The sequence below is a fragment of the Priestia sp. 10L35 genome (genome assembly GCF_056395685.1).
The window spans coordinates 173015-288357 of record NZ_JBFTKA010000004.1 but is presented as its reverse complement, the minus strand read 5'-3'; the positions used below and the strand labels follow the sequence as shown (position 1 = coordinate 288357).

The window sequence follows — 115343 nt, the reverse complement described above, 5'->3', positions numbered from 1 at the left end:
GCGGGAGTCCGATTGCCTCGAGCAGTAGGTTCAGCTATTTCGATTGTGGGAGCACTCGTTTTAGGAGAAGCCGCCGTACAAGCGGGATTAGTTTCACCTGCAATGGTTATCGTTGTATCCATCACCGCTATTAGTAACTTTGTGTCACCTGTGTATGATATGGCTATTGCAGTAAGGATGCTGCGCTTTATCTTAATGGTTTTAGCAGCTACTTTTGGCTTGTTCGGTATTATCCTTGGGCTAATTTTAATGATTTTACATTTATGCAGCTTAAGGTCATTTGGAGTCCCTTATATGACACCTATGGCTCCATTTGTGAAGCGTGATCAAAAGGATGTTCTGATTAGACGTTCGATTAAAAAAATGAAAACAAGGCCAAAGCTTATTAACGAGAAGAATATTTCACGTCAAAAGACGCAAAAAAACTAAACTGTGTAAAGGTGGCCGTTTACTATGAAAGCATTTCTAATGTTATGTATCTGTTCAGTGCTATTAAGCGGCTGCTGGAGCAGTCGAGAGTTGAATGAGCTAGCCATTACGGTTGCTGTTGGAATTGATAAAGCAGAAGATGGCATTATTGTAACAGTTCAGCTGATTAACCCTGGTGATATTCAGGCCAAAACCCCTACAAACGGGCCTTCTGTTACCACATTTTCTATTAAGGCTTCGTCTGTAATGGAGGGGTTAAGAAAAATAACGACAAAATCTCCGCGGAAAATTTATCTTTCTCATTTACGAATGCTAGTGCTTAGCGAAAGCATGGCGGAAGACGGTATTGCTGAAGTGCTTGATTTCTTTGCTCGGGATCATGAAGTGCGTACCGATTATTTTGTTGTTGTGGCTAAAAACACGAAAGCATCGAGCGTTTTGAACGTATTAACAACCATCGAAAAAATACCAGCTAACCATATGTTTGCTTCATTAGACGTGTCACAGCGTATTTGGGCACCTACTAGAGGAGTAAAGTTAAATGAACTGATCAGTAACTTAACCAGTGAAGGAAAGCAGGCGGTGTTATCAGGAGTGTTAGTGAAAGGCGACGTGAAAAAGGCAGGAGACATGTCTAGTATTTCTCGCACCAATCTTTCCACCCTGCTCAATTTCAAAGGATTAGGTGTCTTTCAAAATGATAAGCTTCTCGGCTGGTTCAATGAAGACGAAAGTAAAGGATATAACTATATTACAGGAAATGTAAAAAGTACGTTGATTGTTATTCCATGCGAAAAAAAAGAAAAACAGCATGATATCATCGGAGTAGAAATGCTTCGAACGAATGTCAAGGTGACAGCTACTATGAAAAATCATAAACCTCATATTCACGTTGATTTAAAAGGAGAAGCGAACGTGGCTGATGTAGAGTGTCAAGTGAATTTACAGGACCCAGCTGTAATCAATATGCTCGAACGAAAAACAGCAGCTGACGTAAAAGAAAAAATGAATGATGCAGTAGAAAAAGCTCAAAAAACCTATAAAAGCGATATCTTTGGTTTCGGCGAAGCGTTTTACAGACAAGATGTAAAGAGATGGTACAAAATGAAAAGAGACTGGAACAGAATTTACGCAGAGGATTTAACCGTCGATTTAGATGCAAAAGTTCAAATCCGTCGCTTAGGCACGTTAAATAACTCATATATGAAGCAAATGAAGCATTAAGGAGAAAGAAAATGGAGGGATTTATCGCCTTACTTGTACTGCTTGCTTATTTGACTAAAAAAATAATGATCAACTTCCGAAAGGAAAAGTATTATCGTGAGATAGTCGTCTACCTTTGTCTTATAGGTTTGGGTCTATTCTTTTGGGGAGCGATTACACTCCGTAAAGAAGTTCCTACGCCTCTGTACTTTTTAGAGGCACTAATTAAGCCTCTTACTAGAACCGTTCATCATTTGTTATTCACGTGAGCAAGCATGTAGGAGAGAAGGTGTGTATGATGCAAATAAAAGAATTTATTAGTCCGAAACAATTTCTTTTTCTAATTTATGTTTTTTGTATTGGAAGCGCCATCTTGGCAGTTCCCGCTACATTATTAGAGACGAATAGACAAAATGCGTGGTTTTGCGGTGTGCTTGCTATTGGCTTTGCGCTTTTAATCGTTGCGGTGCTTTTATGGCTGATTCAGCGTTACCCTCAGCAAACATTCATTCAAATAGCTAAAAAGGCGCTAGGTCCTTATGCAGGAACGTGTATTTCTCTTATTTACATTTTCTTTATGTTCATTCAGTCTACGTTTTCGCTTCGAGACATCAGTACATTCATGACGACTCAAATTGTCCCTGAAACGCTGCCTACGTGGATTCATGCTCTTGTTCTTTTAGCTGTTATATACGGAGGGTATCTAGGTATTGAAGTGGTAGCAAGAACCGCGGAAATCTTTTTGCCTTGGATTGTGATCCCCTTTTTATTGTTAATTGTTTTAAATATTCCTCAGATGAAAATTGATCGTCTTTATCCTTTTTTTGAATTCAGCATGGGTGATTTAGTATTAGGGACCACTTATTTTTTAGGAAACCCGTTTATGGAATTGGTTTTTATTCTGATGATTACGCCTCATATAAAAGATGGAAAAAAGGTAAAAAGAATGTTTGTTATCGGCACTGTCGCATCGGGCTTGACGATTACGATTGCAGTTGCGGCTTGTATATTAGCTCTTGGCGCGAATATTGCATCGATGCACAGCTATCCAGTTTATTTATTAGGAAAAATGATTTCGTTAGGTGCAACGATTCAGCATGTTGAAGTATTAGTAGCTATTATTTGGATGTTATCTATCTTTTTTAAAGTTGTTATTGTGTTCTATGCTATTCAGTTAAGTATCGTCCAATTGTGTAATTTACGGGTGCGCAATTTTTTAAGCTTTCCTTTAGGTCTAATTATTACAGGCGTGGCGTATTACATTATTCCCAACACAGCGTACTTCAATTATTTTGAAAAATATTACTGGCCGTTTTATTTATTTGTACTAAGCGTCTGTTTTCCGTTGTTATTTATTGCGCTTTCTTATATAAAGAAAAATAAGGCAGCTAAAGGCGATAGAAGTCAACAAACATAGCATTATTTATACGCATGTGGTATAATACGATGACAATTCAAGAAGAAACGCCGTACACGTTTGGATACGTACGGGAGAGGTTCGAAAACTCCCTCTATAAAAAACTAAGATCATCGTTGATGACAAAAGACACGGTTTTAGCGTGTCTTCTTTCACGTGCTTTTCTATCAACGCGTCTTTTTGACGTGTATGCTGGCGAGGACGTGTATCTTAGTTGCTTTTTAGGGAGATTGCTGGAAAAGAGCAGTCTCTTTTTTGTGTTATAAAATTAGTCACAAAGGGAACGAACGGTTCAATAAAGTTTCTTCTTCTTTTGATTTCAATCAAAAAGGAGACGAACAATAATGATGAAAAATGAAAAAGCTATTGTTGTATTTAGCGGAGGTCAAGATAGTACAACATGTCTATTTTGGGCTTTGAAAAACTTTAAAGAAGTAGAAACGGTTACTTTTCAATATGGTCAGCGCCATAGTCAAGAGATAGAGGTAGCAAAAGCTATCGCAGCTGATTTAGGTGTGAAGCATACCGTACTAGATATGTCACTTTTAAATCAATTAGCACCAAATGCCTTAACGCGAGATGATATTGAGATCGAGCAAAAAGAAGGAGAGTTGCCTACAACGTTTGTTGACGGCCGCAATCTGTTATTTTTATCATTTGCAGCCGTACTGGCTAAAAACAGCGGAGGCCGTCATATCGTAACAGGCGTTTGTGAAACTGATTTTTCAGGATATCCAGACTGTCGAGACGTATTTGTGAAATCGTTAAACGTCACGCTTAATTTATCAATGGACTTTGAATTTGTGATTCATACGCCGCTTATGTGGATTGATAAAGCAGAAACGTGGGCGTTAGCGGATGAGCTAGGGGCGCTTGAGTATGTGCGTGAAAAAACATTAACTTGCTACAACGGTATTGTTGCTGATGGATGCGGCGAATGTCCCGCATGTCAATTGCGAAAACGCGGGTTAGATCAATACATGCAAACGAAAGAAGGAGGAGAGAAATAATGCTGCAACAAATGTATCCTCAAGTATTTCATGACTATGAATATGAACTGAACAAAGATATGCAGTTTGCTGCGGCACATTTTGTTCCTCACACAGAAGCAGGGAAATGCCGTCAAGTCCATGGACATACGTATTTCGTAAATCTAACTGTTGCCGGAGATACATTAGACGAAGCGGGCTTTTTAGTAAACTTTGCGCTATTGAAAAAAATTGTTTCTGGTCAATTTGATCATACATTATTGAACGATCATTCTATCTTTAACGAAGAAAATCCAAATGATTTTCCTACAACTGAAGTTGTTGCCCGTAAAATTTATGAGTTGGTTCAAGAATATCTAGACACACTACCAAATAAGCCTTCTTGCGTACAAGTATTCGTGCGGGAAACGCCGACAAGTTACGTAGTTTACCGCCCAAAGAAGGTGAAAAAACGTGGCTAATACAATTCCAGTACTTGAAATATTCGGACCAACGATTCAAGGGGAAGGAATGGTTGTAGGACGTAAGACGATGTTTGTTCGTACCGCGGGCTGTGATTATTCCTGCAGCTGGTGTGATTCAGCTTTTACATGGGATGGATCTGCTAAAAACGATATTCGTCAGCTAACAGCAGAACAAATTTGGACGGAGCTAAAAGAAATTGGAGGAGAGTGCTTTGATCACGTCACCATTTCTGGAGGAAACCCTGCGCTTATCAAGGCGATTGGTTCACTTGTAGAGCTTTTGCACAGTCAAGGGGTAAAAGCAGCTCTTGAAACACAGGGGAGCCGTTATCAGGATTGGTTCCTAAAGATCGATGATTTAACGATTTCTCCTAAGCCTCCAAGTTCATTAATGAAAACAAATTTCTCCGTATTAGACGATATTATAGAGACATTAATAAAGGAAAAACGCATGGCGCACATAAGCATAAAAGTCGTTGTATTTAATGATGAGGACTTTGAGTATGCAGCGTCTGTTCATGAACGTTATCCTGAGGTTCCATTTTTTGTTCAAGTAGGAAACGAGGACTTAACGACAATCGATAATGCGTCGTTAACACAAGAATTGCTTAAAAAGTATGAGTGGTTAATCGATAAGGCAGTGGCAGCAAAAAACATGAACGATGTAAGAGTTCTGCCGCAGGTTCACGCCCTTGTTTGGGGAAATAAACGAGGCGTGTAAGCGCATAGCAAAAAATTTACAAAGAAAAATAAAAACAGATATATACAAAATAAAAAAACGCTGTTAGAATGACAATCGTAGAAAGAGAGGAAATGCAAATGAGCGGTCGAAAAGATGAAGAATTAGAAGGTGTATCACTCCTTGGAAATCAAGGAACAAACTATTTGTTTGAATATGCACCAGAGATTCTAGAAGCATTTGATAACAAACACCCAAATCGTGATTATTTTGTGAAATTCAACTGTCCGGAATTTACGAGCTTATGTCCAAAAACAGGTCAGCCGGATTTCGCAACCATTTATATTAGTTACATTCCAGATGAAAAAATGGTAGAAAGCAAGTCGTTAAAGCTTTATTTATTCAGCTTCCGTAACCATGGAGATTTCCATGAAGACTGTATGAACATTATTATGAATGACTTAATTAAACTGATGAATCCAAGATATATTGAAGTATGGGGAAAATTCACACCACGCGGCGGAATCTCAATTGATCCATATACAAACTATGGCCGTCCCGGTACGAAGTATGAAGAAATGGCTAATTATCGCCTGATGAATCATGATTTATACCCAGAAACAATTGATAATCGTTAATTCGAACAAACAGGTTGTGTATGCAACCTGTTTTCCATTGCAAAAACAACAGGTGAGAAGGTGAAAGAATGTCACAGAGATCAGCATTAGTATTAGGTGCAAGCGGACTTGTTGGTCAAGAACTTTTAAAAATGTTATTAAGCAACAGCTTATATAACCATGTGACAGTGTTTGTTCGAAAAAAGCTACCAATCGAACACACAAAGCTACGTCAGCTTGAAATTGATTTTTCAGAGCTTGATAAGCACGAAGAATGCTTTGCAGTTGATGATGTATATTGCTGTTTAGGCACGACAATGAAAAAAGCAAAAACAAAAGCGAAATTCATTAAAGTGGACTACGAATTTCCTTTAAAAGCGGCTAAATGTGCAGAAAAATATCGCTGCAAAAACTTTTTAACGATCACAGCAATTGGTGCTGATCTTCGTTCGCCATTCTTTTACAGTAAAGTAAAGGGGCAAGTAGAAGAAGATATCGCAAGTTTGTATATCCGTTCTACTCACTTTTTCCGCCCATCGTTATTATTAGGCAAGCGCCAAGAGTTTCGCCTATTTGAAAAGATTGGGGGATACACGTTAAAGTCGTGTTCATTTTGCCTTGTAGGAAAGTGGAGAAAGTATCGTCCAATTAAAGCGTATAACGTAGCCAAATCGATGATGAAAGCTGCTCTTGAAGATAAATGTGGGGTTCATGTACATGAAAGCCAAGACATTTATACAGGTGAATGCTATTATTCGTTTACCAACGGCAAGCGAGTATTATCAAAATAAAGAAAAGCCTCTTCATAAGAAGGGGCTTTTTTTCTATCTTCCGTTACCATCCGCATCTCCATCTCCACCGCTATCTCCATCGCCATCATGATCGTGGTTAGAAGCAGTTTCACTCCAGCTTGTGTAGGAGTTAGAATCTTCTTCGGCATAATTCATGGGTTCAACGGATGTTTTTTTATTTGAAGTTTGTTTGCGTTTAAAAACGAACTGCACGATGAAAAAAAGAATGACAATAAGAGCAACGATAAACAATACAGTATCAAACATGCTAGTAATTCCTTTCGGTAAGAAGATAGTAGTAGCTTGTTCTTATTGTCACACGAAAATAAGCCCCTTTCAAGAAAAAATGGGGCCTGTTTTTGTTTCTTTAAGGAAACTTTTTTTATCTCAGCCATATATTATTGTATAAAGAAACATTTTAGAAAAGAGGGAGTACAGTGAAAAAAAGTTCGAAGGATGTTAAGGTGCAACAGTATATTTACCTCATGTATAAGCTGGGGATTATTACAGAAGAACAAAAGAATCAATTCTTTCAAAATCAATAAAAAAGCAACCGCTTTTGCTGTTCGGCTGCTTTTTTTCCTTTACATAGCTGGATTAATGATGATGTAGTTTTTGTGGTTGACAACAGTTCGCTGCTCTAAGTCTAAATCGCGGTAGTTTGTCATGTAAGTCAAATCTACAATCACGGAGTTTTCATTTACTTTTTCCACAATGCCCTGTAAGCCATTTTTAAATTCTATCAAGTTTCCTACCTCTGCTATTTTCATGATTCATCGCTCCTTTGTTTTAAATTAGTTCATTATAAATTTTTTGAATAATTTTAATTTTAAAAATAGTAAAACTAGTTAGCGTTTTCTTTTTTTACAATTTTGCCTTAAAACTGGGAATTAGTAAAGGGTTTTTTGAAAAAATATAAAATAAAATTGAAAAAATAAGTAAAATGTGCTGAGAAATAAAAGGAATTGGTAGCTTTAACGAAAGAGAGAAGCAGGACAGTTCCATCTTTGTTCATCTTTCGTTATAATAAACGAGGTATAATCTTGTCATAAATTATAAGAATTAGAAGGTGTAGAAATTGAAAGATACTGGACTCGTGCTCGAAGGAGGCGGTATGAGAGGCCTTTATACAACTGGAGTTTTAGATTACTTTATGGAAAGAAATCTGTACCTTCCGTATGTAATTGGCGTTTCAGCCGGCGCTTGTCATGCCACTTCTTATTTATCTAGACAAATAGGAAGAAGTCGCAAAGCTAATTTAGATTTTTTAGAGGATCCTCGCTACTTGTCGTGGAAAAATTATTTTAAAACAAAAGAGATATTTGGAATGGATTTCGTTTTTGATGAAATTCCTAATCAGCTTCTTCCATTTGACTTTGAGGCATTTGCTGAGCGTACAGAGAAGCTTGTAGTAGGAGCAACGGACTGCTTGACGGGAGAACCCGTTTATTTTGATGAATATGACCGGGACATTTTGACAGCGGTTCGCGCTTCTAGTTCCCTTCCATTTTTAGCACCTGTCGTTACATATAAAGGAAAAGAGCTGTTAGATGGAGGAATCAGTGATCCGATTCCAATCAAAAAAGCAGTGCAGGATGGATATAGAAAAAATATTGTTGTGCTAACGCGAAACGAAGGATATCGAAAAAAGAAATCAAATATGCTTTGGTTATTGAAGCACAAATATCGTCATTATGATGGGCTGACTCGTGCGCTTGAGAACCGCTATAAATTGTATAATGAAACATTGTCATATATTGAAGAACAGGAAAGACAGGGGAATATCTTTGTGATTCGTCCGCAAACCCCTCTTGTAGTAGGGCGAATTGAGAAGAATCGTGAGCGTCTCGACGCTCTTTACAACCAAGGATATAAAGAAGCAGAAGCTCAATTTGCATCTCTGCAAAATTGGCTGAACAGTTAAAAGCGAGGTGAAACTGAATGGATGAACAAACAGCAATAAACATGTTGAATGAGTTAAGTGAAGGAAAAGTAACCGAAATTAAAGTTAAAAAAGAAGACTTTCTTGCTTTTCGCCCTTTTTTAGTAAATCGCCCTGATTTCAAACATTTTCGTGGAATAGCTGGACGCGGTGGAGATTTCACCTATACGTATCTAGAAATTCCTAGGAGCTAAACGAAATGATGGCATTATTTGATTATGCCTTATATAATGGATGTATGAGCCTGTACAGTAGAGAATATACTGTTACAAGTGCTTGTGCGTTTATTTAGTAACGTACGGTAAGAGCGAATAAACGTGTTTAGTTATAGGAGGGATATTATGGATGAGTTTCGAAAAAGTACAGCACCTTTTTATTTTGCAGATCATATATGGAAAGATAAAAATGGAATGACGACTTATGGGATGCTGTTAACGAACCGGCCCGAAGATGACGGGGACTATGACCTCCATTCGTTATTAGAAGAAGCATATGTAGATCATAAAAAAATTCTAATTACTACTGTTTACGACAACAGTGAACAGCAGTTGACCGGATACGTGATACATTTATCAGATGATCAAGACGTCTTTACGTTTATGGATGATACGGGTGCTAAGCTAGTGATTGATTTCTATGATGTTGTAGAAATTGAGATCGAAGATTAAAAAGAGCTGAATGTTGTAATCAACATTCAGCTCTTTTGTGTAAAAGTAGATGAATTTAAATGTTTATCATAAGAATTATAAGGGAAAAACGAATGAAGAAATTTCTGATTAAACTGAAATAAACCGGGAAAATATACCTGTATTTTAGAAAAATTACCGTGATTATGACAAAAAACAAGGTACAATGTCATAATTGTGTTCCGAACGTAATTTTGTTCATCAAACTTAAAGAAATGTAATTGAATCGTTCGGTGAAACCCCTATATAGCTATGATAGAGTAATACCATACGAAATTTCAGGAGGTATTACCTATGAAACATAGTTATATGAAATCAATGGTAGTAGCTTGTTTAGCTACTCTTTCATTTATAGGTTTTAATGCAACAGCTACGGCTGCAACTAATTATAAAGTAGTCAAAGGCGATAGTCTTTGGAAGTTAGGTAAAAGATATAGTGTAACAATTGACGATATTAAAAAATTAAACAATCGTCAAGGAGATATGATTTATATTGGTGAAACATTAGCGATTCCGAGTAAGACAAAAGTGCTGGCTGCTGAAACAACGGAACCTTCAACGGCAGCCCCGGCTAAGCCAGAAGCAAAACCCGCGGAGCAGGAAACACCTGCAGTTTCGATTTCAGCAAGTGAAAAAGATTTATTAGCTCGCTTAGTAGAAGCTGAAGCAAAAGGCGAATCATATGAAGGAAAAGTAGGGGTAGCAACAGTGGTGTTAAACCGTGTAGATTCTCCGAAGTTTCCAGATACGGTAACAGGAGTTATTAAACAAGTTGTCGGAAAAGCATACGCTTTTTCACCGGTCCAAAACGGATCAATTAACAAACCTGCTTCAGAAGATTCGAAAAAAGCAGTAGAGCAAGCATTGACTAGAAAAGATCGTTTAGACGATTCCATTTACTTTTATAATCCAAAAACAGCTACCGATAACTGGATTCGTTCACGTGCTGTAATTAAAACAATTGATCATCATGTATTTGCCAAATAAAAAAGAGCCGTTCTGGCTCTTTTTTTTTAGTCTAAAAAAATATCTCGTTCCAAACTGCCTTCAGAACCTGTTAAAACCAGACCAATATCGGTATCAGCTTCTAAGTTCTGAACGATAGTAAAAGGCACTTTATGTTGGTTAGCCGCTTGAATATAGGGGGAGAGGTATGAGTAAGACAAGGAGCCATTTAAAAACAAATGACCGTCGTTCACTTTTTTTAAAAGAGGCTTTATTTTTGCCGCATCCTTTTTCATGACTTGCCCTTTTTTTAGTGCAAGTTCAATATTCTCACGTAGAGCAGTTAAGAAATATCTTCTTTCGTCTCTTTTTGTTTCCTTTGCTCCGTACATTCCTCGTTCTAAGTATTCTTCTAGTTGATCAGACATTGCGTCACTTCCTTTCGTTATAAACTATAAACGATTATGGCTATAAGTAAAAGGGACAGGAAAAAAGGAAAATCACTGTGCTATATCACCTGTTTTTTTGCTGAGTACAAAGAAAAACAAAAAATGTGTTGAAATTTAGCCTAAAATATTGTTTAATGTAAATAGATAGAAAATCATATCGGTTTTTTATTAAAGGTTTGTAAGCGATTACAGATATACATACATAGCAGCGTTTGGGGAGACGCTCCTATGATTTTATGTTCAAAGCGCATTGTATAAAAAGGGGATTATATAGCTTTAGGGCATATACGGTCAAGCAAAGGGTCAGATAAATTAATAAAAAATCGTTATGTATTTTCATAAGAAGAACGGTCAACATTTTTGTTGAGCGTTCTTTTTATGCGTTCATATTATGTTTATTCCTCATTGCAGCAGGTGCTGAAAATCGTAAAGGTCCATTCCTCGTTTCATCTCTCTTATTTTACATAAGTTACATGTAGTATGTTTCAAAGCCTTAAAAAATATATGTCTCTACGCTTGTTTAATCCTAACGAGGTGGTAGAAAAGGAATATTTTTTAAGAAATCACAAAAAAAGAGGCGATTGCCTATGCAAGAAGTAGGTGAATAACATATGTAATAAAGAGAATGAAATATAATTTGAGGAGGCATGTATCATGCAAGAATTTGATATTAATGACATAAGAAGACCATTCGGTGGTTTTGGAGGCTTTGGTCGTCCAGGATTCGGTTTCGGTCGCCCAGGTTTTGGTTTCGGTCGTCCTGGTTTTGGCTTTGGCCGTCCGGGGTTCGGCTTTGGCTTTGGTCGCCCTTGGGGTTGGGGCTTTGGAGCTCCATTTCTTGGAGGATTAGTTCTTGGAAGTGCATTAGGAGGTCCAGGTTATTACGGTTATCCAGCACCATATTATCCGCCGTACCCACCATATTATCCTTATTATTAAAACAATGAGCGCTGATAAAGCGCTCTTTTATTATGTCCAATCCAAGGTATATATAGAATGAATGCAAGACGTTACGTTTAGAAAATGATAACAGTTTTAAATAAGGAATGAACGCTTAAGCTAAAGGAGACAAGTTTTCCTTGCAACAATTGTTGATTTTGCTATAATAACTTCGGTGGCATTTTTGGTCACTGGGTGGGCGAGGGATAGATGAAAAGAAGGAAATTAGATTGAACGCATTATTTGAAAAGTTGTTTCGTTTAAACGACCACCAAACAACTGTTGGAAAAGAAAGCTTAGCTGGGGTCATTTCATTTCTTTCCATCGTGTATATTATTGCTGTTAATTCAACCATTTTATCTGATGCCGGTATTCCGCTTGAAGCAGGAATATTCGCAACAGTAGCTTCGGCTTTTGTAGGCTGTGTTATTATGGCTTTTTGGGCAAACGCGCCTCTTATTTTGGTGCCAGGTATGGGGATTAATGCATTGTTTACGTATACGATGGTTCAATCAATGGGGTTATCTTGGCAAGAAGGGTTATTAGCAGTAGTGATATCCGGCTTTCTTTTTATAGCATTAGCTTTCTCACGACTGTCTGCCAAAATTGTCTCTTCGATTCCGCATTCGCTAAAAGAAGCGATAACAGTCGGTGTTGGCTTATTTTTAACATTTATCGGTTTGCAAAAAGGGAAGCTTGTAGTTCCAAGCGAAAACACTTTTGTAGCACTTGGAGACTTGTCAGATCCGTTTGTGATCAGTACGCTGTTGACGTTAATTATCACAATCGTACTGTTTATCCGAAATGTGAAAGGTAACTTTTTGTTAAGCATGATTGCTGGATCAGTCCTTGCCTTCTTACTTGGTGTAAGAAGCGGTGCAGAAAAAGGACAGTCCGCTGGGAGCGTGAACGACTTCTTTAGCAGCTTTGGCACATTGTCTTTTGGAGCTATTGGAGACGTTGCGTTTTGGGCAGCTGTCTTTTCATTAACAATGGTATTGATTTTTGAAAATATCGGTTTGCTGCATGGTCAGCTAGGTATGATGAATCAAGATAGCAAATTTCCGCGGGCCTTTCAAGCAACAGCCGCTTCAGCTTTGCTAAGCGGCGTGTTTGGAACAAGTCCAACGGTGTCTTCTGTAGAAGGAGCATCTGGTATTGCAGCTGGAGGGCGAACGGGTTTAACATCGCTGATTACAGGAGTTTTATTTTTAAGTTCACTTCTGTTTATTCCATTTATCAAGCTGGTTCCAGATAGTGCTATTGCACCTATTCTTATTGTTATTGGAGCATTGATGATTCAAAATATCAAAAACATCAATTTACAGGACTTAACAGAAGGTTTCCCTGCATTTTTAATTATTGCGCTTATTCCTCTTACGTACAGCATTGCTGATGGAATTGCATTTGGGTTCATTGCGTATCCACTGCTTAAATTATTCCTTGGTAAAATGCGTGAAGTATCGATCTTTATGTATGTAAGCGCGCTGTTGTTTTTCTTGAATTTTGTGCTGCATTATATTGCTTAAAATAGACAGCTGAGTACTTTTGCTCAGCTGTTTTTTGTGTTTGCGGTAAAGAATCCTCTTTTTAGATATCATACTCCGTATTTCGTGTCCTTTGGCTAACTTCCGCTTCTAAAATGACGTTTCCTGCGTAAAGTAGTACAGAAGTCGGAGGGGGATATAAGGGGGAGAAAATGATGGGAATTAAATTAATTAAAATATCAGCCGTTTATTTTGGAATTGGCATCATATTGGGGTATTATATGTCAATTGTTCACAGCTACGCTTTGACACCTGTTCACGTGCACATCAATTTATTAGGATGGACATCGCTTACGTTAGCGGGACTTATTTATTATTTGTTTCCTGCGTTTAGCGAAAGTAAATTAGCCAAACTGCACGTATGGTTGCATAATATAGGATTACCGGTCATGATGATTGGTTTATTTTTCATGATCGTACTAGAAAACCAAGCTTTTACACCCGTAGTGGCAGCAGGAGCAACACTTACGGCTATTGGCGTTTTAATTTTCGTATATCACATCCTTAAAAATTTGAAATCTGAACGATAAACGAAGAAGGTCGTTGACGATGATTGCTAATTTCAAAAGGAAAAAGAACCAGCTATAGCGAATATACATGTAAACAAGGTGAAAGTGTGATTTACATAAAGGTGTGCTAGGCATCTTTATAAGGAGGGGTATGCTGCAGGGATTTCTAGCTCTTATAAAAGCCAATAAAAGGGCTGATTATAAGTTTCTTGCGGCGGAGATACTATGGGAGAACATCAACAATTAGTGCGTGTTAGGGAGCTAGCAAATGAAATTATTCGACTTCGTCTTCAAGACCGTACAACTTATGACGAATTAGAGTTGCAAAATAATGTAGAGTTGTTGTCTCGTTCTGTGGTTGACTTAGTAAACATTATGTTAGCCGAAGATGTGGATTCGTCTACGTCTTTAAAAGCTACAGCTTCTAAAATGAAAATGGTGTATAATAACATGCATCAAGCTGAGAAAAAAGATTATTTGCATTTCTAATTGCTAGGCTCCTTTTCGCCACAAACGAAATGGAGGTGTACGAGGCAGATGCTATCGTCACTAACGACTTCTGAAGCTATTGTAGCATCCGTTCTTGCACTGGTTGTCATTGCCGTTTCCATTATCTTTTTTGCCACTCTTATTATGGTTGTTGTTCGACGAGAAAGAATCAGCAGCTTGGTTAATCACGGAGAGCATGCAGATGGAAAGCAAAAAAGCTTAGGTGGATTTTTTCGTTCTTTACGGAAAAAATAACTGCCGTTTTCTTATTAAATAGATAAAAGCGGTCAATTTAAACGTTGACCGCTTTTTTTAGATGGTTTGCTTATTTTTTTCTAAAACAATACCCGCTGCTTCACTAACAGATGACACAACAGCAGAGGCGTGGCGCTGAACAGCTTCAGGAGCTGTAGCCATAGCGAAACTGTTCGGCGTTAATTGAAACATAGGAATATCATTAAATGAATCCCCCACACATGCAATTTCCTCTGGTTTTAGCTGAAGATGATTTAATAAAATTTCAATGGCATTTCCTTTGCTGATATGTTTAGGCATAATATCCAAACACTGCTTGGCGGAAATATATGTATCAATATAATCACCAAACTCTTCGTTCACTTCTTTTTGCAGAGCTACCATTTCATCATGATCTCCAAGAACCGTGATTTTGGATGGAGAAAGAGCGTGACCAAATGAATCCGTCATTTCAATTTGTTCTTCGATAGGGAAAAACATGTGAGTTTCAATCGCTTCAATAATTTCATTTCGCTGCTCTACATAATTCGTGTCGTTTGAACAGACAAGCGTAATACGGTTAGGATCTATCGTTTTTTTATAAAGTTGAACCGCTAAATCATCTTCAAACACTTTTCCATGAAGTTCTTGGTTTTCTTTGGTCCACACAAATCCTCCGTTTTGGCTAATGCGATGAAATGTATTATTAATATCAGTAGAAATCTTTAAAATTTCCGTATCCATTCGTCCGGAAGCAAGACAAACTTCTACTCCTTGGCGCTGAAGTTCACTAAGTGCGTCTGCATTATGCTGTTCTACGTATTTTTCTTCGTGTAAAAGAGTGCCATCTAAGTCGCTTACAAATAATTTAATCATTTCTTAAAAATTCCTTTCCCTGAAAAATTTGCTGTGATAAGAGCGTTACAAATTTATTACCTTCCTTATTCTATCAGTGTTTCCCAAGAAACTCATAAAAAAAGCTCAAACCGGCGGTGAATTCAAAGAGATTAAGACATAACTACATCAATTTTTTCCGCAGGAGTCTTCGCCTTGCCCTTCAAACAGCTAGAAACAGCTACATGAAATCCAGTTCACGATCACAATGAAAAAAATCCGAACGCAGTTGATTCTCAATTAAGAATCTGGATTTACGGTTCGTATCTTTCTTCAGCTAAAATCCATTTGTCGCAGCCTTTTTTTCAGGTTTGTTCACTGTAAAAAAACAGCCGCGGTCTAAAAGACCGCGGCCATATTTTACAATACGTTAAAATATTTCGCTTCAGGATGTGCAAAAACAAGGGCTGTAACAGAAGCTTCTGGTTCCATCATGAAACCGTCTGTTAACTGAATGCCGATGTCTTCAGGTTTAAGTAATTTAAACAGTTTTGCTTGGTCTTCAAGGTCTGGACATGCAGGATATCCGAATGAAAAACGCTGACCTTGGTATTTGGCTGAAAAACGCTCCGCCATTGTAAAGTCAGGCGAATCGGGGAATCCCCAGCGGTCACGAATTTGCTGATGAACACGTTCTGCTAATCCTTCAGCTAGTTCAAGCGCAAGAGCTTGAAACACGTGACTCTTTAAAAACTCGCCGTTTTCTTTGAATTTCGCCGCGCGTTCGCGAATGCCTGTTCCTGCTGTTACAGAGAAGAAACATACATAGTCCATCTCTTTTTCTTTAGGCTTTGCAAAATCAGATAAGCACAGGAACTGTCCTTTTGCTTGCCGAGGGAAGGTAAAGCGTTCAATTTCTGTTTTTTCATCAGCAGGATCATAAATAATTAAATCATTTCCGTCTGCTTGAGCAGGGAAGAACTGATAAATAACCGCTGGCTTAATTAAGTTTTCTTTTAGTGCCAGTTCGAGCAGGTCATCAACGGTTTCTTTTAATTGAACAGCACGCTCATCTTTTTCAGCAAGCAGCTTATTCACTTTTCCTTTTAGTCCTAAGTGATGGCCTAAAAGCATCTGCCAGTTAATATACGGAAGAACCTGTGCCAAATCGTAGTGTTTAACAACGTGGCGCTTTAAATCAGCAGGTACAAAAACAGGAGCGTCCGTTGAAATGGCGGATCTTTCTAAAACAGCCGTAGCTGCTTGAGCGGTTTGAGGCTGGCGTTCTCGAACCGTTACTTTCTTTTCTTGCCGCGTTTTTAAATCTGCTAAAAGCTGAATAACTTCTTCTTTGTTCTGCAGCTTATTTGCTAACGCTAATCCGTCCATCGCATCTTTGGCGTAGAGGACCGCACCTTCATATTCCGGGGCAATTTTAAAGTCAGTAAATTTACGGGAAAGGGCAGCGCCTCCTACCATAATTGGAACATCAATGCTTGATTGTGTTAAATCTTGGGCAGTCAAAACCATTTGCTGAGCTGACTTTACTAGAAGACCTGACAGGCCAATGATGTCTGGCTTTTCTTCTTTTACTGCTTCAATCAGCTGCTGGGGCGTTACTTTAATTCCTAAATCTATTACTTTAAAACCATTGTTGCTTAAAATGATGTCTACTAAGTTTTTACCGATATCATGCACGTCGCCTTTAACCGTTGCAAGAATCACTTTGCCTTTTCCAGAATCATTTTCAGTTGCTTCCATATGAGGTTCTAAAAAGGCAACGGATGCTTTCATCACTTCCGCACTTTGAAGCACTTCTGCTACAATCAGCTGGTTGTCATTAAACAAACGTCCAACTTCCGCCATGCCCTTCATAAGCGGTCCGTTAATAATATCTAACGGATCATCATATTGAGCTAAAGCCTGTTCTAAATCAGGAAGCAATCCTTCTTTTGTACCTTCGACAATATACATTGCCAATCGTTCTTCGAGTGTTAACGTAGAAATTTCTACTTTTGCTTCTTTCTTTTTATCACGATAAAAGTCGGTAAACGTGCTTAACGTTTCATCAGTTGTGTTAAATAACAACGCATTAGCAAGCTCAATTTCAGCTTCTGGAATAGAAGCATAGCGCTCTAACTTTTCGGTATTAACAATGGCATAATCGAGTCCAGCCTGCGTACAGTGATAAAGATAAACCGCATTTAGTACTTCACGTCCGACTGGAGGAAGACCGAATGACACGTTACTTACGCCAAGAATGGTCAGGCAATCAGGCAGGGCTTCTTTAATCATTTTAATTCCCTTAACTGTTTCTTCAGCAGAACCAATATATTGTTCATCACCAGTCCCTACAGGAAACACAAGAGGGTCAAAAATAATATCTTTTGGATTAAAGCCATGTTTTTCAACAAGCAAATCATGTGAGCGTTTAGCAATCTCTACTTTTCGTTCTGCAGTAACGGCCATGCCTGTTTCATCGATTGTACCCACAACCAGAGCTGCACCGAATTTTTTTACTAGTGGTAAGATTGCATCAAAACGCTCTTCACCATCTTCTAAGTTAATGGAGTTAATAATGACCTTACCTTGCGAGTACGTTAAAGCTTTTTCAATAACTTTCTCGTCCGTTGAATCGATTACAAGAGGAACCTTCACTTTTTTTACAACTTCTTGAATAAATTCCTCCATGTCTTCCATTTCTTCACGGTCCGGATCTGCCAAGCAAATATCAATAACGTGAGCACCATTTTTAACTTGAGCACGCGCAATTTCAGATGCTTCTTCAATTTTTCCTTCCGCAATCAGACGCTTGAACTTGCGAGAACCGATTACATTCGTACGTTCTCCCACAAAAAGAGGGCGCATAGAATCGTCATATACAAGCGGTTCAATACCGGTTACAGCATGGTTATGCTCGGAGCGATCAAGCGAACGGGGCGCAACCTCTTTTACCGCTTCCGCCAGTGCTTTAATATGAGCAGGCGTTGTACCGCAGCATCCGCCTACAAAATTCAGCCAGCCTTTATCAGCAAACCCTTTAATTTTTTGAGCAAGCAGCTCAGGGGATTCATGATAATTGCCTTCTTCATCCGGAAGTCCAGCGTTTGGATAACAGCTAACTGCTGAAGTGGCTAGGTCTGAAAGAGAGCGAATATGATCCGTCATAAATTCAGGGCCTGTCGCGCAGTTAAGTCCGACTGAAAGAGGCTTCATGTGTTCCAGTGATAAGTAAAAAGATTCGATATCTTGACCAGCGAGAGTTGTTCCCATCGGCTCAATTGTTCCTGAAATCATAATAGGAACTTCGGTTTTTAGTTTTTCAAACGCAGCTGTAATGCCTAAAAATGCGGCTTTTACGTTCAGCATGTCTTGACAGGTTTCGACTAAAAGCAAGTCAACGCCGCCGTCTAACAAACCTCGAGCTTGCTCTTCGTACGATTCTACTAACTCAGGGAATGTAATACCTCCGGTAACAGAGAGAGTTTTAGTGGTAGGACCGATAGCTCCAGCTACGAACCTAGGCCATTCGGGAGTTGAATATTTATCGCGGGCTGCACAAGCAAGCTTCACAGCTTCGATATTCAATTCATACGCCAAGTGACCTAAATCGTATTCATCAAGTACGGTAGATGTTGAGCCAAACGTATTGGTTTCAATGATGTCAGCACCTGCTGCAAAGTACTCTTCATGAATGCGCTGAATCACATGAGGCGCTGTTCGAGTCAAATATTCGTTGCAGCCTTCATATTCTTCGCCGCCAAAATCTTCAGCGGTTAAATCAGCATCTTGAATCATCGTTCCCATTGCTCCATCGATGACGAGTATTCGCTTCTTTAGTTGTTGTTCGATAAGTGAGCTCATTTATATCTTCCTTTCTGATGTAACAAGTTGCTTGTCATGAATATAGCGTGTTAGAATTTCGGTCATTTCATAGCGCATAAACGGCGTAATTAAGTAAATACCGTCAAATAACTCATATGCTGTATCAATTAAGTTTTTTGCAATCGCAAGACCTTCGACTTCACCGCGGATTCGGTCATTTCCCGTTGCATCCATGCGTTCTAGAATATCTTCTGATAATTTAATTCCAGGTACTTCATGGTGAATAAATCGAGCATTTCTTGCGCTTGTTAACGGCATGATACCGATATATACCGGTGTTGTTAAATGTTTGGTTGCTTCATATACCTCTTCAATTTGCTTAGTTGAATAGAGAGGCTGAGTAATGAAATAGTGAGCCCCGCAGTCGATTTTCTTTTCCAAACGCTGAACGGCTCGGTCTAAGTGACGCACGTTTGGGTTAAAGGCAGCTGCAATGGAAAAATTGGTTTTTTGACCAAGTGGTTTGCCGGAATAAGATAGTCCTTCATTAAACTGAGCGATTAAACTAATCAAGTCAAATGAAGATAAATCGTAGACCGAAGTGGCGCCAGGGAAATCGCCAACTTTCGACGGATCACCGGTAATTGCAAGTACTTGATTCATTCCTAGCGTATGAAGTCCCATTAAATGAGATTGAAGTCCAATTAAATTTCGGTCGCGACAGGTAATATGAATAAGCGGTCGTGCTTTTGTTTCTTGCTGCATCAGTGTTGCCATTGCCAAGTTGCTGATGCGAGGTGAGGCAAGAGAATTATCAGCTAATGTAATAGCATCTACGCCGACTTTATCAAGTGCTTTTGCGCCTTCTAAAAATTTCGTCGGACCAAGCTGTTTAGGCGGATCTAGCTCGACGATAACCGAGCGGCGCTTCTTCACAATTTCATGCATATGAGGTTTATCCTGCTGCTCACGCTCTTGAACCGTAACGGCAGGTCTCATTTTAACAACTTTGCTTGTAATCGGAGGCAGGTCTTTTAAGGCAGATGACATTGCGCGTACGTGAGCTGGTGTTGTACCGCAGCATCCTCCAATTAAGCGAACCCCTTGTTCGCGGAATAAACGCGCGCTTTCTACAAAGTAGTCTTCATTTGTTTCATATTCCAGCTTTCCTTCCACATACGCCGGAAGGCTGGCATTAGGGTAAGCAGATAAGAAAGCACGATCAGGAAGCGGTACTTCTTCAAGAGACTGAATCATATGATAAGGACCTAAACGGCAGTTTAGCCCGACAACATCTGCTCCCAGCGCCTCTAATTCTTTTAATGCATCTGCTAAAGGACGGCCATCTTGCAGTACGCCAATATCATGCAGGGAAACGTGAGTAATAATAGGCTTATCCGTTTCTTTTCTTGCCAGTGTAAGAACGGTTTTTAATTCTTCGAAATCATAGTATGTTTCAAACAAAAGGCCATCCACGCCTTCATTTAAAAGCCAAAACATCTGTTCACGAATGCTTCGCTTAACCTCTTCTAAACTAATAGCGTTTTTTTGGAAAGAACGAATTCCGCCGAGTGTACCAACCACGTAAGCCTGATCTTTTGCAGCTTGTTTCGCTAATTTTACACCAGCAACATTGATGTCTTTGACTGAATCTTCTAATCCATAACGGGCAAGTTTTTGATAATTAGCAGCGTACGTATTTGTTTGAATAACGTTTGCACCAGCTTCTACATAGGCTCTGTGAATACGAGAAACCTCTTCTGGTTTGGTGATGTTTAGTTCTTCAAAACAGCTGTCAATACCGTGTGAGTAAAGGAGGGTACCAGTGGCACCATCCCCAATTAAAATTTTAGACTTTAAATCTTCAAGTAACCCCATGTCAAAACCTCCTTAAATTGTTCCGCTTCTATTTCACGAGTGATTCGTTTTATGCAATATGCCGATAAAATAGAAAAAGTCTTCTTAAGAAGAAGACTTTTTTCGCCTTCTTATCTTCCAAGCAATAAATTGCTTGCTGGATTTAGCACCATGTCTCTAACGACTGGTTGCTGAGGTTTCAAAGGGCCAGTCCCTCCACCTCTCATGATAAGAATCAATTGTATATAATTGAAACATATTTTTTTAAATAGAAAGAATACTTATTTAATAATTTATCTGATTTTTAGAAATTATACAACAGTAAATTGTGAATTTCCAGCAAATATTGAGGAAAATTTAAAAGCTAAAGGGGAAATATCCGTATATTTTGTTTGAAAATGACTGTTATGTTAGGGGTTAAGGAGTTTTTTGTGAGAAATACAAAAAGAAAATGAAAAAAATAAACCAAAAGGCACAAGCACTGGGATATGCGTAGATTTACATGTAAAAAGGCTCGTCTTTTTTTTATCGTTTCTACATATAGTGAACTATGAAGGGTAGAAGGGTGATGGGCATGAAAAGGTGGAAACTCACGCTGCAGGTTGCTGCTACGTATGTAGGCACCGTTGTAGGAGCCGGTTTTGCAACAGGCAAGGAAATCGTTCAATTTTTTACACAGTACGGGGAACTTGGAATGGTCGGAATTTTGGTCAGCGGCTTGTTTTTTATTTGGCTAGGTTCAAAAATGATGCTGCTTTCGCACGCAATTGGGGCTTCTTCTTATCAGCAGCTTAATACATATTTATTTGGTGATGTGCTTGGAAAAGTGGTAAACGGTGTAATGATTGTCATTTTATTTGGAGTAACTTCAGTCATGCTAGCGAGTACGGGAGCAATAGGAAAAGAACAGTTTGGGCTGTGGCCTCCTGTTGGGATGATTTTTACAATTGTTTTAACTTATATATTTATCGCAAAAGGAATTAACGGTATTTTAATGGTTAATTCTCTTGTTGTGCCGATGATGCTTTCATTTGCTTTTATCATCTTTATGCCGAATATCAGCTATTTCTCACTGATTCAAACGAAGCCGGATTTAACGCTCGTCACGCAGTGGAAGTGGGCGGTTAGTCCCTTTTTATATATTTCCCTGAATCTAGCTTTGGCTCAGGCCGTTTTGGTCCCATTAGGAAGCTCGGTGAAAGATAGGAGCGTGATTACAAAAGGGGCCTTAATAGGAGGATGTGTACTTACGTTTATGCTTGTTTCTACTCATCTTGCCCTTTCCAATTTGCCTTATTCATTTCAACTTGATATTCCGATGAGTGCCGTTGTTAAAAATATCTCAGCGTGGGTGAATGTTTTATTTACGGTAGTTGTGTTGGGCGAGATTTTTACTACATTGATTGGAAATGTATTTGGCATCGCTAAGCAGCTTCAGTCATTTCTTCCCCTCAATGACAAACAAGCTTTTGCGTTTATTATCTTGGCTTGCTTTATTATTGGGCAATTCGGATATGCCCAGCTTCTTGAGTTTTTGTATCCGATATTTGGCTATATTGGACTAGCTTTTGTATGGATGCTATGTATTAAAAAAGAAAAAATAAGCTAAAAGCTGGATTTTAAAGAATAGATGTGAAAAAACGAAGTTAAATGATGTGACAAGTCGATTTTACTTTGCTATAATGTAAAACAAATAAGACTATAGCAGTCGAATATATTATCCTTCGGGGTCGGGTGTAAGTCCCAACCGGCGGTGATAAAGCGTATGCTTTTAAGCCCGTGACCCGTTTTCATACGATGTATGTTAGCGGTGGATCTAGTTAAAATCTAGAGCCGACAGTAAAAGTCTGGATGGGAGAAGGATCAGGAAGCACAGTTGTTTTTTGTGTTGAATTAATAAGGGGCACGCTTGCCTTTTTTAAAGCTACCCTTGTTTTTGTACACAAAATATAACTGTTTATTTCGTATACAATTAGCGGAATTTTGCATAGATAAAACTGATTCAGCTCAGCCGACCCCTTGGACATTTGTTCAAGGGGCTTTTTTATTTTCAGTGGTTGGGGGAAAGATAAATATGAAAAAAAAGCAGCTGCTATTTCAAAACGGTATAAGAAGTTGGAATAGCGCCAAAGCAGGTGAAGAAAATGTTCACAGGTATTATTGAAGAAATTGGAAAAATAAAACGTATTCAAAAGGCTACAGAAGCAATTGTTCTTACGATTGATGCGAAGACCGTGTTAGAAGATGTGAACTTAGGAGACAGTATTTCAGTTAACGGCGTTTGTTTAACCGTAACGGCTTACTCTCAAAATGAATTTACGGTCGACGTCATGCCGGAGACGATTAAAGCAAGTACCCTTCAGCTTCTAACCGTTGGATCACGTGTTAACTTAGAGCGGGCGATGGCTGCAAATGGCCGGTTTGGAGGGCATTTCGTTAGCGGACACGTTGATGGAATTGGAACTATTGTAAGCAAAACACGTAAAGGAAATGCTTTTTATTATGAAATTCAAGTCGATCCTGAACTTCGTGAATTTATGATGTTAAAAGGATCTGTTTCCGTAGACGGAACAAGTCTTACTATTTTTGATGTCAGCAACCAATCATTTACTATTTCTCTTATTCCTCATACGGTGCTTCACACAGTCGTTGGAGACAAACAGCGAGGAGACAAGGTGAATATTGAATGCGATATGTTAGCTAAATATATGCATCAGATGATGACAAATAAGTCAACTCCTGGCGCCTCGAATCGTTCAGGTAACATGAAGGATTTATTGCAGCAGCATGGTTTTACAAATTAACAGTGAGGTGAAAGAGATGTTTCATAAAGTAGAAGAAGCCATTGAAGAGTTAAAAAAGGGAAAAGTGGTTATTGTATGCGATGATGAAGATCGAGAAAACGAAGGAGATTTTATTGCATTAGCCGAAAAAACGACGCCTGAGGTTATTAACTTTATGGCTACTCATGGAAGAGGATTAATTTGTACACCTGTTAATGAAGAAATTGCCCATAAATTGAATCTTCACCCGATGGTAGCGAACAATACGGATGTACATGGCACAGCATTTACAGTAAGTATTGATCATATTTCAAGTACAACAGGTATCAGTGCATATGAACGTTCTGCTACCGTTATGGCTCTTGTAAATGAAGCGACGGTAGCAAGTGATTTTCAACGCCCAGGACATATTTTCCCATTGATTGCAAAAGACGGGGGCGTTCTGCAGCGTGCAGGTCATACAGAGGCTGCTGTTGATTTAGCAGTATTAGCAGGAGGAAAGCCTGCGGGTGTTATTTGTGAAATTATGAATGAAGATGGAACAATGGCACGTGTACCGGATTTAACAAAAATTGCAGAGCAATTTGATTTAAAAATGATTACAATAAAAGATTTGATTGCCTACCGCCGCAAACATGACCAGCTTATTAGCCGTGAAGTAGAAGTGAGCTTACCTACGGCATTTGGTGAGTTTAAAGCTGTAGGATATACAAATAAACTTGATAATAAAGAACATGTGGCTCTTATCAAAGGTGATATTGATCATAATAGCCCCGTTCTTGTTCGCGTTCACTCTGAGTGTTTGACTGGAGATGTGTTTGGTTCTGAACGCTGCGACTGCGGTCCTCAGCTTCACGCAGCTCTTACGCAAATTGAAGAAGAAGGACGCGGCATTCTGCTGTATATGCGTCAAGAGGGCAGAGGTATTGGCTTACTAAATAAGCTAAGAGCATATAAGCTGCAGGAAGAAGGATACGATACCGTAGAAGCGAATGAAAAACTCGGGTTTGCTGCAGATTTACGAGAGTATGGAATCGGTGCTCAAATCTTAAAAGACCTTGGAGTCAAACAAATGAAGCTTTTAACGAATAACCCTCGTAAAATTACTGGGCTAAAAGGCTACGACCTTGAAGTGATCGAGCGAGTGCCTCTTCAAATGCCGGCAGTGGATGCCAATAAAAAATACTTAGATACAAAAGCTAAAAAATTAGGTCATTTATTACATTTATAATTTTACACTTTTTTTCGTTATAACAAATGAAGCTAATTCATGAAAAGAAATGTAAATAACTATATATTAATACTAGCAGGAGGAACAAAAGATGAATCATTTATATGAAGGAAATTTAGTAGGCACAGGATTAAAAATCGGAATCGTGGTAGGGCGTTTTAATGAATTTATTACAGGCCGTTTACTTAGTGGAGCAGAAGATGCGCTCAAACGTCACGGCGTAGCTGATGAAGACGTAGACGTGGCTTGGGTGCCGGGCGCTTATGAAATCCCATTAATCGCCAAAAAATTAGCTGAATCTAAAAAATATGATGCAGTGATTACGCTAGGAACCGTTATTCGAGGAGCTACTCCACACTTTGATTTTGTATGTAATGAAGTAGCAAAAGGCGTTGCATCTCAAAGCTTACAAACAGGCGTGCCAATTATCTTTGGTGTATTAACAACTGAAACAATTGAGCAAGCAATTGAACGTGCAGGAACAAAAGCAGGAAATAAAGGATGGGAAGCTGCAGCATCAGCTATCGAAATGGCTAACCTTTCAAAAATGATTGAAGGATAATAGATACCATTCCAGTTTTTATAAGCTGAAGAGTTAAAAGAGGCTGAAACAAAAGTATGTTAGTTGAAGGAAGATCCGAACGATGAGTCGTTCGGATTTTTTCATTGGTAGGGTGAACGCAGGTTTCAGGTATGTAGTGGCTTCTAGATGTAGATTAAAAGGTCAGGCGAAGACTTCTGCGGGAAAGCGGAAGAAGTGTGCCCCCGCAGAAGCGTAGGCAACGAGGAGGCTCAGCGGCCGCCCGCGGAAAGCGAAGTCTTGCACGGAAATCAACTGCAGTGTAGAAAGCGATCTATACTGTCTCATGTATCCCGTTTGTTCGCCTTTAGATTGGATTGATGTAGTTTTGTCTCAAGCTCTTTTGAATAGAAGCTAGCTATGTATAATTTGGCTAAAACGTCTTACTCTAAGTAATAATTAGGTCGTAACAGGGAGACGTCTATGCCTCATTATACTGCTTTTTTTGCATTGATTATTATCAGCACAGCCGTTTTGCTTACAGTATTCATACGTAAAAAAGATAAAAAGCTAGTCGTTTTGCTTTTTTTTATCATTGGAATGGCTTATGTACTAGAATATATTGTATTTGTGTTGTTTGAAAGTTACGATTACGATCCTGATTTTATGACCAATGAATATTTTGATAATTTGTTTGGGTCCTTAACTTCTCAAGCGTTTGCTTTTCCCATCATGGCTATGGTGGTAGCTGCTTATCAATTAAAATTTCGCTATATTTTATTCATTTCAGCTATGTTTATGGGGATTGAAGAATTATTTTTACACTGGGATATTTATACACATCACTGGTGGAAAACAGTTTATACAGGCGTTTTAATGACTATAGGCTTTAGCATTTCAAAGATTTGGTATGTATGGCTAACAGAACGGTATATGACATTTGTGCATTACGCTACATTTTTTCTCGGAACGCTCGCCATTACTTCTACTATTATGTTTATGCTGTTAGCATATTTTCATAATAATTGGTTTTATACGGGATGGTTTGCGTCCGCTACTCATGATTCCGTAAATGCAACGATGATTTACGTTTGTATTGTTACAATTCTCCTCGTTTGGAGTGTAGCCAAAGAATTTTTTGTTGGAGCTGGAATGATTATAGCGGGGCTGCGTATAGTAGATATTTTGCTGATTCACTATGGGGTGTTGCTGGTATCTATTACCACTTCACTTGTTCTTTTTACGCTTTTACAAGCGGGTGTATTCATTCTGAGCGTTATGCTTCAAAACTTTATTATGAAAAATTGTTATGGGACGAGCAAAAAAGACGTTGCGTTTCCAGTAAAGAACTACTAAGATAATACGTAACTCAAATAGTTTAGTTCAATAATATTTGAAACAAAGAAAAATGAATTGACGGTTATGCGTATTATTTGTAAGATAGGAAAGCAAATAATAGAAAGCCGAAACAGGGGAGTGAAGGATTCGTGAAAGAGTCCTTTTTTGTAGAAAAGGTACTTAATAATAATGTATTAATTGCTAAACACCTTACCTATGATGAAGTTGTGCTAATTGGGAAAGGAATAGGGTTCAATAAGAAAAAAGGCGATGAAATCGATGCAAAAGCCGTGGAGAAAATGTTTTTGTTAAAGAGTGAAGAAGAGCAAGAACAGTACAAGCAGCTTTTAGCGCAAGTGGATGAAGACGTGATTGAAATGATGAATGATATTGTAACGCACATTCAAAAGCGTGTTAACATTCCTTTGAACGAGCATATACACATTTCATTGACGGACCATATCGCGTTTGCGATAAAACGTTTTCAGCAGGGAATGGGGCTTAAAAATCCATTTTTACTTGAAACCAAAGCTTTATATCCAGAGGAATATACGATCGCATCTGAAGTGGTAGAAATTATTAGTCGCAAAATAGGCGTGCAGCTTCCAGTAGGAGAAATTGGTTTTATTGCACTTCATATCCACAGTGCGCTGACTGAAAAAAACCTGCTGGAAGTGAATCAAGACTCGCAGCTTATTCAAACGATTATTAATGTGATTGAAGAATCGCTTCATCTGCAGGTAGACAAAGAATCTGTGCACTATATGAGATTGATTCGTCATTTGCATTTTGCGATTGATCGAGTAAAAACAGGAGAAAAAATAGAAGAGCCAAAAAAAATTGCTTTGCTATTGAAAGAAGAATATCCTCTGTGTTACAATGTGTCTTGGAAAGTGATAAAAGTAATGCAGCAAGCGTTACATTTACCTGTGTATGAAGCAGAAGCAGTTTATTTAACGATGCATCTGCAGCGACTTATAACAAAAACGGATTTATAAAATCATTTCAATACGTGTTACTGATACGATCAGGCATGAGTGAGAAATGAAGCGATGTGTAATTGGATGAGTGTATCCATTTATCGTTTCTTTTTCCTCATGCCTTTTTTTGTTATAAGAAAGCGCAATCATTTAAAGCTTAGGCTTCAGGACACCAGGAGATGTAAGGAGTTTTCTAGTTAAAGAAAGCGTTTTATGAAAGCGCGTTAATGATTCACGTATCAAATAAATAGCTTGTTGCACACTAAATATATAAAAGGAGGTAAGCGCCATGTTTAAAAAACTTTTTGGAGTATTACAAAAAGTCGGAAAAGCGCTTATGTTACCGGTTGCGATTTTACCGGCAGCAGGGATTTTACTTGGAGTAGGGACAGCGCTTCAAAACCCTACATTGTTGGATGCAGTACCGGCACTTGGTGCAGACTGGGTTCAATTGGTTTCAAATGTTTTGTCGCAAGCGGGTCAAATTGTATTTGACAACTTATCGCTATTGTTTGCCGTTGGTGTTGCCGTTGGTTTAGCTGGTGGTGACGGTGTAGCAGGTATTGCTGCAATCGTAGGCTACTTAATTATGAACAAAACGATGAGCACAATCTTAGTTGCTACAGGACAACTAGATCCTGACAAAATGGGTGCCAATCCAGCTTACACTAGCATCTTGGGAATTCCTACGTTAGCTACAGGTGTATTCGGGGGTATCATAGTAGGTATTTTAGCTTCATCCATGTATAATCGTTATTTCAATATTGAATTACCATCTTATTTAGGGTTCTTTGCGGGAAAACGATTTGTACCAATCATTACTGGGGTATTTTCAATTGTTTTAGGTGTTATTATGATTTTCATTTGGCCGCCAATTCAAAGCGGATTAAATGCTTTCTCTACTAACATGATTGATGCAAACCCAACTTTATCAGCTTTTGTATTTGGATTGATTGAACGTTCATTAATTCCATTTGGACTTCATCACATATTCTACTCTCCGTTCTGGTTTGAGTTTGGTGATTACGTTAATAAAGCAGGTCAACATATTCACGGTGACCAAAAGATTTTCTTTGCTCAATTAGCAGATGGCGTGCCTTTAACAGCAGGAACATTCCAAGTTGGTAAATTCCCGTTCATGATGTTCGGATTGCCAGCAGCAGCTCTTGCGATTTATCACGAAGCTCGTCCTGAAAACAAAAAATATGTAGCTGGTATCATGGGTTCAGCTGCTTTAACATCTTTCTTAACGGGTATTACAGAGCCGCTTGAGTTCTCATTCTTATTCGTAGCACCAGTACTATTTGCAATTCACGCAGTATTTGCTGGTTTATCATTTATGGTTATGCAATTATTAAATGTTAAAATCGGTATGACATTCTCAGGTGGGGTTATCGATTACGTTCTATTTGGAGTTATGCAAAACCGTACAGCATGGTGGCTAGTTATTCCAGTAGGTTTAGTTCTAGCAGTTATTTACTACTTCGGTTTCCGCTTTGCAATCCGTAAATTTAACTTAAAAACACCGGGTCGTGAAGATAAAGAAGAAGGAGAAGAAGATGTAAAAGTAGAAGCAGCAGAGCTTCCAACAAATGTTTTAGCAGCACTTGGCGGTAAAGAAAACATTACACATTTAGATGCTTGTATTACGCGTTTGCGTGTATCAGTAGATGATGTGGGTAATGTTGATAAAAACCGCTTGAAAAAACTTGGAGCAGCTGGTGTTCTTGAAGTTGGTAACAATATTCAAGCTATTTTCGGTCCGAAATCTGACACGTTAAAAGGTCAAATTCAAGACATTATGAATGGCAAAACACCGGTTGTCACAAAAGAAGAGACAAAAACAATTGAAAAACCTGTTGCAACATCTGAAGTAGGAAGCGATAATGGTAATGATATTGTTTCACCGATTGAGGGAGAATTGGTACCTTTATCGGAAGTACCAGATCAGGTATTTTCACAAAAATTAATGGGTGACGGTTTTGCGATTATTCCGAAAACAGGCACAGTAGTTGCACCAGTGGACGGAAAAATAGTAAACTTATTCCCGACGAAACATGCTTTAGGTATTGAATCAACGACTGGACGTGAAATTTTAATTCACGTTGGTATTGATACAGTTAATTTAAAAGGCGAAGGTTTTGAAGCTTTAGTTGCCCAAGGCGATGAAGTGAAAAAAGGACAGCCTCTATTGAAAATTGATTTAGACTTTGTAAAAGAAAATGCGCCATCGACGATTACGCCGATCATTTTCACGAATTTACAAGCTGATGAAAAAATTGATATCTTAAAGCAGGGCCAAGTTTCTCAACAAGAAGCAAATATTATTAACATTTCAAAGTAAAAAGGAGATTGATTTAACATGGCACAAAAAACATTTACAGTAACAGCAGACTCAGGAATTCACGCACGTCCAGCAACAACTTTAGTACAAGCAGCAAGCAAATTTGATTCTGATATCAACTTAGAATTCAACGGTAAAACTGTAAACTTAAAATCAATCATGGGCGTTATGTCTTTAGGTATTCAAAAAGGCGCTACAATCACTATCTCTGCAGAAGGTTCTGACGAAGCAGATGCACTTGCTGCTCTTGAAGATACAATGAGCAAAGAAGGATTAGGCGAATAATGACAAAGGAAATTCAAGGCATTGCCGCTTCTAGCGGCATTGCTATTGCTAAAGCATTTCGTCTAGAAAATCCAGAATTAACCGTTGAAAAAAAATCAGTAACTGAAGTTGAAGCAGAAGTAGCACGTCTAGAAGCTGCGCTAGAAAAGTCGAAATCAGAACTTGAAATTATTAGAGAGCATGCTCGTAAAGAACTTGGAGATGACAAAGCAGAAATCTTTGAAGCTCACTTATTAGTTCTAAGCGATCCTGAACTTATTAATCCAATTAAAGATAAAATTACAAATGAAAATGTAAACGCTGAACATGCACTTGATGAAGTAGCGGCAATGTTCATTAATATGTTTGAGTCAATGGACAACGAATATATGAAAGAACGTGCTGCTGATATCCGTGATGTAACAAAACGTGTATTAGCTCATCTTTTAGGTGTAAACGTTTCAAATCCAAGCTTAATCGCAGAAGAAGTTGTCATTATCGCAGAAGATTTAACGCCGTCTGATACAGCACAGTTAAATCGTAAGTTCGTAAAAGGATTTACAACAGATATTGGCGGACGTACTTCTCACTCAGCAATTATGGCGCGTTCCATGGAGATCCCAGCTGTTGTAGGTGCAAAAACAGTTATGGAAGACATTCAAAACGGCGTATTAGTAATTGTTGATGGTTTAGATGGCGAAGTTATCGTTGATCCAAGCGAAGAAACGGTAAAAGCTTACGAGAAAAAAGCCGCTGAGTATGCAGAACAAAAAGCTGAGTGGGCTAAGCTTGTAAATGAAAAAACGGTTTCAGCTGATGATCATCACGTTGAACTTGCAGCTAACATTGGTACACCAGAAGATGTAAAAGGCGTATTAGAAAACGGCGGCGAAGGCGTTGGCCTTTATCGTACAGAATTCTTATATATGGGCCGCGAAGATCTTCCGACGGAAGAAGAGCAGTTTACTTCTTATAAAACAGTTCTTGAACGTATGGAAGGCAAACCAGTGGTTGTTCGTACTCTTGATATTGGTGGAGACAAAGAGCTTCCTTATTTAAATCTACCAAAAGAAATGAACCCATTCTTAGGATTCCGTGCCATTCGCTTATGTCTAGAGATGCAAGACATGTTCCGTACACAGCTTCGTGCGCTTCTACGTGCAAGCGTATACGGTAATCTGAAAATTATGTTTCCTATGATTGCTACTGTTGATGAGTTCCGTCAAGCAAAAGCTATTCTTTTAGAAGAAAAAGCTAAACTTCAACAAGAAGGCGTACAAGTTTCGGAAGACATCGAAGTAGGGATGATGGTAGAGATTCCTTCCTCAGCGGTAATCGCAGATTTATTTGCTAAAGAAGTAGATTTCTTCTCTATCGGAACAAATGATTTAATTCAATACACGCTTGCTGCTGACCGCATGAATGAGCGCGTGTCTTATTTATATCAACCGTATAACCCAGCGATTCTTCGCTTGGTGAATATGGTAATCAAAGCGGCTCACAAAGAAGGTAAGTGGGTAGGCATGTGTGGAGAGATGGCAGGAGATGAGATTGCAATTCCAATTCTTTTAGGTTTAGGCTTAGATGAATTCTCAATGAGTGCAACATCTATTCTGAAAGCTCGTTCTCAAATCCGTCAATTATCAAAAGCTGATATCGAACCTCATTTAGATACAATTCTATCAATGTCTTCTACGGAAGAAGTTATTGAGTTCGTAAAATCAACTTTTCATATTGGATAATAAAAAGGTGTGATCATATATGATCACACCTTTTTTATCTTTTAAGCGAAAATAGTAGGCAGAAGCATATTCGCAAATAGCATTGTAAGAAGTGCTGCTACGATCATGCCAAGGCTAGAAAAAGTACCTTCAATTTTTCCAAATTCAAAAGCTCTTGCTGTACCTGTCCCATGAGAAGCTACTCCTAAAAGAAGACCTCTTGCTAGAGAAGAGTGCAGTGCGAGGAGCTTAATCAGTTTTGGAGCGACCATACATCCTACTACACCGGTTATAATCACAAACATAATGGTAATATTCGGATCTCCTCCTAGCGTCTGAGATACATTAACAGCAATAGGAATCGTAACCGATCTTGGAATCAAGCTATGAACCAGCGTTGATTGTAAATGAAACACTAATGCTAACAGCATGGAAGATATCATGGCAGCAAACGTGCCGAGCCCTACGCTTAAGCTGATTTCAACACGGTGTTTTTTGAGTAAATCAAAATACTTAAACATAGGAACAGCAAAAGCAACGGTTGCTGGTCCAAGCATAAAGCTAATAGCACTGGCACCTTGCTTATAATGATCATAAGAGCCATTCGTCACTAATAAGATGCCAATTAAAAGAATGGGGGCTAGTAAAATAGGGGAAACTAGCATAGACTTATATTTTTTATAGAGCACTTTTGTACCGACATAAACGAGCAGTGTAAGCGGAAGAGCAATCCATGTGAGTAATGTCATTTTAGCGAACCTTCCTTTCTTCTTGAAATATGTTCTGCAATGATTCCCGTTATAGACATCACAATAATCGTACTGATTGTGATAATAATCACAATCTGGATTCCAAAATGCATCAATACATCTCCATAATTGATGAGTCCAACGACGGCTGGTATGAAAAATAGTAATAGTTCTCCCACTAACAGTGTTCCACCTTGTTCAACCCAGTTTAATTTAATTACTTTAAAGTACAGTAAGAAAAACAGTAAGAAAAATCCGATGATACTACCTGGCACTGGGAGGTCAAACCATTGTGAAATACTTTCTCCTATTAAAAACAGAGCCGTTAGTAATAAAATCTGTAAAATCACCATAATCAGTTTCATGATTAGCCTCCTTTATTTATGTTTTTATTCATTCATTCCTAGTTTGTTGAGACAATAATGGAGTCGTCTATGCTGAAAAGACGACTCCATCATGGGAAAAGAGAAACTATTTGGATTTTGCAAATGGGGATACAACTTCAGTAAATGAATGCTACACACTTATCTTACAAAAAATCGACTATAATATGAAATATATAATAACTATGATAACTATTCTTTTTAGTTATAGTTGAAAGAAATCTCTTTACAAATGCGTTGGTAACCTTTTCAAAAAAGAGTTTGTGAAATATAAGGTCTAATTATTTAATAAAAGAGATGGAGACATGCCTAAATCAATTCAATTTAAAGACGAACCAATGGGATAAATGATTTAGTATGAATGACATGTTACACCGCCATGAAAAAAATCCGAACGAGTTGGATTTTCTATCAAGAATCAAACTCGTTCGGATTTTTAATTAAACTACTTTTGGTCTCCGCTTTGTTAAACTGTACTTTTAATATAATCAATAAAAGCCTGTGTAGCATAAGAGATATAGCGATCTTTTTTTACGATTAAAGCAATTTCCCACGGAATAGCATTCTCGAGATTAATTACTTTCACATGCTCCAAATCAAGCTTTTCACATAATGAATAAGGGAAAAGAGCAATGCCGAGATTAGCAGCTACCAGCTCTCCAATGAAGTCCCACTGAGAGCTTTTAAAAGCAATATTAGGTGTAAATCCATTTTTTAAACATTCGTTATAGACCATTTCATGCATGGTGAAGTCTTCATGAAAGGAAATAAGCGTTTCGTCTTTTAACTCTTTTAATGAAATCGTAGAATGCTGAGCCAACGGATGAGATTTATGAACAACAAGCTGTAGTGTTTCTCGGGCTAAAGGAGTCGTAAAAAACATGTTTTCATCAACTGGAAGTAAAACTACGCCCACATCCACTTCTCCTTGTTCCACAAATTTTTGCATTCTTTTAGCGCCATATTCCACTAATTGAATATGAATCTCAGGATATTGCTCTCGAAATGCTTTAATAATAGTAGGAAAAAACAATGTACCAACAATAGGGGGAATGCCTATTTTGATGGTTCCTCTTTTTAAATGCATTAAATCATAGAGGGAATCCGATAAATCTCGGAGAGAAGATAAAATACTTTCTGCTTGCTCGTACACAATTATTCCTGCATCGGTAAGCTGAACTTGTTTGCCAGCGCGATCAAACAAAGGTGTGCCGAGCTCTTCTTCTAATGATTTAACCATTTTACTGAGAGAAGGTTGCGAAATATGCAGCGCTTCAGAAGCTCTTGTGAAATTTTTATGTTTAGCCACTTCTGTTAAGTAATGCAAATGGCGAACATCCATTTTGTATACCTCCGTGTTCATACATGCTAATTAATAAGATACACACATTCTACCACATTCACAATCAGCTCTATACCTTTCTTTCCTATCAAATAAAATGATCAGTAGAAGAGGCAGTGAATACAAAAGAAATTGCCAACAATATATATTTACACATTGTTTATTTTAGAAGTATAATATATAAATCAGTAGAACGGTTACATATCGATCACAGAATCAATCAATAAGGTGGTTAGAACGGTTGAGTAAAGCAGATGAAATAAGAGATATCGTTTATATTAATGGCCATGTAAATAAAAAATGCTTTATTACATATGGAATTGAATTTAAAGAGTTTTATCATTCCCTTCCTACGCCGCTTGCAAATATATTATTGTTAAAGCACGGTTTTGAAGACAGTGATTACCATTACCAAACCCATATGGACTACGTAGAAGAAGAACAAATTCATCTTTTAGCAGAAGATGATGTTTATAATTATGGTGATTTTTGTTGGATTGATTTTGAGGATGTATCTTCGTTAGATTTGTTAGAACCTCAAGATATTGCAGCGCTGCTGTATTTAGGTCATTTAAAAAAACCGCTCAATTCGCCATTTAATAATAAACTCGGTAATCAATTTGTTTATTTAGCTCATGATGATGGATTTTATAACAAAATCTATTTTCGAGACGTATATGATATGAAGCATATTTTAAGCCGAATCATTCCGTTGAAAATGTCAGAAATTAAGCAAAAAAGATTTGTATTTAGAAGGAAGAAGTTAGAATATCCAATATTGCCGCTCGTGTTAGCAAATACGCTTCTTACTTTAACGAATGACGGTTTGTTTATTGATTTTGAACACATGGTGCAATCGCGTAGAGATATTAAAATTCCTTTGTATACAATCGGTGACTTTGACGACATGAATGAAATGTATAATGATCGGTTTGAGCACAAAGAGATGAGTAAATTGCAGGCGCATCTTGTTCTCACTCATAAAGAGCTAGAGTGGAGCATTGAAGAAGTTCAATAATCTAAAAAGAGGTTGAGACATAACTAAATGAATTCAACCTAAAGACGAACACATAAGATAGATGAGCTGGACTGCTAAAAGGAACGAAACAGATAAAACTATATTCACCATCACAAAAAAACGAACCACTAATCAAACGTGTTGATTAATGGTTCGTTTTTCACTTGGGCTAAAATATTTTTGTCCCAGCCTCTTTTTGAATAGCCGTATAAAATGGATTTTTCCATTCCATTAGTACAGCGTAGTTGTGTGAATCTTCATCTTCAATATAGTTTGCTGCGAGACCAATAGGCGATCTGCCACAGCGCATTAAAAAGGTCATAACCGGGTCGTAGAGAGTTCCAGCTGATACAAGGTTCATGTATTCAACGGGCGTGTACAAGGAAGACACTGATACGTATCCAGGGATGCGGCACCCGCCAAGCAGCCTTTCTAACTTGTAATGAATCACAACTTCATATAAAGACTGCAAAAGCAGCTTCCCAAGCCCCATCGATCGATGCGAAGGAGTGACGCATACGTCCACTACATAAAGCGTATTACCAGAAGGGTCGTGCGTATGAATATATCCGCTTCCTGTTACTTCATCCCATGTGTGAGCCTCATTTCCTTCCACTGAAACAATCGCGCTTGTGATAGATCCGCATATTGTCCCGTCTATCTCCACGCATAGCGCTCCATCCGGAAAAAGGGACACATGGTTATTTAACTGATCTTTGCTCCATAATAATTCAGAAGGGAAAGGAGGGGGAAAGCTTTCTTCTTGAATCCGAATCAACTCATCGAAGTCATTTGATGTATAGGATCGTACCGTACATGTTACAGGCTTATTTTGATGAAAGACAAAGCATTGCTTTTTATACACTGCTTTTTTGCCTCCTTTAAGTAATAATTTTCAGATAATTAAGTATACCATATGGAAAAAAGAAATTATTTCATATTTATTGAAGAATTTGACGAGAACGTGATAAAGTTAAAAAGATTCGAACTATTAGACGAGGTGAAAGAAATGGATGTTGAATTAAAAGGAAAAACAGCGCTTGTATTTGCGGCGAGCCAAGGGCTTGGCAAAGCGATTGCTGCCAGGCTCGCAGAAGAAGGCGCAAACGTTATGATTGCAAGTCGTTCAGAAGAGAAACTAATCCAAGTAGCGGAAGAGATTTCATACCTTGGAAGCGGACAAGTGTTACATAAAACGGCAGATGTCACGAAAACTCAAGATATTCAAGATGTTATTCAATATACAGTAGATACGTTTGGAACCATTGATATTTTAATTAATAATACAGGAGGTCCTAAAGCAGGGAACTTCCTTTCGTTAACAGATGATGATTGGAAGCATGCATTTGAGTTAAATCTCCTCAGTTATATTCGTATCATTCGTGAGGTAGTGCCCGTTATGAAAAAGAGCGGAGGACGTATTGTCAATATTGCTTCTTCTTCCATTAAAGAGCCAATTGCTGGACTTATTCTGTCAAATACCTTCCGTACAGGAATCGTGGGGCTTACCAAAACACTTGCTTCAGAACTAGCAGAGGACGGTATCTTAATTAACACGGTTGCGCCAGGAAGAATTGCAACAGACCGAGTGAAAGAGCTAGATACTACTCGTGCTGAAAAACTGGGAGTAGACGTTTCAGAAATTGAAGAAGAGATGAGAAAACAAATTCCTCTTAAACGCTACGGTCAGCCTGAAGAGTTTGCAAAAGCCGTTGCTTTCTTTGTCTCGGGAGCGAATTCATATATGACAGGCCAGTCGTTTCTAATCGACGGAGGCATGGTGAAATCCATTTAGTTACATAGAAAAACCCTGCAGCCGCAGGGTTTTTTGTTAAATCCAAGTTGTAACTTGATCCAGTGGTAAACGGTCGCTAGCGTGTGCTTCTTTAGCCGCTTTTCCAACTGAGATAAGCATAACCGGAATGTATCGATCCTCAATTTTAAATTCTTCTACAAATTTTTGAGCGTTAAATCCGCCCATTGAGCAAGTGTCTAATCCTTTTGCTTTTGCTGCAAGCATGAATGTCATAGATGCAAGAGAAGCATTCGTAAACGCTGCATCGCGGGCGAAAGCACCGTTTTTATAAGCGCCGTTAATTTGTCCTGACAAAATATTTTTTACGTCTTCTGTCATGTGACCTGCTTCGACTAGTGGGTTGTACACGTCATCTACATTTTTATTGGCTTCTAAATCACCTAAGACAGCTACTACAGCGCCTGCTTCTGTAATTTGTTTTTGGTTGTAAGCAATTGGAAGTAGACGTTCTTTCGCATCTTGGTCTGTAATAACAACGAAATGCCAGTGCTGTAAGTTCCAAGCTGATGGTGACTTCACTGTTGCTTCTAAAAGTTCCGTTAATTCTTCTTTGCTTAATTTAGCTGAAGAGTCATATTCTCGAATCGATGTACGTTCATTTACCACATCAAAAAAATCTTTTGTCATAATAAAAACCTCCGTTAAAAGTATGTATTTCTTTAGTGAATCGATGCACATTTTATAATGATACACTATTGAAGTCAATTTATATGCTTCTAGTATACCCGCTCTTGTGTGCTGTCACTCACAAAAAAATGCATACACTTCTTACCATCGGCTTAGCGTGATTGACGAGATGTAAGATAAGCTTCAATTCGATCACAGGCTTCACGCAGCGTGTTCATGGAATACGCATACGACAGGCGTACATATCCTTCACCGTGGGAAGAAAAAGCGCTGCCGGGTACTAGTGCAACACCTGCTTCTTTTACTAACTCCAGGGCAAAATCAAATGAATTGCTGTGGAAGTTCTGAATAGAAGGGAAGATATAAAAAGCACCCGTCGGCTTTTCTACGTCAAATCCCATGTTTACTAATCGGTCATACACATAATTCAGCCTTTGTTCGTATTCTTTTTTCATATCCACCGCATCGTTTTTACCTGCTGTCAGTGCCTCGAGTGCAGCTGCTTGAGAGACAGAAGAAGCACAGCTCACGTTGTATTGATGAACTTTTAAAATATGTTTGGCTAAATAAGAAGGAGCAAATAAAAGGCCAATTCGCCAGCCTGTCATAGAATGAGACTTTGATACTCCGTTAATAACAATTGTTTTCTCTCTCATAGAGGAAATGGAGGCAATGGACTGATGTTTTTTATCAAAAACGAGCTCGCTGTATATTTCATCAGATAGTACAAAAATATTTTTATCGCTTAAAAGAGCGGCAATTTCTTCTAATTCTTGCCGTGACAACGTCACGCCTGTAGGGTTAGACGGATAAGGTAAGATGACGCATCTTGTTTTAGATGTCAGATGTTGTTGGATTAAATCCGCTGTTAGTCGAAATCCTGTTGTGGTTGTATCAATATGTACAGGTTTAGCGCCGTTTAACCGGATAAGCGGTTCGTATCCTGGGTAAACAGGTCCAGGTAAAATAACTTCAGAATCTTCTTCTAAAATGGTGCGAAGAGCAATGTCAATTGCTTGACTAGCTCCAATGGTCACAATCACTTCATCCGCTGGGTTATAGTGCAAGTCATATTTTTCTTTGACAAACTGAGCTGCTGCCTCGCGCAGTTCTATTGTTCCAGCATTGTGGGTATAAGAAGTTTGGTTACCATCAATTGCAGATTTTGCCGCTTCTTTTACATGCTGTGGTGTTAAGAAGTCAGGTTGTCCAATTGTGAGGGATAAAACATCTTGGTATTGTGAGACCATATTATAAAATGTACGTATTCCTGATAGTTCAATTTCTTTGACACGTTTATTGATTAAGTGCTCCATGGTTTCAAATCCTTCCGCGTATTTTCAACTCATTTTATCACAATGAAAATAGGTAAAAAACCACTATTTGCGCATTTTGCAAATAGTGGTTTTAAGTTAGGCGTTATATAGCTTATTATAAGCAGTTGTTAGTTCATAAAATTGTTCTTCGTCTCTGTTATCTAACGCATCGTCGATAAGAGATTTCAAATGCTGTTTATTAAAGTTTGTACTCATAGTCGTTAAAATACGATCAGCTTCTTTCGCGTAATAGTGTTGGTAAGGTGTGTACTGAGATGAGTGAGGATAGTGATTCATATTTTTTCGATAAGAACTCATAACATAAACCTCCTTTTTTAAAATAAAACGCAGCTTCTATTACTTGAAATGTACCCTTTCTATATAGTTGTTAACCCTGTTTTTAGCTGCGAATGTGCTGAGGTATGTGTTAGGAAATCAGAGATTCCTCGCTTCACGTTCAATTCTAGATTCAAAATAATAAGCGCATAAAAAGACCTGCATATATATGCAGGTCTTGTATATTAGTCAGTGTGTATTTGGCCTTCACGCCAATAAACGGGAGAAACGTAGCCAAAATCAACTTCATGATCGTCCAATGTTACAACGCAGTGATCAGAGCCTTCTTGTTCTTTAATATCTTGATATACAGCTTCTTCTACGTTTTCAATAATGGTCATTTCATTATCGTCATTAAAAAGAATGACGGAGCCTTTCATATTACGAACACCTTCTTTTAAGATTATTCATTCACTTTGTGTAGTATAAACCGTTTTGGCTGTAGAGTCCACAGCTATCTTCGATTTCTTGTTAAAAATTTGTGAACAGGCTTTTAGGAATGAATAAGAAACCCTCTAAATAGAAGAGTAACCGACTTGTCTATTCTTTCTTGAAGGGTAGCAGAGTCGGGTTGGTTGGTACACCAGTAAAGAAGTGTGCCAAAAAAATTAAGTATAGCAATAGAAGCCATTTCTTCGGCAGGGATATCGACTATAAGTTCACCTCGGTCTTGTCCTGTTTGAAAAACTTTTGTAAAATGAGCACGCATTTTTTCAATTTGAAGAATTTCGGATTGTTGAAAGGAACTGTTGGTAATAGCAATATGAAACCAAGAACGGATTAGGTGAGGGTTCGCTTCTTCGTTTGATTGTGCTAGTAATAAAAACAGTTGTTTAACAATGGCAGCAGTTGGTTCTTCTGTTTGAAGGAGCTGTTCTAATTTGTAGGAGATACGGTTTGTAAAATTAATTCCAAGGTAGTGAAGAACTTCTTCTTTTGTTTTGAAGTAATTAAAAAATGTTCCCTTTGCTACACCCGCTTCATGGGTAATTTGAGACACAGTCGTTTTTTGATATCCCTGCTGTTGGAATAAAGAGATAGCGGCTTTTTGGATGCGTTTTTTTGTTTCTTCTTTTTGTAATCCTCTGTTCATAAATTACACCTCGTTCGAATAGGAGTAGTCGTTTGACTCAAGTTCATAAGCTAGTATAGAGAAGTAAAGTAGAGCAATTAAAAAACTGAGCAGAGGATGAGACAAAAGGGATCGATGCTCATGTTTTTATATAGTATATAATATTCTGTTAATTCGTAAAACAATATTTTATGTATATGTTTTAGGGAAAAAGGATAACAAAATAAGAAAATTTTTCTTTACGGATATAAGAGGCGGTCACTATAATGGGAAATATGGACTATTAGATAAGCAGGTGAGATGAGAGGAGTAAGTATATGAATCCAGATAAAGGAATACTGTTGGAAAGTGGTACAAACGAACTGGAAATTGTCGAATTTGAGATAGGAAATGTTTGGTTTGGCATTAATGTAGTAAAAGTTAGAGAGATTATTAATCCCGTATCTATTACACCTGTTCCCAATGCGCATTCTTACATAGAAGGTATTATAGAGCTAAGAGGGGAAGTACTTCCTGTTGTTGACATAGCAAAAGCGTTAAAAATGGAACCTTCAAATAAGCCGGAAAAAGATAAGTTAATTGTTACAGAGTTCAATCAGCAAAAAATTGTCTTTCATACCCATGCAGTGACGCAAATTCACCGTATTTCTTGGAAAGAAATTGAGAAGCCTTCAGATTTGTATCAAGGTTTGGAAACGCAGATTACTGGAGTGGTAAAATTAAACGGTCAAATGATTCTGCTGTTAGACTTTGAAAAGCTGATTTCTGACGTGAACCCTGATGCGGGTATTAATCAGTCGAAAATCAAAAAGCTAGGGGCTAGGGAACGCTCTAATAAAAAGATTGTCGTGGCTGAAGACTCACCGCTGCTGCGCCGAATGATTGAAGATACTCTTGCACAAGCAGGTTATGAGAACACGGAATTTTTTGAGAACGGTGAGGAAGCGTGGAACTATCTGAGCTCAGTGATCGATGAAGGTGTGGAAATCAGTGATCAAGTCCAGCTGCTTATTACAGATATAGAAATGCCGCAAATGGATGGGCATCATTTAACTAAAAAAGTGAAAGAAAATCCTCAGCTTTCTATACTTCCAGTCATTATCTTCTCTTCTCTTATCACAGAAGATTTACGTCACAAGGGAAAGATGGTAGGAGCGGAAGGACAAGTAAGTAAGCCGGAAATCGGAGAGCTTGTTGAGTTGATCGATCTCTATATTTTGTAGGATCACAAAAAAGTGCCTGAAAGCAGATTGCTCCACTTCAGGCACTTTTTTAAAAATAACTTTTACCCAGCGGTTTAAACACAGGTGCTTGCCGTTTTCTTGGAGTCGAAACAGGGCTTTTAGCCGGCTGTACGAGATGACCCGTATATTTAGATAATAAGCGCTTCGCATAAGATAATGACATAGTCGTTTTGGGATTTCGATACTGATGGTTTAAATGGCCGAGGTGTGATAACTCTTTGAAGTCTTCTTTCTTTGGAGGCATATGGAAAAAGTAGTCTCCAACTGATACAAGTACATCTGATTTTTGTTGACTTTTACCAGGGTTTGGCGAAAAGTGAAGTCCTTCTTTTTTGGCTTTTCCTTCTAAAATTAGTTGATCTAATGCAATTTTCTTTAACGTATATAACTGCTTAGGATCAGGAGCAGCTTTTGCGTGACGATTTACAGTGAAAATAGCTTGTGCAATCTCAGATACAGACGGGGTCAAAGAGCCTTGTCCATTTGCTTGAGACATACGTTCACTCCCTTTCTATCATATCAGCTGTTCAACCTATAAGGTGAAAGCTGATACGTTCATTATAGCGTGTCTTGTCCCATTTGAAAATAATTACACGAAGAAGTATTTTGGTAATTAATGAAATTTCCTATGTATAGGGTTTGTTTTGTTACGCTTCCTTATACAAGTAAAGTGGAACAGCACGCCATACTTTTTATTTTAAAAAAAATGCTGTTCCCACAGTTAAACCATCATTGATTAGTAAATCCCGAACTATTGAGCCATTCGTCGAGAAGGTCGAATATAAACACCAGTCCCATTTGGCACAATTTGAGCTAGCTCATTTACTTGGGCATTATACATGCGAATGCATCCTTTGGATACGGCTTTTCCAATAGAACTTGGATCATTTGTTCCGTGAATGCCATATGACTTTTTAGACAAGCTTAGCCACATTGTGCCAAAAGGCCCCCCGGGGTTTGGCTCCCGGTTAACGATAACAAAGTCTCCAGTAGGGGTTGCGCTCAGCATTTTTCCTGCTGCAATGGGATAGACTTTTTGTATGATATTATTTCTTCGTAATTCAAGCTGCTTTTCAGCAATAAACACGTGGATCGTGTAAGGAATGAGCTCTTTATCAGGGAGGTTTGGAATGATGATTACTTGCCCAGGCTTCAGCGTACTATGGCTTACAAAAGGATTAGCCATCCACAGATCTTCAACCGGAGTCCGGTAGTCACCTGAAACGCTTTGCCAGGTTTCACCGCGCTTTACTATATATCTCATTAACTTCGCTCCTTTGATATATGACTATGTTGTAACAGTATACGGTTGAAAAAAGTAAAAGTGACTTTTGTGAGCATAAAGTTATTTTGAAAAAGGTGTTGAAATTACATTGACTTATAAACATGGACTGATTGATATAGGTTCAAATACGATACGCCTTGTTATTTATGAATACAAAAAAGGCAGAGGATTTAAGCAAATTGAAAACGTGAAAGTAGCTGCACGGCTTCGAAATTATTTAAGTAAAGAAGGAGTGTTAACGGCTAAAGGAATATATACCTTGCTTGATACGCTTAAAACATTTGGAGTTATTATCAAGCATCAGCAGCTGCCGCACGTTACCTGTGTGGCCACAGCTACCATCCGTCAAGCGGCTAATGCAAAAGAAGTTCTAGCGCTTGTAAAAAAAGAAACGGGCTTTTCTATTCAACTATTGTCTGAAGATGAAGAAGCGTATTACGGCTTTGTTGCCGTTATTCATTCCACTTCGATCGAAGAAGCCATTACAATTGACATTGGCGGGGGAAGTACGGAAGTTACGTATTTTCGCAATCGGGAGTTAGTGCAGTACCACAGCTTTCCGTTCGGTGCCTTATCTCTGCGTCTGCAGTTCGTCAAAGGCAATATTCCCACTGCAGAAGAAAAAGTAAAAATCCGCGATTTCGTGATCCGGCATTTCCATACTGTTCCGTGGATTTTAAATCGCCAAGTTCCGATTGTAGCAATTGGAGGAAGTGCAAGAGGTATGGTGCAGGTGCATCAAGGTTTTATCCACTATCCTCTCGCCGGATTGCATCAATATGAAATGAACTTAGCTGATATATTGCATGTGAAATCTGCTATAGGCTCATTGTCTTATCACAATCTTCAAAAGCTAGACCGCTTGTCAAAAGATCGTGCGGATACAATTTTGCCAGCGATTGAAGTATTTCAATTATTATATGAAACAGTCAACGCGACTCGCTTCATCTTAAGCCGCAAAGGCTTAAGAGAAGGGGTGTTATTTAAGGAAGCGTCTGATGCTAATATCCAGCCAATGTACCCGGATGTCATACAGCAAAGTTTTCAAGAAATAATGGAAGAGTTTGAAGTAAATAAAGATTATGTCAAACAGCTTACCCGCACAGCTATTATGATGTTTCAGCATCTTAAGGAGCAGGGAACGGTTGATTTAAAAGAGGATGACTTAGCGCTTCTTATAAAAGCTGCGCAAGTGTATGATATAGGAGAGTATATTGATGCCGAATCAAGCAGCCAGCATACGTTTTATGTGCTTGCTAATCGTACAATCGATGGAATTTCACATAGAGAACGTTTAAAGCTGGCACTTGTTTCTTCATATAAAGGAAAGTCTTCTTTTAGGCAATATGTTGCTCCTTTTAAAAAGTGGTTAACAAAAGAAGAACAAAAAAAAGTCCAGCTGCTCGGTGCGGTTTTAAAAATAGCTGACGGTTTACATGCAACAAAGCGAAATGTTATTCAACATATTGACATGAAAAGCGATGAAAACACAGTTACGATTAAACTATTATGTACAAAAAACTTTCGTCCTGAACAATATCAGGCTGAAAAACAGAAAAAGCATCTAGAAAAAGTAGTGAAAAAAAATATTGTTCTTGAATTTGCTAAGCTTTAGAATAACGCTGAATCGGTTAGAATATTCAGTATAGCTAACTAGATTAAATCCATTATCCTGGAAGGTGAGGCTAATGTTAGAAAGTAATCGCACTTATAGGCAAACCATACAAGTGGCTGATTCAGCTTATTACAATAATCGTGAATTGAGCTGGCTGGCTTTTAACAAGCGGGTGCTGGAAGAAGCAGTAGATACGAAAAACCCTTTGCTTGAGCGGTTTAAATTTCTAGGAATTTTCAGTTCAAATTTAGATGAGTTTTTTATGATTCGGGTAGCCGGATTAAAAGATCAAGTGAAAGCTGGATTTAGCAAACCTGAAAACAAAGCAGGCTTAACTCCTAAGCAGCAGCTATTTTCTATCTCTAAACAAAACCACGATCTAGTCAAGCAGCAGTATGAGACGTATATTCATACACTTCTTCCCGAATTACAGAAATACGGCGTGGAAATCATTGCGGTTGAAAAGTTGGAGAAATCAAATCTAGATACGCTTGAACAGTATTTTGACGAGCAAATCTTTCCCGTATTAACTCCTATGGCTATTGATACCTACCGGCCGTTTCCTATGTTGATGAATAAAAGCTTGAACTTAGCAGTCGTCCTTTCAGAAAATTTAAATGATGAGCAGCAAATTGCTGAAATAAAAGGAAGGCTAGCTATCGTTCAAGTACCTTCGATGCTAACGCGCTACATTGAAATAGCCACATCAGATTCTACCCGTCTATTTGTATTGCTAGAGGATGTGATTGCCTATTTTATTAAGAAGTTGTTTAAGGGATATCGCGTTTCTTCCGTTTCTCAATTTCGAATTACCCGCAACGCAGATATGACTATTCACGAAGAAGACGCTCAAGATTTACTAAAAGAAATTGAAGAAGAGTTACAGAAGCGAAAATGGGGAGCGGCTGTTCGTCTTGAGATTAAGAGTCCATATGATCAGGGTGTACTAGCGTATTTAGAGTCAGTACTTGAAATTGACGATGAAGATGTGTATGAGATCGAAGGACAGCTGGATTTAACCAGTTTATTTTCGTTTTATAGATTACTTAAATCTACGCATGAAGAGTTGGCTGAAAAAGCCTTTATTCCTAAGCTTACAACAGAGTTACACCCGGATCAAAATATTTTCGATCAAATGATTCAAAGAGATATTTTGCTTCACCATCCTTATGAATCGTTTAAGCCGGTACTCGATTTTGTTAACGGTGCAGCAGACGATGAAAATGTGCTTGCTATTAAGCAAACGTTATACAGGGTAAGCGGAGATTCTCCCGTTATTAAAGCATTAAAACGAGCGGCTGCAAAAGGTAAGCAAGTGACGGTACTAGTTGAACTAAAAGCGAGGTTTGATGAAGAGAATAATGTGCAATGGGCTAAAGAGCTAGAGCGGGCAGGGTGTCACGTGATATATGGAATGACACATTTAAAAACGCATGGTAAAATTACGCTCGTGGTGAGAAGAGAAGGAGAGCATATTAAACGGTTTGTTCATCTTGGTACTGGGAATTACAACGATGCCACAGCAAAGATCTATACGGATATAAGTCTTTTTACTGTCAACCGAAACATCGGGATAGATGCGGCCAATTTTTTTAATTACTTAAGTGGCTATACGCAAAAACTAGTATATCATCATTTATCCGTTGCACCATTTGATATAAGAAATGATTTTTTGTATCTCATTGATCAGGAAATCCATTATCATAGACGGTATGGCAATGGAAAAATCATTGGGAAAATGAACTCATTGACGGATAAAATTTTAATTATGAAGCTATATGAAGCTTCTATAGCTGGTGTGACAATCGAACTCATTGTTAGAGGAGCGTGCTGCTTGCGCCCTCAAATTCAAGGCGTTAGCGAGAATATAAGAGTAAGAAGCATTGTCGGACGATTTTTAGAGCATAGCCGAATCTATTATTTTCATCATAATAAACAGGAAAAGTTTTTCTTTTCATCTGCAGATATGATGACAAGAAATATGGTGAAACGAGTAGAAATTTTATTTCCTATCTTGGATACATATTTGAAAAAAAAAGTGTGGAAGTGGCTTGAAGTTATGCTTGCTGATAATGTAAAAGCACGAGAACAAGACCAAGAAGGGAATTATCATTACGTCATAAAAAAAGACCATGAGCTCTCTATTAATAGTCAAGAGATTTTTTGTCAATATGCTCTTTGCGACAATCAAGAATAACATGACTAAAAAGCCGAGTGCTCGGCTTTTTAGTCATGTTATTATCTAGGGATGGGACCAACAGGACCGTATCCAGGTCCGTAGTATGTGTTATAAACAGGAGCACCGCCTCCATAGCCGGCACCAGGGAAGCCTCCTCCAGGAAATCCACCGCCGTAAAACGGAACTGGATAAGGATAAGGTGGTGGACAGCACCCAGGTCTGCCTCCAAAACCGCCAACAGCTAGTCCGCCAAGCAGCCCACCAGCTAAGCCAGCAACAAAAGGAAATCCAAAAAAGCGCTCGTCACCATTTGGAATATTACGATATCCTGTATAGGGATATTGATAGTACATAATTTAACCTCCTTGTCAGTTGTCTTTGTAGTGTATGGCTGAACGGAAGTTTTTGAGCCTGGTTTATTTCTGTAAGACTAGAATTAGGCGGTCATGATCAGCTAAAAAAAGACAATCAACATAAAAACGCCCCGTAAGGGCGTTTTTATGTTGATTGCAGGGTGAAAAGCGTAATTTCAGGCGTAGCTAAAAAACGAAAAGGAATGCGAGTGGTTCCTAAGCCTCTATTCACATAAAGCTTCATTTTAGAATCTCCAACTTCGTACATTCCTTCAGGGTAAACCGTCCCAAAGGGCGGTGTAATCAAAGGACCGTAAAAAGGAATTTGAATTTGGCCTCCATGACTATGGCCGGAGAGCTGAAGATCTACTGGAAAAGGAGCTGCTTTGACAGCAACGTCCGGTTCATGAATCATAGCAATAGAAAAAATATCCGGCTGTAATTGCCCTAGCGTTCCTTCATATTGTGGATTCCCAAGCATAATATCATCGAGTCCACAAATATGAATGTAGCTTTTATCAGCCATGGATACCGTGTCAACTTCATTTACTAAAAGTCTAAATCCTGCGTCTTCAATGGCTTGTTTATAGATATTTGTTCCATATCCTCCGTGATCATGGTTACCATATATAGCATATTTTCCAAGAGGAGCCTGAAGCCTCTGTAAAATCGGGGGAATTCTTTCTGGATGCGGGTATTCATTAGGTACATCCATTAAATCTCCGGTAAATAATATAATAGTAGGCTTCAAATTATTTATGGTCACCATAAGCTGTTCTAGTTGTAATAAATCATAAGAGAGTCCAAGATGAATATCACTAAATTGTAAAATTTTTATTCCGTTAAAGCTTTTCGGAATATTTTTAGAAGTAATTGTATGACGAACAATTTGCAGACGTCTAGGCTCAATATATTTGGCATATGTATACCCAAAAGACGTGGTGAGCAAAGACCCTAACGAAATAGACGCTAGTCCTTTCAAAAAAGATCGTCTTGTATACGTCTTTTTCATGCAAAATCAACCTATTCCTTATAGTTTTCAAGTTTTCATTATAGCATTGTTTTTTTTATCATCACAACGAGAAGCCTGCTTTTAAGTTAAATGGATAAAAATTTCACTTTATTCAGAAAAAATAGTAAAATGATAGTTGTAAAACACTTATGTTTTGGGGAGGAAGATACATTGAAGAACAAGGTCGTAATTGTTACTGGCGGTTCAAGTGGAATGGGAAAACATATGGCAAAGCGATTTGCAGAACAAGGTGCTCATGTGGTAATCACAGGTAGATCAGCCGATCGATTACAAGAGACAGAAAATGAAATTAAAACGTTTGATGGACAGGTACTTTCAGTGGTGATGGATGTACGCAATCCAGAAGATGTGGAACGAATGGTTCAAGAAACGGACAAGGCATTTGGCCAAATTGATTTTTTAGTTAATAATGCTGCAGGCAATTTTATATGTGCAGCTGAAGACTTATCCATTAACGGATGGAACAGCGTAATTAATATCGTATTAAATGGTACATTTTATTGCAGTTCTGCAGTAGGGAAATATTGGATCAATAAAGGCACAAAAGGGGCCATTACAAACATTGTGGCTACATATGCCTGGAACGCAGGAGCAGGTGTTATTCATTCAGCTTGTGCCAAGTCAGGAGTTTTAACCATGACGCGCACGCTCGCAGTAGAGTGGGGGAAGAAATATGGTATACGGGTAAATGCGATTGCACCAGGGCCGATCGAGCGAACAGGAGGAGCCGATAAATTATTTGAGTCAAAAAAAATGAAAGCGCGTACATTAAATTCTGTACCATTAGGACGCCTTGGAACTCCTGAGGAAATAGCAGGATTAGCTAGTTTCTTATTCTCCGATGAAGCGTCTTATATCAATGGGGAATGCATTACAATGGACGGGGGACAGTGGCTAAATCAGCATCCTTTTTAAGTTTGTATACGCACTAAAAAGTACAAAGCAATCCGAGAAGGACTAGCAAAATTATGCTATTCGTATTATACTAACGTAAAGTGAACAAGGAGAGGGGAGAGTTGAGTGGACCCGTTAGATGTATTAACAAACATAGAGAAAACTCTTCCGTATTATCAAGCAATTTTTAGTGCAGATGGACATAGAGTAATTGGCTATGAAGTGTTGGCGAGGTTTCAAAATGAAGGGGAAATTGAAAGTCTCGGCCCATTCTTTCATGATGATGCGATTCCGGATGAATATCGCATAGAAGTTGATTATGCTGTTTTAACACAAGCGCTCGAGCATATGTTGACCCAGGAAGAACAATTTTTAATTTTTATTAATCAGAACCCTAATTTATTAATGAACGATCATGGAGAATCCTTGCTAGAATTATTGCAACTTTTCGAAAATAAAGGATTATCGCTTGATCGAATTGTTCTCGAAATTACAGAACACAATTTTAGTGGAGATTTGGAATCACTTCAACACTTACTAAAGTATTATCAAACATATGGTATTAAGATTGCAATTGATAATATAGGAAAAGAAAGTAGTAATCTAGACAGGATTGGGTTGCTTTCACCAGATATCTTAAAAGTAGATTTACATATTCTGAGACAAACGGACATGGCGCAGTCGTATCAAGACGTATTGTATTCTTTATCTCTGTTAGCAAGAAAAATGGGTGCTACGCTTCTATACGAAGATATAGAAGCCTCCTATCAGCTGCAATATGCATGGAGAAACGGAGGCAGGTATTTTCAAGGTTATTATTTACATAAGCCGGCTGCTGAACTTGTCGATCCGAACATCTTAAAGGATAAACTAAAGGAACGTTTTGAAATGTATATCGCTCACGAAAAGAAAAAGCTGCTTGCTGTTTACCAGCTGACAGAACGCTTTCAAGATAAAATGCAGCAGGTAATGACAAAGTGCAGAAAGCTAGAAACGTATGACGATATGCTGCCTGTTATTGCAGAAGAACTATCCAACGTGTGTTTTCGTCTTTACATCTGCGATGAAAACGGATTTCAAAAGTCTTCTAACTATGTAAAGAAAAACGAGGATTGGATTCTTGAACCTGAATATGTAAAGAAAAATTGGAGCTGGCGCCCATATTTCCTTGAGAATATTATTCGAATGAGCTATGAAAAAAAAGGCATATTATCAGATTTGTATAATGATATTGAAACAGGTGAGAATATCCGGACTTTTTCGTATCCGATTGATAATATGCACTATATATTCCTTGATATTTCATATTCTTTTTTATACGAAAGAGACGTTTTGTAGAGAATAAATAAGTTGAAGTTAAACCGGCAACCAGCAAAAGTGGTTGCCGGTTTTTTATGTTTTTTTAGAGGAGAACGACAGTCGGTTGTAGGGATATGCATAGGCAGGGGAATTTTCGGAATTCTAATAAAAAAGAAGTTAAGGAGCTGATTTAATTTGAATAAAATATGCTTACTTGTCTTTTTGCTGATTGTCTTGTACTCAGGAAAATCTGTTCATGCAGAAGTATCAGGAGAGATTAGGCATGAAATCTTTATAAATTTGCAGGACGCTTATCAGGCTCAGCTAAGAGCTGCGTCTGCTCATACTAATCAAGACGCTGTTCGTGAGCTGAAATTGTTTTTAGATGATGAGTATGCATCTGTGTTTTTTAATGAGGCTCTCTTACAAAAAGCTCAAGGGTATGTCGGAGAGGGACCTGAATATTTAACACACTACATCCCTTTCTTTTCTTTTGATGAACAAACGAAGGTAGCTCTTCATTCCGACCAAAACAAAGCTTATGTCTATCAATTTTTTCCGGCTGTGCATAATGAACGGGTAAAATACCAAGATCATTACGAAATGATCACGTTAGTAAAAAAACAAGGGAAATGGAAAGTGCAAAAGTTTATATATAGTAAGTAACACTCAAAATAGCCGAGGAAAGCTTATTTTGAGTGTTTCTGTTACCCGATGTTAAGAAGCTTCTCAAGCGCTTGAAGGTCAAATCCTCTGATAATTTCCTGGTCAATACGAATGGTCGGAGTGGAATAAGACTCTAACTCAGTAGTCATTCGTTTTCGAGCAGAAGCATCTTTAGATACGTCAAATTCTTTATAGGAAACGTGATGATGCTGTAAAAACTGTTTAACAATTTCGCAAGGTGGGCAAGCTGGTTGTGTGTACAACTCTATAGATCTCAATGAAAGCACCTCCCTATATTAAAATGAATGGTGTTAAAGTAGAATGAAGTTTTGTATGATACATAGTATATCGCTATGTTATTATAATAAAAAACGACATATATCGCTATAATAAGGCATTTTCTTATGAAAAATCACGTAAAGTACTTGTGTTTTTTTAGTATGTGGCATATAGTGAAATGGTGTCTTTTAAGTATTAGTTTAGATAACGTATTTATTTGAATTGATATTGTAGAAAAGTCGAATGCGTAATGATGTAATAGGTGAAAGGAGAGATTATATGTCACAATTACAAGGTATTTTAACTCGTCTTGTGAATCTCCGTGAGCAAGCAAGTGGAAGTGAAGCGCCACAACGCTTCTTCGAAGTAGAGGGAAAAAGAATTTGCAGCGTGAAATATCATGCAAAAACTGAAACATACGAACTTGAAGTATATCAAGATGGTGAAAAGCCAGCCGTTTATCAATTTGATAACGTTGATATGATTGCAATTGAAATTTTTGAACTTATTCATTAAGGGATAAAGCAAAACGAATGCCGCAAAGGATTTTATACTTTGCGGTATTTTTTTGTTACTGCGTATGGAGTTTTTGCGGTGGCTTCCGCCCTATTTTCCCGAGAAATATCGACAAAGTGATAGCGGATTTTCTGATAAATAGAAGGAACGGGTCGAATGCTGTAAAAAAATCAAAATAAAAAATTCAGATAATTATGAACTTTCGTTGACACTTGTTTTAAAAAAATCTAGACTTAACATATAAGGGAGAACATCGAGTGTGTCTGCTTCTATTCCCTCTTAAAGGTTCGCATTTACGTAGCAAGCTATTTTCATTTTGTAGCTTGTTCTTTTTCTCTTTACACACGTGGAAGTTATGAGAAATGGAAGGAGAATGTATAAATGATTGATATTGATCACAATCAGTTAAATCAAATTGAACTTCGAGATTTGCTTGTCACTTCTGATAAAGTTGCTCATGTCCAAGTGGGAAATAATTTAGAACATGCTTTGCTTGTGTTAACAAAGACTGGCTATACGTCCATTCCCGTATTAAATCCAAGGTTCCAGCTGCAGGGGTTCGTGAGTATGACGCTTATTTTAGATTCGATTTTAGGGTTAAAGCGCATTGAATTTGAACGATTAGAAACCATGAAAGTAGAAGAAGTTATGAATCAAAATGTTCCTCGTGTCTCCATGAAAAAATCCGTATTAAAAGTCATAAATGCCATGATTAACCATCCTTTTTTGTGCGTAGAGAATGAAGATGGCATTTTTGAAGGGATTTTAACACGAAGAAATTTGTTAAAGTCATTAAGAAGGCAGTCCATCATTCTCCCGAAAGAGTCATTTCAATAATTTTTTTAAGAAATCGTGTTTCAGCCTATCTTTCTCCGTTTTTTTCTTATATGATAAAGGTAAAATGAAAGTAAAAAGAGGCTTGAAAGGAATAACTGAATGCAATTAATAGAATGTCGAATGCTCGTTGTATTAGCTCAAGAATTAAATATGAGAAAAGCTGCAGAGAGATTATTTGTATCGCAACCAGCTTTATCACAGAGGCTGCAAACCATTGAAAAAGCATGGGATACACAAATCTTCATTCGTTCGCAAAAAGGACTGTCATTAACGCCTGCTGGAGAAAAGATTGTTCAATTTGCAAAAGAAGTGGTAGAAAAAGAAGATCGGGTTCGTGAGGACTTGCATCATTTAGATAATGAGGTATATGGTACACTCAAATTAGCGGTGGCTTCGATTATTGGACAGCACTGGCTGCCGGCGGTGTTAAAACGCTATATGGATCGTTACCCACATGCTAAAATCTCTCTTGTAACCGGCTGGAGCAGTGAAATGCTTCGCTATCTGTACGAAGATGAGGTACATATTGGAATCATACGCGGAAATCCGGATTGGAAAGGTGTCAAAGAACATTTGTTTACAGATCCTCTTTACCTAGTCGATTCAGAAATTGAAAGGGCAGCAGAAGTAGTAAATACTCATCGACCATTTATTCAATTTAAAAGTGACTCAACGTATTATCAAGAAATTTTAGAATGGTGGCATCGAGAGTTTCATACTACACCGAAGCGTACGATTGTAGTGGATCAGATTGAGACGTGTAAGCAAATGGCTTTAAATGGTCTTGGCTTCGCTATTTTACCATCGATTGCTATTAAAGAAGCTGGAAGCCATATTCACCGGACGCCGCTTCTGAAAGCAAATGGAGAGCCAATTACGCGAGACACTTCTTTAGTTGGATACGAATCAGCGTTTAAACTGAAGCAAGTTCGAGCATTTGTTGATATTGTACGTGAATATGTAAGAGAAACGGTTTAAAGCGAGCCTAGATGCTCGCTTTTTTTATTTGCAATCGTTATCTTTTTATTAAAACGATAATGATGCTTGTCATTGTGAAAGCATTTTGTTACATTAAATGAGACATTGCTTACTTAGGAGGAATACATAATGAAAATGATGGATGCTAATGAGATTATCTCATTTATTCAAAACAGCACAAAATCAACACCGGTAAAAGTTTACGTAAAAGGTGAAGTAGAAGGAATTGACTTTGGTTCATCTTCTAAAACATTCGTAACGGGCAACACAGGTGTAGTATTTGGTGAATGGAAAGAAATCAAAGCTGCTATTGAAGCAAACGAAGGAAAAATTGAAGACTACGTAATTGAAAATGATCGCCGCAACTCTGCGATTCCTTTATTAGATATGAAAGGAATTAAAGCTCGTATTGAGCCAGGCGCTATTATTCGCGATCAAGTTGAAATCGGAGACAACGCTGTTATTATGATGGGTGCATCTATTAACATCGGTTCCGTAATCGGTGAAGGAACAATGATCGACATGAACGTAGTACTTGGTGGTCGTGCAACAGTAGGTAAAAACTGTCATATCGGCGCAGGTTCTGTATTAGCTGGTGTTATTGAGCCACCTTCTGCAAAACCAGTTGTAGTAGAAGATGATGTGGTAATCGGTGCTAATGCTGTTGTTCTTGAAGGTGTAACAGTAGGTAAAGGTGCCGTAGTTGCTGCAGGTGCAATTGTGGTAGAAGATGTAGCTCCTTACACAGTAGTAGCAGGTACGCCGGCTCGCGTTATTAAAGAAATTGACGAAAAAACAAAGTCTAAAACAGAAATCAAGCAAGAATTGCGTCAATTAAACGAAGAATAAGAAAAACGATCAGTTTACGCTTTTTCTTTGCTGAATTAATATTTAGCGATTGGGATACTGAATCCTTAAACGTATCATATGGACAAGTTGGAAGCGTGGGCAACCACGCTTTCTTCTTTATTTCGTGAGGAGGACATACACATGGCTGAAAATGAATTTGTGAAAATAAGAAGAGAGCTACATAAAATTCCTGAATTAGGGTTTCAAGAGGTGAAAACACAGCGTTTTTTGCTTGATTATATTAACACTCTTCCGCAAGAGCGCTTAGAAGTAAAGACGTGGAAAACAGGACTCTTTGTTAAAGTACATGGTACAAACCCAACTAAAACAATAGGCTACCGAGCAGATATTGACGGTCTTCCTATCACGGAAGAAACGAATTATTCTTTTCAATCACAGCATGAAGGACTCATGCATGCCTGCGGACATGATATGCATATGGCCATTGGGCTAGGTGTACTGACTTACTTTGCTCAGCATGAAATTAAAGATAATGTACTGTTCATCTTTCAACCTGCAGAAGAAGGTCCAGGAGGAGCACAGCCGATGCTCCAAAGCGATATCATGAAAGAGTGGCTTCCAGATTTCATCTTCGCCCTTCACGTAGCTCCTGAATATCCGGTTGGGTCGATTGCACTGAAGGAAGGGTTACTATTTGCTAACACGTCTGAGCTATTTATTGATTTAAAAGGAAAAGGCGGGCATGCTGCTTATCCACATACAACAAATGATATGGTAGTTGCTGCATGTCAGCTCGTTTCACAGCTTCAAACTATTGTTGCTCGCAACGTTGATCCGCTAGACAGCGCTGTAATTACAGTAGGGAAAATTCAAGGCGGGACGGTTCAAAATATTATTGCGGAGCGAGCTCGCATAGAAGGAACCATTCGCACGCTATCTCCTGAATCAATGACGCGTGTTAAAGAACGAATTGAAGCGATTGTTAAAGGAGTAGAAGTAGGGTATCAGTGTGAAACAGCCATTGATTATGGTTGTATGTATCATCAAGTATATAATCACCATGAAGTCACGCGAGAGTTTATGGAATTTGCCAAAGAACAAACAGACGTGGATGTCATTGAGTGCAAAGAAGCAATGACAGGAGAAGATTTTGGCTATATGCTAAAAGATATTCCTGGATTTATGTTTTGGCTTGGTGTTCAGTCTGAATATGGGCTTCATCATGCAAAGCTGCAGCCTCATGAAGGCGCAATAGATACTGCGATTTCACTTATTACAAAATATTTTGAACATAAAGGCAATCAATAAATCGTATAATCATTTTTCCTTATGGCTAAATTAATACCATGAGGAGGTGGGCAACGATGGCACGAATTGGTGTAGAATACGGTTTAACAGATGTACAGGCTGCACTTCAGCAGCTCGGACATGAAGTGGTACAATTACGCAACGAAAGTGATGCACAAGGGTGCGATTGCTGTGTTGTAACAGGACAGGATTCAAACGTAATGGGGATTTCTGATGCAGTAACGCAAGGCTCAGTTATTACAGCTAGCGGATTAACAGCAGAAGAAATTTGTCAGCAAGTAGGCAACAAGGTACAAGGATAAAAGAAAGCCGCAAGGTACAAGGATAAAAGAAAGCCGAAGGAATAAATCCTTCGGCTATTTTTTATGCATGCTGAGGCTGCTTGGCATCTTCAGGCTGCTTTTTATCAATATTTACTTGATGAGGGAACGGAATATCAATACCGTTTGCGTCAAACGTTTCTTTAAATTCTTTGCGAAGCTGACGTTCAACCCCCCACTGTTCACCGTTTTTAGCTTTGCCAACTACACGAAGCACAACGTCCGATGCGCCTAAACCTTGAACTCCTATCACGCTTGGTCCTTCTACAATGTTTTCATTTGTTGCAGCAACGCGCTCGCATACTTTTTCTAGTACGGAAATTGCTTTGTCAATATCATCATCATACGAAATGCCAATATCAATCAACGCGCGCATATTGCCTCGGGAATGATTACTTAAGCTTGTAATTTCACGGTTAGGCACATAGTGCAAAGTTCCATCAAATCCGCGAATTTGAGTAGTGCGAAGACCTACTGATTCGACAATTCCTGAAAAACTTCCGGTTGTTACATAGTCGTCAACATCCAGCTGTTTTTCAAGAAGTAAAAAGAAACCTGTTACAACGTCGCTAACCAGTCCTTGAGCACCGAACCCGATTGCTAGACCCACAACTCCGGCACCAGCTAATAGAGCTGTGGCATGGATATTTACTGCTTCAAGCAGCATAACGACAAAAATAAAAATAAGTACATATGAAAACACATTAACGGTTAAACTTTTGAGTGTGAGCATGCGTCCGCGCGTAGTATTTTCGCGCTCACTCATTTTTTCAAAGGAACGCTCAATAACTTTTTTACCAATTGCTCGTACAAGTAAAAATACAATGGTGATGGCAATAAGTTTTAACACAATAACTCCAGCATTGGTAAGAAGCTGTTCCCAGTTGATATCTTGCATCTTAAACATTCGTTGTTCATCCTTCCTATGTTCTGTTTCAATATTAATAAGTGGGAATGTATTCTGTGGAAAAGATTTTGTAAGAGTATGAGCACATTTGTTTATTCCCGATATTAGACATGCTAAACTGAGAAGGTAAATAAATGCAACCCTTTTATAGCATTTTTTTGCTGAAGTCAGGGTTTAATTTGCCCGAAAGGCGGGCATAACAACTATGTTACCATTATAAGATGTTGTTTAAATTCATTCTTAATTAATATTGACTAAAAAAACAATATCCATTATAATGAAAACCGTTATAACAGTACATAAGTGAGAATGTTTTATACATTTTCTCATTTAATAATTATTTGGAGGGATCATGTATGCCAGAACGTATGGTAGGTAAACAAGCTCCACGCTTTGAAATGGAAGCTGTATTATCAAACAAAGAATTCGGTAAAGTTAGCTTAGAAGAAAATATTAAAAATGACAAATGGACAGTATTATTCTTCTATCCAATGGACTTTACATTTGTATGTCCAACAGAAATCACTGCACTTTCTGACCGTTATGATGAGTTTGAAGATCTTGACGCAGAAGTAATCGGTGTTTCTACAGACACAATCCATACACACTTAGCTTGGATCAACACTGATCGTAAAGATAATGGTTTAGGTGATCTTAAATATCCATTAGCAGCTGATACAAATCACGTTGTTTCTCGTGAGTACGGCGTTTTAATTGAAGAAGAAGGTGTAGCACTTCGCGGTTTATTCATCATCAGCCCAGAAGGCGAATTACAATATTCAGTTGTAAACCACAACAATATTGGCCGTGACGTTGATGAAACTTTACGTGTTCTTCAAGCGTTACAAACTGGCGGACTTTGCCCAGCTAACTGGAAACCAGGTCAAGCTACTTTAAACGCGTAAGCACAACGTTTAAAAGGTCTAACGTCCACGTTAGGCCTTTTTTTCATCGGATAATAAAGAACATATAGTCAATAATAGTGAAAATAAGGGAGGCTTTTATTCATGAAATTACGTCAGCCAATGCCTGAGTTAACGGGCGCTACAGAATGGTTAAACGGAGAGGTTACAAAAGAGCAGCTAATCGGCGAAAAGCCAACGCTTATTCATTTTTGGTCAGTAAGCTGTCATTTATGTAAAGAAGCAATGCCTCAAGTAAATGAATTTCGCGACCAATACAAAGATCAATTAAACGTAGTAGCAGTTCATATGCCGCGCTCTGAAGATGATTTAGACTTATCAAAAATTAAAGAAGTAGCAGCAGAACATGATATTACGCAGCCAATTTTTGTAGACAGTGAGCATAAATTAACGGATGCATTTGAAAATCAATATGTACCGGCATATTATGTATTTGACAAAACAGGTCAGCTACGCCACTTCCAAGCTGGTGGAAGCGGTATGAAAATGCTTGAAAAGCGCGTGAATCGTGTATTAGGCGAGAACGAATAAATACAGGCAGTTGTAACAGGTGAAAAGCATTCGATGCTTAGTAGAACTTGCATCGAATGTTTTTCTTTTTTGTGTGTAGGAAGTAACTGATAAAGGAAATATAAAAATGTGGATTTTTTCTTGTGAGTTTACACCATACTAACACTAACAACATGATACGAAACTTACTATTGGAGGTAATTTACATATGAAATTAGGTATGATTGGCTTAGGGAAAATGGGAGCAAACTTAGTATTGAATTTACTAGATCATAACCATTCTGTAGTAGCATTCGATGTGAACAACGAAGCCGTACAGAAAGTATCAGAAAAGGGAGCAGAAGGCGCTTCTTCCATTAAAGAATTAGTGAGCAAATTAGAAAAACCACGCATTGCTTGGGTCATGGTTCCGGCTGGAGAGCTCACAGAAAAAGTAATTTCTGAGCTCCAAGAACTGCTTGAAGAAGGAGATATGATTATTGAAGGCGGTAATTCCAAGTATAAAGATTCTGTACGACGTGCTGCAGCTTCTGCTGAAAAAGGAATTCACTACTTTGATGTTGGAACAAGCGGCGGAATGGAAGGTGCCCGAAACGGTGCTTGTATGATGATTGGGGGAGATAAAGAAGCATTTGCTACAATCGAACCTATTTTCCGCGACATTAACGTAGAAAACGGCTATCTCTATTCAGGTGTAGCAGGAAGCGGCCACTTCTTGAAAATGGTTCATAACGGAATTGAGTACGGCATGATGCAAGCAATTGCTGAAGGTTTTGATGTGTTAGAGAAAAGTGAATTTGACTATGACTATGAAGCTGTAGCCCGCGTATGGAATAATGGCTCTGTTATTCGCTCATGGTTAATCGAATTAATGGAACGTGCATTTTCAAAAGATGCAAAACTTGACAGTATTAAAGGAGTTATGCATTCTTCCGGTGAAGGAAAATGGACGGTTGAATCCGCTCTAGATTTACAAGTGCCAACGCCAGTTATTGCTCTATCGTTAATGATGCGCTATCGCTCACTTGAAGACGATACGTTTACAGGTAAAGTAGTTGCCGCTCTTCGCAATGAGTTCGGCGGACATGCAGTAGAAAAACAATAAAAAAAGAGGCTGGAACAAACGTATTTTAGACGAATCGAAAAATGAACCATTGATCAACATGTTTGATTAGTGGTTCATTTTTTTGTTATGGTGAATAATTTCGTCAGTGTAGATCTTTCTAGCAGTTCAACTCATGTATTCCATTTGTTCGTCTTTATATTGAATTCATTTAGTTATATCCCACCCTCTTTTTTATGACTATTTACCTTTTTTTGAAAAAATATCTAAAAATTATGGTAAATTATTTCGGGAACCGATATATTTAAATATGTGTGCCGCATTTTAGCTAAAGGAAGGACGGGGTATATGGAAACGTTTAAAAAACTAAAAGATTTTTATTTACCGTACCGAATGTACTTTTTTTATTCTGCTATTTGCTTGTTGTTTGTAACCTCCATCACTGTGATTTACCCTATTGTGCTGCAATATACGATTGATCATATTGTGTTAGGAAAACAATATCAGCTAGTCGATAATGTAGCATTTATTTTTATTGGGCTAATGATTGTCAAAGGAATCTTTACATATATTCAGCAATATTACGGCGACTTATTTGGAATTAAGTCCGTGTATACTCTTCGCAATAAACTTTACCGCAAACTTCAGTATTTACCGTTTTCTTACTATGACAATGCTAAAACAGGGGACTTGATGTCCAGGTTGACAGCTGATGTAGAAGGATTTCGTTTTTTTCTATCTTTTGGCTTCTCAGAATTAATTCGCTTCGTTATTTTACTTATTGCCAGCTTTTCCGTTATGTTCTATTACTCTATTTCACTAACTCTTGTCACAATCTGTCTGCTGCCTTTTTTAGGGGTAGCTGTTTATCGTTTTGATAAACGCGTTCATCCAGCGTTTCGCTTAATTCGCCAATCGTTTGGGGAGCTCAATACAAATGTCCAAGAAAATATAAGCGGTATACAAACGGTCAAGTCATTATCAAGAGAAAAATTTCAAACATCTAAATTTAACGACTCCAACGGAGTTTATAAAAATCGAAACATTGAAACCGCGAATGTGTGGGCAACTTATTTCCCCTTAATGGAGTTTATAGGAAACTTATCTATTGTTGGTCTCCTTGCGTACGGAGGAGCGCTTGTTATGAACGGAAGTGTACGTCCGGGAGAGCTTGTTGCTTTCTTTAGCTTAACCTCTTATTTAATGTGGCCTATTATGAATTTAGGGTTTGTTATCAATATGTTTTCACAGTCTAAAGCTTCAGGTGAAAGGCTGCTGGAAATTTTAGAAGAAGAAGAAAAAGTCCATGAGCATGCCGGAAGTTTCTCTATTAATGGAACGGTCGAGTTTCAACATGTTAGCTTATCCTATCCAAACGAAGAAAAAAAGTCGCTTGAGAACATATCTTTTTCTGCTTCTAAAGGAAAAGTAGTAGGTTTAATCGGAGCAACTGGAGCCGGAAAAACAAGCTTAACCCAGCTGCTCACGAGGTTTTACGAACCGACTTCAGGACAAATCTTAGTTAACCATCGTCCGATTAAAGAGTATCCGCTCTCCGTTCTTCGGAAAGAAATTGGTTTTGTACTTCAAGAAACCTTTTTGTTCTCAAGCAGTATAGGAACCAACATTTCCTATGGTGTGCCGGGTATTTCTAGAGAAGACATTATTGATGCTGCAAAACGAGCGCAGGCGCATGACTTTATTATGGAGCTTCCGGATGGGTATGACACGATGCTGGGAGAGAGAGGACTGGGGTTATCAGGCGGACAAAAGCAGCGCATCGCGATTGCACGAGCGCTTATCTTAAACCCTAGCATCTTAGTATTAGATGATGCCACGAGTGCTGTTGATATGAAAACAGAAAGAGAAATTCAATTGGCTTTAAAAGAAGTGATGAAAAATCGTACTACGTTTATTATCGCACACCGCCTTTCTTCTTTGCGACATGCCGATGAAATCTTAGTCTTGTATGAAGGTCAAATAAAAGAGAGAGGAAGCCATAAAACGCTCATTCAAAAGGAAGGGATTTATAAAAATATTTATGACATTCAATATGAAAGCAATACGTCAGTGATGAACGTATAACAAGGGAGGAATAGAATGGAAGCCGAAAAAAATAAAGTTGTGCGAGAGCGCTTTTATTATCAAACAGATCAAATCATTGATAAGATGTTTAACTGGAAGCAAATGGCCCGCTTGTTTCGTTATCTTCATCCATATCGAAAAAACTTGCTTCTTTTCTCGTTTCTTATGGTCATTATCACAACGGTCATTAGACTCGCTATTCCTATTTTGATAGGTGTATATACGCTTGATCATGCTGTAAAAGATAAAAATAGCACGCTGCTCATGCAGTTAGTTTTCATAATCTTTAGCTTGTATGTACTATCTTATATTTCGAATATCTTTCGAATTAAATGGATGAACCAACTCGGGCAGCACGTTATATATGATTTAAGAAAACATTTATTTACGCATATTCAAGGGCTGTCGCACCGGTTTTTTGATACGCGTTCAGGAGGCTCTATTCTTGTAAGGATCATGAATGATATTAACTCTCTTCAAGATTTATTTACCAACGGGGTAGTTAACCTGTTTATGGATCTCTTATTGTTAGTGGGGATTGTAGTTATATTATTTTCTCTCAGTCCTGCTTTGACATGTGCTGTTTTAATCATTTTACCGGTTATGTTTTTGATTTCCACAAAGCTGAGAAGAAGAATTCGTCGGTCGTGGCAAGTTGTTCGTATGAAGCAGTCAGTATTAAATTCACATTTAAATGAGAGTATTCAAGGCATTCGCGTCACTCAATCATTTGCTCAAGAACAAGAAAATATGCTGTTTTTTGAGCGCATAAACAGTGAAAATTACGAGAGCTGGAGGCAAGCTACTCGAAAAAATGCCATGTTTCGACCGTTTGTAGAACTCACAAATGCTGTCGGAACGGCTATTTTAATTTGGTTCGGTGCTGTACTTATTCAAGATGAACGGCTAACAATTGGTATTTTTGTATCATTTGCTTTTTATCTTGGAATGTTTTGGGAACCGATTTCTCGTTTAGGGCAAGTGTATAATCAATTATTAATGGGAATGGCTTCATCCGAACGTATTTTTGAATTTCTAGATGAAAAACCTATCGTCGCAGATTTGGAAACCGCTACGTCTTTAGAGGATATGAAAGGAAAAGTTGAGTTCAAGCACGTCTCATTTTCCTATGATGGGAAGCGGAAAGCTTTAAACAACGTATCAATTGACATAAAAGAAGGCCAGACGGTTGCTTTAGTGGGGCATACTGGATCCGGAAAAACGTCCATTGCTAATTTAATCACACGTTTTTATGATGTGAACGAAGGGCAGATTTTAATTGATAATATGCCTATTCAAGATATTACGTTAGCGAGTTTACGAGCGCAAATTAGTATTGTGCTGCAAGAAACCTTTATTTTTTCAGGAACTATTATGGAAAACATTCGGTTTGGAAAACCGGATGCTACTGATGATGAAGTGATTAAGGCCGCGGAAGCGGTAGGGGCTGCAGATTTTATAAAGCGTCTGAAAAAAGGCTATGATACGGAAGTAGAAGAGCGAGGAAATGTCTTATCCGTGGGAGAGCGTCAATTGATTTCATTTGCTCGAACGCTGTTGGCTAATCCTCGTATTATCATTTTAGATGAAGCGACAGCAAGCATCGATACAGAAACAGAAGTGAAGATTCAACAGGCGCTTAAAACGCTGTTAAAAAACAGAACTGCCATCATGATTGCTCATCGGTTATCTACTATACGAGAGGCAGATAACATCATTGTATTAGATCACGGAAGCATTATTGAAACAGGGAATCACGGGGAACTAATGCAGCAAAAAGGCGTATATTATGACCTTGTTCAAACCCATGCTACAGCTTAAAAAAACAGAGGGAGCTCATCCTTCTGTTTTTCTATGAGTGTGAGAAATAGTAAAGAGATATAAGTGTTAACGGGAAAATGAGGTTGATACAAAAGAATTGTGGTAAAATAACGGTAGTTCAGATTTTTTCCTGTACATAATGGAGGAATTCAAATGAAAAAAGAATTTGCAGTCATCGGATTAGGTAGATTCGGAGGAAGTATTTGTAAAACATTAAGCGATCAAGGAATGGAAGTTCTGGCGATTGATATTGATGAAGAAAAGGTAAATGAGTATGCTAACGTTGCTTCGCATGCAGTAGTAGGCGATTCAATGGATGAAGGGGTTCTAAAAAGTTTAGGAATTCGTAATTTTGATCATGTTATCGTAGCTATTGGTGACAATATTCAGGCAAGTATTTTGACGACCCTTATTTTAAAAGAGCTGGGCGTTGAAAAAATAACGGTAAAAGCGCAAAATGATTATCATGCCAAAGTATTATCAAAAATTGGCGCTAATTTTATCGTGCATCCCGAACGAGATATGGGCCGAAGAATTGCCAATAACATGATTTCAAACAGCGTGCTAGATTATTTAGAGCTATCTGAAGAACACAGCATTGTCGAATTAGTAGCGAGCAAAAGAATGGCTGGCAATACGCTGATTGAGTTAGACATTCGTGCAAAATATGGCATTAACATTGTAGCCATTAAGCGTGATCGAGATATCATCGTTTCTCCTCAGGCGTCCGAAACGATTCAAGAAGGGGACGTGTTGATTGTTATTGGAGCAGATGCAGATATCAACCGCTTCGAAAATAAATTTGCCAGTGCTTAATAAAAAAAGAGCAGATGCAATTGCATCTGCTCTTTTTCTTTTATTAAACCTCCATAATGATTGGTAAAATCATTGGACGGCGCTTTGTTTTTTCGTAAAGGAATGGAGCCAATGTATCTGTGATTTCATTTTTAATCTCAGACCATTGTGACGTACGACGTTCCATCACTTTGTTCAAGTGTTTTGTAATGAGGGACTGTGCATCATTAATTAAGTCGCCAGATTCGCGCATATAAACAAAACCACGAGAGATAATGTCTGGACCAGCAGCGATCTTGAAGTCTTTCATATTGATGCTTACAACCACAATAACAAGACCTTCTTCAGATAAAATGCGGCGGTCACGAAGTACGATATTTCCAATGTCACCAATTCCGCTTCCGTCAATATATACAGAGCCTGAAGGGATTTTGCCAGCTACTGAAGCTTCGCTGTCGCTTAAAGCTAGCACTTCTCCATTATCCATAATGAAGCAGTTTTCTTCAGGAACTCCACAGTCTGTTGCAAGTTTGATGTGCATCTTCTGCATGCGATACTCACCGTGAATTGGCATAAAGTATTTTGGTTTCATCAAACGAAGCATTAATTTTTGTTCTTCCTGTCCGCCGTGTCCAGAAGTATGGATATCGTTTAGAGCACCGTGAATAACCTCTGCTCCTGCACGGAATAGCATATCAATTGTTTTGCTAACACTTACTGTATTTCCTGGAATAGGTGAAGATGAGAATACAACCGTATCTCCAGGGATAATTTGAATTTGGCGGTGAGTACCGTTTGCAATTCTAGATAGCGCTGCCATCGGTTCACCTTGGCTGCCTGTACATAAAATAGTCACGCGGTTAGCTGGAATTCGGTTAATTTGAGAAGGCTCAATGAACGTATCTTTTGGACATGAAATATATCCAAGCTGTTGGCCAATCTCAATAGCTGCTTCCATACTGCGTCCGAATACAGCAACTTTACGGTTATGCAATACGGCTGCTTCCACTACTTGCTGTAAGCGGTGAATATTTGAAGCAAACGTTGCAAAAATAATACGGCCGTCTACTTTACGGAAAATGTCATGAATGCTGTCACCTACGCGGCGCTCAGACATCGTAAAGTTAGGAATTTCACTGTTTGTACTGTCTGAAAGCAAGCATAGAACGCCTTCTTTGCCGATTTCAGCCATTTTTGTTAAGTTAGCCGGTTCGCCCACTGGTGTAAAATCAAACTTGAAATCTCCTGTATGTACGATTTGTCCGTTTGGTGTTTTTACCACAATTCCGTAAGAATCAGGAATACTGTGAGTTGTGCGGAAGAACGTTACCGATGTTTTACGGAATTTAATTACGTCATCTTCAGTAATTTCATGAAGCTGAGCTGTACGAAGCAACCCATGCTCGTCTAATTTGTTGCGAAGAAGTCCAAGGGCTAATTTCCCTGCATAAATAGGAATGTTTAATTCTCTTAATAAGTAAGGAATTCCGCCGATGTGATCTTCATGACCATGTGTAACGAAAAGGCCACGGATTTTATCTGCATTTTTTACTAAATAACTGTAGTCAGGAATAACGTAGTCAATTCCTAAAAGCTCATCTTCAGGGAATTTAATTCCTGCATCAATAAGAATAATTTCATCTTGAAACTGTACGGCATACGTATTTTTACCGATTTCACCTAGTCCACCCAGGGCGAAAACTGCCGTTTGATTATTTTTTACAAATTTCATTTTCATCATATCTCCAATACTTTAAAATCTTCATGCTGTTGTTCATATTCTAGATAGTCTCCAGTCACTGCTTGAACAAACTCAATATTAATTGAACGCGCTTTTAACTTTTTACGAACGTCACGCTCAGAATCTGCGTTCACATACACTGTTTTTGTATTTTCACGTACAGCTACTTCATTCATTTTTTCTTGAAAATAAACTTTAAAAATCATAACAAAAATCTCTCCTTAATTCCGAAATTCAAATAACTTATTTTATTATATTATAAAATGTGTATGTATTTCATGTATTTTCTAAAGAAACTTGCTTTCACTACATTTTAGTCATCTAAATATAACAAGTCAATTAATTATAGAATAATATTAATAGGAAACGGATACAAGACTATATTTTCCGGGCGTATAAAAAATAAGGGCTATTCCATTGTACGATGCAGACACACACTCTGCAAATTTTACAACAGAAAGCCCTAAAAAAATCGATTATGCCATCGTTTTTTTACGCAATAATTCATTCCAGCGTTTTAGCAGCCTTTTTCGAAAATCTTTTAACATGATTTTTCAGCTCCTTTGTTTTTTGCAATACCTGCCTGTCTCTCTCTGTACTTTTATTATATGATGAAAAGGGAGAGGTTTCTCGTGGTTAAATATGGAAATAATGTAAATAGGACCGCCCATTTATAGAGAAACCAGCGCTTGTTTGATATAATTGGAAAGGCTTAACAAAGAGATAAAAAATTATAAAAAATAAGGTGATAAACGTGGAACAAAAGATTATTTTTTTTGATATTGATGGAACGTTATTGGATCATGATAAAAAACTGCCTGCTTCTACAAAAAAAGCTGTCCAGCTGTTAAAAGAGCAGGGGCATGAAGTGGCAATTGCAACTGGAAGGGCTCCTTTCATGTTTAAAGATCTGCGTGAAGAGTTGGATATTCAAACATATATTAGCTTTAATGGTCAGTATATCGTTTTAAATGGAGAAGTTCTTTACAAAAACCCGTTAAATAAAGAAGAGCTTCAAGATTTAACGGCTTTTGCTGTTGAGCATGATCACCCTGTCGTATACATGGATCATGAAGATATGAAATCAAACATTGAGTTTCATGACTATATCGAATCCAGCATCAGCACGCTGAAAATTGGATTTACCCACCCTCACCACGATCCTACTTATTTCAAAGGGCGTGAAATTTATCAATCCCTCTTATTCTGTACAGCGGGAGAAGAAGCTCCTTATGAAGAAAAATTTAAGAAATTTGACTTTATTCGCTGGCATGAATTTTCAACTGATGTTTTGCCAAAAGGTGGATCAAAAGCGCGAGGAATTGAGACCATGATTGAAAAGCTTGGCTTTGACAAAAAAGATGTATATGCATTCGGAGACGGCTTAAACGATATCGAAATGCTGGAATTTGTGGGAAATGGCGTAGCGATGGGAAATGCGGAAGAAGTCGTGAAAGAAGTTGCTAATCTTGTTACAAAAGATGTAGCAGAAGATGGTATTCTCCACGGATTAGAGCTAGTAGGATTATTAAAGTAAGAAAAACGCGAGCTCTAGCTCGCGTTTTTCAGCGTTCATATGGAAAAGCATTTTCAGGTTCTTGAAATGGATTTTCTTTATTAATGTAATCATAAAACATAATTCCGTCTAAATGATCTATTTCGTGCTGAAAGACAACAGCAGGAAGACCTTTCAAACGAATTTTCACTTCTTCGCCTTCAAGCGTTGTGCCTTTTACTGTGATACGTGCATATCGAGGAACAAATCCTGGGATATCTTGATCGACAGACAAGCAGCCTTCACCGCCTGTAAGGTAGGTCTTTTCAACTGAGTGGCTAATGATCTTAGGGTTAAATAATGCATAGCTGTATAGCTTGCCTTTTTCATCCGTAACGTGTACCCCAATCATTCGTTTTGATACATTAATTTGAGGAGCGGCAAGCCCGATACCAGATCGCAGTCCATATTTAGCAGCAATTTCAGGATCTTGGCTGTTTTTTACATATTCTAATAAGCTATGTAAAATCTTTTTGTCTTCTTCAGAAGCAGGTAACGGTACTTCTTTTGCTACTTCTCGCAGCGTTGGGTGTCCGTCTTGAATAATATCGTTCATTGTAATCAACTTTCACATCTCCCTAGGCTATTTTATAGGTATAAAGTGTACCAAATCCGTATAAAAAAGTCATTACCTCGACCTTGACCACATAAATGTTTCTACTAATTATATGTATCAAACATATGGAAAAACATGCATAAGAAAAAATAAAAGCGACTGTTAGCCGCTTTTATTGTATAATTACCAGCCGCCACAGCTGCAGCCGATAATAACTAATAAAATGAACAGTACGATTAATAACACGAAACCTTTATTAGAACCGCCACAGCCATATCCACCATAACCCAACATAATGTAACCTCCCGTAGTTATCAATCCCAAGGTAAAAAGTAATAAACTCCCTTTTTTTCACGATTGGGTTAGTATAATATATTAAAAGGTGGAAAAAGGGTGTAGATAAATTGCTAATTTCCTACAAAAATTGTATAATGACCCATGAATAAGGGAGGATTTACCAGATATGAAGTGCGTCGGAAGATATATAGTTATCGGCATTGCTGCTATGTCACTAGCAGGATGTGCAGAGGGCTCATCGCCTGAGCTTGAGGTATATAATGGATTAGAAAAAGTGGTAGCACAAGAAAAGCAATTTGCTGATCAGCAAAAACCGTTAGCTGATTTAGAACAGCAAGAAAATGCGATATACGACCAAATTATTGAGCTAGGGATTAAAGATAAAAAGAAAATAAAAAATAAAGCACAAAAAGCGCAGCAGTTATTAGATGAGCGTGAAAGTAAATTACAAAAAGAAGAAAAAAGCATCAGCGCTTCGCAAAAACAATTTGAAGCGACAGAGCCGAAGATCCAAAAACTAGAGGATGGCAAAGCAAAAGAAGAGGCGCTTGAACTATCTTCGTTAATGAAGAAGCGTTATAAGGCTTACCAGTCCTTACATGATGCCTATCTTCATTCCATTGAATTAGATCGTCAGCTATATACGCTCTTTGAAAAAGACAATGTGAAATTAGAGAATCTTGAAACACAAATCGCTTCGATCAATGCTACTTATAAAGAAGTTGAAAAGAAAAAAGAAGCGTTTAACACATTAACAGCTGACTATAACAAAGCCAAAGAGGATTTTTATAACAAAACGAAGTTAAAGGTGAAAAATAGCGAGGATAAATAAGAAGGCCTGTGAAGTTTACAGGTCTTTTTTTTTGGCTGAAAAGGAAGGTTTTCTGAAATAAAGAAAGAGTTTCGACATGATTCAAGTAAAAATTACAAAAGGTTATTGTTTTAAAAAATCGTTTATTTGTGGCAAGATAGGAGATGTGCAGACGTAAAAAAAGAAAAGGTTATTATAAAACATATAATACAGTTTACATCTGTGTAATAGTACAGCATGTCTTTTTTATGTGTTTTATTTCACAAACTAAAAAAGCGTAATTTCTTGATGTAAATGCATTGACGAACTGTTTTAGTGTATTGTAAACTAGGTAGCGTAGTAAGTGTTGTATTAATCATTTTTGCAAAATAATTAATACAGTTTAACGAAACGTTCGTTTCGCTTAAACTTTCCTTTTACGTAAATGTTTGCACAGAATTCGCTGGGGAATACATAGAAATGTTAAGGATTAGCGAATTCAAAAAGCTACTCGACAAAATATGACTTTTACTTGTCCATTTGGGACATTCTAAAAGCGTGTATGTTTGTTTGATTAGTAAAATGAATTTATACGGCTTAAATGAAAGGAAGAGGTGACTTAGATGGCTGCTAAAACTAAAAAGGCTATTATTGATGTATCAAAGCAACTTGATAAAATCGCTGAGCAGTACCAAACGTTCCAAATTCTTAATGAAGAGGGCGAAGTAGTAAATAAATCAGCGTTGCCAGATTTATCTGACGAAAAATTAAAAGAGTTAATGACTCGCATGGTATACACTCGTATTCTTGATCAACGTTCAATTTCATTGAACCGTCAAGGTCGTTTAGGTTTCTATGCACCAACTGCTGGGCAAGAAGCTTCTCAAATCGCTTCACATTTCGCATTAGAAAAAGAAGACTTCATTTTACCTGGGTACCGTGATGTGCCTCAGTTAATTTGGCATGGTCTTCCACTATATCAAGCGTTCTTATTCTCTCGTGGTCATTTCCACGGTAACCAAGCGCCAGAAGGTGTAGATATACTTTCTCCACAAATCATCATCGGTGCACAAATCGTGCAAACTGCTGGTGTGGCACTAGGTCTTAAAAAGCGCGGTAAAAAAGCAGTAGCGATCACTTATACAGGTGACGGCGGAGCTTCACAAGGTGACTTCTACGAAGGTATGAACTTCGCAGGTGCATTCAAAGCTCCGGCAATCTTTGTTGTACAAAACAACCGCTTTGCAATTTCAACACCAGTTGAAAAGCAATCTGCAGCACGTACAATCGCTCAAAAAGCAGCGGCTGTTGGTATCCCAGGCGTTCAAGTAGACGGTATGGATGCACTAGCAGTATACGTTGCAGTAAGCGAAGCTCGTGAGCGTGCAGTAAACGGTGAAGGTCCAACTTTAATTGAAACATTAACTTACCGTTATGGTCCACATACAATGGCTGGTGACGATCCAACTCGTTATCGTACAGCTGAACTTGACACTGAGTGGGAAAAGAAAGATCCACTTGTTCGCTTCCGTAAATTCTTAGAAGCTAAAGGCATCTGGAATGAAGAAGAAGAAAACAAAGTAATCGAGCAAGCTAAAGAAGATATCAAACAAGCTATTAAGAAGGCTGACGATTATCCAAAACAAAAAGTTACAGATTTAATGGAAATCATGTACGAAACTATGCCTTCAAACTTACAAGAGCAATATGAAATCTACAAAGAGAAGGAGTCGAAGTAAGCCATGGCGCAAATGACAATGATTCAAGCGATTACTGATGCGTTACGCACAGAAATGAAAAACGACGAAAACGTATTAGTTTTTGGTGAAGACGTTGGCGTAAACGGTGGAGTATTCCGTGCGACTGAAGGTCTTCAACAAGAATTCGGCGAAGATCGCGTATTCGATACGCCATTAGCTGAATCTGGTATCGGTGGTCTTGCTGTGGGTCTATCGACTCAAGGTTTCCGTCCGGTTCCTGAAATTCAATTCTTTGGTTTCGTATACGAAGTACTTGATTCTGTATCAGGTCAAGCTGCACGTATGCGCTACCGTTCTGGCGGTCGCTGGAATGCACCAATTACATTCCGTTCACCATTCGGTGGAGGCGTTCATACACCAGAACTTCACGCTGATAGCTTAGAAGGTATCGTAGCATCTCAACCTGGTTTAAAAGTTGTAATTCCTTCAACTCCATACGATGCAAAAGGTCTTTTAATTTCATCAATTCGTGATAACGATCCGGTTGTATACTTAGAGCACATGAAGCTTTACCGTTCATTCCGTCAAGAAGTACCTGAAGAATCATACACAATTGATTTAGGTACAGCTGATGTGAAACGTGAAGGTACAGACGTAACGCTTATCGCTTACGGTGCAATGGTACACTCATCATTAAAAGCAGCTGAAGAACTAGAAAAAGAAGGTATCTCTGCTGAAGTAGTGGACTTACGTACAGTTCAACCTTTAGATATCGATACAATTCTTGCATCAGTTGAAAAAACTGGTCGCGTAGTAGTAGTTCAAGAAGCTCAAAAACAAGCTGGTATCGCAGCTAACGTTGTAGCTGAAATTAACGATCGTGCAATCTTAAGCTTAGAAGCACCAGTATTACGTGTAACAGCACCGGATACTGTGTTCCCATTCTCTCAAGCTGAGGGCGTATGGTTACCAGACCACAAAGATATCGTTGAAACAGCTAAGAAAGTACTTGAATTTTAATTAGCATTTTACTGTGATAGAAATCAGCTTTGTGCTGATTTCTGTCTTAGATAAAATAAACACTAACAAATTGAACGCAACTAACTAGGAGGGTGAAGACACGTGGCATTTGAATTTAAACTGCCGGATATCGGTGAAGGTATCCACGAAGGTGAAATTGTAAAATGGTTCGTAAAAGCTGGAGATGAAATTGATGAGGATGATGTACTAGCAGAAGTACAAAATGACAAAGCTGTTGTTGAAATCCCATCTCCTGTAAAAGGTAAAGTATTAGAAGTAAAAGTTGACGAAGGTACAGTAGCTACTGTAGGACAAGTTATCGTTACTTTTGATGCTCCTGGATACGAAGACTTAAAATTCAAAGGTGACGATCATGATGATGCACCAGCAGAAGAAGCTAAAGAAGAAGCTTCAACTGAAGAAGTGACTGAAGAAGCAACAGCTCCTGCAGCACAAGCTGATGTTGATCCTAACCGTAAAGTAATTGCTATGCCTTCAGTGCGCAAATATGCTCGTGAAAAAGGTGTAGACATTAAAGCTGTTCCTGGTTCAGGTAAAAACGGACGTATTGTTAAAGATGACATCGATGGCTTCCTATCTGGTGGTTCTACAGCTACAGCAACTGCTGAAGCTCCAGCTAAAGAGGAAACTGCTTCAGCTGAACCAAAAGCAGCAGCAGCACAAGCTATTCCTGAAGGCGACCTACCAGAAACTCGCGAGAAAATGAGCGGTATCCGTCGTGCAATCGCAAAAGCTATGGTTAACTCTAAACACACTGCTCCACACGTAACATTAATGGATGAAATCGATGTAACAGCTCTTGTTGCTCATCGTAAAAAATTCAAAACAGTTGCAGCAGATCAAGGTATTAAATTAACATTCTTACCTTACGTGGTAAAAGCGTTAACTTCAGCACTTAAGAAGTTCCCAGCTCTTAACACTTCAATCGATGACTCTACTGATGAAGTAATTCAAAAACATTACTACAACATCGGTATCGCTGCTGACACTGAAAAAGGTCTTTTAGTACCAGTTGTGAAAAATGCTGATCGTAAATCTGTGTTCGAAATTTCTGATCAAATTAACGACCTTGCTGGAAAAGCACGTGATGGTAAATTAGCTCCTGCTGAAATGAAAGGCGCTTCTTGTACAATCACAAATATCGGTTCTGCTGGTGGACAATGGTTTACTCCTGTTATCAACCACCCAGAAGTTGCAATTCTAGGTATCGGACGTATCGCTGAAAAACCAGTTGTACGCGACGGTGAAATTGTAATTGCTCCAGTATTAGCATTATCACTAAGCTTTGACCACCGTATTATCGATGGCGCAACAGCTCAAAACGCTCTTAACCAAATCAAGCGTTTATTAAATGATCCAGAATTATTATTAATGGAGGCGTAATAAATGGTAGTAGGAGATTTCCCAATCGAAACTGATACTCTTGTCATTGGTGCTGGCCCTGGTGGCTACGTTGCAGCAATTCGTGCAGCTCAATTAGGTCAAAAAGTTACAATCGTAGAAAAAGGTAACCTTGGAGGCGTATGCTTAAACGTTGGTTGTATTCCTTCAAAAGCATTAATCGCTGCAGGTCACCGTTTTGAACACGCTAAACATTCTGAAGACATGGGGATTATCGCTGAGAACGTAACAGTTGATTTCTCTAAAGTTCAAGAATTCAAAAACGGCGTTGTAAACAAACTTACTGGCGGTGTTGAAGGCCTTCTTAAAGGTAACAAAGTTGACATCGTAAAAGGTGAAGCTTACTTCGTTGACAGCGAAACTGTACGTGTAATGGATGAAAATTCTGCACAAACGTACAAATTCAAAAATGCTATCCTTGCAACTGGTTCTCGCCCAATCGAGATCCCTGGATTCAAATTCTCTGAGCGCGTAATCAACTCTACAGGTGCATTAGCGCTTAAAGAAGTTCCTAAAAAATTAGTTGTAATCGGTGGAGGTTACATCGGTACTGAGCTTGGTACTGCTTTTGCTAACTTCGGTACAGAAGTTACATTTGTAGAAGCTGCTGATGAAATCTTAGCTGGTTTTGAAAAACAAATGAGTTCACTTGTTAAACGTAACCTTAAGAAAAAAGGAAACGTTGAAATCTATACAAAAGCAATGGCTAAAGGTGTTGAAGAAACTGCTGACGGCGTACAAGTTACGTTTGAAGTAGGCGGAGAGTCAAAAGTAATCGATGCTGACTACGTATTAGTTACTGTAGGTCGTCGTCCTAATACTGATGAGCTTGGTCTTGAGCAAGTTGGCGTTAAAATGACTGACCGTGGTCTTATCGAAATCGATAACCAAACTCGTACATCTGTAAGCAATATCTTTGCAATTGGTGATATCGTAACTGGACCACCACTTGCACACAAAGCTTCTTACGAAGGTAAAATCGCAGCTGAAGTAATCGCTGGCGAACCTGCTGAAATTGACTACTTAGGAATTCCAGCAGTTGTATTCTCTGAGCCTGAGCTTGCATCTGTAGGTTATACTGAAGCACAAGCGAAAGAAGAAGGATTAGCTGTTAAAGCTTCTAAATTCCCATTTGCTGCTAACGGACGTGCGCTTGCACTTAACGCTGCAGAAGGCTTCTTAAAGCTTATCACTCGTAAAGAAGACGGAGTAGTTGTTGGTGCTCAAATCGCTGGACCTAGCGCATCTGATATGATCGCTGAGCTTGGTCTTGCTATCGAAGCTGGCGTAACAGCTGAAGATATCGCATTAACAATTCACGCTCACCCAACATTAGGTGAAATCACAATGGAAGCTGCTGAAGTAGCTATTGGAAGCCCAATTCACATTGTAAAATAATGTTTTTAAAAAGCTGATGCGTATGCATCAGCTTTTTTTTTGAAGAAAACGGTTTTCATAAAGTATCAGATGCTTGTCAGACAGTTTTTGTTGATGATGAGTATCTCCTTTAGAGGAAACGTGTAAAAAGCGCTGAGGCAGTCTTAAATGAGCTCTAGATGCATACATATGAAGTGGGACGTGCTTTCCTTATAAGTAGATAAAAAAATTGCTCTTTTGGATAACGAATGAAAAGGCGGCGAAGGAGCTATGAAGACGTATTTCGTTTGGAGCTTACACATTGTTATTTGGATGGGTTATTCACTGGTTGAATTGCTATCAAAACGTGATCAGTTGACATCTAAAATTATTTTATTTTTAGTATTTGCTTATTTAGCTTACGGCATAGCAGAAATGAACGTCAAATCTAAAAGACTGGCGCTTATGATGACGGGTACGACTTCAGCTGTCTGCTTGACATGTTATCAACTAATTTTATTTTGCACAGCGTAAGATTGCATAAAAAAAGCGTTAGCTTATATAAGCTAACGCTTTTTTTGTCTTACACAGTTTTCTTTTCTCTTTTCAATGCGCCTTCTTCTTTAAATGCTTTCATTAATGAGAAGACGGTTAGCACCAGCACAATTGAGAATGGAAGTGCTGCTATAATCGCAGCTGTTTGGAGCGCGTCCAAACCACCTGTCCAAAGCAGAATGATTGCTGTTAACGATTGAATTAATCCCCACGTAAGTTTAATAGAGCCTGAAGGATTTAGATCACCATTTGTTGTCTGCATTCCTAAAACAAATGTAGCTGAATCAGCTGATGTAATAAAGAACGTAGCAATTAAGCAAATAGCGACAATGGACATGAACGTACCAAATGGAAATTGTTCAAGTACATAGAATAAAGCAACTTCTGTTCCTTTATTGTTGATAACATCCATAACAGGAAGATCCTTAAAAAAGTCTAAGTAGACCCCAGAACCTCCGAATACAGCAAACCATAATCCACCAAATACGGTCGGAACAGCTAGTACACCAATTAAAAATTCTCGAATGGTTCTGCCTCGTGAAATACGAGCAATGAACGTACCAACGAACGGTGCCCAAGCGATCCACCATGCCCAGTAGAAAATTGTCCAATCTTGAACCCAGGTGCTGTTATCAAACGGGCTCAATCGAAAACTCATTGACGGCAAGTTTTGAATGTAGCTGCCAATGGTTGTAACGAATAAGTCCATAATAAAGTTGGTTGGACCTGCAAATAACAAGAACAGCATTAGCAGAATAGCTAAAACAATATTAATGTTACTCAAATACTTAATACCTTTGTTCAGCCCCGTCTGTGCTGACAGCATGAACAAGAACGTCACGATAATAATAACAATTAATTGAGTCGTGAAATTATTGTCAATACTTGGCGACAAGTAAGAGGCTCCACCGGTAATTTGAATAGCGCCCAGTCCTAGAGACGTCGCCACCCCAAAAATAGTTGCAAATACGGCGATGACGTTTATGATCGTTCCAAGAGGTCCATCAACACGTTTTCCTAATAGTGGACGTAAAATATTGCTGATGATGAACGGATAACCTTTTCTAAATTGAAAATATGCAAGGGCCAGTGCAAGAACGGAATAAATAGCCCAAGGATGTAAACCCCAGTGGAAAAACGAATAACGTAGAGCTGCACGAGCTGATTCTGCTGTACCGCCTTCACCAGAAGGTGGAGTATGAAAATGATTGATTGGTTCTGAAACACCCCAGAATACAAGTCCAATCCCCATACCAGCACTAAATAACATGGCAAACCACGAGACATAACCATACTGAGGCTTTTCGTCAGGTTTACCTAATTTAATGTTTCCGTACTTTGAAAAAATTAAGTACAGCGTAAAAACCAAGAATAATGTAGCCGCTAATAAATAATACCAGCCAAATTTCTCGATGATAAAACTATGTATTGCCGATGTAACAGGTGTGAGCGCTGCGCTTCCTAGCGTAGATTCCGGAATAACACCCCATACGATAAATACTGCAGCAATAATAACCGAAATGATAAAAACGGGAGTCAGTTTTTTCATCGATTAACACTCCTTTCCTATTCTATTTTACATAACATAGTGTTTCATATAGCCTTTTCAGCTATACATGAAACCACATGGTTATACATTGTAGTGAAGTTTGTATGAAATGTCTACCCTATTAGTAAGAAAAAGCGGAAAGAGAACAAATTCTTATTTTTCTTAATTATTTTAAAGTGCTGAAATAGATGTGAAATTAGACATTGTTTTTTCATATAAATAGAGATGATGCTAAGCGTTCAGCTTTTTGAAAACAAATATAACATTTATGTGAAAAATATTTTTAATGTGACATACTAATTAGTTGTTGACATATTTAATGTGACATAATAATATAATATCAAGAGTTGTAAAACGCTTACAAAAAAGACGGTTAAAGGGGAGTTTACAAAATGGGAACAATCGTATGTCAAACATGTAACTGCACAATTGATCATTTCGAAGATGAGAAAGTGACGCGATTATACTCAACATGTAAAAGCGGAGAATGTCAAAAGGCAGATGAAGATTTAGATTAATTCAATAAAAAAAGGTGCGGATTTCCGCACCTTTTTTATTGAATTGCTTTATGTTCTTTAATGACACGAAATGTTTTTAATTCAAAATCTTCCGGACCCTGCACAGGTAAACCTGCCTCTAAGTTTGTTTCAATGTAGGTTAAATTTTCCTCAGTGATGATTTCCCCAGGAATAAAAATAGGAATACCAGGAGGGTAGACCATCACAAATTCCGCAATAATACGGCCTGCCGATTCATGAAAAGGTACCACTTCGGTTTCAGCGTAAAAAGCATCGCGAGGTGTTAAAGCCAATACAGGAATATCAGGCAATAAAATAGCCGGTTTTGCCGTTGTCTCAGAAAGATTATGGAATTTTGCAGATAACTCACGCAGAGCCATGATCAGACGTGAAAGGTCTTCTTCTGTATCTCCAGGCGTGATAATACATAGAATATTATAAAGGTCAGACATTTCAACTTCGATATTATGAGCTTCACGCATCCATTTTTCTACGTCATAGCCCGTAATTCCTAAATCTGAAACAGAAATAATTAATTTAGTAGGGTCTAAATCATACGTAGCTTTTGTCCCTAAAATTTCTCTGCCTATACATCGGATATGCTCAATGGTATTAATTTCTCTTCGTGCTTTTTCAGCAAGAGAAATTGCACGTTCAGCCAGCTCTTTTCCTTCTGTAGCTAATCGTTTTCGTGCAACATCTAAAGAAGCCAGCAGCAGATAAGATGTTGATGTTGTTGTCAGCATGCTTAAAATAGACTGTACACGTTTTGGAGAAATTAAGCCTTCGCGTATGTTTAGAATTGAACTTTGCGTCATAGAGCCGCCTAATTTATGCACGCTTGTTGCTGCCATATCTGCGCCGGCCTGCATAGCAGACAAAGGCAAATCATCATGGAAGTGAATATGAACGCCGTGAGCTTCATCAACAAGTACAGGCACTTGATACGAGTGGGCAATTTCTACGATTTTACGAAGGTCTCCGGAAATTCCAAAATAAGTTGGATTGATAACAAGCACTGCTTTTGCTTCAGGGTGCTGCTTTAAGGCTTTTTCTACAGAGTCCGATGTAATACCGTGAGAAATGCCAAGATTTTCGTCAATTTCAGGGTGAATAAAAATAGGCGTAGCTCCTGAAAAAACAATCGCACTCATAACAGATTTATGCACGTTTCTAGGAACGATAATTTTATCTCCAGGCCCACATGTCGCCATGACCATTGCCATAATTGCTCCGCTCGTTCCTTGAACAGAGAAAAAAGTATGGTCAGCACCGAATGCTTCTGCAGCTAAATCCTGCGCTTGTTTGATAATGCCTTTTGGCTGGTGAAGGTCATCAAGAGGACCGATATTAATTAAATCAATGGATAAAGCATCATCGCCAATAAATGAGCGGAATTCAGGATCCATTCCATTTCCTTTTTTATGTCCAGGGATATGGAATTGTGTTGGGTTTTTCTTAGCGTGATTAACCAATCCAGTAAATAATGGAGTTGAAAATTGAGAAGACAACTTTGCTATACACCTCTTTTATCATAAATTGTCAGTCCCTCTAAGCAAAGCTTAGAGGGACTTTGATTGTTTTTTTATCAAATTACAGCATTCAATTTTATATACCAAAAACTAGTGGCTGTTGAATTCTACATATTAAAATATCACATGTTTTTTCTATAAAAGAAATTCAACAGAAATGCTATTCGGCAGTTTTCTTGATTTTAACCATTATATAAATGAATGAAACGTGTATGTTTACTACTGTTTGATAATATAAATACAATTTTTAGTTAAAAAAATACAAGTAATTGTAAACTGCTTATTACTCATGATTTTATAGTTCTTTATGTTTTGAAAATCCCCATAAAACAAAAGAATTATAGCACTTATTAACCCATTTGCAAAGATATTTTAAAGAGAAAATAAAAAGAAAAAAAAGGAGAAATTCTTTTGTGTGAAAAGAGAATAAATTTTGTGTACATTATAGATTGTGATAGAGTTAAGAATATAGATATACATAGATTGAAGAAATAAATGGAGTGATGAGAAGTGGAATATCAATACCCTATCTCCCTTGATTGGAGTACAGAAGAAATTATTGATGTAGTGAAGTTTTTTGAAAGCATTGAACGAGCTTATGAAAAAGGTATTGAGCGTGATCACCTAATGGCAGTCTATCGCCGATTTAAAGAAATTGTGCCAAGTAAAGCAGAAGAAAAAACAATCTGTAACGATTTTGAAGATCAAAGCAAATACTCTTCTTATCGAACGATTCAAAAAGCAAAGGCTGCTTCTTCTGGAGACATCATAAAAATGTAAAAAATGGAGCCAAGCTTGGCTCCATTTTTTTTATATCAATTCGTTAAAATTATGCATATGCTTTTTTAGTTAGTTCATATAATGGAGTTACCGTATGAAATGTTTGTTCAATACGAGCTATCCATTCTTCGCCGTTCATTGCAATCGCTTCTTCTTTTGGAATTGTAATACCGCATAGGATCTCAGCTTTTTTAACCGTCTCTAGACGTTCAAACAAACTCTCTAAGTCTTCAGAAGATAAGTCGCCCATTTTGTCACTATCAGGTTTTGTATGATCTTTTGACCAAACAAACGAGGCTGGGATATTTTGACGAATCTCCTCAATGTTTTGTTTTAGCAGCTTTCCAAATTGTTCTTTAATAGCTGATTCGTAAATGACGGCGAACCACACAAAGACATGTGTTTCCCAAAGGCCAATTTGAAAATGAGGGAGCTTTTTATACCCGCGTTTACTGTTAGCAAAGGCTACCCACGTATCTGCTGGCGGGTTAACTGTTCTTCGTGCATGTTTGGCAATGTGTACGAACATTTCATCTCCACACAGTGAAGAAAGAGTAGGAGCAAAATGATTGCTCAATTGTTCGAATTTTGGGCGTATCGTTGTCTTGATGGCTTCCATACGTGCATCAAGTCCCTCGATACGGAATACGTTAAAGTCATCTTGTGAAAATCCTGAGAATGCCATGTGAAACCTCCGTTTTTTAGTGAATATGTATAGCTGCTGTGCATCTATGCAAGTAAGTATGATTTACGCGAAGATTCTACCACATGAAAAGCATAAACACCAATTAATTCGCATATGCTTGTCAAAACGTGTCTATCATTTTTTTATAGGTAATCACACAATTTAGTTACATGAGATTAGGTTTCGACATAGACTATATCAATCAAAATATCTGAAAATTTAGTTTTCTATAAGCGGGTTCAATAATTTGAGAGGGGTGTTTGAAACATGAAACAAGTGGTGAATATGTATAAGAAGAATGATGGACAAAAAAGATTAGGTGTAATTCGTTTGGAGTTAGATTACGAGTTAGCGACGTTATATGAAGCCATGATGGAGAATAATGAGGAACAAAAACAAAAATGTAAGCGAAAGCTCGAGAAACTTCGTGAAGAAATGATATCTCTTCAGTAGCAGATACGGGAATAAAATAGAACAAATAAGGGTAAACTGTAAAAAAGGATTAAACTGAATGAGCAGATTCATAAGTGGTAACAGAGCACGTGGGAGAAGAAGCGGCAGTTCTTCTCCCACGTGCTCTGTTAATTGACATCTTGCAGAGGTTTTTTTAAGCTTAAATAAGAGACGTATTTTTGAGGGGGAATTGAGATGACGCAACGCTGGAAAGAAATCGATACATACGTTAAAGAGTGGCTAAAAGAAGCTGGACAAAAAATTCAACAGTCGTTTAGTAAAGAACTTCTCATTCAAACGAAATCGAATCCAAATGATTTAGTAACAAATATGGATAAAGAAATCGAACAGTTTTTTATCTCAAAAATCAATGAAACCTTTCCGGAACATCATATTCTCGGAGAAGAAGGATATGGAGAAGAGCTTGAATCAGAAGAAGGAACGATTTGGATTATCGATCCAATCGACGGGACGATGAACTTTGTTCATCAGCAGCGGAATTTTGCTATTTCTATCGGTATATTTGAAAATGGTGTAGGACAAGCAGGTTATATTTATGATGTTATTCATAATGAGCTGTATCATGCTTTAAAAGGACAGGGCGCGTTTATGAATGACATCCAATTGCCGAAACTTGAACCTGTACCAGTTGAACAAGCTATTATTAGCCTAAATGCAACATGGGTAACTGAGAACCGCCGTATTGATCCTTCCGTATTAAGTCCGCTTGTGCGTAAAGTAAGAGGGACCCGTTCATATGGATCCGCAGCTATTGAGCTTGCTTACGTAGCGGCTGGACGCTTGGATGGATACATTACTCTACGTTTGGCTCCATGGGACTTTGCTGCCGGTAAAGTATTGATTGAAGAAGTTGGAGGAGTTATGACGGATTTAGAAGGAAAGCCGTTAGAAATTCTTGAAAAAAGCAGTGTATTTGTAAGTAAACCAACATTACATGACGAAATCTTTCGTACGTACCTTGAAGGAAAGTGGAATAAATAAAATAGAAGTGAAGACTTACGTGTAGTCAAAGAATTTTGTGATGAAAAAACGTCATGAACCATTTTGATGTTGCAAATGGCCATGACGCTTTCAATCATCGCAAAAAAATTACAGCTGCCCTTTTTCTCGCATTTTTTTCTTAGTCGTAAAGCCAAGGCCCATTACAACAATTAAAGCTGCGATAGCTAAAATGACCCCGAGAGCGCTTCCTTCTCCGATAAATATGCCGATTGACATAATTGCCGCAGTTGCGATAAATGCATATAAAACAAATACCCACTTAATGTTTCTCATGTTGATTCCTCCCATTTATAACGGATATTTATAGTGTACAACAAAATCATTCTGCAATTCTAGAGTTAGTGTGATATAATAGCTTAGTTATTACAAGCATAGGAGTGAAATGCGTGAACATTCGTAAAGATTTACGTAATATTGCCATTATTGCCCATGTAGACCATGGGAAAACAACGTTAGTAGATAAATTATTACATCAGTCCGGAACATTCCGTACTAATGAGCATGTTGAAGAACGTGCGATGGATTCAAATGACCTTGAGCGTGAGCGTGGAATTACAATTTTAGCGAAAAACACAGCTATTAATTATAAAGATACGCGTATCAACATTATGGATACGCCGGGACATGCTGACTTCGGTGGAGAAGTTGAGCGTATTATGAAAATGGTAGACGGTGTTCTACTTGTAGTAGACGCATATGAAGGATGTATGCCTCAAACTCGCTTTGTATTGAAAAAAGCATTAGAGCAAAACTTAACGCCGATTGTTGTTGTTAACAAAATTGACCGTGACTTTGCTCGTCCAACTGAAGTAGTGGATGAAGTAATTGACTTATTTATTGAACTAGGTGCAAGCGAGGAACAAATTGAGTTCCCTGTTGTTTATGCTTCAGCAATCAACGGAACGGCTAGCACGAATCCTGAAAAGCAAGATGAGAACATGTCATCTCTATTTGACTCAATCATCGAGCACATTCCAGCACCGGTAGACAACAGCGACGAACCACTTCAATTCCAAGTGGCAATGCTTGACTACAATGACTATCTTGGTCGTATCGGTGTAGGTCGCGTATTCCGCGGAACAATGAAAGTAGGCCAGCAAGTTGCATTAATGAAGCTTGACGGTACGGTAAAACAATTCCGTGTAACAAAATTATTCGGTTTCCTAGGCTTAAAGCGTGTTGAAATCGAAGAAGCAAAAGCAGGAGACCTGATCGCTGTATCAGGAATGGAAGACATCAACGTAGGTGAAACCGTATGTCCGTTTGACCACCAAGATGCACTGCCAATTTTACGTATTGATGAACCTACTTTACAAATGACGTTCTTAGTAAACAATTCACCGTTTGCTGGTCGTGAAGGTAAATTTGTTACATCTCGTAAAATTGAAGAGCGCTTAATGTCTGAACTTGAGACGGATGTAAGTTTACGCGTGGAAAATACTGATTCACCGGATGTATGGGTTGTTTCAGGACGTGGAGAACTTCATTTATCTATTTTAATTGAAAATATGCGTCGTGAAGGATATGAGATTCAGGTATCAAAACCTGAAGTAATCGTTCGTGAAATTGATGGCGTTCGCTGTGAGCCAGTTGAACGTGTGCAAATCGACGTACCTGAAGAACATACGGGTTCTATTATGGAATCAATGGGTGCTCGTAAAGGTGAAATGGTTGATATGATTAACAACGGCAGCGGTCAAGTTCGTCTGATCTTTATGGTTCCTGCACGTGGTTTAATCGGTTATACAACTGAGTTCTTATCGTTAACTCGTGGATTTGGTATCATTAACCATTCATTTGATAGCTACCAACCAATGCAGCAAGGTCAAGTTGGAGGTCGCCGTCAAGGTGTGCTTGTTTCTATGGAAAGCGGTAAATCATCTACTTATGGAATCCAAGGCGTAGAAGACCGCGGTACAATTTTCGTTGAGCCAGGTACAGAAGTATACGAAGGTATGATCGTAGGAGAACACACTCGTGAAAATGATATCGTTGTTAACATCTGTAAAATGAAGCAAATGACGAATATGCGTTCTGCGAATAAAGATCAAACAACAGGTATGAAAAAACCTCGTATTATGTCTCTAGAGCAATCACTTGAATATTTAAACGAAGATGAATATTGTGAAATCACACCAGAATCTATTCGTCTACGTAAAAAAGTTCTTGATAAAAATGAACGTGAAAAAGCAGCGAAAAAGAAAAAATACGCTGACACGAAATAATAAAAAAAGTAAGTCGTTAGCTCTATCTGCTAGCGGCTTATTTTTTATCTATTATATCAGAATTTTCTATTTTTTGAAAGCGTTTTATAAAAGAGGGATTTGGAAAGGAAAAAGGTGGCTTATATCGAATAATGTAAAGTAAGGAATAGGGGGAAGAAATATGGATGTAAAAGAACACCTTTCATTTTTTGCAGCTCTGTATCAAGTAGATGAACATGCAAAAATAGGAATGTGGCTGTTATACTTTACCATTTTAGGGCTATCTGTTCTCGTGTACAAACTCGGGTTTGCAAAGAAGCTACCGCTTTTAAAATCTATGGTTATTTATCTATTTTTAGCTTTTGGATGTACGATCTTAACGTTTTTAGGCATTTTTTTACCTGTAGCTGAAGGGCTTGTGGTTGCAGCGCTTGTATTAATTATTTATAAAATACGGCTGTATCAGGCTAAGAAGCAAAACTCCACGTTGGGTTCATAAAAGACTACATAAAAAGACGCTTGTAGCTACAAGCGTCTTTTTAGTATGATATAGCCGAAGACAAGAGCGGCTGCGAAAATTAAATGGCCAGCTGTCCAATAAAAAATCGCTACTGCATCATCCACCGCAGGCGTAGGCTTGAGCGCAAGCAGCGTCAATGGAAAATACAAAGGAATGGTTGGAAGTGTTAATAAAAAGGAACACAATACGATTTTTCGAATAGACATATTATTTAATTTACCTACTATGTAAACAAAAACGATCCCAATTGCAGCGGCAATGAATAAATGAAAAACAAACTCTACCCATTCAGGCCATTGAATAGGGCCAATGATAGGAATAAAATCAACATTTAATAAAAGGGTATAAACTTGTTTGCCGGTTAGCCATTCTATCCATTTTAAACATAACCCAAGGATAATCCCGCTTAACATGCCAATACTTATTCCTAATCGGAGCACCTTACCAATCCTCCTCTGTCTTTTTCGACTCATATAGTTTAAAGTTTCCAGTAGCTATGCGTTCTTTTGTTCGTTTTTCAATCCGTTCAGAACATTCATTGCACATATATGTATGGATAGGACGGTTGCGCAGTCGTTTTGCTACGAGCGTTTCATCCTCAATTGTTTCAATTTTATCGCACATGACACATTGTACTCTCATTTCTATCACCTCAACTTCTCTATACATCATTCTAGCCGAAAATTCTTGTTTTATAAAGTTTTTTTACGGCGCTGTCTCTTAGTAGAAAAGGAACGATAGGAAAACATTCCGAAAGAAGCAGGTAATTTTGCTTGTTAGCTCGAAGATAGTAACTAGTAAGTACATAAACAGTAGGAGGGATGAAAATGGCCAACGAAGTCGAGACTCAACTAGTAGATGCATTATACGATGAGCTACAGACAGAGAGATTTGCAACCATTTCAACTATTGATTTTGAAACAAACGGTCCAAATGTTAGTGCCATTTCGTGGTTAGTAGCTCCGACTAAACAAAAAATTCGATTTGCCGTAGATGTCAAATCGAGGATTGTAGAAAACATTAAACATACGAATAAAGCAGTGGTAAATATTCTTGCTAATGAATCATGTTACTCAATCAGCGGAATAGCTGAGGTAGTGCAAGAAAAATTAGAAGGAGTAGCTTTAAAGCTGACGCTAATTGAACTAGATATTAATGAAGTAAGAGATGTCATGTTCTATGGTTCTAAGATTTCAGTAAACCCTTCATATGAAAAGACCTATGATCCAGTAGCAGCTGCTAAACTCGATAAGCAAGTAATTGAAGCGATAAAAAAAGCTTAGCAGCAGCCTGCCGCTAAGCGACTTTCTTATTCATTTTTTTGAAGATGATTATTAGATTGTTTTTCCTGCTCATTCTTTAAATTTTGCTCTTGTTTATTATTTAATTTTTGATTGTTTGTATCTGTTGAGCTAGGATTTCGGCGAATTTCTTCTGCAAATTCAGGCATCACTCGGTTTACAATGGCTGCTAATTCATCTAAAAATCCTGTAACCGGCCGACCTTTGCGAATTTCATTTCCAATTTGTTTTAGCCGAGCGACCGTATCAGGATCTGCAATAACAACAGAATTAGCACCGTACGGATCAGCTTTCAGACCTTCGGCAACTGTATATTTGATTGAACTTACTTCTGAACGATCAATATCTTTGCCAACGTCAATGCCTACGATTGCATACTTACCGAGCACAATGGCAGTAGCATCATTTACATTCGGAACGCTTGAAGCCAGTTCAACTAAATGAGCTGATATTTCATTAGCAGTACGCTTGTGAGAGCGTTCAGGAGATGAATTTTTGACCTGTACAATTCGATCTGTTTTTTGCCCTTCTTCAACGTCTGCTTGGTTATTGTTGCAGCCGGTTAGTGTAATAAAACATAAGCTAATGGATAGAAAAAATTTGTTCATGTGGGAGACTCCTCCTTATGAATGACTCATTTTTTGTAGTAATTTGTATTTAGTTTCTAATAGTTCTTCTATCTTTATACACGTGTTCATATATTTAAAGAAAATGGTCCGTCCATTTAAGGTCACTTCACACATGTGCGTTACATAGTATATAAATGGATGGGTGCCTTGTTTCACTCCTTACAGGAAAAACAATCGGAGTAGGAGGCTGAATTATTGGGAAAAATTTATGTATTAGATACGAATGTTTTATTACAAGATCCGCATTCAATTTTTTCATTTGATGATAACGAAGTAGTGATTCCGGCCGTTGTACTAGAAGAAGTTGATTCGAAAAAAAGAAATATGGATGAAGTCGGACGAAATGCAAGGCAGGTATCCAAACTCATTGATAACTTGAGACAACATGGAAAGTTATATGAGAAAATCCCTTTAGAAAATGGGGGCCATTTGCGAATTGAACTCAATCATCGCTCTTTTCAACAGCTTCAAGAAATCTTTGTGGAAAAAACAAATGATAATCGAATTTTAGCTGTTGCTAAAAATCTATCTCTTGAAGAGGAAACAAAAGAAGATGGACGTGAAGTGATACTAGTGAGTAAAGATGTGTTGGTACGTGTGAAGGCTGACGCAATCGGCTTAAGAGCAGAAGATTTTTTAAGTGATCGAGTAGTGGAATTCAATAGTATTTATACTGGCTTTTCGGAAGTCTATATTGCAAAAGAACTGCTGAGTCAATTTTACGAAAAAGGAGAGCTGCTAACGTCTCAAATTGCGAACCACTCCTTTTTTGCAAATCAATTCTTAGTGATGAAAGATGCATTTGGGGGATCCGGATCAGCCATCGGCATTGTCGATCAAACAACAACGAAAGTAAAAAAGCTTTTATTTGAATATGATCATATCTGGGGAATCAAACCTCGAAATGTTCAGCAAATTATGGCTTTAGAACTTCTTCTTAGAGACGACGTTCAACTGGTCACGTTAATTGGAAAGGCAGGTACGGGTAAAACGCTGCTTGCTTTAGCTTCAGGACTTATGCAGACGGAAGATCTAGGATGTTTTAAAAAGCTACTTGTAGCTCGTCCAATTGTTCCTTTAGGGAAAGATATTGGATTCTTGCCAGGAGAAAAGCAGGAGAAGCTTCGTCCATGGATGCAACCAATTTATGATAACCTAGAGTACTTATTCAACACTAAAAAACCTGGAGAACTGGATGCGATTCTAGCGGGGCTCAGTTCAATAGAAGTGGAAGCCTTGACGTATATAAGAGGCCGAAGCATTCCGGAGCAGTTCATTATTATTGATGAAGCGCAAAATTTAACGAAGCATGAAATTAAAACAATTTTAACAAGGGTAGGGGAAAAGAGTAAAATTGTCCTTATGGGAGATCCGGCTCAAATTGATCATCCTTATTTAGATGAGTATAACAACGGATTAACGTACGTAGTTGAAAAGTTTAAAGAGCAAAAAGTATCGGGCCACGTCCGGTTAATCAAAGGAGAGCGCTCCGGGCTAGCACAATTAGCAGCTGATATTCTTTAAAAGAAGCGGGGTTCCTTTTGGAACCCCGCTTTTTTTGTTATGTAACGATGATTTCTTCCACATATTTAATAGGGTTATTTCGGTTGGATCCGTCAGGTAAATAGACATAGATAGGCCCATCTTCTCTAAGAGGCTTTCCATCTTGGCTGAAACCAAAGATCAGTTTTTGTGCTTCTTCTAATGAAAAAGAAATCAGTGCGTCTTTTGTTTTAAATGAAACGTTGGTAGCTTCTTCAGTAGGTGAAGCGTTAGCTAGAAAAGGTGCAAATAAAATGCCGAATGTTCCATTTACTAGCTCCTGTTTTTTGAATTTCTTTTCAGTTTTTAACGTAGGAGGAAAGACGGCTCCCTCTTGAATTTCACGGTCCCAATGCTTCGAAACAGCCTTTGTGTACGCTTCTGTTTCGTCTTTTTGCTCCGGTGGATGTTCAAAGAAAACCTCCATATCGAGCTTGCGGTCATCGAAAATCCACACGCTTGGGTCGAGTGTCAGCGTATATTTTACTTTTCCTTTTAACATAATAATTGAATTCATCATAAATGCCCCCTTGCTAAAAGTATAAGCGCTTTCTACTTATTTGTCACTTTGATGAAAAAATTTAGTTGAGAGTGATTCTCGTATGATATAATGTAAAGGTCAACGAAAGTGCGAAATTTCCTACATCTATGGTAACGGTTTTGAGAAAGTAACAGTATAAAAAAGACGGCCAGCCTCACGGACATGTTTATCCTTGCTTTTTTGGAGCATAGCCTTTAAAATTGAGAGATAGATTAGGTAATCGCTCGCGAACGGAGGGATTGAGTTTGACGCCTGAGACAATGATAGATCATCGTGAAAAAGCGTATGCGTTGTTAAAAGCTGATGCAGATAAGATTTTGCAATTAATTCAAGTTCAAATGGATAACTTAACAATGCCACAATGTCCTCTTTATGAAGAGGTTTTAGATACACAAATGTTTGGTTTATCAAGAGAAATTGATTTTGCAGTTCGTCTTGGTTTAATTGATGAACGTGTTGGAAAAACATTGCTAGACCGCCTCGAGCGTGAACTTTCTGCACTGCATGAAGCGTTTACAAAAAAATAAAAATCACGCGATCGAAACTCAAACTATATACAAACGTAGTTTGAGTTTTTTATTACAGGTGGTTGAAATTTCCTAATTTACTCAAATTTGTACATAAAAAATGAAACGAAACAGAAACACGTCATTTTTAAAGGAAGAGGGTTATGGTAAAAAAAATATTTAGGCATTTTGACTATTCAATTGTAATTCCAGTGCTGCTTCTTTGTGCGGTTGGACTAGTTATGGTTTACAGTTCAAGTATGATTGTAAGTATTACAAGATATCATACGTCAAGCGATTTCTTTTACAACAGACAAAAAATGTGGCTTGCTTTTACGCTTGTATTATTCATTTTAACAATGCTAACACCTTACAAGCTGTATCCTAAAATACTGCCTTATGCGATTCTAGGCATTTTTGTACTGCTTTTGCTTGTGTTTGTAATGGGACATACGAGTAACAATGCGCAAAGTTGGCTGCAGCTTGGCGGGGCAAACATGCAGCCGGCTGAGTATGCCAAGCTCGTTGTCATTTTATACTTATCGTATGTTTTGTCTAAAAGGCAAGAGTATATTGACAACATCAAAAAAGCTTTTTTTGGACCTATGGGTCTTGTATTTCTAATATTAGGCTTTGTAGCTATTCAGCCTGACCTTGGAACGGGATCAATTATTTTTGCTATTGCTGTTACCATTATGCTATGTTCGGGAATCTCTAAAAAAACCTTTTTCCGCATGCTAGCACTAGGTATCATTTTGCTTACGGTAATTATTACGATTGGTTTTTTTACAGGTCAGTTTACTGCCAATCGAATTGGCCGTTTTACCGGTGCATCAGATCCGTTTACCAATGCTCAAGGAACCGGTTATCAGCTGGTTAATTCATATTTAGCAATAGGTACAGGAGGCTTAAAAGGCCTTGGTTTAGGAGAAAGTGTACAAAAGTATGGTTATCTTCCGGAGCCCCATACCGATTTCATTATGGCTATTATTGCAGAAGAATTAGGGTTCTTTGGAGTTATGCTCGTGCTGGGCCTTTTAGGCTTCTTAATTTTCAGGATTTTAATGCTGGCTAAAAAATCTCAGGATCCGTTTGCTAGCATGATTTGTATTGGAGTAGCCAGTATGATAGGTATTCAAACAGGCATTAACCTTGGAGGACTTACGGGACTCATTCCGATTACCGGCGTCACGCTTCCGTTTATCAGTTATGGAGGGTCTTCGCTGCTAACACTGATGGTATCTATGGGAATTATTGTAAATGTTTCGTTTTTCGTAAATTATCAAAATAAAAAACAGAAAAATACGGAAAATATTGTGCTACATCCGAACAATACATCAACAACAAGCGATTGATTTTCGTGAAAAAATTGTGTAAAAAAAGCAAAAATTTATTGGGATTTTATCATTTTCCATTGATTTTTGCTTTTCTTTTATCCAATTTTGCTATATATTGAAGTTTATACGAAATTGAGAGGAGATTAGCAACATGAGTTTTGTAACTAAAAAAATCAAAAAAGTATTAGTAGCAAACCGAGGAGAAATTGCGATTCGTGTATTTCGAGCATGTACTGAACTGAATATTCGGACTGTTGCAATTTATTCTAAGGAAGACGCAGGTTCTTATCACCGTTACAAAGCGGATGAAGCCTACTTAGTAGGAGCGGAGAAAAAACCGATTGATGCTTATTTAGATATAGAAGGCATCATCGACATTGCTAAGTCTCATGATGTAGATGCTATTCACCCTGGCTATGGTTTTTTGTCAGAAAATATCCAATTTGCGAAACGTTGCGAAGAAGAAGGCATTATTTTTATTGGTCCAAAATCCAAGCATCTTGATATGTTTGGGGATAAAGTAAAAGCACGTCATCAGGCTATTCAAGCAGATATTCCCGTTATTCCTGGTACGGATGGTCCTATTGATTCAATTGAGGAAGCAAAAGAATTTGCTAATCAGCATGGATATCCTCTAATGATCAAAGCTGCTTTGGGCGGAGGCGGTCGAGGCATGCGTATCGTTCGCGATGCAGACAGCCTGAACGAATCTTATGACCGTGCTAAATCAGAAGCAAAAGCTGCTTTTGGTAATGATGAAGTGTATGTCGAGAAACTAGTTGAAAATCCAAAACATATTGAAGTGCAAATTTTAGGTGATGAACAAGGAAATGTTGTGCATCTTTATGAACGCGACTGCTCTGTGCAGCGTCGTCATCAAAAAGTAGTAGAAGTAGCACCAAGTGTTTCTATAGATGAAGACTTACGTCTCCGCATTTGTGAAGCAGCTGTGCAGCTGATGGAAAAAGTGCAGTACATAAATGCTGGTACAGTAGAATTTTTAGTATCAGGAAACGATTTTTATTTTATTGAAGTAAATCCACGTGTTCAAGTAGAGCACACAATTACTGAAATGATTACAGGTATTGATATCGTTCAATCCCAAATTTTAATTGCAGACGGCTACGCGCTTCACAGCAAGGAAGTATCCATTCCTGTACAAGATCAAATTCACGTACATGGATATGCGATTCAATCTCGTGTAACGACAGAAGATCCGTTAAACAATTTTATGCCGGATACGGGTAAGATTATGGCTTATCGTTCTGGTGGCGGTTTTGGCGTACGTTTAGATACGGGAAACAGTTTCCAAGGTGCTGTAATTACGCCTTATTATGATTCACTGTTAGTAAAAGTAACAACATGGGCATTAACATTCGATCAAGCCGCATCAAAAATGGTACGGAACTTAAAAGAATTTCGTATTCGTGGAATTAAAACCAATATTCCGTTCCTTGAAAATGTAGTGAAGCATGATAAGTTCTTAACAGGTGCTTATGATACATCATTTATTGATACAACGCCTGAACTTTTTGTTTTCCCGAAGCGAAAAGACCGCGGAACTAAAATGCTTACATACATTGGGAATGTTACGGTAAACGGATTCCCAGGTGTATCGGAAAAGAAAAAGCCAATCTTTACAAAACCGCGCGTTCCTAGTGTGGATATAAGCAAACCAATTCAAAACGGAACAAAGCAGATTTTAGATGAAAAAGGCGCTGAAGGGCTAGTAAATTGGGTGAAAGAACGCAAGGAAGTGCTATTAACGGATACAACCTTCCGTGATGGCCATCAGTCTCTTTTAGCAACGCGTATTCGTACAAACGACTTAAAACAAGTAGCTAACCCAACTGCACGCTTGCTTCCAGATTTATTTTCTATGGAAATGTGGGGGGGAGCAACGTTTGATGTCGCTTATCGATTCTTAAAAGAAGATCCGTGGGATCGCTTGCTTACTTTACGTCAACAAGCGCCAAACGTTCTTTTCCAAATGCTTCTTCGCGCGTCAAATGCGGTTGGATATAAAAACTATCCTGATAATGTAATTAAAGAATTTGTTGAAAAATCAGCTTATGCAGGTATTGATGTTTTCCGTATCTTTGACAGCTTAAACTGGGTGCAAGGAATGACTCTTGCAATTGACTCCGTTCGTCAAACAGGAAAGATTGCAGAAGCAGCAATGTGTTATACAGGTGATATTTTAGATCCGACGCGCCGTAAGTATGATTTGGATTACTACAAGAACTTAGCAAAAGAGCTTGAGCAGTCTGGAGCACATATCCTGGGCATTAAAGATATGGCGGGTCTTTTAAAACCACAGGCAGCTTATGATTTAGTATCGGCTCTAAAAGAAACGGTTGATATTCCAATCCACCTTCATACGCATGATACAAGCGGAAACGGTGTATACACGTATGCAAAAGCAATTGAAGCAGGTGTAGACATTGTAGACGTAGCCGTAAGCTCAATGGCAGGCTTAACGTCTCAGCCAAGTGCTAACTCTCTTTATTACGCATTAGAAGGTGCGGACCGCAGACCAAATCTAGATATTAAAAATCTAGAAGAGCTTTCTTACTATTGGGAAGACGTGCGAAAATATTACCAAGACTTCGAAAGCGGCATGAACGCTCCTCATACAGAAGTATATGTGCATGAAATGCCAGGCGGTCAATATAGCAACTTACAGCAACAAGCAAAAGCAGTTGGTTTAGGAAACCGCTGGGATGAAGTAAAAGATATGTATTCACGCGTGAATTTGTTATTTGGTGATATTGTAAAAGTTACGCCATCATCAAAAGTAGTTGGAGATATGGCATTGTTTATGGTTCAAAACAACTTGACAGAAGAAACGCTGTTTGAGCGCGGTGAAACGCTTGACTTCCCGGATTCAGTTATTGAATTGTTTGAAGGGTATTTAGGACAGCCTCACGGGGGATTCCCTAAAGAGCTTCAGCGCATCATTCTAAAAGGCAGAAAACCTATTACAGTTCGTCCTGGAGAACTGTTAGAAGATGTGGACTTTGATGCAGTGAAAGAAAAGCTGTTTAAAGACTTAAATCGTCAAGTAACGAGTTTTGATGCCATTGCTTATGCGCTGTATCCAAAAGTATTTATGGATTATCACAAAGCAGTCGAACAATACGGGGACATTTCTGTTCTTGATACCCCGACTTTCCTATACGGCATGCGTTTAGGAGAAGAGGTTGAAATTGAGATTGAAAAAGGAAAAACCTTAATTGTTCGCCTTGTATCCATTGGAGAACCGCAGGCAGACGGTACGCGAGCAGTATACTTTGAATTGAACGGTCAGCCTCGTGAAGTCGTGATTAAAGACGAAAGTGTTAAAACAACCGTTACGGCAAAACAAAAAGCCGATCAAGCAAATCCGGCCCACATCGGCGCTTCAATGCCTGGAACCGTTATTCGAGTAGTAGTAGAAAAAGGCGATAAAGTCTCAAAAGGTGATCACTTAATGATCACAGAAGCAATGAAAATGGAAACAACCGTGCAAGCACCATTTGACGGCGTGATTAAACAAGTACACGTGTCGAGTGGAGATGGCATTCAGCCGGGAGATTTATTAATTGAATTAGAAAGCTGATCAAAAAAGGTACGAGCTCAGAGCTCGTACCTTTTTTGATCAATTATGTGTATGACGCGTTGCAAGTAAGGTTAAATAGCTTAATACACCGAATAGGAAAGAGATAATTAAAGAATGAGCAAGCGCGAGCTCTAGCTGCAGACGTGTGACAACAACAAGCATACCGGAAACCGCCTGAAAAGTAACTAGAATGAGAGCAGCTAACCATCCGTAAAAAATATTTTTTTGATGGCGATAATATTTAACTGCATGGATAAAGGCGGCTAAAATCCATACAAACGTTAAAACAGCAGCGAATCGATGTCCCATTTGAATCCACTGATTCAAATCAACAGGCAGCCAACCGTTTCCGTTTGAACAAAATGGAACGTCTGGACAAGCTAAGCTAGCTTCTTTATGGCGAACAAGCGCGCCCGTGTACACAACGGCATATGTGTACAAGATAACCCCGTAAATATGTTTTTTCATTTTAGAGCCTAGCTGCATATTAGTTGCGTCGAGCTTTTGATCCACTTCAAAGATAATAAGTGTTAACAGCAGCACAGAAGCAAACGAAATAAGAGAAATACCAAAATGAAGAGCAAGCACTGCATCTGATTGTCCCCACATAACGGCAGCGGCCCCAATTAATGCTTGCAGTACTAGGAAGAAAAAAGAGATAAACGCTAAAGGTCTAACTTCTTTTATATGCCCTAGTGAAATCCATGCCCATACGCATAAAGCGAGCACAAGAAAGCCCGACACGCCAGAAACTAAGCGGTGGCTTAATTCAACAACGGTTTCAAATGTTAAAGGGTCAGGAATGAGCTGTCCATTACACAGAGGCCAAGAATCTCCGCACCCGTCTGCTGAACCAGTTTTCGTGACAAGGGCACCGCCAAGCAGAATAAGTAACATGGCCATGCTCGTCACAACGGATAAAAATTTTAATCCAAGTCGCACAATAATCACCATCCTAAAAGCAAAGTAAGTAATATAACGAGCTAAACAATTTATCCTAATCTTTTTGTATATTAAACATAAATTTCATTTATTCTCCATAAACTTGGTTGAATTTGTTATAATGGTAGAAAGTGTAAGGTTTATTCATGAGTTTGACTCTGCAGATATGTAAAAGGTACCGTACAGAAAACTATTTTACTTGCACAAATATCTTTTAACAAGTGACAGGGACATGCATTTAGCTCATGACAAAAAAAATCCATATTTTTTTCATGAATTCTTCACAAAGTAACGGCAAAATATGGTTTAATAAACATGAGAAATAGATATTTCTCTACTATTTTACCGTTTACATGTGAAGCTTTTAAGTAGCTTTGGTGAGAGGAATATGACTTCTTTGTGAACAAAGAGGAGATTTTTGTAAAAATATGTTGAAAACGCCTTCATTTATAGACTCTTTATTTACTAGATAGATAAAAGTCTGTGGATGAGTAAAGGAGGAAGCGCCATGGAAGATTCAAAAATGGTGGAAGATTCAACGCTTTCTGCATCGCCTAACACAGCTCATGTAAGCGAAAATAGTTCCGTTTGGTCAGATTTTTTAGCTACGATTAAAATTGGAATAGTCAACTCGAATTTCATCACCACCTTTACTGGTTTTTGGCTAGCTCTTTTCTTCAACGAACAACACTTCTTAGAAAACCTGGATAAAGCATTTTTTACTTTAATAGGTTCTTCACTTATCATCGCCGGTTCATGCAGTTTGAACAATTACATAGATCGTGACATTGACCCTCTAATGGAACGAACAAAGGGACGACCTACAGTGACAGGGAGTTTTACACCTTTGACGGTCCTTGGGATTGGAATCGGTTTTACGTTAACCGGCTTGCTTATGCTACTAGTTGTTTCTTCAGTAGCCGCTCTCATTGGATTAGCAGGAATACTTACATATGTAGTTCTTTACACCATGTGGTCCAAAAGACTATACACAATTAATACAGTAATCGGAAGTATATCAGGAGCTGTCCCGCCTTTAATTGGATGGGCCGCTATCGATCCCAATTTACATGTAGTGGCTTGGGTATTATTTTTAATCATGTTTATTTGGCAGCCCCCTCATTTTCTAGCTCTTGCTATGCGAAGATGTGAAGAATACCGGGCAGCGGGAATCCCTATGTTGCCTGTTGTACACGGGTTTGAGCTGACAAAACGACAGATTCTCATTTGGATTGCTTGTTTGTTGCCATTACCTCTTTATTTATACCAATTAGGCACTCCATTTCTAATTTTGGCCACTGTTTTAAACATAGGATGGCTATTTTTAGGATTTGCTCAATACAATAAACAAGAAGACACAAAGTGGGCTAGCATGATGTTTGTCTACTCACTAAACTATTTAACTATTTTATTTGTCTCAATGATTGTCGCAACGCTTTTTGCCTAGATAAAATCTTTCACTGAATGCGACACTGCACAAGGGGGATTTCTTCTACATGTAGAATTCATTATAGAAGGAATAAGTTTTATGCTCAAGAGGGCATAGATGAAATCACGTCAATGAAAGAGAGGTTGGGGAATGGTATGAAAAAATGGCGATTGAACTTTCGTGTTTTGTCGTTATTTACGCTGCTTGCATTCGTGTTATCGGCCTGTGGAAAACCGTTTTTGTCGACACTTAAGCCTGCAGGTGAGGTAGCTGAAGAACAATATTCGCTTATGCTGCTTAGTACAGCCATCATGGTTTTAGTTATTATTGTTGTCACCATTATCTTTATATTTGTTATTCTGCGCTTTCGTCGTCGTAAAGGCGAAGAAAATGTGATTCCAAAGCAAGTAGAGGGAAGCAGAAAGTTAGAAATTATATGGACAGTGATTCCTATCTTGCTGCTGATTATTTTGACTGTTCCAACGGTTATCTCAACATTTAAGCTAGCGGATGTAAAAGGAATGAAGGACAAAGATGCTGTCGTAGTAAATGTGCGCGCTAACTTGTACTGGTGGGAATTTGAGTATCCTAATCAAAAAATTATTACATCGCAAGATCTAGTTGTTCCAACGGATAAAAAAGTCTACTTTAACATTAAAGCTTCTGACGTCAAGCACTCATTCTGGATTCCTTCAGTTGGAGGAAAGCTCGATGCTAACACAGAAAATGATAATAAATTCTGGCTAGTGTTTGATTCTAAGAAATCGAAGGAAGCTAACGGGGTTTTCTACGGAAAATGTGCTGAGCTTTGCGGTCCATCTCATTCTCTTATGGACTTTAAAGTACGGGCTGTATCAAGCGATGAATTTGATACGTGGGCAAAAGATTTGAAAAAGGCAAAGCCTGATGTAGAAACAGCATCCGCAAAAGCTGGTCAAGAGGTCTTTAATGAAAGCTGTATCGGATGTCATGCTGTTGACGTCAAAGACAATCGTCCAGAGCAAGCTCGTCAAGCACCAAACTTAGCCGGTTTTTCTGAACGTGAGCGTGTAGCTGGGGTGCTTCCTCACAACAAGGAAAATATCAAAAAATGGTTAAAAGACCCTGAAAAAGTTAAGCCGGGTAATAAGATGAGTGGTACATATCCTGACTTAACAGATGAACAAGTGAATGAGCTAGCAGACTATTTAATGAGTTTAAAAGAAAAATAAACGTCCAGTCGTTTTTAAAAGGGGAGGTTTAGCGATGAGTACACTCAGTCAAAAGAAGGGTGTAGGTGGAACAATTTGGGACTTTATGACAACCGTTGACCATAAGAAAATCGCCATTCTTTATTTAATCGCCGGCGGTATCTTTTTTCTAGTCGGAGGAGTGGAAGCGCTATTTATACGTATTCAGCTGGCTATACCAAGCAATGACTTTGTTAGTGCAGGAACGTATAATGAAATTTTAACAATGCATGGAACAACAATGATTTTCTTAGCCGCAATGCCGCTTCTTTTTGCCATGATGAATGCAGTTGTTCCGCTGCAAATTGGAGCTCGAGATGTAGCATTTCCATTTTTAAATTTGTTAGGTTTTTGGTTGTTTGCCTTTGGGGGACTCTTTTTAAATCTAAGCTGGTTTTTAGGAGGAGCACCTGATGCAGGGTGGACATCATATGCTTCGCTGTCTATTGCATCACCTGGTCACGGAATTGATTTTTATGCGATAGGTTTGCAGATTTCCGGAGCCGGGACATTGATTTCAGGTATCAACTTTCTCGTGACAATCATTAACATGAGGGCGCCAGGTATGACTTATATGCGTATGCCGCTGTTTACGTGGACGACGTTTGTTGCATCAGCTCTTATTTTGTTTGCGTTTCCAGCGCTAACGGTTGGATTGTTCTTAATGATTTTTGATCGCTTATTCGGGGGAAACTTTTTTGACGCCACAATGGGTGGGAACACCATTATCTGGGAACATCTTTTCTGGATATTCGGTCATCCGGAAGTATATATTTTAATTCTTCCAGCGTTTGGTGTTTTCTCTGAAATTTTACCTACTTTTTCAAGAAAGAGATTATTCGGGTACTCGTCGATGGTTTTTGCTACCGTATTAATCGGATTTTTAGGGTTCATGGTGTGGGCTCACCACATGTTTACAACCGGACTTGGTCCAATTGCAAATGCCATTTTTGCTGTCGCTACGATGGCTATCGCTGTTCCAACTGGAATTAAAATTTTTAACTGGCTGTTTACGCTTTGGGGAGGAAGTATTGAGTTTACGTCTCCAATGCTGTATGCTGTCGCTTTTATTCCATCATTTGTTATCGGTGGAGTAACAGGAGTTATGGCAGCTGTAGCACCTGCAGATTATCAATTTCAAGATTCTTATTTTATCGTTGCTCACTTCCATTACGTTATCGTAGGCGGTGTCGTATATGCTATATTAGCAGGTGTCACATACTGGTGGCCAAAAATGTTTGGGAAGATGTTAGATGAAAAGTTAAGCAAAGCAACGTTCTGGCTCTTTTTGATTGGTTTTCACTTAACGTTCTTTATCCAGCATTTCTTAGGCCTAATGGGGATGCCTCGCCGCGTATGGACGTTCTTGCCTAATCAAGGTCTCGACCTTGGGAATGCAATCAGTTCATCAGGAGCTGCTTTCATGGCGGTTGCTACGCTCATTTTACTGGTTAATATTATAAAAACAACTGCCAAAGGACAAAGGGTAGGAGGAGACCCTTGGGGAGACGGACGCACATTAGAATGGGCTATTTCATCTCCGCCTCCAGAGTATAACTTTAAACAAACGCCGCTTGTACGCGGGTTAGATGCATATTGGATTGAAAAAATGGCAGGAAATAAAGAAATGACGCCAGCCGAACCTCTTGGTGATATTCATATGCCAAACTCGTCGTTTATTCCATTTATGATATCGCTTGGAATGTTTATTGCAGGGATTGGCTTTTTGTATCGAAATGATCATGCGTGGGGAGATATTGTAGGGATTATCGGAATGATCGTCATGTTTTTATCGATGTTCTTCCGTTCATGGATTGATGATCACGGCTTTCATATTCACAAAGAAGACTTAGTTGATGATGACAAGGAGGCGAAGATGTAATGGAGACTGAACAAAAGCTAACTGCTGAAACTTTCCCTGCTTCGCCTGAAAAAGCAACGCTTGAAGGGAAAAATAAATTTACTGGCTTTTGGCTCTTTTTAGGCGGAGAGACGGTTTTGTTTGCTTCACTTTTTGCTACTTATTTAGCTTTACGTAATTCAACGATGTCAGGACCTAAGCCAGAAGAATTGTTTGATATTAAGCTTGTTTTTGCAGCCACCATGATTTTATTAACAAGTTCACTAACAAGCGTATATGCTATGTATCATATGAAAAATTTTGAATTTAAAAAGATGCAGCTATGGTTAGGCGTTACGTGGCTTTTAGGTTTAGCGTTTTTAGGGCTAGAAATTTATGAGTTCAGGCATTATGTTCATGAAGGGCATACGTTTACAAGCAGCGCATTCGGTTCTTCTTTCTACGCGCTGGTTGGGACCCACGGAGCTCACGTAACGTTCGGATTGCTTTGGATTGGTTCTTTGATGATTCGAAATGCAAAGCGGGGGTTAAACTTATATAACGCTCCTAAATATTATGTCGCAAGTTTATACTGGCACTTTATCGATGTTGTGTGGGTCTTTATTTTCACGGTTGTATATTTAATGGGAATGGTGGGATAAGCTGATGACGACAAATCAATCAAACTCAGATAACCCAAGGCTCAATTTAGATTATCGTAAAAAAAGAAACGCAGAAGATATGAAGATGCAAGTTATCTCTTTTGGGATGATGTTGTTTCTAACGCTAATTGCTTTTTTTGCGGTTTATCAAGAGTTTAGCGGATGGTACATTATGCCGGTGATTGTGCTCTTGGCCGTTGTTCAAGTCATCTTTCAACTTTATTATTTCATGCATATGAACCACAAAGGACATACCATACCAGCATTTTTCTTGTATTCAGGCGTATTGGTAGCTCTTTTAACCATTTTAGCTTTTGTAACCATTATTTGGTGGTAAAGAAAAGGGCTGGCATGCGCCAGTCCTTTTCATCATCTGTAGAAGGAGGAATAGATGTTGATTAACAATTTGCAGATGTTTGGTTTTGAAGCACTTTGGAGTCCTTACTATTTTTTAACCATTTGTCTGGTGACCGTCTTATATTTTTTCATCGTTGGTAGATGGAGAGGGAATTTTATAGGAGCGGTGGCCGTAAACAGAAAAACAAAAGCGTATTTTGTTATCAGCATGGTTCTTTTATATATATGTAAAGGAGGACCTGTAGATTTACTAGGGCATTTTATGTTTAGTGCTCATATGACGCAAATGGCAATCGTTTACTTGGTGATTCCTCCGCTTTTTATTTTAGGAATTCCGGCGTGGTTAGCTCGTTCCGTTATTTATGTAAGAGGGGTTAAACCTATTTTTAAATTCTTTACACAGCCCTTAATTGCGCTACTGTTATTCAATGGGTTATTCTCTTTGTATCATATTCCGCTGCTTTTTGATTTTATTAAAACGGATATGATGCTCCACGGAATCGTGAGTGTTGTATTATTTATCGCTGCATTTTGCATGTGGTGGCCACTCGTTAATCAGCTAGAAGAAGAACAGACGCTAAGTTCTTTAAAAAAGCTTGGATACATTTTTGCAGATGGCGTACTCCTTACTCCAGCGTGCGCGCTGATTATTTTTGCAAATCATTCTTTATATGCGACGTATACAGACTCAAGCGCTTGGGTACAAGCTCTTTCCCTTTGTGTACCGCCTTCTATGATTGCAAGTTTAGGGCAGCTTGCTCCCGAGATGTTTAATACGCTGCCGCCTGTGGAAGATCAGCAGCTAGGCGGCGTTATTATGAAGATCATTCAAGAAATTGTGTATGGAACGGTTTTAGGCTTTATTTTTTTTCAGTGGGCTCGAAAAGAACGAGAGAAAGATACGTACATGCCCGATTTTACTGAGCCTCAAGATATAAAACCAAAGGAATTTCCGTCTACTCCTCCTTTGAATTAAAAAAAGCGCAGTGTGATTACTGCGCTTTTTCCAATTCTATAGCTGAACGGTTTCAAGCTGTGATTTGATTTGTGTTAATATCTTTTCACACTGTTCTACAAGGGATGGCGGAAAGTATTCGCCGTCACCATATTCTACACCGTGAGGATAATAATGTTTGCCTAGTAGAGGTGTCATAAGATGAATAACAGCATGCCTGCCCCCTACGTCGCCTGAAATAGCATGTCCTTGCACTCGCAAATAGAAGGTATCTCGCTGAAACTCGAATTTTCGATCGTACGTGACGCGTTCATAATCCCATTGTCCGGCGCGGACCAGACCAAATTGATGCATAATCTCATCTAATAAATCTAAATCAACCTTTAATGAATCAAATTTTGCATATTCAAATTTCATATGAACTCCCTCCCAAAACAGATATACCTCAACTAAATCATAAGCCGAATGGATAAAACTTGCAATATCTAATAAGGAAAAATGTAAACGTTATCTATTTTTATTTAAACGTTTTAAATACGAAAGTTTACTAAAAAGTTGGTCACACTATAAAACGAACACATGATGTAAAGGAGGATAAAACAATGAAAACTGTACAAGAGGTAATGACAGCTGATACGGAAACATGCACCACGCTTGATAACGTATATGAAGTAGCAGTGAAAATGAAGGAATGGAATGTAGGAGCAATTCCAATTGTCGATAGAGATCAGCTAGTAGGAATGATTACAGATCGAGACTTAGTTATCAAAGGCATTGCAGAAAAGAAGCCAAATTCAAGTAAAGTAACGGATGTTATGAGTGAAGAGCTTATAACTATTACAGCGGAAGCCTCTGTAGAAGAAGCTTCTAAGCTTATGGCTCAACATCAAATCCGTCGTCTTCCCGTTGTGGAAAATCAAAAGCTAGTAGGGATTGTATCGCTAGGTGATTTATCAACGTTTCGCTATGCAAATGAACGTGCAGGAGAAGCGCTCTCAGACATTTCACAACAAACGCATTAAAAAGCGAAAGCCAACTGTTTGCAGTATATTCGTAAATAGTTGGCTTTTTCTTTTGTTTCCTTCATACCGATAGCTATTTTTTTTTGAATGCATGTATAATAGAGATAAAAATAAGTTAAACAGGTAAAGAAAACAGGTGTAAGGAGAGGAAGAAAAGCTGAAAAAAGTTATTTTTATTCTCGTATTAATAGTGGCATTTGTATACGCGGAGGATTATTTACCTCAGCTAGAAAAATATCTAACGGGTCAAAATATTGAGCAAAACCAAACGGATTCCAAAAGTCAGCCCACACAAGAAGTGGCTTCTTATGAAAAACAAAGTGAAAATATGATGAGGCTCATTGGAGATCATTCAGAACAGTTAATTGGAATGCTTGGAGAGCCGGATCGTATTGATTCTTCTGCATATGGCTATGACTGGTGGATTTACAAAAAGAATCGTCAAACGTATGCGCAGGTAGGAGTAGAAAATAATCAAGTCGTATCTGTATACGTCATTGGCTCAAAAACAAATACAGATCCTTTTGAGATTGGTGAGAAGCGAGAGGAAGTAGAAAAAAGAGTTTCACTTTCATCCGAACTCACGCTTCAAAAAGACGGAAATGAATACCGATTTCGCCTGAGTGAAGAGGATATGAAAATGCGTCCCATTATTAAATATGGAGATGTATACGTCCAACTATATTTTGATCAGTTCCTTAATACAATCTCAAGTATTCGAATTATGGACATGGAGACGCTATTAAAACAGCGTCCGTACGAAATTGTTTATCGCGGCGAACTTCCCACAGCTCCGTCATTGACACCGGAGGAGTGGAAAAGTGTCCAAGAAGGAGAAGAGCAGCAAATTATCGATATTACAAATGTAATTCGAGACCGGTTTCAGCTGTCACCTTTAGCTTGGGACGAAGCCACTGCCGGAGTAGCTTATTTACACAGCAAAGAAATGAGCGACTTAAACTATTTCTCTCACGTTTCACCAGCACAAGGTGATTTAGGCAACCGTCTGCAAAAAGGTGATGTAGTATACCGTATCGCGGGCGAAAATATTGCCTCGAATTATCAGGATGGAATCGCTGCGGTTGAAGGGTGGCTTAATAGTGAGGGACATCGTAAGGCTTTACTCAATAAAGAGTTTACGCGTCTTGGTGTAGGTGTATATGAGAAATATTACACGCAAAACTTTATCACTCCGATGAATGAATAGTAAGATTAAAACTTCCTTTTGAAAATAGGTCTACTCTTGTCCTCTTTCTCATAAGTTTTAGTAGAGGTTAGAGGAGGGACGAGAATGAAAGGAAGAATAGTAGGAATATTGCTCGTACTTTTCTTTGCATATACTACTACTGTACATGCAGCTGAAGGGCAGTGGGAAAAGCTTGATAACTTATCTGATCAAACGCTATCGCTTGTAGAGCAAAAGGAGTATAAAGCAGCCCAACATTTGTTCAGAAACTTTTCGAATGAATTTACCAGTCTCAATACAGCTTCTTTGGGCGTATCGGCCGAAGATATACGTATTTTAACTCTTTGTTATGAACAGGTAGAAAGGTCTCTTTTATCTTCTGATTCCAGTGATGAAGAACGTCTTCAAAAAGCTACTCAATTTCGATTGTTAGTCGATGCGCTGCACAGCAAGCATCAGCCTATGTGGACTGAGCTCGAAGGCAGTATGCTAGCAACATTTAAAGACATGCGAAATGAAGCGGTAAAAGGAGAACAATCGGCTTATGAAGCGCAGCTTAAGCAATTTTTGAAGGAATATGATATGATCTTACCGAGCGCGCAGGTAGACGTGTCGTCTCCCTACGTACAGCGTGTGAGCGCGGACGTTCACTTTTTACAAACTGAAGGAACGCTAAGTGAGATTAACGATGAGCAGTTTAACCAAATGGAACAAAACTTAAAAGATTTTTTTGAACAAGTAAAAGAAAATCGTACAGACCCGTCTTTTATTTGGGTTACAATTACCACCGGAAGTATTATTATTGCTACACTTTTTTATGTAGGAGCGCGAAAATATTTTGCTGACCAGAAAAGAAAGTCAGCTAGAGGGCGTAATGATTGACGTAAAAGCGCAGAATTGTCTAAAATAAAAGAGTAGTCAAACACATAATGAAAGGTGTGGGTAAATGAGCTTTTTGATTTATTTTCTCATTATTATCCTTGTGCCAATTTGGGCACAGTTTAAGGTGAGAAGTGCTTACAAAAAATATTCACAAGTAAGCAACTCATCAGGAATGACAGGCGCAGAAGTGGCAAGAAAAATTTTGGATGAAAACGGGTTGTACAACGTTCACGTAGAGCCTGTAGGCGGATTTTTATCGGATCACTACGATCCTCGTTCAAAAGTAATTCGTTTATCAGAAGACAACTATTACGGAACGTCTGTCGCGGGCGCTGCCGTTGCGGCTCACGAAGTGGGCCACGCGATTCAAGACAAAGAAAACTATTCGTTTTTACGTCTTCGCCATTCCCTTGTGCCGGTGGCAAGCCTTGGATCAAACGCTTCTTGGATTCTAATTATGATTGGAATTATTGCGTCGATTAAGCCGTTGCTATTGTTAGGTATTATTTTCATGGCAGCAGCGGTCGTATTCCAAGTTGTAACACTGCCTGTTGAATTTAATGCTTCAAGCCGAGCGATGACGCAAATAGTCTCAGTCGGAGCGATTCGAAATGACGAAGAGCGCGAGACGCGTAAAGTGCTTAACGCAGCGGCTTTAACATACGTAGCAGCTGCAGCAGTAGCAGTTCTTGAGTTGGTTCGTTTAATCATGATTTATACAGGAATGAATAACGACGACTAAAAAAAATACCGCTAATGCGGTATTTTTTTTATCTTTCAAGCGGTTTTTTATTTTCATCAAGGGTAAATCCTTCGCCTAAGACATCATGAACATCCGTAACTGCAACGAATGCGTGTGGATCTACAGAAGTAATAACTTGCTTTAAACGGAAAATTTCATTTTTACTAACCACACAGTATAGCACGTTGGTATCTTGCTTAGAAAAAGAACCTTGTCCTTTTAAAATCGTCACGCCTCGATCCATTTCTTTCATAATTTTATCCGATATGGCTTCGTTATGATTTGAAATGATCGTTGCTCCTTTTGCGGCATACGCGCCGTCTTGCATAAAGTCAATAACCCGTGCAGCGACAAAGACTGCAACAAGTGTGTACATAGCTTCTCGGTAAGATAAATAAATGAGAGACGCACTAATCACAATAAAGTCAAAAAGAAACATCGTTTTCCCCATATTCCACCCGATATATTTTTGAACAACACGTGCGATGATATCGACTCCTCCTGTTGTTCCTCCAAACCTGAAAATAATGCCAAGACCCACTCCAATAAAAACACCGGCAAAAAGAGCTGCTAGAGTCATATCATGACGCAGGGGCATATTCACTGGGAAGCGCTGGAATATCCATAAAAATAGCGATAAGCTAACGACTCCGAGCATGGTATAAATAAATGCTGTTCTCCCTAATAGTTTCCACCCTACAAAAAACAAAGGAATATTTAACACTAAGTTAGAATAAGAGGGATCAATGTTAAATAAGAAAAATAAAAGCAGGGTAATGCCTGTGAATCCACCTTCAGCTAAATTGTTTTGCATGTTAAAATTAACAAGTCCAAACGCAAATATGGCAGCACCAAGCAGTATAAAAATAATATTTTTTAATCTGAGACCTTTCATACTTACAAACCTCCTATGACCGTTTTTGCACTACCTTATCATAAAGGAATATATTTCATTTCGTAAATAACTATCGAAAAGATTTTTGAAAATAGTAAAAAGTGATGATGTTTCTTCTAGTGCTATGTATTAGTAGTATCCTCAATTCGTAAAATATAGACAGATTTTTGAGAATTAAGGGAAACGTGAGGAATATTGTGAAAGAGCATCTGATAAAGGCTTGGTAAGAAGAAGTAATTACACTAAATAATTTGAAGTAAAGATGTTATAATAGTAAGCTGAGTGTACTTCTAAAAGAGGTGAAATAAAAAGATGTCAAAAAAAACGATGGAGCAAATGCAGCAAGAAGTTGATGCATATATTAGCCAATTTAAAGAAGGATATTTTAGTCCTCTTGCTATGCTTGCGCGCATGTCGGAAGAAGTGGGCGAATTATCGCGCGAAATTAATCACTATTATGGTGAAAAGCCGAAGAAAACGACTGAAGCAGAACGTACGGTCGAAGAAGAAATGGGCGACATTTTATTTGTATTAATTTGCTTTGCAAATTCATTAAATATCGATTTACAAGAAGCGCATGATCGCGTTATGAATAAATTTAATACGCGTGACAAAGATCGCTGGACGAAAAAAGAAGACTAAGGAGAGAAAAAGAATGGACAAAATTCGAATTGTACTTGCAGGACCAAGAGGTCGTATGGGAAAAGAAGCTGTATTATTAATAGAAGAAACAGAGCATTTTGAATTAGTAGCAGCGGTAGATCGTATCAATGAAGGAAAATACATAAGTGATATTGAAGGAATGCCAAATGTACAAGCACCAATCTACACGGATATTGAGAAATGTTTTCAAGACGTTAAGGCAGATGTTTTAGTTGACTTGACAACACCTGAAATTGGGCGCGTTCATACTAAAACAGCCCTAACATATGGAGTAAGACCTGTTGTAGGAACAACTGGCTTTTCAGAAGAAGATTTAAAAGAATTAAAGCAGCTTGCTGAAGAGAAGGAACTTGGCTGTATCATTGCACCTAATTTTGCGATTGGCGCTATTTTAATGATGAAGTTTTCACAAATGGCAGCTAAATACTTTGATGATGTTGAAATTATTGAAATGCATCACGATCAAAAGTTAGATGCACCATCAGGAACAGGCTTAAAAACAGCGGAGCTTATCAGTGAAGTTCGTGAAGCAAAAAAACAGGGTCATCCTGAGGAAAAAGAATTGCTAGAAGGGGCGCGCGGTGCAGATTATGAAGGAATCCGCCTACATAGCGTACGCCTGCCAGGGCTGATTGCTCACCAAGAAGTGATGTTCGGAGGATTTGGACAAACATTAAAAATCCGTCATGATTCATACAACCGTGCTTCTTTTATGTCAGGTGTGAAGCTAGCTGTTGATACAGTTATGAACGTAGACACACTTGTATATGGATTAGAAAATATTATTGACTAAGGAGCGAGAAAAATGAAAATCGCCTTAATTGCACATGATAAAAAGAAAAATGATATGGTCCAATTCACAACAGCCTATCAAGCGATTTTACAGGAACATTCGCTGTTCGCAACAGGAACAACAGGCACGCGTATTTCAGAAGCAACAGGTTTGAAGGTTCACCGCTTTCAGTCAGGACCGCTTGGAGGAGATCAGGAGATAGGAGCTTTAATTGCTCAAAATGAAATGGATATGGTTATTTTTTTCCGCGATCCGTTAACAGCTCAGCCTCATGAACCTGATATTTCAGCTCTGATGCGCCTATGTGACGTCTATGCGGTTCCTCTTGCAACGAATATGGGAACAGCAGAGATTTTAATTCATGGACTTGAACGAGGCGATTTGCATTGGCGTTCAATTATAAAAAAATAGGGTGAAGATAATGAAAGAAACAATAGATATCCTTGCCTTTGGTGCTCATGCCGATGATGTAGAAATCGGCATGGGTGGAACCATTGCAAGAATGAGTGAACAAGATTTGAAGGTAGTTATTTGCGATTTGACGCAAGCTGAACTTTCTTCAAATGGAACGGTTGAAATTCGAAAACAAGAAGCGGCCAAAGCTGCTGATGTCTTAGGTGTTCATGAGCGAATTCATCTGCATTTGCCAGACAGAGGTTTGGTTTTAAAGGCAGAGTATATAGCTGAAATAGCATCAGTCATTCGCACGTATCAACCAAGGATTATATTTGCTCCTTACTTTGAAGATCGTCATCCTGATCATGGAAATTGTGCAAAGCTTGTAGAAGAGGCCATGTTTTCCGCTGGCGTTAAAAATTATATCGATTATAAAAAGCAAAAAGCTCATCGTGCTGAGTCTCTTTATTTCTATATGATAAATGGATTTCATAAGCCAGATTTTATCGTAGATGTATCAAGCACGTTTCAAAAGAAAGTAGCTAGTCTAGAGGCTTATGAAAGTCAATTTATAAAAACAGCAGATACGTTTGATACGCCGCTGGTAAACGGATATATTGAAACCGTAGAGAGCAGAGAGCGATTATTTGGCAAAGAAGTCGGGGTAGCATACGGTGAAGGTTTTTTATCTAAAAAACCGATTTTGATGTACGACGATTTAGTAGGTGGAAAATAAATGAAGTTAAAAATTGGTATTACATGTTATGCTTCCGTTGGAGGTTCAGGAGTGGTAGCAACGGAGCTAGGGAAGCTGCTGGCTGAAAAAGGGCACGAAATTCATTTTATTTCCTCTAGCATGCCTTTTAGATTGACGAAAGTATATCCAAATATTTATTTTCACGAAGTAGATGTAAATCAGTACTCCGTCTTTAAATACCCTCCGTATGATTTGGCTTTATCCAGTAAAATGGCTGAAGTGGCTAAAAGAGAAAAGCTTGACATTATTCATACGCACTATGCAATCCCCCATGCCGTTTGCGGGATTTTAGCTAAACAAATGGTGGAGCACGAAGTGAAAATTGTGACGACTCTTCATGGGACAGACATTACGGTTCTAGGAGAGGATCCATCGTTAAAAGATTTAATTAAATTTGGAATTGAGAAATCAGATGCAGTGACGGCTGTATCTCAGTCACTTGTTGATCAAACTCACCATTTGATTAGTCCAGATAAAGAAATTGAAACGATGTATAATTTTATTGATGAACGAGTTTATCATAAAAAAGAAGTGCAGTATTTAAAAGCGGAGTATGGCATATTAGAAAATGAAAAAGTCGTTATTCATATTTCAAACTTTCGTCAAGTCAAAAGAGTTACAGATATAGTCAAAACATTTGCTATTATTAATAAAAAGCTTCAGTCTAAGCTGCTCCTTGTAGGAGACGGCCCTGAAATGACGGTAGTGTCTCAATTAGTAAGAGAGCTAAATCTTCAAGATTCTGTGTTATTTCTTGGGAAACAAGAAAATGTAGCAGAACTATATTCGATTAGCGATTTAAAACTGTTATTATCTGAAAAAGAAAGCTTTGGGCTTGTGCTTTTAGAAGCTATGGCCTGTGGTGTTCCATGCATCGGAACAAATACAGGCGGAATTCCCGAAGTAATTGAACACGAAAAAACAGGATATATTTGCGAAGTGGGAGACGTCGAAGAGGCAGCGAGCAAAGCAATTCAGCTACTTCAAAATGAACAGCTGCATCACCAAATGAGGGAAGCGTCTCTAAGCGCAGTTAATCATAAATTTCATTCAACAGAGATTGTGAGTCAATATGAAAAACTTTATTATAAATTGTTACAGGGTTGAAGAATGGAGGAAGTTATGAAAGAACCGTTCATTCATCCGCTTTATATTATTGAAAAACTGGAGACAGCCGGTTACGAAGCGTATTTTGTTGGAGGAGCGGTCAGGGATCTCATTTTAAATCGCACGATTGGAGATATTGATATCGCTACGTCGGCTAGGCCTGAACAAGTGATGGAACTCTTTCCTAAGACGATTCATGTAGGAATCGAGCATGGTACGGTTGTCGTTGTCCATGAGAACGAGACCTATGAGGTAACCACTTTTCGCTCTGAGGGAGAATATGATGATTTTCGTCGGCCCTCGTCCGTTACGTTTATTTCGTCTCTGATAGAAGATTTGCAGCGTCGCGATTTTACAATCAATGCAATGGCTATGAATGCAAAAGGAGAAATCATTGATCCATTTAATGGAAGAGAAGATTTGCGAAATCAGCTGATTCGCACTGTCGGAAATGCTAAAGAACGCTTTCATGAAGATGCTCTTCGTATGATGAGAGCCGTTCGCTTTGTCAGTCAGCTGGCGTTTTCGCTGTCTGATCAAACTAAAAGAGCCATTCAGCAATACGGTGAACTGCTGAGGCATGTTTCTATTGAACGCATTACAGTTGAATTCGAAAAAATGCTGAGCGGAAAGCGTCCGTCTTTAGCATTAGCACTTGTAGCAGATACGGAGTTGTATCGCTACTTGCCCCAATTGAATGTAGATCCGCAAAAATTCCGGTCTGTTTGTGCACACGATTGGATGATGCTTCAGCGAGTATCGGAGTCATGGACACTTCTGGTACATCTACTCGATATTCAAGACAAGCAGGCATTTTTTAAAAGCTGGAAATTATCTAATAAGCAAATTAAAGATATTCAGCTTCAGTCTATTGGCCTTCGAGACGTTTTGGAAAATGGATGGTCAAAACGCATCATGTATACAATTGGAGAGCAGGCCAGCGTAAGCGTGAATCGTATTTTACAACTTCTTCGAAGCAATGAGCATATGAATGAACATGAGCTTCTTTACATCTATAGCGAGCTGCCTATTCATTCTTTAAAAGATTTAGATATAAATGGTCAAGATCTTTTAGTGTGGACAGGTAAAAAGGGTGGTCCATGGGTGTCTCAACTGTTAAAAGAAATTGAGGAGAAAGTTCTATACAATGAGTTAATGAACACGAAATCTTCAATAAGAAAGTGGGTGCAGTCTTGCAGTCAGATATAAGAAGAACGCTGCTTGAAATGTTTACGAACGCAGATGGGGACTATGTCTCCGGCCAAAAGATCAGCGATTTATTAGGCTGTTCAAGAACAGCTGTATGGAAGCATATCGAAGAGCTGCGAAAAGACGGCTATGAACTTGAAGCTGTTCGTAAAAAAGGCTATCGCATTGTAGGGAAGCCGAACAAAGTAAGCAGCAACGAGCTTTTATTAGGGCTCCAAACAACAAAAATCGGTCAGTATATTCATTATGAGGAAAGCGTGCATTCTACTCAGAAAATTGCTCATCGAATTGCTCAAGAAGGAGCAAAAGAAGGAACGGTCGTAGTTGCTGAAGAGCAAACGGCAGGGAGAGGAAGACTTGATAGAGCTTGGTATTCCCCAAAATATACTGGTGCCTGGATGAGTATTATACTGCGTCCTTCTATCCCTCCGCAGCAGGCTCCTCAGCTGACTCTACTATCAGCAGTGGCTGTTGTACAGGCCATTCAAGAAGTGACGAGCCTTTCTCCAGACATTAAATGGCCTAATGACGTTTTATTAAATGGGAAGAAGCTAGTTGGGATTTTAACAGAAATGCAGGCTGATTTTGACCGGATTCACTCAGTCATCATTGGAATCGGCATCAATGTGAATCAGCAGGAAACGGATTTTAATGAACAAATCAAACACATTGCCACATCTTTACGTATTGAAAAAGGTGAAGAAATTAATCGTGCGGCTTTGATGCAAGCGTTCTTCTTAAAGTTAGAAACCCTTTACGAAGAATACTTAAAAAATGGCTTTGGTTTAATTAAAGTTCTTTGGGAAACGTATGCGATCAGTATTGGCAAGCGAATTATAGCACGCACGATGACAGCCAACATTGAAGGCTTTGCAAAAGGTATAACAGATGAAGGCGTTCTATTAATTGAAGATGATGAAGGAGTTATACACCGAATTCATTCTGCAGATATTGAGCTCTCTGCTAAAAAATAGTAGAAAAATAAAGAAATTTTTATTATAATACGAGTATCAAGGTAGTATCGCAAGAACTTCACTTGATACTCGTTTTTTTATTTTAAATACGACAATAAATCTGCCTTGATCCATTAAGGACTAGGACAGAGGGATGACGCGTAGGTAAGCACATTAGGTAAAGTGTGCTTTTTATAGATGAAGTCTGTCAAAGTCCTTCTTCCTTTTATAGGTAGAAGGACTTTTTGTGTGCAGACGTGCGCTCATCTCCTCTGAGAAGGAGGAGAAAGTTAGTGAAAACAAAATTAGATTTTTTACGTATGAAACAGCACAATGAACCAATTGTGATGCTGACTGCCTACGATTATCCGTCAGCTAAGTACGCTGAGGAAGCAGGCGTAGACATGATTTTAGTAGGCGATTCTCTAGGAATGGTCGTTTTAGGATATGACTCTACGATTCCTGTAACGGTAGATGATATGATTCATCATACAAAAGCGGTTAAAAGAGGAGCTGCTGATACATTTATCGTCACCGACATGCCATTTATGTCCTATCACGTGTCGAAAGAAGACACGATGAAAAATGCTGCTCGTATTATGCAGGAAAGCGGAGCTCATGCTTTAAAAGTAGAAGGTGCAAAGGATGTTCTTTATACAATTTCAGAATTGACGCAAGCTGGTATTCCGGTTGTGGCACATCTCGGGTTAACTCCTCAGTCTGTCGGTGTCCTGGGCGGTTATAAAGTGCAGGGAAAAGAAGCAAAAGAAGCTAAACAGCTAATCCAAGACGCGATCAAGTGTGAGCAGGCGGGAGCTATTGCTGTTGTATTAGAATGTGTTCCTAAACAAGTAGCAAAACAAGTAGCTGAACGCTTGAGCATTCCAACAATCGGAATTGGAGCAGGAGCTGATACGGATGGTCAAGTACTTGTATACCACGATGTATTAACGTACGGAGTAGAGCGTGTGCCAAAATTCGTTCAGTCATTTGCGAAAATAAATGAGCCTATTTTACAGGGGCTTTCTCAGTATGTAAGTGAAGTGAAAAAAAGAGAGTTTCCGAAAGAAGCACATACTTTTTCAATGAAAGAAGAGCAGTTAACGGCACTGTACGGAGGAAAATAAGATGAAAGTCATTACAACAATTAAAGACATGCAGCAGGAGATGAAAAAAGAAAAGCAGCTTGGACGTTCAATTGGATTTGTCCCGACGATGGGCTATTTGCATGAAGGCCATGCTACTTTACTTGGAGCAGCCCGCACAGAAAATGAAGTAGTGGCGCTAAGTATTTTTGTGAACCCGACTCAATTTGGGCCAAATGAAGATTTTGATACGTATCCAAGAGATTTTGAGCGCGATGAGCGCGTGGCAAAAGAAGCTAACGTCGACTATTTATTTTATCCTTCAGTAGAGGAAATGTATAAGTCAAGCCATTCAGTTGCTATAACCGTGACAGATCGTGTAGACGTATTGTGTGGACAGAAGCGTCCCGGCCATTTTGACGGAGTAGCCACGGTACTAACAAAGCTTTTTCACATTGTAACACCAGATCGTGCATACTTTGGTAAAAAAGATGCACAGCAAGTTGCTGTAGTAGATAGCTTAATTGAAGACTTTAATTTCCCAGTGGAGCTTAGACCAGTAGATACGGTGAGAGAAGCAGATGGCTTAGCTAAAAGTTCTCGTAACGTATATTTAACAGAAAAAGAAAGAGAAGAGGCACCTGTTTTATTTAAGAGTTTACAAAGCGCTCTGCAGCTGCTTGAAAGCGGAGAGAAGCACGTAGAAATTATTAAACAGACCATTCGAAAAGAAATTGAGCAATATACGAGCGGTAAAGTGGATTATATCGAGGTTTATACGTATCCAAAGCTAAAACCGATTAAACAAGCCGCTGGCAAAATCATTATTGCTTTAGCTGTTCAATTCTCTAAAGCACGTTTGATTGATAATGTAATTGTAGACGTACAGGGGGATAACTAAATGTTTCGCACGATGATGAACGCTAAAATACACAGAGCTCATGTAACTGAAGCCAACTTAAATTATGTTGGCAGTATCACCATTGATGAAGATATCATCGACGCAGTAGGAATAGCAGCAAACGAAAAAGTCCAAATTGTAAACAATAATAACGGAGCCCGCTTGGAAACTTACGTGATTCCCGGCGAACGCGGGAGCGGCGTAGTTTGTTTAAATGGAGCTGCTGCAAGACTTGTGCAGCCTGGAGATATTATCATTATTATCTCTTATGCGCTCGTGGCAAATGAAGAAGTAGCCCACCATCATCCAACCGTAGCGATTATGAATGAGCAGAATAAAATCCAACAATTGCTTAAACAAGAACCAGCTGGTACAATTCTATAAGAACAGTCCCCCTTTATGAGGGGGATTTTTATTTGAATACATACGCTAGTAAGTGAACGGTATAAACCTCTATACACACTAAAGTAAAACTCTATGTATGAAAGCCTCTCTGTTTTTACGAGAAGGAGTTGCGCTTTTAAAGCATATAGAGCAGGCTTTCACTTTATACTATAAAAAGACAGACTTGCGAGGTGTTGACCGTGAATAAACGCTTTGTTGTGGTAGATCTTGAAACGACGGGACATTCTCCAAAACAAGGAGATAAAATGATTCAATTTGCTGCTGTCATAGTAGAAGACGGCAATATTGTTGAACGTTTTTCTAGTTTTTTAAATCCTGGTATGGATATTCCGCCTTTTATTACACAACTAACTAACATTCAAAATGATATGGTGAAAGATGCGCCTTTATTTGAAGAAATTTCACCTAAAATTATAGAATTGCTAGATGATGCTTATTTTGTTGCGCATAATGTGGCATTTGATTTAACTTTTTTACAAGAAGAACTCTATCAGTGCGGAGAGGAGACGCTTTATAATTCAACCGTAGATACCGTCGAACTGGCCCGGATTCTGCTGCCTACAGTTGATGGGTACAAACTTAGCCAATTAGCTGAGTATTTACATATTGAACATGAAAACCCTCATCAAGCAGATAGTGATGCAGAAGTAACGGCACGTATTTTACTGTTACTAATTGAAAAATTAAAGAAGCTACCTCTAACAACCTTAAAGCAGCTGTATGCGCTAAGCTTGCACTTTAAAAGTGAAATTGGAGAACTGATTCAACAAGTTATAGATGATAAAAGCTATGCCGAGGATGATTCTTATGAATTT

General features: G+C 38.4%; 122 protein-coding genes and 3 riboswitches (2 of these 125 running past the window's edge). Of the genes, 86 read left to right on the top strand and 36 right to left on the bottom strand.

Translation table 11 applies throughout. The features are described 5' to 3' along the window. From AC1DEF_RS17085 to AC1DEF_RS17045, 9 genes are all read left to right on the top strand, one after another. Window positions 1-429, top strand: partial view of a spore germination protein gene (locus tag AC1DEF_RS17085; protein WP_097824016.1) — the 3' end only. The gene continues 1170 nt to the left of window position 1, outside the view; 429 of the gene's 1599 nt are visible here — the last part of the coding sequence; its start codon lies beyond the left edge, outside the window; its stop codon occupies window positions 427-429. 24 nt (window positions 430-453) lie between these two features. Next, complete coding sequence (locus AC1DEF_RS17080; RefSeq protein ID WP_097824015.1) at window positions 454-1653, top strand: Ger(x)C family spore germination protein; 1200 nt, start codon at window positions 454-456, stop codon at window positions 1651-1653. An 11-nt stretch (window positions 1654-1664) separates the two neighbouring features. Then, a complete protein-coding gene (locus tag AC1DEF_RS17075) occupies window positions 1665-1901 on the top strand; it encodes a hypothetical protein (protein ID WP_013055980.1) in 237 nt (78 codons plus the stop codon). A 26-nt stretch (window positions 1902-1927) separates the two neighbouring features. Continuing rightward, a complete protein-coding gene (locus AC1DEF_RS17070; RefSeq protein WP_097824014.1) occupies window positions 1928-3049 on the top strand; it encodes a GerAB/ArcD/ProY family transporter in 1122 nt (373 codons plus the stop codon). A gap of 70 nt (window positions 3050-3119) precedes the next feature. Continuing rightward, window positions 3120-3163, top strand: a riboswitch (PreQ1 riboswitch). A 230-nt stretch (window positions 3164-3393) separates the two neighbouring features. Beyond that, the gene (queC, locus tag AC1DEF_RS17065; protein ID WP_043979622.1) at window positions 3394-4059 is read left to right on the top strand and encodes a 7-cyano-7-deazaguanine synthase QueC; all 666 of its coding nucleotides are present in this window, start codon (window positions 3394-3396) and stop codon (window positions 4057-4059) included. Beyond that, window positions 4059-4499, top strand: coding sequence for a 6-carboxytetrahydropterin synthase QueD (queD, locus tag AC1DEF_RS17060; RefSeq protein WP_013055983.1), 441 nt, complete (start codon window positions 4059-4061; stop codon window positions 4497-4499). Before queC ends, queD begins: the two co-directional genes overlap by 1 nt. Continuing rightward, complete coding sequence (queE, locus tag AC1DEF_RS17055) at window positions 4492-5223, top strand: 7-carboxy-7-deazaguanine synthase QueE (RefSeq protein ID WP_097824013.1); 732 nt, start codon at window positions 4492-4494, stop codon at window positions 5221-5223. The genes queD and queE overlap by 8 nt, the downstream gene beginning before the upstream one ends. A 98-nt stretch (window positions 5224-5321) precedes the next feature. After that, window positions 5322-5819 (top strand): preQ(1) synthase, encoded by a 498-nt coding sequence (queF, locus tag AC1DEF_RS17050; protein ID WP_013082243.1) that lies wholly within the window; start codon window positions 5322-5324, stop codon window positions 5817-5819. A gap of 68 nt (window positions 5820-5887) precedes the next feature. Next, window positions 5888-6589, top strand: a complete 702-nt coding sequence (locus AC1DEF_RS17045; protein WP_013055986.1) for an NAD(P)H-binding protein — start codon at window positions 5888-5890, stop codon at window positions 6587-6589. A gap of 33 nt (window positions 6590-6622) precedes the next feature. On the opposite strand, the gene AC1DEF_RS17040 is transcribed toward AC1DEF_RS17045, so the two are convergent. Beyond that, a complete protein-coding gene (locus AC1DEF_RS17040; protein WP_477727454.1) occupies window positions 6623-6856 on the bottom strand; it encodes a hypothetical protein in 234 nt (77 codons plus the stop codon). A 317-nt stretch (window positions 6857-7173) separates the two neighbouring features. Next, window positions 7174-7359, bottom strand: coding sequence for a YkvS family protein (locus AC1DEF_RS17035; protein ID WP_013082245.1), 186 nt, complete (start codon window positions 7357-7359; stop codon window positions 7174-7176). A 308-nt stretch (window positions 7360-7667) separates the two neighbouring features. Between AC1DEF_RS17035 and AC1DEF_RS17030 the strand changes: the two genes are divergently transcribed. The 4 genes from AC1DEF_RS17030 to AC1DEF_RS17015 all read left to right on the top strand — a co-directional run bounded on the left by AC1DEF_RS17030 (window position 7668) and on the right by AC1DEF_RS17015 (window position 10204). Beyond that, on the top strand, window positions 7668-8513 hold the full coding sequence (locus AC1DEF_RS17030; RefSeq protein ID WP_477727453.1) for a patatin-like phospholipase family protein: 846 nt from the start codon (window positions 7668-7670) through the stop codon (window positions 8511-8513). Window positions 8514-8530: 17 nt separating this feature from the next. Further along, window positions 8531-8725: a hypothetical protein gene (locus tag AC1DEF_RS17025; protein ID WP_013055990.1), complete on the top strand. Its 195-nt coding sequence runs from the start codon at window positions 8531-8533 to the stop codon at window positions 8723-8725. A gap of 147 nt (window positions 8726-8872) precedes the next feature. Beyond that, window positions 8873-9199 (top strand): hypothetical protein, encoded by a 327-nt coding sequence (locus tag AC1DEF_RS17020; protein ID WP_013082248.1) that lies wholly within the window; start codon window positions 8873-8875, stop codon window positions 9197-9199. 312 nt (window positions 9200-9511) lie between these two features. Further along, on the top strand, window positions 9512-10204 hold the full coding sequence (locus AC1DEF_RS17015; RefSeq protein WP_340447789.1) for a cell wall hydrolase: 693 nt from the start codon (window positions 9512-9514) through the stop codon (window positions 10202-10204). A 26-nt stretch (window positions 10205-10230) separates the two neighbouring features. Here the strand turns inward: AC1DEF_RS17015 and AC1DEF_RS17010 are convergent, their stop codons facing one another. Beyond that, window positions 10231-10590, bottom strand: coding sequence for a YueI family protein (locus AC1DEF_RS17010; RefSeq protein ID WP_097824010.1), 360 nt, complete (start codon window positions 10588-10590; stop codon window positions 10231-10233). Between the two features lie 675 nt (window positions 10591-11265). On the opposite strand from AC1DEF_RS17010, the gene AC1DEF_RS17005 reads away from it, so the two are divergent. The 5 genes from AC1DEF_RS17005 to AC1DEF_RS16985 all read left to right on the top strand — a co-directional run bounded on the left by AC1DEF_RS17005 (window position 11266) and on the right by AC1DEF_RS16985 (window position 14350). After that, window positions 11266-11550, top strand: a complete 285-nt coding sequence (locus tag AC1DEF_RS17005) for a hypothetical protein (protein WP_097824009.1) — start codon at window positions 11266-11268, stop codon at window positions 11548-11550. Between the two features lie 230 nt (window positions 11551-11780). Continuing rightward, on the top strand, window positions 11781-13079 hold the full coding sequence (locus tag AC1DEF_RS17000; RefSeq protein ID WP_097824008.1) for an NCS2 family permease: 1299 nt from the start codon (window positions 11781-11783) through the stop codon (window positions 13077-13079). A gap of 173 nt (window positions 13080-13252) precedes the next feature. Then, the gene (locus AC1DEF_RS16995) at window positions 13253-13627 is read left to right on the top strand and encodes a cbb3-type cytochrome c oxidase subunit I (RefSeq protein ID WP_050689415.1); all 375 of its coding nucleotides are present in this window, start codon (window positions 13253-13255) and stop codon (window positions 13625-13627) included. A gap of 204 nt (window positions 13628-13831) precedes the next feature. After that, on the top strand, window positions 13832-14095 hold the full coding sequence (locus AC1DEF_RS16990; protein ID WP_013055998.1) for a hypothetical protein: 264 nt from the start codon (window positions 13832-13834) through the stop codon (window positions 14093-14095). Between the two features lie 48 nt (window positions 14096-14143). Continuing rightward, entirely contained in the window at window positions 14144-14350 is a 207-nt protein-coding gene (locus AC1DEF_RS16985) for a hypothetical protein (RefSeq protein ID WP_057238698.1), read from the top strand. Window positions 14351-14407: 57 nt separating this feature from the next. Here the strand turns inward: AC1DEF_RS16985 and AC1DEF_RS16980 are convergent, their stop codons facing one another. The 3 genes from AC1DEF_RS16980 to AC1DEF_RS16970 all read right to left on the bottom strand — a co-directional run bounded on the left by AC1DEF_RS16980 (window position 14408) and on the right by AC1DEF_RS16970 (window position 20866). Next, window positions 14408-15205 carry a Cof-type HAD-IIB family hydrolase gene (locus AC1DEF_RS16980; protein WP_013082254.1) on the bottom strand — a complete coding sequence of 266 codons (798 nt, stop codon included), beginning with the start codon at window positions 15203-15205 and terminating at the stop codon, window positions 14408-14410. 378 nt (window positions 15206-15583) lie between these two features. Next, window positions 15584-19027: a methionine synthase gene (metH, locus tag AC1DEF_RS16975; protein ID WP_028407914.1), complete on the bottom strand. Its 3444-nt coding sequence runs from the start codon at window positions 19025-19027 to the stop codon at window positions 15584-15586. Next, window positions 19028-20866, bottom strand: coding sequence for a bifunctional homocysteine S-methyltransferase/methylenetetrahydrofolate reductase (locus AC1DEF_RS16970; RefSeq protein ID WP_013082256.1), 1839 nt, complete (start codon window positions 20864-20866; stop codon window positions 19028-19030). Window positions 20867-20973: 107 nt separating this feature from the next. After that, a riboswitch (SAM riboswitch) is annotated at window positions 20974-21080 on the bottom strand. Between the two features lie 339 nt (window positions 21081-21419). Between AC1DEF_RS16970 and AC1DEF_RS16965 the strand changes: the two genes are divergently transcribed. The 9 genes from AC1DEF_RS16965 (at window position 21420) to ptsP (ending at window position 32047) form a co-directional block, all read left to right on the top strand. Further along, window positions 21420-22454, top strand: coding sequence for a YkvI family membrane protein (locus AC1DEF_RS16965; protein WP_237074669.1), 1035 nt, complete (start codon window positions 21420-21422; stop codon window positions 22452-22454). A 107-nt stretch (window positions 22455-22561) separates the two neighbouring features. After that, window positions 22562-22712, top strand: a riboswitch (FMN riboswitch). 277 nt (window positions 22713-22989) lie between these two features. Further along, a complete protein-coding gene (gene ribE / locus AC1DEF_RS16960; protein ID WP_013056005.1) occupies window positions 22990-23649 on the top strand; it encodes a riboflavin synthase in 660 nt (219 codons plus the stop codon). A gap of 16 nt (window positions 23650-23665) precedes the next feature. Then, window positions 23666-24859 (top strand): bifunctional 3,4-dihydroxy-2-butanone-4-phosphate synthase/GTP cyclohydrolase II, encoded by a 1194-nt coding sequence (locus AC1DEF_RS16955; protein ID WP_013082259.1) that lies wholly within the window; start codon window positions 23666-23668, stop codon window positions 24857-24859. Between the two features lie 91 nt (window positions 24860-24950). Beyond that, window positions 24951-25421 carry a 6,7-dimethyl-8-ribityllumazine synthase gene (ribH, locus tag AC1DEF_RS16950; RefSeq protein WP_013056007.1) on the top strand — a complete coding sequence of 157 codons (471 nt, stop codon included), beginning with the start codon at window positions 24951-24953 and terminating at the stop codon, window positions 25419-25421. A 441-nt stretch (window positions 25422-25862) separates the two neighbouring features. Continuing rightward, window positions 25863-26735 carry a hypothetical protein gene (locus AC1DEF_RS16945; protein WP_097824004.1) on the top strand — a complete coding sequence of 291 codons (873 nt, stop codon included), beginning with the start codon at window positions 25863-25865 and terminating at the stop codon, window positions 26733-26735. Window positions 26736-26866: 131 nt separating this feature from the next. Then, complete coding sequence (gene glcT, locus AC1DEF_RS16940; RefSeq protein WP_013056009.1) at window positions 26867-27715, top strand: glucose PTS transporter transcription antiterminator GlcT; 849 nt, start codon at window positions 26867-26869, stop codon at window positions 27713-27715. Between the two features lie 271 nt (window positions 27716-27986). Continuing rightward, entirely contained in the window at window positions 27987-30041 is a 2055-nt protein-coding gene (gene ptsG, locus AC1DEF_RS16935) for a glucose-specific PTS transporter subunit IIBC (protein WP_013056010.1), read from the top strand. 18 nt (window positions 30042-30059) lie between these two features. Continuing rightward, window positions 30060-30326, top strand: a complete 267-nt coding sequence (locus AC1DEF_RS16930; protein WP_013056011.1) for a phosphocarrier protein HPr — start codon at window positions 30060-30062, stop codon at window positions 30324-30326. Continuing rightward, complete coding sequence (ptsP, locus tag AC1DEF_RS16925) at window positions 30326-32047, top strand: phosphoenolpyruvate--protein phosphotransferase (RefSeq protein WP_477727452.1); 1722 nt, start codon at window positions 30326-30328, stop codon at window positions 32045-32047. Before AC1DEF_RS16930 ends, ptsP begins: the two co-directional genes overlap by 1 nt. Before the next feature lie 41 nt (window positions 32048-32088). On the opposite strand, the gene AC1DEF_RS16920 is transcribed toward ptsP, so the two are convergent. The 3 genes from AC1DEF_RS16920 to AC1DEF_RS16910 form a co-directional block, all read right to left on the bottom strand. After that, complete coding sequence (locus tag AC1DEF_RS16920; RefSeq protein WP_013056013.1) at window positions 32089-32775, bottom strand: LrgB family protein; 687 nt, start codon at window positions 32773-32775, stop codon at window positions 32089-32091. Continuing rightward, entirely contained in the window at window positions 32772-33140 is a 369-nt protein-coding gene (locus tag AC1DEF_RS16915) for a CidA/LrgA family holin-like protein (RefSeq protein ID WP_097824002.1), read from the bottom strand. The genes AC1DEF_RS16920 and AC1DEF_RS16915 overlap by 4 nt, the downstream gene beginning before the upstream one ends. Window positions 33141-33624: 484 nt before the next feature. Further along, window positions 33625-34500 (bottom strand): LysR family transcriptional regulator, encoded by an 876-nt coding sequence (locus AC1DEF_RS16910; protein ID WP_043979592.1) that lies wholly within the window; start codon window positions 34498-34500, stop codon window positions 33625-33627. 241 nt (window positions 34501-34741) lie between these two features. Between AC1DEF_RS16910 and AC1DEF_RS16905 the strand changes: the two genes are divergently transcribed. Further along, entirely contained in the window at window positions 34742-35518 is a 777-nt protein-coding gene (locus tag AC1DEF_RS16905; RefSeq protein WP_013056016.1) for a hypothetical protein, read from the top strand. Between the two features lie 169 nt (window positions 35519-35687). Here the strand turns inward: AC1DEF_RS16905 and AC1DEF_RS16900 are convergent, their stop codons facing one another. Beyond that, a complete protein-coding gene (locus AC1DEF_RS16900; RefSeq protein ID WP_043979589.1) occupies window positions 35688-36383 on the bottom strand; it encodes a GNAT family N-acetyltransferase in 696 nt (231 codons plus the stop codon). Window positions 36384-36527: 144 nt separating this feature from the next. On the opposite strand from AC1DEF_RS16900, the gene AC1DEF_RS16895 reads away from it, so the two are divergent. Beyond that, window positions 36528-37313, top strand: a complete 786-nt coding sequence (locus tag AC1DEF_RS16895) for an SDR family oxidoreductase (RefSeq protein WP_097824001.1) — start codon at window positions 36528-36530, stop codon at window positions 37311-37313. 36 nt (window positions 37314-37349) lie between these two features. Here the strand turns inward: AC1DEF_RS16895 and AC1DEF_RS16890 are convergent, their stop codons facing one another. From AC1DEF_RS16890 to AC1DEF_RS16870, 5 genes are all read right to left on the bottom strand, one after another. Then, on the bottom strand, window positions 37350-37961 hold the full coding sequence (locus tag AC1DEF_RS16890) for a nitroreductase family protein (protein ID WP_025749407.1): 612 nt from the start codon (window positions 37959-37961) through the stop codon (window positions 37350-37352). Window positions 37962-38113: 152 nt separating this feature from the next. Continuing rightward, window positions 38114-39277: an aminotransferase A gene (locus AC1DEF_RS16885; protein WP_097824000.1), complete on the bottom strand. Its 1164-nt coding sequence runs from the start codon at window positions 39275-39277 to the stop codon at window positions 38114-38116. 96 nt (window positions 39278-39373) lie between these two features. Further along, window positions 39374-39595, bottom strand: a complete 222-nt coding sequence (locus AC1DEF_RS16880; protein ID WP_013082268.1) for an IDEAL domain-containing protein — start codon at window positions 39593-39595, stop codon at window positions 39374-39376. Window positions 39596-39798: 203 nt separating this feature from the next. Beyond that, window positions 39799-39993: a hypothetical protein gene (locus AC1DEF_RS16875; protein ID WP_013056022.1), complete on the bottom strand. Its 195-nt coding sequence runs from the start codon at window positions 39991-39993 to the stop codon at window positions 39799-39801. Window positions 39994-40106: 113 nt separating this feature from the next. After that, a complete protein-coding gene (locus AC1DEF_RS16870) occupies window positions 40107-40706 on the bottom strand; it encodes a TetR/AcrR family transcriptional regulator (RefSeq protein WP_043979581.1) in 600 nt (199 codons plus the stop codon). Between the two features lie 296 nt (window positions 40707-41002). Here AC1DEF_RS16870 and AC1DEF_RS16865 point away from each other — a divergent pair, with 296 nt between their 5' ends. Continuing rightward, window positions 41003-41908 (top strand): chemotaxis protein, encoded by a 906-nt coding sequence (locus AC1DEF_RS16865; RefSeq protein ID WP_097823999.1) that lies wholly within the window; start codon window positions 41003-41005, stop codon window positions 41906-41908. Window positions 41909-41957: 49 nt separating this feature from the next. Here the strand turns inward: AC1DEF_RS16865 and AC1DEF_RS16860 are convergent, their stop codons facing one another. Beyond that, window positions 41958-42425 carry a YkyB family protein gene (locus AC1DEF_RS16860; protein WP_013056025.1) on the bottom strand — a complete coding sequence of 156 codons (468 nt, stop codon included), beginning with the start codon at window positions 42423-42425 and terminating at the stop codon, window positions 41958-41960. A gap of 255 nt (window positions 42426-42680) precedes the next feature. Continuing rightward, complete coding sequence (locus AC1DEF_RS16855) at window positions 42681-43193, bottom strand: L,D-transpeptidase family protein (RefSeq protein ID WP_016763420.1); 513 nt, start codon at window positions 43191-43193, stop codon at window positions 42681-42683. A gap of 109 nt (window positions 43194-43302) precedes the next feature. Between AC1DEF_RS16855 and AC1DEF_RS16850 the strand changes: the two genes are divergently transcribed. Continuing rightward, window positions 43303-44829 (top strand): Ppx/GppA family phosphatase, encoded by a 1527-nt coding sequence (locus AC1DEF_RS16850; RefSeq protein ID WP_097823998.1) that lies wholly within the window; start codon window positions 43303-43305, stop codon window positions 44827-44829. A gap of 73 nt (window positions 44830-44902) precedes the next feature. Continuing rightward, window positions 44903-47026, top strand: coding sequence for an RNA degradosome polyphosphate kinase (locus AC1DEF_RS16845; protein WP_477727451.1), 2124 nt, complete (start codon window positions 44903-44905; stop codon window positions 47024-47026). A 41-nt stretch (window positions 47027-47067) separates the two neighbouring features. On the opposite strand, the gene AC1DEF_RS16840 is transcribed toward AC1DEF_RS16845, so the two are convergent. Continuing rightward, the gene (locus AC1DEF_RS16840) at window positions 47068-47361 is read right to left on the bottom strand and encodes a hypothetical protein (RefSeq protein ID WP_043979576.1); all 294 of its coding nucleotides are present in this window, start codon (window positions 47359-47361) and stop codon (window positions 47068-47070) included. A 145-nt stretch (window positions 47362-47506) separates the two neighbouring features. Beyond that, window positions 47507-48373 carry a metallophosphoesterase gene (locus AC1DEF_RS16835; protein ID WP_477727450.1) on the bottom strand — a complete coding sequence of 289 codons (867 nt, stop codon included), beginning with the start codon at window positions 48371-48373 and terminating at the stop codon, window positions 47507-47509. Between the two features lie 171 nt (window positions 48374-48544). On the opposite strand from AC1DEF_RS16835, the gene fadH reads away from it, so the two are divergent. The 3 genes from fadH (at window position 48545) to AC1DEF_RS16820 (ending at window position 51253) form a co-directional block, all read left to right on the top strand. Next, window positions 48545-49309 carry a 2,4-dienoyl-CoA reductase gene (gene fadH, locus AC1DEF_RS16830; protein ID WP_477727449.1) on the top strand — a complete coding sequence of 255 codons (765 nt, stop codon included), beginning with the start codon at window positions 48545-48547 and terminating at the stop codon, window positions 49307-49309. Between the two features lie 105 nt (window positions 49310-49414). Further along, on the top strand, window positions 49415-50626 hold the full coding sequence (locus AC1DEF_RS16825; RefSeq protein ID WP_013056032.1) for an EAL domain-containing protein: 1212 nt from the start codon (window positions 49415-49417) through the stop codon (window positions 50624-50626). Between the two features lie 156 nt (window positions 50627-50782). Beyond that, entirely contained in the window at window positions 50783-51253 is a 471-nt protein-coding gene (locus AC1DEF_RS16820; protein WP_097823996.1) for a DUF3993 domain-containing protein, read from the top strand. A gap of 41 nt (window positions 51254-51294) precedes the next feature. Here AC1DEF_RS16820 and AC1DEF_RS16815 read toward each other — a convergent pair whose 3' ends face one another. Next, a complete protein-coding gene (locus tag AC1DEF_RS16815; RefSeq protein WP_013082278.1) occupies window positions 51295-51531 on the bottom strand; it encodes a glutaredoxin domain-containing protein in 237 nt (78 codons plus the stop codon). A gap of 280 nt (window positions 51532-51811) precedes the next feature. On the opposite strand from AC1DEF_RS16815, the gene AC1DEF_RS16810 reads away from it, so the two are divergent. From AC1DEF_RS16810 to AC1DEF_RS16785, 6 genes are all read left to right on the top strand, one after another. Beyond that, window positions 51812-52048 carry a YkuJ family protein gene (locus AC1DEF_RS16810; RefSeq protein ID WP_013056035.1) on the top strand — a complete coding sequence of 79 codons (237 nt, stop codon included), beginning with the start codon at window positions 51812-51814 and terminating at the stop codon, window positions 52046-52048. Window positions 52049-52429: 381 nt separating this feature from the next. After that, window positions 52430-52885 (top strand): cyclic-di-AMP-binding protein CbpB, encoded by a 456-nt coding sequence (gene cbpB, locus AC1DEF_RS16805; protein ID WP_013056036.1) that lies wholly within the window; start codon window positions 52430-52432, stop codon window positions 52883-52885. 99 nt (window positions 52886-52984) lie between these two features. Beyond that, window positions 52985-53863, top strand: a complete 879-nt coding sequence (locus AC1DEF_RS16800) for a LysR family transcriptional regulator (RefSeq protein ID WP_013056037.1) — start codon at window positions 52985-52987, stop codon at window positions 53861-53863. Between the two features lie 129 nt (window positions 53864-53992). Next, entirely contained in the window at window positions 53993-54712 is a 720-nt protein-coding gene (gene dapD, locus AC1DEF_RS16795) for a 2,3,4,5-tetrahydropyridine-2,6-dicarboxylate N-acetyltransferase (protein WP_013082280.1), read from the top strand. A 141-nt stretch (window positions 54713-54853) separates the two neighbouring features. Continuing rightward, complete coding sequence (locus AC1DEF_RS16790; protein ID WP_477727448.1) at window positions 54854-55981, top strand: N-acetyldiaminopimelate deacetylase; 1128 nt, start codon at window positions 54854-54856, stop codon at window positions 55979-55981. 56 nt (window positions 55982-56037) lie between these two features. Further along, a complete protein-coding gene (locus AC1DEF_RS16785; RefSeq protein WP_013056040.1) occupies window positions 56038-56283 on the top strand; it encodes a YkuS family protein in 246 nt (81 codons plus the stop codon). A gap of 61 nt (window positions 56284-56344) precedes the next feature. Here AC1DEF_RS16785 and AC1DEF_RS16780 read toward each other — a convergent pair whose 3' ends face one another. Continuing rightward, window positions 56345-57208 carry a mechanosensitive ion channel family protein gene (locus AC1DEF_RS16780; protein WP_477727447.1) on the bottom strand — a complete coding sequence of 288 codons (864 nt, stop codon included), beginning with the start codon at window positions 57206-57208 and terminating at the stop codon, window positions 56345-56347. A 356-nt stretch (window positions 57209-57564) separates the two neighbouring features. Between AC1DEF_RS16780 and AC1DEF_RS16775 the strand changes: the two genes are divergently transcribed. The 6 genes from AC1DEF_RS16775 (at window position 57565) to AC1DEF_RS16750 (ending at window position 64426) form a co-directional block, all read left to right on the top strand. Continuing rightward, window positions 57565-58113 carry a peroxiredoxin gene (locus AC1DEF_RS16775; protein WP_014461006.1) on the top strand — a complete coding sequence of 183 codons (549 nt, stop codon included), beginning with the start codon at window positions 57565-57567 and terminating at the stop codon, window positions 58111-58113. A 102-nt stretch (window positions 58114-58215) separates the two neighbouring features. Further along, complete coding sequence (locus AC1DEF_RS16770; RefSeq protein ID WP_013056043.1) at window positions 58216-58662, top strand: redoxin domain-containing protein; 447 nt, start codon at window positions 58216-58218, stop codon at window positions 58660-58662. 187 nt (window positions 58663-58849) lie between these two features. After that, entirely contained in the window at window positions 58850-59746 is an 897-nt protein-coding gene (gene gnd / locus AC1DEF_RS16765; RefSeq protein WP_043979562.1) for a phosphogluconate dehydrogenase (NAD(+)-dependent, decarboxylating), read from the top strand. Between the two features lie 306 nt (window positions 59747-60052). Beyond that, on the top strand, window positions 60053-61789 hold the full coding sequence (locus AC1DEF_RS16760; protein ID WP_097823993.1) for an ABC transporter ATP-binding protein: 1737 nt from the start codon (window positions 60053-60055) through the stop codon (window positions 61787-61789). A 15-nt stretch (window positions 61790-61804) separates the two neighbouring features. After that, a complete protein-coding gene (locus AC1DEF_RS16755) occupies window positions 61805-63610 on the top strand; it encodes an ABC transporter ATP-binding protein (RefSeq protein WP_318331106.1) in 1806 nt (601 codons plus the stop codon). Between the two features lie 153 nt (window positions 63611-63763). Next, a complete protein-coding gene (locus AC1DEF_RS16750; RefSeq protein ID WP_013056047.1) occupies window positions 63764-64426 on the top strand; it encodes a potassium channel family protein in 663 nt (220 codons plus the stop codon). Window positions 64427-64469: 43 nt separating this feature from the next. On the opposite strand, the gene rnjA is transcribed toward AC1DEF_RS16750, so the two are convergent. Together rnjA and AC1DEF_RS16740 are read right to left on the bottom strand one after the other, a co-directional pair. Continuing rightward, window positions 64470-66137 (bottom strand): ribonuclease J1, encoded by a 1668-nt coding sequence (gene rnjA, locus AC1DEF_RS16745; protein ID WP_013056048.1) that lies wholly within the window; start codon window positions 66135-66137, stop codon window positions 64470-64472. Between the two features lie 5 nt (window positions 66138-66142). Then, window positions 66143-66352 carry a DNA-dependent RNA polymerase subunit epsilon gene (locus AC1DEF_RS16740; protein WP_057238645.1) on the bottom strand — a complete coding sequence of 70 codons (210 nt, stop codon included), beginning with the start codon at window positions 66350-66352 and terminating at the stop codon, window positions 66143-66145. Between the two features lie 548 nt (window positions 66353-66900). Here AC1DEF_RS16740 and AC1DEF_RS16735 point away from each other — a divergent pair. After that, window positions 66901-67683, top strand: a complete 783-nt coding sequence (locus AC1DEF_RS16735; protein WP_097823991.1) for a Cof-type HAD-IIB family hydrolase — start codon at window positions 66901-66903, stop codon at window positions 67681-67683. Window positions 67684-67711: 28 nt separating this feature from the next. Here the strand turns inward: AC1DEF_RS16735 and def are convergent, their stop codons facing one another. Next, the gene (gene def, locus AC1DEF_RS16730) at window positions 67712-68266 is read right to left on the bottom strand and encodes a peptide deformylase (protein WP_013056051.1); all 555 of its coding nucleotides are present in this window, start codon (window positions 68264-68266) and stop codon (window positions 67712-67714) included. 174 nt (window positions 68267-68440) lie between these two features. Further along, window positions 68441-68551, bottom strand: coding sequence for a YjcZ family sporulation protein (locus AC1DEF_RS16725; RefSeq protein ID WP_016763434.1), 111 nt, complete (start codon window positions 68549-68551; stop codon window positions 68441-68443). 169 nt (window positions 68552-68720) lie between these two features. On the opposite strand from AC1DEF_RS16725, the gene AC1DEF_RS16720 reads away from it, so the two are divergent. The 6 genes from AC1DEF_RS16720 to AC1DEF_RS16695 all read left to right on the top strand — a co-directional run bounded on the left by AC1DEF_RS16720 (window position 68721) and on the right by AC1DEF_RS16695 (window position 75376). Then, the gene (locus AC1DEF_RS16720) at window positions 68721-69386 is read left to right on the top strand and encodes a YkyA family protein (protein WP_097823990.1); all 666 of its coding nucleotides are present in this window, start codon (window positions 68721-68723) and stop codon (window positions 69384-69386) included. Between the two features lie 581 nt (window positions 69387-69967). Further along, the gene (gene pdhA / locus AC1DEF_RS16715; protein ID WP_013082293.1) at window positions 69968-71083 is read left to right on the top strand and encodes a pyruvate dehydrogenase (acetyl-transferring) E1 component subunit alpha; all 1116 of its coding nucleotides are present in this window, start codon (window positions 69968-69970) and stop codon (window positions 71081-71083) included. A 3-nt stretch (window positions 71084-71086) separates the two neighbouring features. Further along, the gene (locus AC1DEF_RS16710; protein WP_013056055.1) at window positions 71087-72064 is read left to right on the top strand and encodes an alpha-ketoacid dehydrogenase subunit beta; all 978 of its coding nucleotides are present in this window, start codon (window positions 71087-71089) and stop codon (window positions 72062-72064) included. Window positions 72065-72166: 102 nt separating this feature from the next. Further along, complete coding sequence (locus AC1DEF_RS16705) at window positions 72167-73468, top strand: dihydrolipoamide acetyltransferase family protein (RefSeq protein ID WP_013082294.1); 1302 nt, start codon at window positions 72167-72169, stop codon at window positions 73466-73468. A gap of 3 nt (window positions 73469-73471) precedes the next feature. After that, window positions 73472-74884: a dihydrolipoyl dehydrogenase gene (gene lpdA / locus AC1DEF_RS16700; RefSeq protein WP_013082295.1), complete on the top strand. Its 1413-nt coding sequence runs from the start codon at window positions 73472-73474 to the stop codon at window positions 74882-74884. Window positions 74885-75133: 249 nt separating this feature from the next. Beyond that, window positions 75134-75376: a hypothetical protein gene (locus AC1DEF_RS16695; protein WP_016763437.1), complete on the top strand. Its 243-nt coding sequence runs from the start codon at window positions 75134-75136 to the stop codon at window positions 75374-75376. A 49-nt stretch (window positions 75377-75425) separates the two neighbouring features. Here the strand turns inward: AC1DEF_RS16695 and AC1DEF_RS16690 are convergent, their stop codons facing one another. Then, window positions 75426-76946, bottom strand: coding sequence for a glycine betaine uptake BCCT transporter (locus AC1DEF_RS16690; protein ID WP_097823989.1), 1521 nt, complete (start codon window positions 76944-76946; stop codon window positions 75426-75428). Window positions 76947-77338: 392 nt separating this feature from the next. On the opposite strand from AC1DEF_RS16690, the gene AC1DEF_RS16685 reads away from it, so the two are divergent. After that, complete coding sequence (locus tag AC1DEF_RS16685) at window positions 77339-77464, top strand: GapA-binding peptide SR1P (RefSeq protein ID WP_013056059.1); 126 nt, start codon at window positions 77339-77341, stop codon at window positions 77462-77464. Window positions 77465-77499: 35 nt separating this feature from the next. Here AC1DEF_RS16685 and AC1DEF_RS16680 read toward each other — a convergent pair whose 3' ends face one another. Continuing rightward, entirely contained in the window at window positions 77500-78975 is a 1476-nt protein-coding gene (locus tag AC1DEF_RS16680; protein ID WP_043979540.1) for an aminotransferase class I/II-fold pyridoxal phosphate-dependent enzyme, read from the bottom strand. Between the two features lie 531 nt (window positions 78976-79506). On the opposite strand from AC1DEF_RS16680, the gene AC1DEF_RS16675 reads away from it, so the two are divergent. Then, entirely contained in the window at window positions 79507-79776 is a 270-nt protein-coding gene (locus AC1DEF_RS16675; RefSeq protein ID WP_013056061.1) for a UPF0223 family protein, read from the top strand. Window positions 79777-79825: 49 nt separating this feature from the next. On the opposite strand, the gene AC1DEF_RS16670 is transcribed toward AC1DEF_RS16675, so the two are convergent. Then, the gene (locus tag AC1DEF_RS16670) at window positions 79826-80461 is read right to left on the bottom strand and encodes a YktB family protein (RefSeq protein ID WP_097823988.1); all 636 of its coding nucleotides are present in this window, start codon (window positions 80459-80461) and stop codon (window positions 79826-79828) included. Between the two features lie 267 nt (window positions 80462-80728). On the opposite strand from AC1DEF_RS16670, the gene AC1DEF_RS16665 reads away from it, so the two are divergent. Both AC1DEF_RS16665 and AC1DEF_RS16660 read left to right on the top strand, forming a co-directional pair. After that, the gene (locus AC1DEF_RS16665; protein ID WP_013056063.1) at window positions 80729-80914 is read left to right on the top strand and encodes a hypothetical protein; all 186 of its coding nucleotides are present in this window, start codon (window positions 80729-80731) and stop codon (window positions 80912-80914) included. Window positions 80915-81109: 195 nt separating this feature from the next. Next, a complete protein-coding gene (locus AC1DEF_RS16660; protein WP_016763440.1) occupies window positions 81110-81916 on the top strand; it encodes an inositol monophosphatase family protein in 807 nt (268 codons plus the stop codon). Window positions 81917-82024: 108 nt separating this feature from the next. Here AC1DEF_RS16660 and AC1DEF_RS16655 read toward each other — a convergent pair whose 3' ends face one another. Beyond that, window positions 82025-82210 carry a YlaF family protein gene (locus tag AC1DEF_RS16655; protein WP_016763441.1) on the bottom strand — a complete coding sequence of 62 codons (186 nt, stop codon included), beginning with the start codon at window positions 82208-82210 and terminating at the stop codon, window positions 82025-82027. A 113-nt stretch (window positions 82211-82323) separates the two neighbouring features. Between AC1DEF_RS16655 and typA the strand changes: the two genes are divergently transcribed. Further along, on the top strand, window positions 82324-84162 hold the full coding sequence (gene typA / locus AC1DEF_RS16650) for a translational GTPase TypA (protein ID WP_028407947.1): 1839 nt from the start codon (window positions 82324-82326) through the stop codon (window positions 84160-84162). A gap of 160 nt (window positions 84163-84322) precedes the next feature. Further along, on the top strand, window positions 84323-84640 hold the full coding sequence (locus AC1DEF_RS16645; protein WP_043979535.1) for a YlaH-like family protein: 318 nt from the start codon (window positions 84323-84325) through the stop codon (window positions 84638-84640). 26 nt (window positions 84641-84666) lie between these two features. Here the strand turns inward: AC1DEF_RS16645 and AC1DEF_RS16640 are convergent, their stop codons facing one another. Continuing rightward, window positions 84667-85101: a hypothetical protein gene (locus AC1DEF_RS16640; protein WP_097823987.1), complete on the bottom strand. Its 435-nt coding sequence runs from the start codon at window positions 85099-85101 to the stop codon at window positions 84667-84669. Window position 85102: 1 nt separating this feature from the next. Then, a complete protein-coding gene (locus tag AC1DEF_RS16635; protein ID WP_013056069.1) occupies window positions 85103-85303 on the bottom strand; it encodes a YlaI family protein in 201 nt (66 codons plus the stop codon). A 185-nt stretch (window positions 85304-85488) separates the two neighbouring features. On the opposite strand from AC1DEF_RS16635, the gene AC1DEF_RS16630 reads away from it, so the two are divergent. Continuing rightward, entirely contained in the window at window positions 85489-85944 is a 456-nt protein-coding gene (locus tag AC1DEF_RS16630) for a pyridoxamine 5'-phosphate oxidase family protein (RefSeq protein ID WP_013082304.1), read from the top strand. Between the two features lie 26 nt (window positions 85945-85970). On the opposite strand, the gene AC1DEF_RS16625 is transcribed toward AC1DEF_RS16630, so the two are convergent. Beyond that, the gene (locus AC1DEF_RS16625) at window positions 85971-86570 is read right to left on the bottom strand and encodes a YhcN/YlaJ family sporulation lipoprotein (RefSeq protein ID WP_013056071.1); all 600 of its coding nucleotides are present in this window, start codon (window positions 86568-86570) and stop codon (window positions 85971-85973) included. A 216-nt stretch (window positions 86571-86786) separates the two neighbouring features. On the opposite strand from AC1DEF_RS16625, the gene AC1DEF_RS16620 reads away from it, so the two are divergent. Next, complete coding sequence (locus tag AC1DEF_RS16620; protein ID WP_013056072.1) at window positions 86787-88115, top strand: PhoH family protein; 1329 nt, start codon at window positions 86787-86789, stop codon at window positions 88113-88115. A 37-nt stretch (window positions 88116-88152) separates the two neighbouring features. Here the strand turns inward: AC1DEF_RS16620 and AC1DEF_RS16615 are convergent, their stop codons facing one another. After that, a complete protein-coding gene (locus tag AC1DEF_RS16615; protein WP_013082306.1) occupies window positions 88153-88653 on the bottom strand; it encodes a hypothetical protein in 501 nt (166 codons plus the stop codon). Between the two features lie 281 nt (window positions 88654-88934). On the opposite strand from AC1DEF_RS16615, the gene AC1DEF_RS16610 reads away from it, so the two are divergent. From AC1DEF_RS16610 to pyc, 3 genes are all read left to right on the top strand, one after another. After that, window positions 88935-89201 (top strand): Fpa/YlaN family protein, encoded by a 267-nt coding sequence (locus AC1DEF_RS16610; protein WP_370506486.1) that lies wholly within the window; start codon window positions 88935-88937, stop codon window positions 89199-89201. A 143-nt stretch (window positions 89202-89344) separates the two neighbouring features. After that, window positions 89345-90535 (top strand): FtsW/RodA/SpoVE family cell cycle protein, encoded by a 1191-nt coding sequence (locus AC1DEF_RS16605; RefSeq protein ID WP_477727446.1) that lies wholly within the window; start codon window positions 89345-89347, stop codon window positions 90533-90535. Window positions 90536-90668: 133 nt separating this feature from the next. After that, entirely contained in the window at window positions 90669-94118 is a 3450-nt protein-coding gene (gene pyc / locus AC1DEF_RS16600; RefSeq protein WP_097823986.1) for a pyruvate carboxylase, read from the top strand. Between the two features lie 39 nt (window positions 94119-94157). Here pyc and AC1DEF_RS16595 read toward each other — a convergent pair whose 3' ends face one another. Then, window positions 94158-95060 carry a COX15/CtaA family protein gene (locus AC1DEF_RS16595; RefSeq protein WP_034653460.1) on the bottom strand — a complete coding sequence of 301 codons (903 nt, stop codon included), beginning with the start codon at window positions 95058-95060 and terminating at the stop codon, window positions 94158-94160. A gap of 508 nt (window positions 95061-95568) precedes the next feature. On the opposite strand from AC1DEF_RS16595, the gene cyoE reads away from it, so the two are divergent. The 6 genes from cyoE to ctaG all read left to right on the top strand — a co-directional run bounded on the left by cyoE (window position 95569) and on the right by ctaG (window position 101553). Continuing rightward, window positions 95569-96507 carry a heme o synthase gene (gene cyoE, locus AC1DEF_RS16590; RefSeq protein WP_043979525.1) on the top strand — a complete coding sequence of 313 codons (939 nt, stop codon included), beginning with the start codon at window positions 95569-95571 and terminating at the stop codon, window positions 96505-96507. A gap of 137 nt (window positions 96508-96644) precedes the next feature. Further along, window positions 96645-97700, top strand: coding sequence for a cytochrome c oxidase subunit II (gene coxB / locus AC1DEF_RS16585; RefSeq protein ID WP_016763448.1), 1056 nt, complete (start codon window positions 96645-96647; stop codon window positions 97698-97700). 34 nt (window positions 97701-97734) lie between these two features. Beyond that, window positions 97735-99600: a cytochrome c oxidase subunit I gene (gene ctaD / locus AC1DEF_RS16580; protein WP_097823984.1), complete on the top strand. Its 1866-nt coding sequence runs from the start codon at window positions 97735-97737 to the stop codon at window positions 99598-99600. Beyond that, on the top strand, window positions 99600-100220 hold the full coding sequence (gene ctaE / locus AC1DEF_RS16575) for a cytochrome c oxidase subunit III (RefSeq protein WP_013056081.1): 621 nt from the start codon (window positions 99600-99602) through the stop codon (window positions 100218-100220). Before ctaD ends, ctaE begins: the two co-directional genes overlap by 1 nt. 4 nt (window positions 100221-100224) lie before the next feature. After that, window positions 100225-100557, top strand: a complete 333-nt coding sequence (gene ctaF / locus AC1DEF_RS16570) for a cytochrome c oxidase subunit IVB (RefSeq protein ID WP_013082313.1) — start codon at window positions 100225-100227, stop codon at window positions 100555-100557. Between the two features lie 57 nt (window positions 100558-100614). Next, window positions 100615-101553: a cytochrome c oxidase assembly factor CtaG gene (gene ctaG / locus AC1DEF_RS16565; RefSeq protein WP_097824379.1), complete on the top strand. Its 939-nt coding sequence runs from the start codon at window positions 100615-100617 to the stop codon at window positions 101551-101553. Window positions 101554-101589: 36 nt separating this feature from the next. Here the strand turns inward: ctaG and AC1DEF_RS16560 are convergent, their stop codons facing one another. Next, window positions 101590-101949: a YugN family protein gene (locus AC1DEF_RS16560; RefSeq protein WP_013056084.1), complete on the bottom strand. Its 360-nt coding sequence runs from the start codon at window positions 101947-101949 to the stop codon at window positions 101590-101592. 185 nt (window positions 101950-102134) lie between these two features. Here AC1DEF_RS16560 and AC1DEF_RS16555 point away from each other — a divergent pair, with 185 nt between their 5' ends. The 4 genes from AC1DEF_RS16555 (at window position 102135) to AC1DEF_RS16540 (ending at window position 105364) form a co-directional block, all read left to right on the top strand. After that, window positions 102135-102554 carry a CBS domain-containing protein gene (locus tag AC1DEF_RS16555; protein ID WP_013056085.1) on the top strand — a complete coding sequence of 140 codons (420 nt, stop codon included), beginning with the start codon at window positions 102135-102137 and terminating at the stop codon, window positions 102552-102554. A gap of 190 nt (window positions 102555-102744) precedes the next feature. Continuing rightward, complete coding sequence (locus tag AC1DEF_RS16550; protein WP_097823983.1) at window positions 102745-103761, top strand: CAP domain-containing protein; 1017 nt, start codon at window positions 102745-102747, stop codon at window positions 103759-103761. Between the two features lie 84 nt (window positions 103762-103845). Beyond that, on the top strand, window positions 103846-104622 hold the full coding sequence (locus AC1DEF_RS16545; RefSeq protein ID WP_097823982.1) for a sporulation protein YpjB: 777 nt from the start codon (window positions 103846-103848) through the stop codon (window positions 104620-104622). A 64-nt stretch (window positions 104623-104686) separates the two neighbouring features. After that, the gene (locus AC1DEF_RS16540) at window positions 104687-105364 is read left to right on the top strand and encodes a zinc metallopeptidase (protein ID WP_013056088.1); all 678 of its coding nucleotides are present in this window, start codon (window positions 104687-104689) and stop codon (window positions 105362-105364) included. 28 nt (window positions 105365-105392) lie between these two features. On the opposite strand, the gene AC1DEF_RS16535 is transcribed toward AC1DEF_RS16540, so the two are convergent. Then, window positions 105393-106259 carry a YitT family protein gene (locus AC1DEF_RS16535; protein WP_013082317.1) on the bottom strand — a complete coding sequence of 289 codons (867 nt, stop codon included), beginning with the start codon at window positions 106257-106259 and terminating at the stop codon, window positions 105393-105395. Window positions 106260-106571: 312 nt separating this feature from the next. Between AC1DEF_RS16535 and AC1DEF_RS16530 the strand changes: the two genes are divergently transcribed. The 11 genes from AC1DEF_RS16530 to dinG all read left to right on the top strand — a co-directional run. Further along, complete coding sequence (locus AC1DEF_RS16530; RefSeq protein WP_013056090.1) at window positions 106572-106901, top strand: nucleotide pyrophosphohydrolase; 330 nt, start codon at window positions 106572-106574, stop codon at window positions 106899-106901. 13 nt (window positions 106902-106914) lie between these two features. Then, on the top strand, window positions 106915-107715 hold the full coding sequence (dapB, locus tag AC1DEF_RS16525; RefSeq protein WP_013056091.1) for a 4-hydroxy-tetrahydrodipicolinate reductase: 801 nt from the start codon (window positions 106915-106917) through the stop codon (window positions 107713-107715). A gap of 12 nt (window positions 107716-107727) precedes the next feature. Further along, a complete protein-coding gene (gene mgsA / locus AC1DEF_RS16520; RefSeq protein WP_013056092.1) occupies window positions 107728-108126 on the top strand; it encodes a methylglyoxal synthase in 399 nt (132 codons plus the stop codon). Between the two features lie 10 nt (window positions 108127-108136). After that, complete coding sequence (gene bshB1, locus AC1DEF_RS16515; protein ID WP_097823981.1) at window positions 108137-108847, top strand: bacillithiol biosynthesis deacetylase BshB1; 711 nt, start codon at window positions 108137-108139, stop codon at window positions 108845-108847. Continuing rightward, on the top strand, window positions 108848-109975 hold the full coding sequence (gene bshA, locus AC1DEF_RS16510) for an N-acetyl-alpha-D-glucosaminyl L-malate synthase BshA (protein WP_097823980.1): 1128 nt from the start codon (window positions 108848-108850) through the stop codon (window positions 109973-109975). A 15-nt stretch (window positions 109976-109990) separates the two neighbouring features. Then, a complete protein-coding gene (locus AC1DEF_RS16505) occupies window positions 109991-111184 on the top strand; it encodes a CCA tRNA nucleotidyltransferase (RefSeq protein ID WP_028407961.1) in 1194 nt (397 codons plus the stop codon). Further along, window positions 111169-112158: a biotin--[acetyl-CoA-carboxylase] ligase gene (locus AC1DEF_RS16500; protein ID WP_080974241.1), complete on the top strand. Its 990-nt coding sequence runs from the start codon at window positions 111169-111171 to the stop codon at window positions 112156-112158. Before AC1DEF_RS16505 ends, AC1DEF_RS16500 begins: the two co-directional genes overlap by 16 nt. A gap of 272 nt (window positions 112159-112430) precedes the next feature. Then, window positions 112431-113264: a 3-methyl-2-oxobutanoate hydroxymethyltransferase gene (gene panB / locus AC1DEF_RS16495; RefSeq protein ID WP_043979506.1), complete on the top strand. Its 834-nt coding sequence runs from the start codon at window positions 112431-112433 to the stop codon at window positions 113262-113264. 1 nt (window position 113265) lies between these two features. Next, window positions 113266-114123: a pantoate--beta-alanine ligase gene (panC, locus tag AC1DEF_RS16490; RefSeq protein ID WP_097823979.1), complete on the top strand. Its 858-nt coding sequence runs from the start codon at window positions 113266-113268 to the stop codon at window positions 114121-114123. Next, on the top strand, window positions 114124-114507 hold the full coding sequence (gene panD / locus AC1DEF_RS16485) for an aspartate 1-decarboxylase (protein WP_013056099.1): 384 nt from the start codon (window positions 114124-114126) through the stop codon (window positions 114505-114507). A gap of 200 nt (window positions 114508-114707) precedes the next feature. After that, a protein-coding gene (gene dinG, locus AC1DEF_RS16480; protein ID WP_230184587.1) for an ATP-dependent DNA helicase DinG crosses the window boundary here: on the top strand, window positions 114708-115343 show its beginning. The gene runs 2166 nt beyond the window's last position; the window shows 636 of its 2802 coding nt (coding positions 1-636); its start codon is at window positions 114708-114710; the stop codon falls past the right edge of the window.

Coding starts and splice junctions, on each gene's coding strand:
- AC1DEF_RS16780 (WP_477727447.1), bottom strand. CDS start 57,208: ATGTTTAAGATGCAAGATATCAACTGGGAACAGCTTCTTACCAATGCT.
- AC1DEF_RS16755 (WP_318331106.1), top strand. CDS start 61,805: ATGGAAGCCGAAAAAAATAAAGTTGTGCGAGAGCGCTTTTATTATCAA.
- AC1DEF_RS16740 (WP_057238645.1), bottom strand. CDS start 66,352: ATGATTTTTAAAGTTTATTTTCAAGAAAAAATGAATGAAGTAGCTGTA.
- AC1DEF_RS16910 (WP_043979592.1), bottom strand. CDS start 34,500: ATGGATGTTCGCCATTTGCATTACTTAACAGAAGTGGCTAAACATAAA.
- ptsP (WP_477727452.1), top strand. CDS start 30,326: ATGACAAAGGAAATTCAAGGCATTGCCGCTTCTAGCGGCATTGCTATT.
- AC1DEF_RS16970 (WP_013082256.1), bottom strand. CDS start 20,866: ATGGGGTTACTTGAAGATTTAAAGTCTAAAATTTTAATTGGGGATGGT.
- AC1DEF_RS16505 (WP_028407961.1), top strand. CDS start 109,991: ATGAAAGAACCGTTCATTCATCCGCTTTATATTATTGAAAAACTGGAG.
- cyoE (WP_043979525.1), top strand. CDS start 95,569: ATGGAAGATTCAAAAATGGTGGAAGATTCAACGCTTTCTGCATCGCCT.
- AC1DEF_RS16835 (WP_477727450.1), bottom strand. CDS start 48,373: ATGAAAAAGACGTATACAAGACGATCTTTTTTGAAAGGACTAGCGTCT.
- AC1DEF_RS16630 (WP_013082304.1), top strand. CDS start 85,489: ATGGCCAACGAAGTCGAGACTCAACTAGTAGATGCATTATACGATGAG.
- AC1DEF_RS16920 (WP_013056013.1), bottom strand. CDS start 32,775: ATGACATTACTCACATGGATTGCTCTTCCGCTTACACTGCTCGTTTAT.
- AC1DEF_RS16545 (WP_097823982.1), top strand. CDS start 103,846: ATGAAAGGAAGAATAGTAGGAATATTGCTCGTACTTTTCTTTGCATAT.
- ctaE (WP_013056081.1), top strand. CDS start 99,600: ATGGAGACTGAACAAAAGCTAACTGCTGAAACTTTCCCTGCTTCGCCT.
- AC1DEF_RS17015 (WP_340447789.1), top strand. CDS start 9,512: ATGAAACATAGTTATATGAAATCAATGGTAGTAGCTTGTTTAGCTACT.
- cbpB (WP_013056036.1), top strand. CDS start 52,430: ATGATTGATATTGATCACAATCAGTTAAATCAAATTGAACTTCGAGAT.
- AC1DEF_RS16610 (WP_370506486.1), top strand. CDS start 88,935: ATGATAGATCATCGTGAAAAAGCGTATGCGTTGTTAAAAGCTGATGCA.
- AC1DEF_RS16720 (WP_097823990.1), top strand. CDS start 68,721: ATGAAGTGCGTCGGAAGATATATAGTTATCGGCATTGCTGCTATGTCA.
- AC1DEF_RS16870 (WP_043979581.1), bottom strand. CDS start 40,706: ATGAACAGAGGATTACAAAAAGAAGAAACAAAAAAACGCATCCAAAAA.
- AC1DEF_RS16865 (WP_097823999.1), top strand. CDS start 41,003: ATGAATCCAGATAAAGGAATACTGTTGGAAAGTGGTACAAACGAACTG.
- AC1DEF_RS17040 (WP_477727454.1), bottom strand. CDS start 6,856: ATGTTTGATACTGTATTGTTTATCGTTGCTCTTATTGTCATTCTTTTT.
- AC1DEF_RS16655 (WP_016763441.1), bottom strand. CDS start 82,210: ATGAGAAACATTAAGTGGGTATTTGTTTTATATGCATTTATCGCAACT.
- AC1DEF_RS17045 (WP_013055986.1), top strand. CDS start 5,888: ATGTCACAGAGATCAGCATTAGTATTAGGTGCAAGCGGACTTGTTGGT.
- dapB (WP_013056091.1), top strand. CDS start 106,915: ATGGACAAAATTCGAATTGTACTTGCAGGACCAAGAGGTCGTATGGGA.
- AC1DEF_RS16695 (WP_016763437.1), top strand. CDS start 75,134: ATGAAGACGTATTTCGTTTGGAGCTTACACATTGTTATTTGGATGGGT.
- AC1DEF_RS16860 (WP_013056025.1), bottom strand. CDS start 42,425: ATGTCTCAAGCAAATGGACAAGGCTCTTTGACCCCGTCTGTATCTGAG.
- ptsG (WP_013056010.1), top strand. CDS start 27,987: ATGTTTAAAAAACTTTTTGGAGTATTACAAAAAGTCGGAAAAGCGCTT.
- AC1DEF_RS17025 (WP_013055990.1), top strand. CDS start 8,531: ATGGATGAACAAACAGCAATAAACATGTTGAATGAGTTAAGTGAAGGA.
- AC1DEF_RS16995 (WP_050689415.1), top strand. CDS start 13,253: ATGGGAATTAAATTAATTAAAATATCAGCCGTTTATTTTGGAATTGGC.
- AC1DEF_RS16855 (WP_016763420.1), bottom strand. CDS start 43,193: ATGAGATATATAGTAAAGCGCGGTGAAACCTGGCAAAGCGTTTCAGGT.
- coxB (WP_016763448.1), top strand. CDS start 96,645: ATGAAAAAATGGCGATTGAACTTTCGTGTTTTGTCGTTATTTACGCTG.
- AC1DEF_RS17070 (WP_097824014.1), top strand. CDS start 1,928: ATGATGCAAATAAAAGAATTTATTAGTCCGAAACAATTTCTTTTTCTA.
- AC1DEF_RS16535 (WP_013082317.1), bottom strand. CDS start 106,259: ATGAAAGGTCTCAGATTAAAAAATATTATTTTTATACTGCTTGGTGCT.
- AC1DEF_RS16930 (WP_013056011.1), top strand. CDS start 30,060: ATGGCACAAAAAACATTTACAGTAACAGCAGACTCAGGAATTCACGCA.
- AC1DEF_RS17080 (WP_097824015.1), top strand. CDS start 454: ATGAAAGCATTTCTAATGTTATGTATCTGTTCAGTGCTATTAAGCGGC.
- AC1DEF_RS16915 (WP_097824002.1), bottom strand. CDS start 33,140: ATGAAACTGATTATGGTGATTTTACAGATTTTATTACTAACGGCTCTG.
- AC1DEF_RS16605 (WP_477727446.1), top strand. CDS start 89,345: ATGGTAAAAAAAATATTTAGGCATTTTGACTATTCAATTGTAATTCCA.
- AC1DEF_RS16770 (WP_013056043.1), top strand. CDS start 58,216: ATGAAATTACGTCAGCCAATGCCTGAGTTAACGGGCGCTACAGAATGG.
- AC1DEF_RS16670 (WP_097823988.1), bottom strand. CDS start 80,461: ATGGCATTCTCAGGATTTTCACAAGATGACTTTAACGTATTCCGTATC.
- AC1DEF_RS16750 (WP_013056047.1), top strand. CDS start 63,764: ATGAAAAAAGAATTTGCAGTCATCGGATTAGGTAGATTCGGAGGAAGT.
- AC1DEF_RS16980 (WP_013082254.1), bottom strand. CDS start 15,205: ATGATTAAATTATTTGTAAGCGACTTAGATGGCACTCTTTTACACGAA.
- rnjA (WP_013056048.1), bottom strand. CDS start 66,137: ATGAAATTTGTAAAAAATAATCAAACGGCAGTTTTCGCCCTGGGTGGA.
- pdhA (WP_013082293.1), top strand. CDS start 69,968: ATGGCTGCTAAAACTAAAAAGGCTATTATTGATGTATCAAAGCAACTT.
- ribH (WP_013056007.1), top strand. CDS start 24,951: ATGAATCATTTATATGAAGGAAATTTAGTAGGCACAGGATTAAAAATC.
- AC1DEF_RS16790 (WP_477727448.1), top strand. CDS start 54,854: ATGGCTGAAAATGAATTTGTGAAAATAAGAAGAGAGCTACATAAAATT.
- AC1DEF_RS16635 (WP_013056069.1), bottom strand. CDS start 85,303: ATGAGAGTACAATGTGTCATGTGCGATAAAATTGAAACAATTGAGGAT.
- panC (WP_097823979.1), top strand. CDS start 113,266: ATGAAAGTCATTACAACAATTAAAGACATGCAGCAGGAGATGAAAAAA.
- AC1DEF_RS17005 (WP_097824009.1), top strand. CDS start 11,266: ATGCAAGAATTTGATATTAATGACATAAGAAGACCATTCGGTGGTTTT.
- AC1DEF_RS16665 (WP_013056063.1), top strand. CDS start 80,729: ATGAAACAAGTGGTGAATATGTATAAGAAGAATGATGGACAAAAAAGA.
- AC1DEF_RS16985 (WP_057238698.1), top strand. CDS start 14,144: ATGCTATCGTCACTAACGACTTCTGAAGCTATTGTAGCATCCGTTCTT.
- AC1DEF_RS16555 (WP_013056085.1), top strand. CDS start 102,135: ATGAAAACTGTACAAGAGGTAATGACAGCTGATACGGAAACATGCACC.
- AC1DEF_RS17075 (WP_013055980.1), top strand. CDS start 1,665: ATGGAGGGATTTATCGCCTTACTTGTACTGCTTGCTTATTTGACTAAA.
- AC1DEF_RS16560 (WP_013056084.1), bottom strand. CDS start 101,949: ATGAAATTTGAATATGCAAAATTTGATTCATTAAAGGTTGATTTAGAT.
- lpdA (WP_013082295.1), top strand. CDS start 73,472: ATGGTAGTAGGAGATTTCCCAATCGAAACTGATACTCTTGTCATTGGT.
- AC1DEF_RS16645 (WP_043979535.1), top strand. CDS start 84,323: ATGGATGTAAAAGAACACCTTTCATTTTTTGCAGCTCTGTATCAAGTA.
- AC1DEF_RS16530 (WP_013056090.1), top strand. CDS start 106,572: ATGTCAAAAAAAACGATGGAGCAAATGCAGCAAGAAGTTGATGCATAT.
- AC1DEF_RS16875 (WP_013056022.1), bottom strand. CDS start 39,993: ATGAAAGGCTCCGTCATTCTTTTTAATGACGATAATGAAATGACCATT.
- queF (WP_013082243.1), top strand. CDS start 5,322: ATGAGCGGTCGAAAAGATGAAGAATTAGAAGGTGTATCACTCCTTGGA.
- AC1DEF_RS16760 (WP_097823993.1), top strand. CDS start 60,053: ATGGAAACGTTTAAAAAACTAAAAGATTTTTATTTACCGTACCGAATG.
- AC1DEF_RS16725 (WP_016763434.1), bottom strand. CDS start 68,551: ATGTTGGGTTATGGTGGATATGGCTGTGGCGGTTCTAATAAAGGTTTC.
- AC1DEF_RS16615 (WP_013082306.1), bottom strand. CDS start 88,653: ATGATGAATTCAATTATTATGTTAAAAGGAAAAGTAAAATATACGCTG.
- AC1DEF_RS16685 (WP_013056059.1), top strand. CDS start 77,339: ATGGGAACAATCGTATGTCAAACATGTAACTGCACAATTGATCATTTC.
- metH (WP_028407914.1), bottom strand. CDS start 19,027: ATGAGCTCACTTATCGAACAACAACTAAAGAAGCGAATACTCGTCATC.
- AC1DEF_RS16945 (WP_097824004.1), top strand. CDS start 25,863: ATGCCTCATTATACTGCTTTTTTTGCATTGATTATTATCAGCACAGCC.
- bshA (WP_097823980.1), top strand. CDS start 108,848: ATGAAGTTAAAAATTGGTATTACATGTTATGCTTCCGTTGGAGGTTCA.
- queC (WP_043979622.1), top strand. CDS start 3,394: ATGATGAAAAATGAAAAAGCTATTGTTGTATTTAGCGGAGGTCAAGAT.
- AC1DEF_RS17010 (WP_097824010.1), bottom strand. CDS start 10,590: ATGTCTGATCAACTAGAAGAATACTTAGAACGAGGAATGTACGGAGCA.
- AC1DEF_RS16710 (WP_013056055.1), top strand. CDS start 71,087: ATGGCGCAAATGACAATGATTCAAGCGATTACTGATGCGTTACGCACA.
- bshB1 (WP_097823981.1), top strand. CDS start 108,137: ATGAAAGAAACAATAGATATCCTTGCCTTTGGTGCTCATGCCGATGAT.
- AC1DEF_RS16785 (WP_013056040.1), top strand. CDS start 56,038: ATGGCACGAATTGGTGTAGAATACGGTTTAACAGATGTACAGGCTGCA.
- AC1DEF_RS16845 (WP_477727451.1), top strand. CDS start 44,903: ATGTTAGAAAGTAATCGCACTTATAGGCAAACCATACAAGTGGCTGAT.
- AC1DEF_RS16660 (WP_016763440.1), top strand. CDS start 81,110: ATGACGCAACGCTGGAAAGAAATCGATACATACGTTAAAGAGTGGCTA.
- mgsA (WP_013056092.1), top strand. CDS start 107,728: ATGAAAATCGCCTTAATTGCACATGATAAAAAGAAAAATGATATGGTC.
- AC1DEF_RS16890 (WP_025749407.1), bottom strand. CDS start 37,961: ATGACAAAAGATTTTTTTGATGTGGTAAATGAACGTACATCGATTCGA.
- AC1DEF_RS16955 (WP_013082259.1), top strand. CDS start 23,666: ATGTTTCATAAAGTAGAAGAAGCCATTGAAGAGTTAAAAAAGGGAAAA.
- pyc (WP_097823986.1), top strand. CDS start 90,669: ATGAGTTTTGTAACTAAAAAAATCAAAAAAGTATTAGTAGCAAACCGA.
- ribE (WP_013056005.1), top strand. CDS start 22,990: ATGTTCACAGGTATTATTGAAGAAATTGGAAAAATAAAACGTATTCAA.
- AC1DEF_RS16810 (WP_013056035.1), top strand. CDS start 51,812: ATGTCACAATTACAAGGTATTTTAACTCGTCTTGTGAATCTCCGTGAG.
- panD (WP_013056099.1), top strand. CDS start 114,124: ATGTTTCGCACGATGATGAACGCTAAAATACACAGAGCTCATGTAACT.
- AC1DEF_RS17035 (WP_013082245.1), bottom strand. CDS start 7,359: ATGAAAATAGCAGAGGTAGGAAACTTGATAGAATTTAAAAATGGCTTA.
- AC1DEF_RS16690 (WP_097823989.1), bottom strand. CDS start 76,946: ATGAAAAAACTGACTCCCGTTTTTATCATTTCGGTTATTATTGCTGCA.
- AC1DEF_RS16965 (WP_237074669.1), top strand. CDS start 21,420: ATGAAAAGGTGGAAACTCACGCTGCAGGTTGCTGCTACGTATGTAGGC.
- AC1DEF_RS16775 (WP_014461006.1), top strand. CDS start 57,565: ATGCCAGAACGTATGGTAGGTAAACAAGCTCCACGCTTTGAAATGGAA.
- gnd (WP_043979562.1), top strand. CDS start 58,850: ATGAAATTAGGTATGATTGGCTTAGGGAAAATGGGAGCAAACTTAGTA.
- AC1DEF_RS16895 (WP_097824001.1), top strand. CDS start 36,528: ATGGATGTTGAATTAAAAGGAAAAACAGCGCTTGTATTTGCGGCGAGC.
- ctaF (WP_013082313.1), top strand. CDS start 100,225: ATGACGACAAATCAATCAAACTCAGATAACCCAAGGCTCAATTTAGAT.
- AC1DEF_RS17020 (WP_013082248.1), top strand. CDS start 8,873: ATGGATGAGTTTCGAAAAAGTACAGCACCTTTTTATTTTGCAGATCAT.
- ctaD (WP_097823984.1), top strand. CDS start 97,735: ATGAGTACACTCAGTCAAAAGAAGGGTGTAGGTGGAACAATTTGGGAC.
- queD (WP_013055983.1), top strand. CDS start 4,059: ATGCTGCAACAAATGTATCCTCAAGTATTTCATGACTATGAATATGAA.
- AC1DEF_RS16885 (WP_097824000.1), bottom strand. CDS start 39,277: ATGGAGCACTTAATCAATAAACGTGTCAAAGAAATTGAACTATCAGGA.
- AC1DEF_RS16840 (WP_043979576.1), bottom strand. CDS start 47,361: ATGTACTATCAATATCCCTATACAGGATATCGTAATATTCCAAATGGT.
- AC1DEF_RS16990 (WP_013055998.1), top strand. CDS start 13,832: ATGGGAGAACATCAACAATTAGTGCGTGTTAGGGAGCTAGCAAATGAA.
- AC1DEF_RS16880 (WP_013082268.1), bottom strand. CDS start 39,595: ATGAGTTCTTATCGAAAAAATATGAATCACTATCCTCACTCATCTCAG.
- AC1DEF_RS16800 (WP_013056037.1), top strand. CDS start 52,985: ATGCAATTAATAGAATGTCGAATGCTCGTTGTATTAGCTCAAGAATTA.
- dapD (WP_013082280.1), top strand. CDS start 53,993: ATGAAAATGATGGATGCTAATGAGATTATCTCATTTATTCAAAACAGC.
- AC1DEF_RS16625 (WP_013056071.1), bottom strand. CDS start 86,570: ATGAACAAATTTTTTCTATCCATTAGCTTATGTTTTATTACACTAACC.
- AC1DEF_RS16540 (WP_013056088.1), top strand. CDS start 104,687: ATGAGCTTTTTGATTTATTTTCTCATTATTATCCTTGTGCCAATTTGG.